At 56.2% G+C, this 97343-nt stretch carries 92 protein-coding genes, 1 other RNA gene and 1 riboswitch (1 of these 94 running past the window's edge); of the genes, 63 read left to right on the top strand and 30 right to left on the bottom strand.

The annotated features are described in order from the left end of the window. Positions 1 to 1024 carry the 3' portion of an acyl-CoA dehydrogenase family protein gene (locus tag ABY734_RS07045; RefSeq protein WP_372778260.1) on the top strand. The gene continues 125 nt to the left of window position 1, outside the view, so 1024 of the gene's 1149 nt are visible here — the last part of the coding sequence; its start codon lies off the left edge, out of view; the stop codon is at positions 1022 to 1024. A gap of 38 nt (positions 1025 to 1062) precedes the next feature. Here ABY734_RS07045 and ABY734_RS07050 read toward each other — a convergent pair whose 3' ends face one another. From ABY734_RS07050 to ABY734_RS07085, 8 genes are all read right to left on the bottom strand, one after another. After that, positions 1063 to 2526 carry a sulfatase-like hydrolase/transferase gene (locus ABY734_RS07050; RefSeq protein WP_372778261.1) on the bottom strand — a complete coding sequence of 488 codons (1464 nt, stop codon included), beginning with the start codon at positions 2524 to 2526 and terminating at the stop codon, positions 1063 to 1065. 33 nt (positions 2527 to 2559) lie between these two features. After that, a complete protein-coding gene (locus ABY734_RS07055; RefSeq protein ID WP_372778262.1) occupies positions 2560 to 2841 on the bottom strand; it encodes a hypothetical protein in 282 nt (93 codons plus the stop codon). A 14-nt stretch (positions 2842 to 2855) separates the two neighbouring features. Continuing rightward, the gene (locus ABY734_RS07060; RefSeq protein ID WP_372778263.1) at positions 2856 to 4559 is read right to left on the bottom strand and encodes a GMC oxidoreductase; all 1704 of its coding nucleotides are present in this window, start codon (positions 4557 to 4559) and stop codon (positions 2856 to 2858) included. A 13-nt stretch (positions 4560 to 4572) separates the two neighbouring features. Continuing rightward, complete coding sequence (locus tag ABY734_RS07065) at positions 4573 to 5163, bottom strand: gluconate 2-dehydrogenase subunit 3 family protein (protein ID WP_372778264.1); 591 nt, start codon at positions 5161 to 5163, stop codon at positions 4573 to 4575. Then, on the bottom strand, positions 5160 to 6029 hold the full coding sequence (locus ABY734_RS07070) for a ThuA domain-containing protein (protein ID WP_372778265.1): 870 nt from the start codon (positions 6027 to 6029) through the stop codon (positions 5160 to 5162). Before ABY734_RS07070 ends, ABY734_RS07065 begins: the two co-directional genes overlap by 4 nt. 32 nt (positions 6030 to 6061) lie before the next feature. Next, a complete protein-coding gene (locus tag ABY734_RS07075) occupies positions 6062 to 8425 on the bottom strand; it encodes a TonB-dependent receptor (RefSeq protein WP_372778266.1) in 2364 nt (787 codons plus the stop codon). Between the two features lie 32 nt (positions 8426 to 8457). Continuing rightward, entirely contained in the window at positions 8458 to 9999 is a 1542-nt protein-coding gene (locus ABY734_RS07080; protein ID WP_372778267.1) for a sulfatase, read from the bottom strand. 192 nt (positions 10000 to 10191) lie between these two features. Beyond that, entirely contained in the window at positions 10192 to 10707 is a 516-nt protein-coding gene (locus ABY734_RS07085; RefSeq protein WP_372778268.1) for a glycoside hydrolase family 108 protein, read from the bottom strand. 124 nt (positions 10708 to 10831) lie between these two features. Here ABY734_RS07085 and ABY734_RS07090 point away from each other — a divergent pair, with 124 nt between their 5' ends. Next, positions 10832 to 12622, top strand: coding sequence for a cation:proton antiporter (locus ABY734_RS07090; RefSeq protein ID WP_372778269.1), 1791 nt, complete (start codon positions 10832 to 10834; stop codon positions 12620 to 12622). Here the strand turns inward: ABY734_RS07090 and ABY734_RS07095 are convergent. From ABY734_RS07095 to serA, 5 genes are all read right to left on the bottom strand, one after another. Beyond that, positions 12619 to 13140 (bottom strand): lipocalin family protein, encoded by a 522-nt coding sequence (locus ABY734_RS07095; protein WP_372778270.1) that lies wholly within the window; start codon positions 13138 to 13140, stop codon positions 12619 to 12621. The two genes, ABY734_RS07090 and ABY734_RS07095, sit on opposite strands and share 4 nt — an antisense overlap. A gap of 147 nt (positions 13141 to 13287) precedes the next feature. Beyond that, on the bottom strand, positions 13288 to 14949 hold the full coding sequence (gene ettA / locus ABY734_RS07100; RefSeq protein WP_372778271.1) for an energy-dependent translational throttle protein EttA: 1662 nt from the start codon (positions 14947 to 14949) through the stop codon (positions 13288 to 13290). Positions 14950 to 15054: 105 nt separating this feature from the next. Then, on the bottom strand, positions 15055 to 16659 hold the full coding sequence (locus ABY734_RS07105; protein ID WP_372778272.1) for an ABC-F family ATPase: 1605 nt from the start codon (positions 16657 to 16659) through the stop codon (positions 15055 to 15057). A gap of 51 nt (positions 16660 to 16710) precedes the next feature. Next, complete coding sequence (locus ABY734_RS07110) at positions 16711 to 17076, bottom strand: hypothetical protein (protein WP_372778273.1); 366 nt, start codon at positions 17074 to 17076, stop codon at positions 16711 to 16713. Between the two features lie 5 nt (positions 17077 to 17081). Then, positions 17082 to 18308 (bottom strand): phosphoglycerate dehydrogenase, encoded by a 1227-nt coding sequence (gene serA, locus ABY734_RS07115; protein ID WP_372778274.1) that lies wholly within the window; start codon positions 18306 to 18308, stop codon positions 17082 to 17084. A 114-nt stretch (positions 18309 to 18422) separates the two neighbouring features. Here serA and ABY734_RS07120 point away from each other — a divergent pair, with 114 nt between their 5' ends. Continuing rightward, a complete protein-coding gene (locus ABY734_RS07120; RefSeq protein WP_372778275.1) occupies positions 18423 to 19835 on the top strand; it encodes an FAD-binding oxidoreductase in 1413 nt (470 codons plus the stop codon). A 33-nt stretch (positions 19836 to 19868) separates the two neighbouring features. On the opposite strand, the gene metF is transcribed toward ABY734_RS07120, so the two are convergent. The 4 genes from metF to ABY734_RS07140 all read right to left on the bottom strand — a co-directional run bounded on the left by metF (position 19869) and on the right by ABY734_RS07140 (position 24507). Further along, positions 19869 to 20693: a methylenetetrahydrofolate reductase [NAD(P)H] gene (metF, locus tag ABY734_RS07125; protein ID WP_372778276.1), complete on the bottom strand. Its 825-nt coding sequence runs from the start codon at positions 20691 to 20693 to the stop codon at positions 19869 to 19871. A 71-nt stretch (positions 20694 to 20764) separates the two neighbouring features. Beyond that, positions 20765 to 22156 (bottom strand): adenosylhomocysteinase, encoded by a 1392-nt coding sequence (ahcY, locus tag ABY734_RS07130; protein WP_372778277.1) that lies wholly within the window; start codon positions 22154 to 22156, stop codon positions 20765 to 20767. A 102-nt stretch (positions 22157 to 22258) separates the two neighbouring features. Beyond that, a complete protein-coding gene (gene metK, locus ABY734_RS07135; protein WP_372778278.1) occupies positions 22259 to 23467 on the bottom strand; it encodes a methionine adenosyltransferase in 1209 nt (402 codons plus the stop codon). A 56-nt stretch (positions 23468 to 23523) separates the two neighbouring features. After that, positions 23524 to 24507, bottom strand: a complete 984-nt coding sequence (locus tag ABY734_RS07140) for an ArsR/SmtB family transcription factor (protein WP_372778279.1) — start codon at positions 24505 to 24507, stop codon at positions 23524 to 23526. Positions 24508 to 24698: 191 nt separating this feature from the next. Between ABY734_RS07140 and tkt the strand changes: the two genes are divergently transcribed. From tkt to ABY734_RS07165, 5 genes are all read left to right on the top strand, one after another. Beyond that, on the top strand, positions 24699 to 26699 hold the full coding sequence (gene tkt / locus ABY734_RS07145; RefSeq protein WP_372778280.1) for a transketolase: 2001 nt from the start codon (positions 24699 to 24701) through the stop codon (positions 26697 to 26699). Then, complete coding sequence (locus tag ABY734_RS07150) at positions 26696 to 27700, top strand: type I glyceraldehyde-3-phosphate dehydrogenase (RefSeq protein ID WP_372778281.1); 1005 nt, start codon at positions 26696 to 26698, stop codon at positions 27698 to 27700. Before tkt ends, ABY734_RS07150 begins: the two co-directional genes overlap by 4 nt. Positions 27701 to 27958: 258 nt before the next feature. After that, positions 27959 to 29128 (top strand): phosphoglycerate kinase, encoded by a 1170-nt coding sequence (locus ABY734_RS07155; RefSeq protein WP_372778282.1) that lies wholly within the window; start codon positions 27959 to 27961, stop codon positions 29126 to 29128. Positions 29129 to 29265: 137 nt separating this feature from the next. Then, complete coding sequence (gene fba / locus ABY734_RS07160) at positions 29266 to 30330, top strand: class II fructose-bisphosphate aldolase (protein ID WP_372778283.1); 1065 nt, start codon at positions 29266 to 29268, stop codon at positions 30328 to 30330. Next, positions 30330 to 31289 (top strand): alpha/beta hydrolase, encoded by a 960-nt coding sequence (locus ABY734_RS07165; protein WP_372778284.1) that lies wholly within the window; start codon positions 30330 to 30332, stop codon positions 31287 to 31289. The genes fba and ABY734_RS07165 overlap by 1 nt, the downstream gene beginning before the upstream one ends. A 303-nt stretch (positions 31290 to 31592) precedes the next feature. Here ABY734_RS07165 and egtD read toward each other — a convergent pair whose 3' ends face one another. Next, on the bottom strand, positions 31593 to 32555 hold the full coding sequence (gene egtD / locus ABY734_RS07170; protein ID WP_372778285.1) for an L-histidine N(alpha)-methyltransferase: 963 nt from the start codon (positions 32553 to 32555) through the stop codon (positions 31593 to 31595). Then, the gene (gene egtB / locus ABY734_RS07175) at positions 32536 to 33771 is read right to left on the bottom strand and encodes an ergothioneine biosynthesis protein EgtB (protein WP_372778286.1); all 1236 of its coding nucleotides are present in this window, start codon (positions 33769 to 33771) and stop codon (positions 32536 to 32538) included. Before egtB ends, egtD begins: the two co-directional genes overlap by 20 nt. Before the next feature lie 124 nt (positions 33772 to 33895). On the opposite strand from egtB, the gene ABY734_RS07180 reads away from it, so the two are divergent. The 19 genes from ABY734_RS07180 (at position 33896) to ribA (ending at position 50488) form a co-directional block, all read left to right on the top strand. Next, positions 33896 to 34720 (top strand): PhzF family phenazine biosynthesis protein, encoded by an 825-nt coding sequence (locus ABY734_RS07180; protein WP_372778287.1) that lies wholly within the window; start codon positions 33896 to 33898, stop codon positions 34718 to 34720. A gap of 125 nt (positions 34721 to 34845) precedes the next feature. After that, a complete protein-coding gene (glyA, locus tag ABY734_RS07185; RefSeq protein WP_372778288.1) occupies positions 34846 to 36108 on the top strand; it encodes a serine hydroxymethyltransferase in 1263 nt (420 codons plus the stop codon). A gap of 80 nt (positions 36109 to 36188) precedes the next feature. Continuing rightward, positions 36189 to 36674 (top strand): transcriptional regulator NrdR, encoded by a 486-nt coding sequence (gene nrdR, locus ABY734_RS07190; RefSeq protein ID WP_372778289.1) that lies wholly within the window; start codon positions 36189 to 36191, stop codon positions 36672 to 36674. After that, the gene (gene ribD, locus ABY734_RS07195; protein WP_372778290.1) at positions 36674 to 37786 is read left to right on the top strand and encodes a bifunctional diaminohydroxyphosphoribosylaminopyrimidine deaminase/5-amino-6-(5-phosphoribosylamino)uracil reductase RibD; all 1113 of its coding nucleotides are present in this window, start codon (positions 36674 to 36676) and stop codon (positions 37784 to 37786) included. The genes nrdR and ribD overlap by 1 nt, the downstream gene beginning before the upstream one ends. Then, complete coding sequence (locus ABY734_RS07200; protein ID WP_372778291.1) at positions 37786 to 38448, top strand: riboflavin synthase; 663 nt, start codon at positions 37786 to 37788, stop codon at positions 38446 to 38448. Before ribD ends, ABY734_RS07200 begins: the two co-directional genes overlap by 1 nt. Before the next feature lie 22 nt (positions 38449 to 38470). Continuing rightward, a complete protein-coding gene (gene ribBA, locus ABY734_RS07205; RefSeq protein ID WP_372778292.1) occupies positions 38471 to 39610 on the top strand; it encodes a bifunctional 3,4-dihydroxy-2-butanone-4-phosphate synthase/GTP cyclohydrolase II in 1140 nt (379 codons plus the stop codon). Positions 39611 to 39637: 27 nt separating this feature from the next. After that, positions 39638 to 40111 carry a 6,7-dimethyl-8-ribityllumazine synthase gene (gene ribE / locus ABY734_RS07210; protein WP_372778293.1) on the top strand — a complete coding sequence of 158 codons (474 nt, stop codon included), beginning with the start codon at positions 39638 to 39640 and terminating at the stop codon, positions 40109 to 40111. Beyond that, a complete protein-coding gene (gene nusB / locus ABY734_RS07215) occupies positions 40108 to 40572 on the top strand; it encodes a transcription antitermination factor NusB (protein ID WP_372778349.1) in 465 nt (154 codons plus the stop codon). The genes ribE and nusB overlap by 4 nt, the downstream gene beginning before the upstream one ends. Continuing rightward, positions 40573 to 41538: a thiamine-phosphate kinase gene (gene thiL / locus ABY734_RS07220; protein WP_372778294.1), complete on the top strand. Its 966-nt coding sequence runs from the start codon at positions 40573 to 40575 to the stop codon at positions 41536 to 41538. It abuts the gene before it with no gap. After that, on the top strand, positions 41535 to 42005 hold the full coding sequence (locus tag ABY734_RS07225) for a phosphatidylglycerophosphatase A (RefSeq protein ID WP_372778295.1): 471 nt from the start codon (positions 41535 to 41537) through the stop codon (positions 42003 to 42005). The genes thiL and ABY734_RS07225 overlap by 4 nt, the downstream gene beginning before the upstream one ends. A gap of 59 nt (positions 42006 to 42064) precedes the next feature. After that, positions 42065 to 42505, top strand: a complete 441-nt coding sequence (locus ABY734_RS07230; protein ID WP_372778296.1) for a thiol-disulfide oxidoreductase DCC family protein — start codon at positions 42065 to 42067, stop codon at positions 42503 to 42505. Positions 42506 to 42595: 90 nt separating this feature from the next. Further along, positions 42596 to 42696: riboswitch (TPP riboswitch) on the top strand. Positions 42697 to 42757: 61 nt separating this feature from the next. After that, complete coding sequence (gene thiC / locus ABY734_RS07235; protein ID WP_372778297.1) at positions 42758 to 44638, top strand: phosphomethylpyrimidine synthase ThiC; 1881 nt, start codon at positions 42758 to 42760, stop codon at positions 44636 to 44638. 16 nt (positions 44639 to 44654) lie between these two features. After that, on the top strand, positions 44655 to 45740 hold the full coding sequence (locus ABY734_RS07240) for an FAD-dependent oxidoreductase (protein ID WP_372778298.1): 1086 nt from the start codon (positions 44655 to 44657) through the stop codon (positions 45738 to 45740). Then, positions 45737 to 45940 carry a sulfur carrier protein ThiS gene (gene thiS / locus ABY734_RS07245; protein WP_372778299.1) on the top strand — a complete coding sequence of 68 codons (204 nt, stop codon included), beginning with the start codon at positions 45737 to 45739 and terminating at the stop codon, positions 45938 to 45940. The genes ABY734_RS07240 and thiS overlap by 4 nt, the downstream gene beginning before the upstream one ends. 11 nt (positions 45941 to 45951) lie before the next feature. Further along, a complete protein-coding gene (locus tag ABY734_RS07250; protein ID WP_372778300.1) occupies positions 45952 to 46749 on the top strand; it encodes a thiazole synthase in 798 nt (265 codons plus the stop codon). A 32-nt stretch (positions 46750 to 46781) separates the two neighbouring features. Then, positions 46782 to 47684, top strand: coding sequence for an LOG family protein (locus ABY734_RS07255; protein ID WP_372778301.1), 903 nt, complete (start codon positions 46782 to 46784; stop codon positions 47682 to 47684). A gap of 45 nt (positions 47685 to 47729) precedes the next feature. Beyond that, positions 47730 to 49208 (top strand): thiamine phosphate synthase, encoded by a 1479-nt coding sequence (gene thiE, locus ABY734_RS07260; protein WP_372778302.1) that lies wholly within the window; start codon positions 47730 to 47732, stop codon positions 49206 to 49208. Then, a complete protein-coding gene (locus ABY734_RS07265) occupies positions 49205 to 49828 on the top strand; it encodes a TIGR02281 family clan AA aspartic protease (protein WP_372778303.1) in 624 nt (207 codons plus the stop codon). Before thiE ends, ABY734_RS07265 begins: the two co-directional genes overlap by 4 nt. Positions 49829 to 49897: 69 nt before the next feature. Continuing rightward, positions 49898 to 50488: a GTP cyclohydrolase II gene (ribA, locus tag ABY734_RS07270; RefSeq protein ID WP_372778304.1), complete on the top strand. Its 591-nt coding sequence runs from the start codon at positions 49898 to 49900 to the stop codon at positions 50486 to 50488. Positions 50489 to 50493: 5 nt separating this feature from the next. On the opposite strand, the gene ABY734_RS07275 is transcribed toward ribA, so the two are convergent. Next, positions 50494 to 51087 (bottom strand): 5-formyltetrahydrofolate cyclo-ligase, encoded by a 594-nt coding sequence (locus ABY734_RS07275; RefSeq protein ID WP_372778305.1) that lies wholly within the window; start codon positions 51085 to 51087, stop codon positions 50494 to 50496. A gap of 39 nt (positions 51088 to 51126) precedes the next feature. After that, a non-coding RNA gene (gene ssrS / locus ABY734_RS07280) (6S RNA) lies at positions 51127 to 51306 on the bottom strand. 132 nt (positions 51307 to 51438) lie between these two features. Between ssrS and ABY734_RS07285 the strand changes: the two genes are divergently transcribed. Then, positions 51439 to 52065: a 2OG-Fe(II) oxygenase gene (locus ABY734_RS07285; RefSeq protein ID WP_372778306.1), complete on the top strand. Its 627-nt coding sequence runs from the start codon at positions 51439 to 51441 to the stop codon at positions 52063 to 52065. Between the two features lie 10 nt (positions 52066 to 52075). Here the strand turns inward: ABY734_RS07285 and argE are convergent, their stop codons facing one another. The 3 genes from argE to ABY734_RS07300 are packed head-to-tail and all read right to left on the bottom strand — an operon-like array spanning position 52076 to position 55194. Continuing rightward, complete coding sequence (gene argE, locus ABY734_RS07290; protein WP_372778307.1) at positions 52076 to 53221, bottom strand: acetylornithine deacetylase; 1146 nt, start codon at positions 53219 to 53221, stop codon at positions 52076 to 52078. Between the two features lie 3 nt (positions 53222 to 53224). Then, a complete protein-coding gene (locus ABY734_RS07295) occupies positions 53225 to 54487 on the bottom strand; it encodes an inorganic phosphate transporter (RefSeq protein ID WP_372778308.1) in 1263 nt (420 codons plus the stop codon). Positions 54488 to 54516: 29 nt separating this feature from the next. Then, positions 54517 to 55194, bottom strand: a complete 678-nt coding sequence (locus tag ABY734_RS07300; protein ID WP_372778309.1) for a TIGR00153 family protein — start codon at positions 55192 to 55194, stop codon at positions 54517 to 54519. A 155-nt stretch (positions 55195 to 55349) separates the two neighbouring features. On the opposite strand from ABY734_RS07300, the gene ABY734_RS07305 reads away from it, so the two are divergent. The 8 genes from ABY734_RS07305 to ABY734_RS07340 are packed head-to-tail and all read left to right on the top strand — an operon-like array spanning position 55350 to position 66461. After that, entirely contained in the window at positions 55350 to 57128 is a 1779-nt protein-coding gene (locus ABY734_RS07305) for a GspE/PulE family protein (RefSeq protein WP_372778310.1), read from the top strand. Positions 57129 to 57146: 18 nt separating this feature from the next. Continuing rightward, positions 57147 to 60041, top strand: coding sequence for a bifunctional [glutamate--ammonia ligase]-adenylyl-L-tyrosine phosphorylase/[glutamate--ammonia-ligase] adenylyltransferase (gene glnE / locus ABY734_RS07310; protein WP_372778311.1), 2895 nt, complete (start codon positions 57147 to 57149; stop codon positions 60039 to 60041). 12 nt (positions 60042 to 60053) lie between these two features. Continuing rightward, the gene (locus ABY734_RS07315; RefSeq protein ID WP_372778312.1) at positions 60054 to 60983 is read left to right on the top strand and encodes a branched-chain amino acid transaminase; all 930 of its coding nucleotides are present in this window, start codon (positions 60054 to 60056) and stop codon (positions 60981 to 60983) included. An 8-nt stretch (positions 60984 to 60991) separates the two neighbouring features. Beyond that, the gene (gene waaF, locus ABY734_RS07320) at positions 60992 to 62056 is read left to right on the top strand and encodes a lipopolysaccharide heptosyltransferase II (protein WP_372778313.1); all 1065 of its coding nucleotides are present in this window, start codon (positions 60992 to 60994) and stop codon (positions 62054 to 62056) included. Continuing rightward, entirely contained in the window at positions 62056 to 63057 is a 1002-nt protein-coding gene (rfaC, locus tag ABY734_RS07325) for a lipopolysaccharide heptosyltransferase RfaC (RefSeq protein WP_372778314.1), read from the top strand. Before waaF ends, rfaC begins: the two co-directional genes overlap by 1 nt. Then, entirely contained in the window at positions 63057 to 64169 is a 1113-nt protein-coding gene (locus ABY734_RS07330; protein ID WP_372778315.1) for a glycosyltransferase family 4 protein, read from the top strand. The genes rfaC and ABY734_RS07330 overlap by 1 nt, the downstream gene beginning before the upstream one ends. Next, on the top strand, positions 64162 to 65562 hold the full coding sequence (locus ABY734_RS07335; protein WP_372778316.1) for a lipopolysaccharide kinase InaA family protein: 1401 nt from the start codon (positions 64162 to 64164) through the stop codon (positions 65560 to 65562). The genes ABY734_RS07330 and ABY734_RS07335 overlap by 8 nt, the downstream gene beginning before the upstream one ends. Further along, positions 65562 to 66461, top strand: coding sequence for a glycosyltransferase family 2 protein (locus ABY734_RS07340; protein WP_372778317.1), 900 nt, complete (start codon positions 65562 to 65564; stop codon positions 66459 to 66461). Before ABY734_RS07335 ends, ABY734_RS07340 begins: the two co-directional genes overlap by 1 nt. Here ABY734_RS07340 and ABY734_RS07345 read toward each other — a convergent pair. Beyond that, on the bottom strand, positions 66447 to 67433 hold the full coding sequence (locus ABY734_RS07345) for a glycosyltransferase (protein WP_372778350.1): 987 nt from the start codon (positions 67431 to 67433) through the stop codon (positions 66447 to 66449). The two genes, ABY734_RS07340 and ABY734_RS07345, sit on opposite strands and share 15 nt — an antisense overlap. 2 nt (positions 67434 to 67435) lie before the next feature. Further along, entirely contained in the window at positions 67436 to 68317 is an 882-nt protein-coding gene (locus ABY734_RS07350) for a glycosyltransferase family 2 protein (protein WP_372778318.1), read from the bottom strand. Between the two features lie 112 nt (positions 68318 to 68429). On the opposite strand from ABY734_RS07350, the gene rfbA reads away from it, so the two are divergent. From rfbA to ABY734_RS07410, 12 genes are all read left to right on the top strand, one after another. Continuing rightward, positions 68430 to 69317 (top strand): glucose-1-phosphate thymidylyltransferase RfbA, encoded by an 888-nt coding sequence (gene rfbA, locus ABY734_RS07355; RefSeq protein ID WP_372778351.1) that lies wholly within the window; start codon positions 68430 to 68432, stop codon positions 69315 to 69317. Then, the gene (rfbC, locus tag ABY734_RS07360; RefSeq protein WP_372778319.1) at positions 69314 to 69862 is read left to right on the top strand and encodes a dTDP-4-dehydrorhamnose 3,5-epimerase; all 549 of its coding nucleotides are present in this window, start codon (positions 69314 to 69316) and stop codon (positions 69860 to 69862) included. Before rfbA ends, rfbC begins: the two co-directional genes overlap by 4 nt. Next, positions 69862 to 70725, top strand: coding sequence for a dTDP-4-dehydrorhamnose reductase (gene rfbD / locus ABY734_RS07365; protein WP_372778320.1), 864 nt, complete (start codon positions 69862 to 69864; stop codon positions 70723 to 70725). Before rfbC ends, rfbD begins: the two co-directional genes overlap by 1 nt. 12 nt (positions 70726 to 70737) lie before the next feature. Beyond that, on the top strand, positions 70738 to 71796 hold the full coding sequence (gene rfbB, locus ABY734_RS07370) for a dTDP-glucose 4,6-dehydratase (RefSeq protein ID WP_372778321.1): 1059 nt from the start codon (positions 70738 to 70740) through the stop codon (positions 71794 to 71796). Beyond that, the gene (locus ABY734_RS07375) at positions 71726 to 73054 is read left to right on the top strand and encodes a hypothetical protein (RefSeq protein ID WP_372778322.1); all 1329 of its coding nucleotides are present in this window, start codon (positions 71726 to 71728) and stop codon (positions 73052 to 73054) included. Before rfbB ends, ABY734_RS07375 begins: the two co-directional genes overlap by 71 nt. Positions 73055 to 73098: 44 nt before the next feature. Further along, the gene (locus ABY734_RS07380) at positions 73099 to 73806 is read left to right on the top strand and encodes a class I SAM-dependent methyltransferase (protein WP_372778323.1); all 708 of its coding nucleotides are present in this window, start codon (positions 73099 to 73101) and stop codon (positions 73804 to 73806) included. Further along, the gene (locus ABY734_RS07385; RefSeq protein WP_372778352.1) at positions 73796 to 74380 is read left to right on the top strand and encodes a haloacid dehalogenase-like hydrolase; all 585 of its coding nucleotides are present in this window, start codon (positions 73796 to 73798) and stop codon (positions 74378 to 74380) included. Before ABY734_RS07380 ends, ABY734_RS07385 begins: the two co-directional genes overlap by 11 nt. Before the next feature lie 34 nt (positions 74381 to 74414). After that, positions 74415 to 75161, top strand: a complete 747-nt coding sequence (locus ABY734_RS07390; protein ID WP_372778324.1) for a hypothetical protein — start codon at positions 74415 to 74417, stop codon at positions 75159 to 75161. Continuing rightward, entirely contained in the window at positions 75162 to 76004 is an 843-nt protein-coding gene (locus tag ABY734_RS07395) for a glycosyltransferase family 2 protein (RefSeq protein ID WP_372778325.1), read from the top strand. Positions 76005 to 76077: 73 nt separating this feature from the next. Beyond that, positions 76078 to 77001 (top strand): glycosyltransferase family 4 protein, encoded by a 924-nt coding sequence (locus tag ABY734_RS07400; RefSeq protein ID WP_372778326.1) that lies wholly within the window; start codon positions 76078 to 76080, stop codon positions 76999 to 77001. 132 nt (positions 77002 to 77133) lie between these two features. Then, on the top strand, positions 77134 to 78225 hold the full coding sequence (locus tag ABY734_RS07405) for a glycosyltransferase (protein ID WP_372778327.1): 1092 nt from the start codon (positions 77134 to 77136) through the stop codon (positions 78223 to 78225). A 3-nt stretch (positions 78226 to 78228) separates the two neighbouring features. Continuing rightward, positions 78229 to 79599, top strand: a complete 1371-nt coding sequence (locus ABY734_RS07410; RefSeq protein ID WP_372778328.1) for an undecaprenyl-phosphate glucose phosphotransferase — start codon at positions 78229 to 78231, stop codon at positions 79597 to 79599. Here ABY734_RS07410 and ABY734_RS07415 read toward each other — a convergent pair. Both ABY734_RS07415 and ABY734_RS07420 read right to left on the bottom strand, forming a co-directional pair. Continuing rightward, positions 79550 to 80776 carry an O-antigen ligase family protein gene (locus ABY734_RS07415; RefSeq protein ID WP_372778329.1) on the bottom strand — a complete coding sequence of 409 codons (1227 nt, stop codon included), beginning with the start codon at positions 80774 to 80776 and terminating at the stop codon, positions 79550 to 79552. The genes ABY734_RS07410 and ABY734_RS07415 overlap by 50 nt on opposite strands. A gap of 4 nt (positions 80777 to 80780) precedes the next feature. Beyond that, positions 80781 to 81476 carry a class I SAM-dependent methyltransferase gene (locus ABY734_RS07420; protein WP_372778331.1) on the bottom strand — a complete coding sequence of 232 codons (696 nt, stop codon included), beginning with the start codon at positions 81474 to 81476 and terminating at the stop codon, positions 80781 to 80783. Positions 81477 to 81628: 152 nt separating this feature from the next. On the opposite strand from ABY734_RS07420, the gene rfaP reads away from it, so the two are divergent. The 5 genes from rfaP (at position 81629) to ABY734_RS07445 (ending at position 87909) form a co-directional block, all read left to right on the top strand. Continuing rightward, positions 81629 to 82429: a lipopolysaccharide core heptose(I) kinase RfaP gene (gene rfaP / locus ABY734_RS07425; RefSeq protein WP_372778353.1), complete on the top strand. Its 801-nt coding sequence runs from the start codon at positions 81629 to 81631 to the stop codon at positions 82427 to 82429. Between the two features lie 198 nt (positions 82430 to 82627). Continuing rightward, positions 82628 to 84667: an acyltransferase family protein gene (locus ABY734_RS07430; protein WP_372778332.1), complete on the top strand. Its 2040-nt coding sequence runs from the start codon at positions 82628 to 82630 to the stop codon at positions 84665 to 84667. A gap of 134 nt (positions 84668 to 84801) precedes the next feature. Then, positions 84802 to 86118 carry a glycosyltransferase family 4 protein gene (locus ABY734_RS07435; RefSeq protein ID WP_372778333.1) on the top strand — a complete coding sequence of 439 codons (1317 nt, stop codon included), beginning with the start codon at positions 84802 to 84804 and terminating at the stop codon, positions 86116 to 86118. After that, positions 86105 to 86836 (top strand): class I SAM-dependent methyltransferase, encoded by a 732-nt coding sequence (locus ABY734_RS07440; RefSeq protein WP_372778334.1) that lies wholly within the window; start codon positions 86105 to 86107, stop codon positions 86834 to 86836. The genes ABY734_RS07435 and ABY734_RS07440 overlap by 14 nt, the downstream gene beginning before the upstream one ends. After that, positions 86833 to 87909, top strand: coding sequence for a prenyltransferase (locus tag ABY734_RS07445; protein ID WP_372778335.1), 1077 nt, complete (start codon positions 86833 to 86835; stop codon positions 87907 to 87909). The genes ABY734_RS07440 and ABY734_RS07445 overlap by 4 nt, the downstream gene beginning before the upstream one ends. A gap of 20 nt (positions 87910 to 87929) precedes the next feature. Here ABY734_RS07445 and ABY734_RS07450 read toward each other — a convergent pair whose 3' ends face one another. Next, entirely contained in the window at positions 87930 to 89645 is a 1716-nt protein-coding gene (locus ABY734_RS07450) for an alpha/beta hydrolase (RefSeq protein ID WP_372778336.1), read from the bottom strand. Between the two features lie 178 nt (positions 89646 to 89823). Further along, on the bottom strand, positions 89824 to 90435 hold the full coding sequence (locus ABY734_RS07455) for a class I SAM-dependent methyltransferase (protein WP_372778337.1): 612 nt from the start codon (positions 90433 to 90435) through the stop codon (positions 89824 to 89826). Between the two features lie 120 nt (positions 90436 to 90555). Between ABY734_RS07455 and hldE the strand changes: the two genes are divergently transcribed. The 10 genes from hldE to ABY734_RS07505 form a co-directional block, all read left to right on the top strand. After that, positions 90556 to 91992, top strand: a complete 1437-nt coding sequence (hldE, locus tag ABY734_RS07460; RefSeq protein ID WP_372778339.1) for a bifunctional D-glycero-beta-D-manno-heptose-7-phosphate kinase/D-glycero-beta-D-manno-heptose 1-phosphate adenylyltransferase HldE — start codon at positions 90556 to 90558, stop codon at positions 91990 to 91992. Positions 91993 to 92009: 17 nt separating this feature from the next. Then, a complete protein-coding gene (locus tag ABY734_RS07465) occupies positions 92010 to 92624 on the top strand; it encodes a class I SAM-dependent methyltransferase (protein WP_372778340.1) in 615 nt (204 codons plus the stop codon). Beyond that, the gene (locus tag ABY734_RS07470) at positions 92624 to 93034 is read left to right on the top strand and encodes a gamma-glutamylcyclotransferase family protein (protein WP_372778341.1); all 411 of its coding nucleotides are present in this window, start codon (positions 92624 to 92626) and stop codon (positions 93032 to 93034) included. The genes ABY734_RS07465 and ABY734_RS07470 overlap by 1 nt, the downstream gene beginning before the upstream one ends. Continuing rightward, complete coding sequence (locus tag ABY734_RS07475; protein ID WP_372778342.1) at positions 93031 to 93609, top strand: GNAT family N-acetyltransferase; 579 nt, start codon at positions 93031 to 93033, stop codon at positions 93607 to 93609. Before ABY734_RS07470 ends, ABY734_RS07475 begins: the two co-directional genes overlap by 4 nt. Before the next feature lie 2 nt (positions 93610 to 93611). After that, positions 93612 to 93908, top strand: a complete 297-nt coding sequence (locus ABY734_RS07480) for a hypothetical protein (protein WP_372778343.1) — start codon at positions 93612 to 93614, stop codon at positions 93906 to 93908. A gap of 63 nt (positions 93909 to 93971) precedes the next feature. Further along, positions 93972 to 94586, top strand: a complete 615-nt coding sequence (locus tag ABY734_RS07485) for an RNA polymerase sigma factor (RefSeq protein ID WP_372778344.1) — start codon at positions 93972 to 93974, stop codon at positions 94584 to 94586. Next, positions 94580 to 94825: a zf-HC2 domain-containing protein gene (locus tag ABY734_RS07490; RefSeq protein ID WP_372778345.1), complete on the top strand. Its 246-nt coding sequence runs from the start codon at positions 94580 to 94582 to the stop codon at positions 94823 to 94825. The genes ABY734_RS07485 and ABY734_RS07490 overlap by 7 nt, the downstream gene beginning before the upstream one ends. Positions 94826 to 94871: 46 nt before the next feature. After that, on the top strand, positions 94872 to 95912 hold the full coding sequence (locus ABY734_RS07495; protein ID WP_372778346.1) for a methyltransferase domain-containing protein: 1041 nt from the start codon (positions 94872 to 94874) through the stop codon (positions 95910 to 95912). Next, positions 95912 to 96820, top strand: coding sequence for a radical SAM protein (locus tag ABY734_RS07500; protein WP_372778347.1), 909 nt, complete (start codon positions 95912 to 95914; stop codon positions 96818 to 96820). The genes ABY734_RS07495 and ABY734_RS07500 overlap by 1 nt, the downstream gene beginning before the upstream one ends. 136 nt (positions 96821 to 96956) lie before the next feature. Continuing rightward, the coding region (locus ABY734_RS07505) for a TVP38/TMEM64 family protein (RefSeq protein ID WP_372778348.1) at positions 96957 to 97343 on the top strand (387 nt) is incomplete at its 3' end.

The raw sequence follows: 97343 nt of genomic DNA on the forward strand, positions 1-97343 counted from the left end.
CAACCTCAAAGAACTGGCGGAACTGGGTTTTATGGGGCTGAACGTTAAGGCTGAATACGGCGGCACTGAGGCTGGGGTGGTGGCTTTCAGCCTGGCAATAACCGAAATCGCCAAGGCCTGCGCGTCGACCGCCGTAACCACCTCGGTCACCAATATGGTGGCGGAGGTGATTCAGGCCATGGGCACCGAGGAGCAGCGTCAGAAGTACCTGCCGAAGATTACTTCGGGCGAATACGCGGCGGGGGGCTTCTGCCTGACCGAGCCGGGTGCCGGGTCGGACCCCGCCGGTATGCGAACGACCGCTATTAAAGACGGCGACAGCTATATTCTCAATGGCTCCAAGGCTTATATCACCAGCGGTGAGTTCGCCGGTGTGTTTGTGGTGTGGGCGGTTACGGACAAAGCTGCCAAGCGCGGTAAGGGCATATCCTGCTTTTTGGTTGAAAACGGCACACCAGGCCTGGTCGTTGGCCCGGCCGAAGAAAAAATGGGGCAGAAGGCCTCACCGACCAACGCGGTATATTTTGAAGACTGCCGGATTCCGGCTAACGCGCTGATGGGCGAAGAAAATCGTGGCCTGCAGGTGGCATTGGGTGAGCTGGCCGGTGGCCGTATCGGTATTGGTTCCCTGGCGCTGGGTATTGGACTGGCGGCGCTCGACTACGGCCGCGATTATATCAAGGAGCGGGAACAGTTCGGTCAGTCGCTGTCGAACTTTCAGGGTCTGCAGTGGATGCTGGCTGACGGTTATACCGAAATGGAAGCGGCCCGTTTGCTGTTGATGCAGGCAGCCTGTTTGAAAGAAGAGGGTAAGCCTTTTGCAACCCAGGCTTCGATGGCGAAATTATTTGCCACAGAAGCGGCTAACAAGGCCTGTTATACCGGCCTGCAGTTGCTGGGCGGCAATGGATACAATCGAGAATACCCGCTGGAGCGAATGGCGCGGGATGTGCGCATCACTTCCATTTACGAGGGTACTAGCGAAATACAGCGGCTGGTTATTTCCAGAGAGCTTTTGAAGTAAGCCTCTGCTTTCCACCCTCTACCTGCCGGACAGGGGCATTATCGCCACCCGGCAGGATTTTCCTCCAGCGCTTTTGCTTTGCGATTAAACGCCTGTTGCAGGCGTTTGAACTCCTCAGGGTAGCGAGCACTCACATCGTAGGATTCATTCGGATCGTTTTTGAGATCAAACAGCCACGGCCCCTTGGGCATACCTGCGGCGATGGGTTGCCCCGCTAAAGCGTAGATAACCGGCCGCTTGGGCATGTATTTAAATCGACTGTCACGCACGGCCAGTAGCTTGCCGCTGAGGTAATAAAAGTAGTCGTGCGGGCTATCCTCTCTTCCCTTCAGGTAGTTCAGCAGGCTGTGACCATCGAGAAGCCGGTCAGCCGGCGCCGGAAGCTTGAGAATATCGAGTATGGTTGGCAGCAGGTCGACGCCAGAGGCTATGCCGTCGAGCTCACAGCCCTGGCACAGGCCTTCGGGCCAGTGCGCGACAAAGGGTACATGCATGCCCCCTTCAAAGGTTTCTGCCTTACGACCGCGAGCGGCGCCGGGGCTGCCCTGAAACCAGGGGCCATTGTCCGAGGTAATAACAATCAAGGTGTTTTCATAGACCCCGGCGGCTTTGAGTGATGCAATCAGGCTGCCGATCCCCTCATCGAGTTCTTCTATCACGTCACCGTATAAACCAGCGTCGGAGCCGCCCAGTCGGCTGTCGCGCACGAACAGCGGAATATGCGGAAAGTTGTGTGCCAGATACAGAAAAAAGGGTTCATCCTTGTGGGCATTGATAAAGTCAGCCGACGCTTTTACGTAGTGTTCGCTGAGTCTGGTCTGATCCACGGGCGCGGGGATAATGACTTTTTCGTTTTTGTAGAGTGCGAAGGGAGTCATGTCGTTGCTGTAGAGTGCGCCGTAAAAATGTTCGAAGCCCATATCGTTGGGCCGTGATCCGTCCTGATCGCCCAGATGCCATTTTCCGACCAGCCCGGTACGGTAGCCTGCGGCCTGCAACACATTGGCAAGTGTAATTTCCGAGGGGGGGATGCCGACATTGAGGTCGCGTAAACGCAGCAGCCGGTCCATGGGGTGACCTTCCGGAAAAACGACATGGGACATCGCGCCGCGCTCCGCAAAGCGTCCGGTAAGATAACCGAAGCGCGCGGGGGTGCACACCGGCGCAGGGGAATAGAACTGATTTACGACCACGCCAGTCTTTGCAAGATGATCGATATTGGGTGTGTCGATTGCTTGCGCGCCGGTAAAGGCGAGATCGCCGTAGCCGAGGTCATCGTACAGAACAAAGACAATATTGGGTCGTGGGGTCGCCTTACGGGCCGCGGCTTCAGCAAGGCTGTCGAGGTAGCGCTGTTTATTGGCTAGGTGTTCACTACTGACTTTTTGCTCGTAGAAGGTGACCTTAAGACTGCCAAAAATCACGGCGATAAGAGCAAGTACTAGCAAAAGCAGCACGGTGTTCAGAATCAGTTTAAAAGGGTACAGCAATACGCGACGCACGGTGCTTCTCCTGACAGTTAAGTGTGGAAGCGATTAGGCCTTGAGTGAGCGGTTAGCGAACCAGGCAAACACTGTTAAAGACAGAGTCCACAGGAAAGCTATCGGTTCGTAGGGATTAATCCCCTGCAACCAGGCCATACCCCTAAGTAGGTTGCATTCTGCTGTTGGTGCAAAAAGGCAAACGGCGAAATTACTCATTGACTCACCGGTCTGCTGACCCACGAAATAGAAAACGGTTGCCCACCACAGCACTACCAGCACCGTGGCAATAGCGCTGAGCCAGAACACGACTTTAATCCATTTAATATCTTTCATTTTATTCCTCTGAATCAGATTTTTCCGGCTCGCAGCTGAGTGACTGCGTAGTCGGCGGCGCGAGCAGTCAGCGCCATGTAGGTCAGCGACGGATTTACGCAGGACGAAGAGGTCATGCAAGAACCATCGGTGACAAACAAATTCGGTATATCGTGAGCCTGGTTCCAACGGTTCAATACTGACTGTGTCGGATCCTCGCCCATGCGCGCGGTGCCCATTTCGTGGATGGCACCCCCGGGCGGACTGTTGCCGTCAAAGGACATTACATTGCGCGCGCCAGCGGCTTTGAGCATTGCAGCGGTCTGCTCCAGAATATCCTTGCGCATACGCTCTTCGTTGTCGCCAAAGGCACTGTCGAACTCGACTTGGGGAATGCCAAAGCGATCGCGCTTGGTGTGCGACAGCATCATCCGGCTGTTTTTATCCGGCAGATGTTCGCCGAAACCGGCCATAAAAAATACCCATGGGCCGGGCGCCCGCAGGGCCTGCTTGAAGCGCGCGCCAAAACCGCTGATCTGATGGTGCATCTGGGCCCAGTTCATGCGCATGGATCCGCCCTGAATGCCATAGCCCCGGATAAAGTCAACGCTTTCGTCTTGGCCAGGTAGATTGCGAAACCGCGGTATATAGATGCCGTTCGGTCGGTTACCGATAGTGTATTTGTCCATAAAGCCGGGTATTACCCCGAAGGAGCCGACTTCTGATGTGTGATCCATCAGGTAGCGACCCAGCACGCCACTGCGATTGGCCAAGCCATTGGGGAAGTGCTCTGAGGTGGAATTGAGCAGTATCTGGGTGCTGGCGATGGTTGAGGCGCACAGAAATACCAGTTTGCCGGTAAAACGAATTCGCTCCTTCGTATTGGCGTCGATTACGTTCACCGCGCTGACTTTGCCAGAGGCCTTATCGTACTCTAGATTTTCTACCACGCTGTCGGCGCGTATGGTCAGGTTACCGGTCTTTTCAGCGGCGGGGAGGGTAGAACTGAGGCTGCTGAAATAGGCGCCAGCGGAGCAGCCTCGCTCACAGGGGCCGCAGTAGTGGCAGGCTCCGCGCCCGTTTTTTGGCTCGGTCTGCACGGCGGCACGGCCTATGGTCATCACCCGGCCCGGGTACTGCTTTTCTATTCTTTCCTTTGCGGTACGTTCCACAGCATTGAGGTTCATGGGTTTCTGAAATTCGCCGTCGGGCAAGTGAGGAAGGTTCAGTTTTTCGCCGCTAACACCGGCAAACTTTTCGACGTAGCTGTACCAGGGGGCGATATCCTTGTAGCGTATTGGCCAGTCTATGCCGTGGCCGTCGCGTTTGTTGGCCTCGAAATCGAGATCGCTCCAGCGGTAGACCTGTCGCCCCCACAACAGTGAGCGCCCGCCCAGCACATCGGCCCGCTTCCAGTTGAAAGGTTTACTTGGGTTATAAACATAAGGATTGTTTTTGTCATTGTTGAAAAAATGTCGAGTGGTTTCGTTGAAGGCGTAAACCTTGCTCTGAATGGGGTACTCTTCTTTGTACAGTTCGCGCAGTGGCTTGCCGGCGTAAGGTATTTTCCAGGGCGGCATGTGCTCGCCCTTGTAATCCAGGCCGTGGCGAATAGGGGCGCCGCGTTCCAGCACGAGTACCTTCAGTCCTTTTTCGGTAAGTTCTTTGGCTGCCCAGCCACCGGAAATACCTGAGCCGACAACAATGGCATCAAAATCTTGTGTTTGTGTTGCTGACATAATTATTGTCCCCTCAGCTCGACCACTGGCGCCCGACTTCACGGAATTCGATGTCGCGATATTCCATGGGCATGGGTTGATAGATCAGTTCCTGTTTTGCGCCGACTTCCGAGGTGTAGTAGCCGATAACGGTGAGTTCTTTCAGTTTGCCGAAGAACGGCACGTGTTCATCAACCTCTTTGGCAAAAGGCATAGCAGATAGCTTGCTTTTATAGCCCGAGGCCAGCACTTCCATGTGGGTTAGCGCTGCAATCTGATCCTCCTGTGAGCATGTCAGAAACGGTGATCCATGCTCCTTTAGGCAGTAACTGTTCAGCGTAGCCAGGCCTTCGAGGAAAATTGTTCGTTCGGTATTCGTGTACCAGTCCGACACCATCAACTCGATAAAGTGAGGCACGCCGGCGTCGATTGCACCGGGAGTATCTGTGCGCGGAATAATCATTTCAGCCAGCACCGAGCAAGTAGCGCGTTGCGTTTCATTCAATGTGGGGTTTTGAATGTTAATCCGTCCGTCGATGCCATTAATCATCGCCTGAACAACTGAGGGCGACAGCGCGGCGCCGGTTATCAGTGCGAGATGCTGTATAAGTTCCCGTCTCTTCATTTGTTATCTCTCAATTCGGTTGGCTTCGAGAGGAGCAGTCTGCCTGTCCATCGAATAGCCTGGGCCAATAACTGTCGGTACTCCGGTGTTTCAAAGCTGCGGGCGCTATGGCCCAAAGCGGAATATAACGCACGGCCGTTGCCAAGGTCCTTAGCCCAGATGATGGGGTGATCGGGTGTCATCGAAAATTTTCCGGGTTTGTAGGTGCTTTCATCCACCGTGGCGAGCACGATCGCACCAGCGGCTGCGGGCGTGCGGTCAAAGGCATACCACTCGTCGTAGTGCTGCCAGCGCGGTGGTAGCCCTCTAATTACGGGGTGGCCCACTTGCAGGGCTATGGTCGCTTCTTGCTTGTGGGGTATCAGGGTGTGGCCGGTAAATGCCGTGCCGAGGATGTTATCCTGATACCAGCTCCAGTCGGCGTGAGAACCATCGCCTGCTGCATGGATGCCGATAAACCCGCCGCCGGCTTCAATGTACTCACGAAGTGCTTCACGCTGTTCGGGCAGCAGAAGCGGACCGCTGGCGTTGGCCCAGATAACTACGCGGAAACGAGCCAGATCCCGGCGGTTGTGAACAGCACCGTTTTCGGTCACGAAAACTTGCCAATCGTTTCGCTTTGCCATATCTCGCAAGGCGGCCTGAGCTGCCGCTATACCGTCCTTGTGCCTGAAACCGTTGGTTTTACTGAATACGAGAAGTGCGGGTTTGTCTGGGTTCAATGCAATAGCGGGGGCCTGTTGATCGAAATCCGGGGCGGTGAAAAACTGCGGCTGATCCACATAAAAGAAAATAAAAAGGGCAACGACCGCGATAATGAGTGCAGTGCTGAGGACTGCGGCCGTTGCCAAGATGACCTTTTTCATTCGATAGCAACCCCTAGAATGATTTTGGCTACTTACCACTGATAGCCTGCCGATAACCCAAAGATGCGGTCCGCGCCGGGAGGAATCATATGCGTAATATCTTCTCGGCTGTTGTCAGTGCTCAAGGGGAAGAAATTGACGATGTGGTGCTGGGCAAACACGTTGTTCACGTAAGCGGCTAGCTCGAGTTGGCCACTGGTGCTGCGCCAGCCGAATCTCAGATCGGTAATGGCGTAGGCTTCTTGAATCGTCAGCGGGTGTTGTTCGTTGGAATACTGCACATCGTCCTGCCAGCGAGAGGCGATTTGTGCATAGGCGATACTGCCGTCCGCATTGAGAGGGTGTTCGTAGCGTGCGGTGGCGGAAGCACTCCACTCGGGTGCGTTGGCCAGGGTTTCCCCAGCCAGATCCTGGCGGTCGCAGGTGCCATCGCCATTAACGTCTTCGCCGCCGTTTTCGCCTGGCCTTTGCCCGGTAAAACACTGTGAGATGAACTCATTAAACACGGCTTTGTTGTAGAGCAGTGAGCCGGTTATAAACAACGAGGATAGGGGCTTCGCCTTGAATTCGATTTCTACGCCCTGAGTTTCCAGCTCTCCCGCGTTGTCAAGGCGGAACTGGGCGCTGGGAACCAGATTGGTTGTACTTTCTTCGGCTACGTCGACCACTTGTGCCTGGAAGTCTTTGAAGGTGGTGCTGAACAGGGCGATATTAAGTTCCACTCGGTCATCCCACAGCCGGGACTTGCTGCCGAGTTCAAAGGACAGGGCAGTTTCGGGGTCTACCGGGTTGCGAAATGCTGTTTCCAGATCGCTGTTGGCGAAGTCAAAAGCACCGCCGCGGTAGCCCGTTGAAATTGTTGAGTAAAGCGTGCTGGATTCACTCCAGTCGTACTGCAGCGACACCGTGCCTGTTGTTGCCCGATCATCGATTTCCACCTCGGGGATGTTGATGCGACTATCCGCGATTCGAGCGCCGCTGGCGTCGAGCTGTGTGTATTGAATGCGCCGCACATCGGCGGTGAGTTTTTCAATGATGTAGCGGGCGCCGGCGGTCAAATGCCAGCGGTCTGATATATGCCAGGTGCCCTGAGCGAATATGCCGAGATTTTGCGTTTCCGCCGTGCCGGCGGTGAGACTGTATTGGCTCAGCGAAGCGCCGGGAACCAGCCCGAGAAGCTGCAACTGCGGCGGGATATCCTGAGGGCTGGCTGTATTTATTACAGCCTCCGCCGGTATATCTTCGACTTCGCGCTCAAAAAGATTATAGGTGCGGTTGTCAAACCAGAGGGCGCCGACCGTGTATTCCAGTACATCGCTATTGGTTGCGGTCAGCCGAAGTTCCTGGGTAATCGTCTCAATCAGTCGCTCGCCACCGTTATAGGTCACATTGATGTTTTCGCCGTCCAGAGCGAGCAGGTCGATGTTGCGTTTGATCTCGAAACCGCGCCAGCCGCTTACTGAAGTTAAGGTGTGATTGCCGAGATCCCAGTCGACTTTCAGAGTCACCGCTTCATTGACGCTATCGGCGAGGTTGTTGCCGAGTGTTTTGGTGGTGCGATTTTTCTCTCCGTAGGGGATGTCGTCGTTGCGCTGGGCTTTCTGAGGTGAGGCGCTGCGGAAAACCAAGGGTGTTGAATCACCGTCATTGCGCTGTTGCTCTACATTGAATCGCACGACGATATCGTTGCCGGAGTCCCACAGCAGTTTGGCTCGACCGCCAAATACTTCGCTATTGGGGAGGTTTTCATCCTGACGGATGTCTACTAAGTGCCCGTCAATCTGTTTGTAGAACCCGGTGACGCGAAGGCCGAGATTATCGGTAAGGGGACCGCTGACGCCTGCCTGGGTTTTCAGCAGGTGTCCCGGAAAGTTATCGCGATCTTCGGCGCTTAGCCTGGCAAATGCTTCAAATTCCGGCGCTGGGTCGCGGGAGATTACGTGAATAAGGCCTGCGGTTGAGTTTTTACCAAAGAGGGTACCCTGTGGGCCGCGAAGGACTTCAATACGCTCCAGGTCGGCGAATTCAAAGCTGGCCATTTCAGTTCGGGCCACGGGGACGTCATCCACGACTACTGATACGTTGGGCTCGACCGCAATGCTGAACACGTCGGTTCCTACCCCCCGAATCCGAATCGAAGAATTGGAAGGATCATCGGCAGGTGTAAAGCGCATCGAGGGTACTATCCGGGTCAGGTCCTCGACGCTGTTAATTTCATTGTCTTGCAGAAACTCACGGCCAAGCGCTGTGACAGCCATGGGAACATCCTGCAGGTTTTGTGCCCGCTTCTGGGCGGTGACAATAACCTCTTCGAGTTTTGCTTCGTTTGCCTGCGTTCCTGCCGGCGACAGCGCCAGCAGAAGCATCAGGGCATTGCTTGTCTTATTCTTATTCATCCCAACTATCTCCTGTGATGATGTTTAGGTTTCTAGCGAATGGATTCTTCCGGGAGTGCTTCCTTAATGCCCTCATCGATGGGCATTTTGTCCGGCAGTGCGCCGCTTGCTGCCAATTGCTCGGCCAGCATTCTGCGCATTGATTTCAGCCGCTGTCTGAAAGCCGGGTTGTTGGCAAGATTGTTCAGCTCTTGTGGATCGTTTTTAAGGTCGTAGAGCTCTTCCATATGGCGCAGCGGACCGCCGTCGCCATGGGGGTATTGGGTATACTTCCAGCGATCGGTCCGAACCCCGCGAACATTGGGGGTGTAGGGAAACTGGGATTCATAGTTGTATTCGTACAGCCAGCTTTCGCGCCACTTGGTGGCTTTTCCCATTGCCAGTTTCGCCCACGAAAGGCCCTGGGCGCTGGGCATCTCGGTGCCGAGAGTAAACTCCATTACACTGGGCGCCAGATCAATATTCAAAACTTGCTCTTCAACCACAGTGCCTGCCGGTATTGCGCGCGGATAACGCACCACCATCGGCACTCGGATGCTTTCTTCATGCATGGTCCGTTTGTCGATCATGCCGTGTTCTCCCATCAGGAAGCCGTTGTCGCTGCTGAATACGAAGAGGGTGTTGTCCAGTTCACCGGTTTTGGCGAGGTGCTGGTATATCCGCCCTACCGAATCGTCTACAGAATTTATGGTGGCGGTATAGGCACGTACGAAGCGTTCGAAATCGAGCATGGCTTCGGCGCTGCGATCCGGGAAATCCTCACGAAAGCCGTAGAGCGGGCCATAGATTCCATGCCAGGTGTCCAGCCGTTCCGTGACCCACTGAGGCTTGCTTTTCAGGTTGAAGCCGCTGACTGGATAGGGCACTCGTACGTGCTGATAGGTGTTTTCGTACTTTGGTTCGGGAATAAACGGTCCGTGCGGTGCCTTGTGGCCAACCACCAGTGCAAAGGGGCGCCCGGGCTTGCGCTGTTGCAGCCAGTCCAGGGCAATATCGGTTACACGTTCTGTGTAGTAGCCCTTAACAACTTCGCGCTTGCCGTTGAGATTCAAGGTGGTGTCGTAGTATTTACCCTGTCCTTTATGGGTCACCCAGTAGTCAAAGCCGGGGCGTTTCGAGTCGTCGTCTTCTCCCATATGCCATTTGCCGATATACGCTGTCTCGTAGTCGGCCTGTCGCAGCAGCATGGGAAAGCTCTGCAGCTGGCGGGGGTAGTCAGTGAAGTTGTCGCGTACGCCATGGGTATGGGCGTAGGTGCCAGAGAGGAAGGAGGCGCGGCTGGGTGAACACAGTGACGAAGTCACGAACATGTTGCTAAACCGGGCGCCTTCCTGTGCCAGTTTGTCGATGTTCGGGGTTTTTATGCCAAGTAGCGGTTTGGGGTGATAGCCCACGGCATCGGATCGCTGATCGTCGGTCAGGATAAAGACGACGTTCGGCGGGGTGGCGGCTTTCAAGGCGAAGCTAAGCCCAAGGAAACTAAAGAAAATTATTGCATGCGCCCAGTTTCTGCCTGAGTTGCGGTCTCTGATGGGCGGTGTGCCGTGGCTGCCCCTGATGTCGGGTTTGCTCATTGTCGGGCCTCTCTGGTGCAGACGCTGGTTTACGTTGTTTTTAGGGTTATAAAATGTAAACGTTTACTTTTATAATTGCAATTCTAGCCGGAGTCAATAAAACATTCCGCTTAATAATCGTTAATCAGGTGGAAATGAGGGCGCGGCGACAGTTTTAGTGGGCGGTGCTCAGCGTGCGGAAACGCAGCGATACTACGCCACGCCTTTCAAGGTCCGGTTGATCCAGCCCAGCAAAAACTTGGACTGGCTACTATCGCGATTCACTATCTCTGCATAGCGTGCAACCTTGGCCATGGCGTAGCGGTAAAGAAAGTCCTGCGCGGGGAAGCTGTTCAGCTTGCCTAGGGTAACCGGGCCCAGTATGCCGTCGGCGCTGGTGTCGAGAATGGACTGGGCGAGTTTGATTGCGGTGCCCGTGCCTGCGTTCACAGCGAAGTCGAACAGGGTCTCGGCAACGCGTTGATCCTCGATGTCGTCGCCGCGCAGGCGGCTCCAGAACTCATCCCGGTAAAAAGCTTTTACACAATCTACGAGGGCTGGGTTATGGAGGTCGTCCGCGTCGATATACTGCCAGCCTGACCAGTGCGGATGGTAGCGTCGGGCGACGCCAGCGTAGGTGGTGCCGCCGCGATCTCCTTCAACGGCGTGGAGCGCATAGCCACCCTCATTGCGAATCATTTCCTCGTAGGCGGGTTCGAACAGGGCCATTGTGGATCTCGTTTTATTGCTGTTTTCAAAACGATACACCCGCTTTTTACTTGAGGTCAAAAAATCCCATGGCGCTAAGTGTTACGTACCACTAAGCTGAGGGCAGTCAAAAAGGGGAGGTTGCATGGAGCTGTCGCTTGCGTTGGTGGTAATTCTTGTCAGTGGCATTCTGTGTCAGTGGTTGGCATGGCGCCTGAAAATACCGGCCATTGTTCTGCTGGCCACGGCGGGCCTGATTCTGGGGCCTGTATCCGGTTGGGTGCAGCCCGCTGTGGACTTTGGACCAAGCCTTAATGCCGTTATCCAGCTGTTTGTGGCGGTGATTCTGTTTGAAGGGGGCCTAAACCTGCAGCTTCACGAACTGCGTGAGGCCGGGCGCGTGGTGCGCCGACTTATCTCGGTCGGGGTTGTGGTGGCCTGGGTGCTGGGTACGCTAGCGGCGCATTTTGTGGGGGGGCTGGGGTGGCCGGTGGCTCTGCTATTGGGGGCGATACTTGTGGTCACAGGGCCGACCGTTATCATGCCGCTTCTCAAACACGCCAACCTCAATCGTCGTACCGCGTCCTATTTAAAGTGGGAGGGCATCATCAACGACCCGCTGGGTGTGATGCTGGCGGTAATCGTCTACCAGTACTTTCTCTACTCCGGCGAGGCAGGTGATCTGGGGCACGCCCTCTACAGCCTGGCGGAGGCCGTGGTCATTGCTGCACTCATCGGTGGTGGCGGTGGCTATTTGCTGGGCCAGGGCTTTCGTCGAGGCTGGGTGCCTGAATATCTGAAAGCGCCGATGATTATCGCGATAGCACTGGGGGTGTATGCCCTGTCGCATCTGGTGCTGCACGAATCCGGGCTGTTGGCAGTTACCGTGATGGGGGTGATGATGGGCAATATGGGGCTGCGCAGTATTGATGAAATGCGCCGCTTCAAGGAATACATCACCATTATTCTGGTTTCCTTTCTATTTGTAATTCTCACCGCATCGCTGGAGCCGCGCCTGCTGAGCGAGTTGAACTGGCAGTTGATGGCCATGCTCATGGTGTTTCTCTTCGTGGTGCGTCCATTGACCGTTTGGATATCCACCATGGGTATTAAGATGCCCTGGCAGGAGCGCTTTCTAGTGGGCTGGATTGCCCCACGGGGGGTGGTGGCTGCAGCCTCCGCTGGTGCCTTCGCGCCGGCGATGATGGAGGCCGGTTACGCGGGTGCTGAGTTGTTGGTACCTGCGGTGTTTCTAGTGATCTTTGCCACCGTTATTCTGCATGGCTTCAGTCTCGGCCCGCTGGCGCGGCGCCTGGGTTTGCGTGCGGAAGGCTCCGGCCGGGTGCTGCTAGTGGGTGCCTCGCCCTGGTCGGTAGAGTTGTCCAAGGTCTTGAAAGAGCTGAAAGTCGACGTAATGCTGGCAGACACCGACTGGGCACGGCTGCGTCCGGCACGGCAGCACGGTGTACCGACCTGGTATGGAGAAATTCTATCCGAGCGCGCAGAAGAAGCGCTGGAGCTGGATGGGGTGAAAGTGGTGCTGGCTGCAACTGGCAATGTTGCCTATAACTCGATGGTGTGTAATCACTTCGCCTCGGAGATAGGACGTACTCAGGTCTATCAATTGACGGACTCGGAAAATAGCGATGACAGTGATCGTCGCAAGGTGTCGCACGTACGACGTGGCATCAGTGTGTTTTCCCGTAAAGTGACCTTTGGCACCCTGTGGAACAACCTGATTAGAGACTGGCGTTTCCAGAAAACTCGAGTCACAGAGGAATACAGCGGTGACGACATTATTATGCAGTTGCCGGATGACGCCATCATGGTAGCGGTGATTGGTAAAGAGGGGCGGCTGGATTGGGTGTCGAAGGAATCCCCCTCCTTGAAAGTGGGGGATATACTGGTGAGCTTTGTGCCGCCTGCGACTGACTAATCAGTAGTGTTATGTTCTACAAAAATCAGTTGCTGTGTGTCAAAACCGCGCTTTTGAGCTTCCGCGATAAAGCGTTGTTTTAGCTCCTCGCTAATCTCAGGCTTTCGTGCCAGTAGCCACAGGTAGTCGGTGTTGAATCCGCTGACAAAGGCGTAGTCGTAGTTACTGCCAAGCTCAAAGATGACATAGGAGCTGTAAAAGGGGCCGAAGAAAGAGACTTTCAGGTAACCCTCGTCGGTATCTCCCGCCAGTTTTGCTTTGCCGATGGCGTCCTTCCATTTTTTCTTGTCGGTATCGAAGCCCTGGTTTTTCACCTCAACCATGCCGTTGTCTTTCAGTGTGTACTGAGCCGTGACCTGGCTCAGGCCACGTTCAAATGAATGATCAAGACGGGCAATTTCGTACCAAGTGCCGAGGAAACGCTGCAGTTCGAAATTGTCGACTGGCTGAACTTTTTCCGGCATGCCCATGCAGGCGCTGAGGAAAAGGGTGGAGAAAATTGTCAGGATGAGTTTCATGTGTCGGCTGCCTGTATTTTTTTATTCAGTGTAGCAGTATATTTGGCGGAACCGGCTTCTATTGACGTACTGCCCCTCACCCTGTCCCTCTCCCAGGGGGAGAGCTGGGGTGAGGGGCCGGGCAGTTCGAATAAAATACCGAACGCTCTACTTGAGCTTCTTGTACTTGACCCGTTCCGGTTGAGCTTTCTCACCTTTGCGCTCGATCAGGTCCGCGTGGTACTCGGTGTAGTTCCCTTCAAAGAATACCACTTCCGAGTTGCCTTCGTAGGCCAGAATGTGGGTCGCGATACGGTCGAGGAACCAGCGGTCGTGCGAGATCACCATGGCGCAGCCGGGGAAGGTAAGCAGGGCCTCTTCCAGAGCACGCAGGGTTTCCACGTCCAGATCGTTTGAGGGTTCATCGAGCAGCAGAACGTTGCCGCCCTGACGCAGGGTGCAGGCCAGCTGCAAGCGACCGCGCTCACCGCCGGAGAGTTCGCCGACGCGTTTTTGCTGGTCTGAGCCTTTGAAGTTAAAGCGGCCGATATAAGCGCGCGAGGGTACTTCGTAGCCGTTGATGTTGAGAATGTCGTGACCATCGCTGACCGCTTCCCAGACGGTTTTGCTGTCGTCCAGGTTGTCGCGCATCTGATCAACCGATACCAGCTTGACGGTTTCACCGAGCTCGATGGTGCCGCTGTCCGGCGTTTCCTTGCCGTTAAGCATGCGGAACAGGGTCGACTTGCCCGCGCCGTTACCGCCGATTACGCCGACGATGGCGCCCTTGGGCACCGAGAAGCTCAGATTGTCGAACAGGCATTGATCGCCATAGGATTTGCTGACGCCGTCAACCTCAATCACTTTGTCCCCCAGGCGCGGGCCCGGTGGAATGTAGATCTCGTTGGTTTCGTTGCGGGTCTGGAATTCCTGGCTTTGCAGTTCTTCGAAACGCTGCAGGCGGGCCTTGCTCTTGGCGCGGCGGCCTTTGGGATTACTGCGCACCCACTCCAGTTCGGACTCGATGGTTTTCTTGCGCGAGGCTTCGCCTTTGGCTTCCATTTCCAGACGTTTTTCCTTGGCTTCCAGCCAGTCGGAGTAATTGCCTTCGTAGGGAATGCCGTGGCCGCGATCCAGTTCCAGAATCCAGCCGGCGGCGTTGTCGAGGAAGTAGCGATCGTGAGTGATGGCAACCACGGTGCCGTTGAAGTCACACAAAAAGCGTTCCAGCCAGGCGACGGATTCGGCGTCAAGGTGGTTGGTAGGCTCGTCGAGCAGCAGCATGTCCGGGCCCGAAAGCAGCAGGCGACAGAGGGCGACTCGGCGCTTTTCACCCCCGGAGAGGTTCTCAATTTTTGCGTCCCAGGGCGGCAGGCGCAGGGCGTCCGCGGCAACTTCCAGTTGATGGTCGAGGTTGTGAGCGTCGGCGGCCTGAATGATGTTTTCAAGTTGTTGCTGCTTTTTCGCCAGCGCGTCGAAATCGGCGTCCGGCTCGGCGTAGGCGGCGTAGACTTTTTCCAGTTCCGCCTGGGCTTCTTTCACTTCGCCCACGCCTTCCTCGACGCATTCACGTACGGTTTTGGTCGGGTCGAGCTCAGGCTCCTGCTGCAGATAGCCCACCTTGATGCCGGGCTGCGGGCGGGCCTCGCCGTTAAATTCGGTATCGACCCCGGCCATGATGCGCAGCAGGGTGGATTTACCTGCACCGTTCAGGCCGAGTACGCCGATCTTGGCGCCGGGGAAGAAGGACAGGGAGATATCCTTGAGAATTTCGCGTTTGGGCGGCACAACCTTGCCGACCCGGTTCATCGTATATACGTATTGGGCCATGTTTGTAATCTCGGTTGAGAGTGTTGGAATCAGAACGTCGGAATGGGGAGCAAGGTAGCCGAATGATCGCCAGGAATCAACGCGCTACCCTTGCACCCATGTGGCTCAGGCAGTCTTGCGGTTATTAACCTCTTGCTGGGCCAGATATTCATCATAGGTGCCCTGAAAGTCGATCAGCTTCTGATCCTTGATTTCGATCACCCGGGTGGCCAGCGAGGCGACAAATTCGCGGTCGTGGCTGACGAAGATCAAGGTGCCGTCGTAGTGCTCCAGTGCCAGGTTCAGGGCTTCGATGGCTTCCATGTCCAGGTGGTTGGTGGGCTCGTCCATGATCAGCACGTTGGTGTCCATCATCATCAGCTTGCCGAACAGTAAACGGTTTTTCTCGCCACCGGAACAGACCTTGGCCTGCTTGTTAAAGTCGTCTGAACTGAACAGCAAACGGCCAAGCGTGGCGCGCACAATCTGATCGTCGTGGCTGGGTTTGCGCCACTGACTCATCCAGTCGAATAGGTTCAGGTCGTTGTCGAAATCAGCGCTGCTGTCCTGCGGGCAGTAACCCAGCGTGGCGTTTTCCGCCCATTTCACAACACCTTCATTGATGCTCAGCTCATCCATCAAACAGCGCAGCAGCGTGGTCTTGCCGGCACCGTTTTCACCGATGATGGCCAGGCGGCTGCCGGCCTCGAGAATCATATTGCCTTTGGCAAACAGCGGCTCGTCAAAACCGTGACCGACGTTTTCCAGAGTCAGTGCCTGACGATGCAGCTTTTTATCCTGCTTGAAGCGGATATAGGGTGACACACGACTGGAAGCCTTGATCTCGTCGAGCTGGATTTTCTCGATCTGCTTGGCGCGCGAGGTGGCCTGTTTTGCTTTGGAGGCGTTGGCCGAGAAGCGGCTGACGAACTGCTGCAGGTCGGCGATCTGGGCAGACTTTTTAGCGTTCTGTGATTGCAGGCGCTCGCGGGCTGCGGTGGCGGCCGTCATAAAGTCATCGTAATTGCCGGGGTAAACCCGCAGTTCGCCGTAGTCGATATCAGCCATATGGGTGCATACCGCGTTTAGAAAGTGGCGGTCGTGCGAAATGATGACCATGGTGCTTTTACGTTGGTTGAGTACATCTTCCAGCCAGCGAATGGTGTTGATGTCGAGGTTGTTGGTGGGCTCGTCCAGCAGCAGAATGTCGGGGTCGGAGAACAGGGCCTGGGCCAGCAATACCCTCAGCTTCAGACCGGGGGCGACTTCACTCATGGGGCCGTAGTGGTATTCCTGATCGATACCGGCGCCCAGCAGAATTTCGCCGGCGCTGCTTTCGGCGCTGTAACCGTCCAGCTCCATAAAACGGGTTTCCAGCTCAGCGACTTTCATGCCGTCTTCTTCTGACATATCCGTCTGGGCGTAGATGCGGTCCCGCTCCTGCTTGATATCCCACAGATCGGTGTGGCCCATGATGACAGTGTCGATCACTGAGAACTTTTCGAAAGCGAACTGATCCTGAGACAGCTTGCCCACACGTTCGTTGATATCGATGGAGACATTGCCGGAGGTTGGCTTGAGACTGCCATCCAGAATTTTCATAAAGGTGGACTTGCCGCAGCCGTTGGCGCCAATCAGGCCGTAGCGGTTGCCGCCGCCAAACTTTACCGAAATATTTTCAAACAGGGGCTTGGCACCAAATTGCATGGTGACGTTGGCGGTGGTGATCAAAAGAGGAATCCTTTGCGTGTAAAACGCAGTGTGTGGTTAGAGAATGTGATGCTATCCGACGGTGGGCGGAACGGTGCAGGGCACCCACTCCCACCACTCGTGTTCGCCTTCGTCACCGTCTTCCTTCTTACGGTGTACATCCCAGGTCACGAGAAAGTCCGGGTTGTCGATGGTCTGGTCTTCGCTGTCGGTAAAGCTGCCTTGCGGGGCGATAAACCAGCAGCTGAGTTCCGGTGGCAGGGTAAAGTCGCGCTCGTCCTGAAGCGGCCGCAACACAATGCCTTCGTCGCTGGCGCTGTGCACCCGGGCGGCGAGCATGCGTTGGTTCAGCACCTCGCCGGCCGGGTTGTAGTAACTCAGGCCGAGTACGCAGGATTTACCTACGAGGTCGGCGAGGTCTGTGACTGCATTGGCCATATAACTTAAAACAGTACGCGGCAGCGCAGGGTGCCGGTCACTTCCTTGAGTTTGCTCAGGGCCAGTTCGCTGTAGGCCTGATCGACATCAATCACCACATAGCCGACAGACTCATTGGTCTGCAGGTACTGGCCGGAGATGTTGATATCGTTTTCCGAGAAGATCTGGTTGATGGCGCTCATTACACCGGGCACGTTTTTGTGGACGTGCAACAGGCGGTGGCGGCCATCCTGAGCGGGCAGCGCCACTTCCGGGAAGTTCACCGACGTGACGGTGGTGCCGTTGTCTGAGTACTTCACCAGCTTTTCCGCTACTTCCATGCCGATGTTTTCCTGGGCTTCGATAGTGGAGCCACCGATATGGGGGGTCAGGAAGACATTGTCGAATTCGCGCAGCGGCGAGATAAATTCGTCGTTGTTACTCTTGGGTTCTACAGGGAACACATCGATAGCCGCGCCCAGCAGGCGTTTCTGGCGCAGGGCATCACAAAGGGCATCGATATCTACGACGGTGCCGCGCGAGGCATTAATCAGAATGGAGCCTTTTTTCATTTGCTCGAATTGCTTGGCGCCGATCATGTTTTTGGTTGAGGCGGTTTCCGGCACATGCAGGCTGACAATGTCCGCCGTGCTCAGCAGCTGGCTCAGGCTGACCTGGGTGGCATTACCCAGCGGCAGCTTGTTAACCGTATCGGCAAACATCACTTCCATACCCAAACCTTCGGCCAGTACCGAAAGCTGCATGCCGATAGAGCCGTAACCGACAATGCCCAGCTTCTTGCCGCGAATCTCAAAGGAATCGGTCGCCGACTTCATCCACTCGCCGCGATGGGCGGCAGCACTCTTCTCTGCCACGCCGCGCAGGAGGAGAATGGCTTCAGCCAGAACCAGCTCGGCCACCGAGCGGGTGTTGGAGTAGGGCGCGTTGAATACCGCCACGCCCCGCTCCAGTGCGGCCATCAGATCTACCTGATTGGTGCCGATGCAGAAGCAGCCGATAGCGTTCAACTTTGGTGCGTTTTCCAGTACCTCGCGGGTTAGCTGGGTGCGCGAGCGGATGCCAACAAAGTGCGCATCCTTGATGCTTTCCAGCAGTTCGTCGCCTTCGAGGGCCTTCTTGTGGTACTCGATATTGGTGTAACCGGCGTTCTCAAGCAGGGAGACAGCGGACTGGTGAACGCCCTCCAGCAGCAGGAACTTGATCTTGGCCTTGTCGAGAGATTTCTTTGCCATGGGTCTTGGTGTGTCCAGCGGTACAGGAAAAGGCGCGTATGGTACCATAAGCGCCCTTTCGGAATCGCCCATTTCAAGCCCTTTTAGAACCCTGTTATTGAGGTAATAAGCTCCATGAATTCAGCCGCGTCCCGCGAGAGCGCCGAGGTTATTGTTTCCCAGCTACAAGAGATTGTTGGTGAGGCCAATGTTCGGGTTTCGGAAGAGGATTTTGAGACCTATGGCCGTGATTGGACCCGTGCGGTCGATCCGGCGCCAGTGGCGATTGTTTTTCCGCGCTCGATTGAACAGGTTAAGGCGGTAATTCGCCGGGCAAATGATCTGGATTTTGGCATCGTCCCCAGCGGTGGCCGAACCGGCCTCAGCGGCGGCGCAGTGGCTGCCAATGGCGAAGTGGTGCTGGCGCTGGACTACATGAACGCCATCAGCGGCTTTGACCCGATCGATCGCACGGTTGTGTGTGAGGCCGGGGTGATTACCGAGCAGCTGCAGCACTATGCCGAAGAGCAGGGGTTGTTTTACCCGGTGGATTTCGCCTCGGCGGGTTCTTCTCAGATTGGCGGTAATATCTCGACCAATGCCGGGGGTATCAAGGTAATTCGCTACGGTATGACCCGCGACTGGGTGGCGGGCCTCAAGGTCGTGACCGGCACTGGTGAGCTGCTGGAACTGAACAAGGGCCTGCTGAAAAACAATGCCGGTTACGATCTGCGTCAGCTCTTTATCGGTGCGGAAGGTACTCTGGGTGTGGTGGTGGAAGCGACCATTCAGCTGACCCGTCAGCCGACTGATCTGACCGCGCTGGTATTGGGTGTGCCCGATTTTGACGCCCTTATGAAGGTGTTCAGCCGTTTTCAGTCAGGCATCGACCTTACCGCTTTTGAGTTCTTCTCCGAGCAGGCCTTGCAGAAGGTGGTTGAGCATCAGGGACTGGCTCGCCCCTTTGAAAGTGCTACCCCGTTTTATTGCCTGCTGGAATTCGAACGCCTGAACGATCAGGTGGAAGAGCAGGCCATGGCCCTGTTTGAAGAGGCGGTGGAGCAGGGTTGGGTGGTCGACGGCGTCATGAGCCAGTCACTGGAACAGCTGAAAAACCTGTGGCGGCTGCGCGAAGATATCTCCGAAACCATCTCTCGCTGGACGCCTTACAAGAATGACATCTCCACCGTGATTTCCAAGGTGCCCCAGTTTCTCGAATCGGTGGAAAGTGTGGTTAACGCCCGCTACCCGGATTTCGAGATTATCTGGTTTGGGCATATTGGTGACGGCAATGTGCACCTGAATATCCTTAAGCCCGATAGCCTCGATAAAACCACTTTCTTCGAGCAGTGCAGCGAAGTGAGTCTGGAGGTGTTTGATATCGTCGAGCGCTTTGGAGGCAGTGTTTCTGCCGAGCACGGTGTGGGTCTGCTCAAAAAGCCCTACCTGAAATACACCCGCAGTGCCGCTGAGATAGCGGCGATGAAGGCGATCAAGCAGGTTTTTGATCCGAAAGGGGTGATGAATCCGGGGAAAGTTTTCGACTAGATCGTTGGCGCGCCCACTGGGCGCGCCAACGATTTACAGCTTGAGGTTTTGCCAGATCTGGCGTGTCGGGTCTACGGTATTCATCGTGTAGAAATGCAAACCAGGTGCGCCGGCCTCAAGTAATTGCTCGCTGAGCCGGGTAACGACTTCAATACCAAACTCTCGACTTGACTCAATATCATCCCCATAGCTTTCGAACTTCTGGGTCATCCAGCGCGGCAGCTCGGCGCCGCAATTGCGGGAGAAGCGCGCAAGGTTGGCGAAGTTGGTGATGGGCATAATGCCGGGGTAAATCGGCTTGTCGATGCCGGCCTTTTGGCAGTGATCCATAAAGTAGTGCCAGGCGTCGATACTGTAAAAATACTGGGTAATCGCGCTGTTGGCGCCGGCGTCCAGTTTGGCCTTCAGGAAATCGATATCTGCCTGATAGCTTTTGGCATCCGGATGAATTTCCGGGTAGGCCGCCACTTCCAAATGAAAATGATCGCCAGTGTGTTTGCGGATAAATTCCACCAGCTCTTTGGCGTAGACCAGTCGGGTTGCACCCATGCCGGAAGGTAAATCGCCGCGCAGAGCGACAATACGATCAATGCCTGCGTCCTTGTAGCCGTTGATCAACTCAAGCATGGAGCCTTCGTCGTCTCCGCCAAAGGACAGGTGCGGTGCCACGGACAGGCCTTCGGCCTTCATGGCTTTGACAATACCGACAGTGTTGTCACGGGTAGAGCCGCCAGCGCCATAGGTCACTGAAAAAAACTCGGGCCCGAGTTTGTTCAGTTCGGCGCGAACGGTCTGCAGTTTTTCCCGGCCGACATCGGTCTTCGGCGGGAAAAATTCGAAACTGTAGCGTTTAGTCATATTTTCGTTTTCAGTGTGTCGCTTTTGGGCCGGCTCCCGCGTTGGCGGGAACCGGCCTGAAGGCGAGAGGTTTAGTACTTGTAGCTCTCGGGCTTGAACGGGCCGTCAACCGGAATTTTGATGTACTTGGCCTGGTCTTCAGTCATTCGGGTAATGACACCACCAAAACCGCGTACCATTTCGGCCGCTACTTCTTCGTCCAGTTTCTTCGGCAGAACTTTAACGTAGAGGTTGGCTTGCTTCTCGGCAGCGGGCAGATCGGCGAACTTGCGTTCCCACAGGTAGATCTGAGCCAGTACCTGGTTGGCAAAGGAGCCGTCCATGATGCGCGAGGGGTGGCCTGTTGCATTGCCGAGGTTTACCAGTCGACCTTCAGACAAGAGGATGAGGTAATCCTTTTTGTCTGCAGTACGGATGATCTTGTGAACCTGTGGCTTAACTTCTTCCCAGGTCCAGTTTTTGCGCATGTAAGCCGTGTCGATTTCGCTGTCGAAGTGACCGATATTGCTGACCACACAACCGTTTTTCAGGTTCTTGAGCATGTTGGCATCGCAGACGTTAACGTTACCGGTGGTGGTGACCACCAGGTCGGTTGTTTGCAGCAGCTCTTTGTTGATGGAGGCTTCAGTGCCGTCGTTGATGCCGTCGATGTAGGGCGATACCACTTCATACCCGTCCATGCAGGCTTGCATGGCACAGATCGGATCGATCTCGGTGACTTTAACGATCATGCCTTCCTGGCGCAGAGAGGCGGCGGAGCCTTTGCCAACATCACCGTAGCCAATAACCAGCGCTTTTTTGCCGGACAGCAGGTGGTCGGTACCGCGCTTGATGGCATCGTTCAGGCTGTGGCGACAGCCGTACTTGTTGTCATTCTTGGACTTGGTCACGGCATCGTTAACGTTGATAGCAGGAACCTTGAGTGAACCTTCTTCCAGCATTTCCAGCAGACGGTGAACGCCTGTCGTGGTTTCTTCAGAAATACCGTGAATCTTGTCCAGCATGTGCGGGTATTTTTCGTGCAGGATCTGGGTCAGGTCGCCGCCGTCGTCCAGAATCATGTTGGCATCCCATTCTTTGTCGCCTTGCAGAATGGTTTGCTCAATGCACCACCAGAACTCTTCTTCGGTTTCGCCTTTCCATGCGAACACGGGAATGCCTGCAGCGGCGATAGCGGCAGCAGCGTGATCCTGTGTAGAGAAGATGTTGCAGGAAGACCAGCGCACTTCGGCGCCCAGCTCGATCAGGGTTTCGATCAGTACGGCGGTCTGAATTGTCATGTGAATGCAGCCCATGATCTTGGCGCCGGCCAGCGGTTGGTCTGCTTTGTATTTTTCACGCAAACCCATCAGGGCAGGCATTTCCGTTTCTGCGATTTCAATTTCCTTACGGCCCCATTCGGCCAGGGAAATATCGGCGACTTTATAGTCGGTGAAGTTGCTTTGTGCTGCTGTGGCAGTCATGTTCGTTTCCTCATTGTCGGTTGCTTTCGCTCTCCCCCTGAAGGAGGAGCGGAGGTGGGTTGCCCTCACCTCGACCTTCTCCCAGGGGAGAGGGAGTGTTGGTTAAAGTGCGGCTTTCAGTGCTTCCGCCTTGTCTGTTTTTTCCCAGCTGAATGCCGTTGCAGTCTCTGAGCGCTCTTTACCGTTTTCGGTGAAGGTGTAGGTGTGCTCATAGGGCTCGCGACCGAAGTGGCCGTAGGCGGCAGTGGGTTGATACATCGGGTGCAGCAGGTCGAGCATTTTCGTGATGCCGTAGGGGCGCAGGTCAAAGACTTCGCGCACAGCCGCCGCCAGTTTTTCTTCGCTGACCTTGCCAGTACCAAAGGTGTTAATGGATACAGAGGTCGGCTCGGCTACACCAATAGCGTAGGACACCTGAATCTCACAGCGATCAGCCAGACCGGCAGCGACGATATTTTTCGCTACATAACGACCCGCATAAGCGGCGCTGCGGTCAACTTTTGAAGGGTCTTTGCCAGAAAAAGCACCGCCACCGTGACGGGCCATACCACCGTAGGTGTCTACGATGATTTTACGGCCGGTAACGCCACAGTCACCCACGGGGCCACCGATAACAAAGTTGCCGGTCGGGTTGATGTGGTATTGGGTGTCGGCGTGCAGCAGCTCCGCAGGCAGTACATGCTTGACGATTTCTTCGCGCACGGCTTCACGCAGATCGCTCTGGCTGATTTCCGGGTTGTGCTGCGTAGAGAGAACCACGGCGTCAATCGCGACGGGCTTGCCGTTTTCGTAGCGCAGGGTTACCTGGCTCTTGGCATCCGGGCGCAGCCAGGGCAATACGCCGTTTTTGCGCAGGTAGGCCTGACGCTCAACCAGACGGTGAGAGTAGAACAGCGGTGCGGGCATCAGCACATCGGTTTCGTTGGTGGCGTAACCAAACATCAGGCCCTGGTCGCCAGCGCCCTGATCTTCGGGCTTGGCGCGGTCAACACCCTGGTTGATGTCGACAGACTGTTTGCCGATGGCGTTCAGTACCGCACAGCTGGCGCCGTCGAAACCGACGTCAGAGCTGTTGTAGCCGATGCCGCTGATCACGTCGCGAATAATGTCTTCCAAGTCCACGTAGCAGGAGGTGGTGACCTCACCGGCGACGACAGCCATGCCGGTTTTTACCAGTGTTTCTACCGCCACGCGGGCGTGTTTGTCGCGGGCGATAATGGCATCCAGTACGGCGTCGGAAATCTGATCCGCCATTTTGTCGGGGTGGCCTTCAGAAACAGACTCTGAAGTAAACAGTGCGTATTCGGACATAGGTCTTCCTCTTGTTAACGCTACTTATTGATTAAAACGTTGCTTCATTAAAAGAATCAGGGCTTCAGAAACTGTCTGAGCTGCACCCGAAAACCGTTCTTCTGGGCCAGAAATACGGCTGGCCCCTCCGTCAGACCGGACGCATTGGCCCAGTCCGTTAATTCGTCGGGGTCTATCCCGAGCCACAAATCACCGCAGGCCTCTTTAGCCCAGATTTGGTTGTGGGGGCAGAGGTCGGTAATACTGAGTACGCCGCCGGGTTTCAGCCAGCGCGCGGCGTCGGCCACGATATCGCCGGGTGAGGGCACGTGGTGGAGCACCATATTGATTACAGCGCAGTCGACACTGTTCTCGGTAATCTCAGTACTGGCGGTGTCCGCCAGAATAAAATCGATATTGCCCAGCCCTTGCGCTGCAGCTGCCTCGCGCGATTTGTCGAGCATGGCGCTGGCGTTATCCAGGGCGATTACGCGCGCGTAGCGCCGGGCCAGTTCGGGCAGAAAGCCGCCTTCGCCGGGGCCGACTTCGACCGCCAGTTCTCCGCCAGGCTGGGTGCTTGCCAGTAACTCGGCGCTGGCTGGGCCATACAGGCCGTAATCGACAACCTGCTCCTGCTGACGGCGAAATTCACCGGCGTGCTCTTCAAAGAAGGCGCGGGAGTTTTCTGCGCGCGCTTCATTAATAAGTGCCAGCTGCCGTTCAGCGTTGGCATCCAGCGTCAGCAGGTCGGCGCTGGCCAGAATGGCTTCCTGTAGCTCGGCCAGTTCAGCCTCTCGCGCGGTGTGGGAGCGGCGATAGAAAATGGTGCTGCCTTCGCGGCGAGTGCTGACCAGCCCGGCGTTTGCCAGTATTTTCAGGTGATGACTCATGCCGGGCTGGCTCACGTCCAGAATCTGGCTGAGTTCCTGCACGCTGAAGGTGTCGCGCCGCAGGATCCGCAAAACAGACAGGCGCAGCTGGTCCGCCGCTGCTTTCAGCAGGGCTACCAGGGTGTCGCGGGTATCGTTCCCGCTGCGCAATTGCAGGGCGGATTCAGTCATGGGTCGGCAGTTTAGCAGTCCTTAACCAAATATAAAAATATTTTTATATAAGAAATCTTTGATGGTTTTAAGGGGTTGCCGCAGGCCCCATCAGCTCTGGCCTGAACCCGATTTGCTGTCTTGGCCCGAGTAGGGGAAAATAGCGCCTCTTTTTTCCCGGCAAACGCACAATATTCCCACAGGAGCCCTCAATGCCCTCTCGCCGCGACCTCGCCAATGCCATACGTGTACTGAGTATGGATGCTGTTCAACAGGCTAATTCCGGCCACCCCGGCGCACCAATGGGTATGGCCGATATTGCCGAAGTTCTGTGGCGTGATTTCCTCAAACACAACCCGGCCAACCCCCAGTGGGCCGACCGCGACCGATTTATTCTGTCCAACGGCCATGGTTCCATGCTGCTGTATTCACTGCTGCATTTGACCGGCTACGATCTGGGTATTGAGGATCTAAAAAACTTCCGTCAGCTGCATGCGCGCACCCCGGGTCATCCCGAGTATGGCTACGCGCCGGGCGTCGAAACCACGACCGGCCCGCTGGGTCAGGGTCTTACCAACGCGGTGGGTTTTGCGCTGGCAGAAAAAGTATTGGGTGCTCAATTCAACCGCGAAGGGCACGCGCTTGTGGATCACCACACCTATGTCTTCCTCGGTGATGGCTGCCTGATGGAAGGGATTTCCCACGAGGCCTGTTCGCTGGCCGGCACCCTGGGTTTGGGCAAGCTGGTTGCCATTTACGATGACAATGGCATTTCCATCGACGGTGATGTGGAAGGCTGGTTTACCGATGACACCCCGGCCCGGTTTGAAGCTTACGGCTGGCATGTGGTGCGCGATGTCGACGGCCACGATGCTGATGCAGTAAAGAAGGCTATTGAAGAAGCGCGCAGCGTGACGGATAAACCCAGCCTGATCTGCGCCCGCACGGTTATAGGCTTCGGTGCTCCGAACAAGCAAGGTGGTCACGATGTACACGGCGCGCCGCTGGGCGGTGATGAAATTGCGGCCGCTCGCGAGCATCTTGGCTGGAACCACGGCCCCTTTGAAGTGCCGGCTGACATTTACAGCGATTGGGATGCCAAAGCGCGCGGGGAAGAGCTTGAAGCCGAATGGAACAAGACTCTGGAGGCCTATCGCGCCGCCCATCCGGAGCTTGCCGCCGAGTTTGAGCGCCGTATGGCCGGCGACTTGCCCGCTGAGTTTGATAGTCGCGCCCAGGCGCTGGTAGAAGAGGCCCAGGCGGCGATGGAAAAAATTGCCACCCGCAAAGCTTCTGAAAAAGCCCTCAACGGTTTTGGCCCCTTTATGCCTGAACTGCTGGGCGGTTCTGCTGACCTGACCGGCTCCAACAACACCTGGTGGCAGGGCTGTACCCTGATGTCGCCCAGCGAGCCCGGTGCCAACTATATTTCCTACGGTGTGCGTGAATTCGGCATGGCGGCCATCATGAACGGTGTGGCCCTGCACGGCGGTTTTATCCCCTACGGCGGCACCTTCCTAGTGTTCTCGGACTACGCCCGCAACGCCCTGCGCATGGCGGCCATTATGAAACAGCGCAGTATTTTTGTGCTGACCCACGACTCCATCGGTCTGGGGGAAGATGGCCCGACCCACCAGCCGGTCGAGCATGTGCCCTCATTGCGTATCATTCCGAACATGAGTGTGTGGCGCCCCTGTGATGTCACCGAAACCGTGGCCGCCTGGCGCGCTGCGCTGAGCCGCAATGACGGCCCGACCTCACTGGCACTGACCCGCCAGGGACTGGTTCCGCAAGAGCGCAGTGCTGAGCAGGTTGCCAATATCGCCAAGGGCGGCTATGTGCTGAGTGACTGCGACGGCGAACCGGAAGCGATTTTGATTGCGACCGGTTCCGAGGTGCAGGTAGCCATGGAGGCTAAAGCCAAACTGAGCGAGACGGGCAAAAAAGTCCGTGTGGTCTCCATGCCCTCCACTGATGTGTTTGAAAAGCAGGATGCCGCCTATCGCGAGTCGGTATTGCCCAGCCACATTCTGGCGCGGGTTGCGGTTGAAGCGGCCCATGTGGACTACTGGTACAAATATGTCGGTCTCGATGGCCGTATTGTCGGTATGACCAGCTTTGGCGAGTCAGCCCCGGCCGGCCAGTTGTTCGAGTACTTCGATATCACGGCTGACGCCGTGGTGGCGGCGGTTGAGGACTGCCTGCCAGAATGATCAGACTGGCGATCAATGGCTATGGTCGCATCGGGCGTTGTGTACTGCGCGCCCTGTATGAATCCGACTATCGCCGCCAGATGCAAATTGTGGCTATTAATGAACCTGCGGATCTGGCGACGATTGTTCACCTGACCAAGTACGACAGTACCCACGGTCGCTTTCCGGGCAAGGTATCGGCGGCGGACAGTTCGCTGGTGGTGGAAGGTGATCGCATTGCGGTGACCCATCACAAAGCGCTGGAGGATGTGCATTGGGCGGGGGTGGATCTGGTGCTGGAGTGTACCGGCCATTATGACAGCCGCGACGCCGTAAGTGCCCATCTGGAGCAGGGGGCCAACTATACCCTGCTGTCGCAGCCCGGACAGGCGGATATTCCGGCTATAGTATTTGGTGTCAATGACGGTGAGCTGGACGCAGAAACCCATATTGCTTCTGCCGCTTCCTGCACCACCAACGGCATTGTGCCGGTTATCGATGTGCTGGATCGCGCCTTTGGCATTGAGTCCGGCACCATTACCACCATCCATTCGGCCATGAATGATCAGCCGGTGCTGGATGCCTATCACCATACGGACTTGCGCAAGACCCGCGCCGCCGGCCTGTCGATGATCCCGGTGGATACCGGCCTCGCTGCGGGTATCGGTCGTATTCTGCCGGCGCTGGATGGGAAGTTCGCTTCCCGCGCCCTGCGCATCCCCACCCACAATGTCTCGGCGATGGAAATGACCGTACACTGTCGCGAACTGGCAACGGTGGACGGGGTGAATCGCGCCCTGCTGGCCGCCTCTGAGGGGCCTCTGCGCGGGCTTTTGGGGGTCAGCAATGAGCCTCTGGCCAGCTGTGATTTCAATCACGACCCCCGCTCCGGCATTGTGGATGCGGGGCAGACCCGGGTCAGCGGCCAGCTGGTCAATGTATTGGTGTGGTTTGATAACGAATGGGGCTATGCCAACCGGATGTTGGATGTGGTTGACGCCTGGATCGGACGCCCGGCGTAGTGGGATACCCGGATTTGTGAATAGTTGCGTGTAGTTTACGGAGATGATGCGGAGCATTGGCTGTCGGACGACGCACGAGATTGGCTTGTAGATCCCCTCTCCCTCGGGAGAGGGGCAGGGTGAGGGGGCTTTAAGGGCGGCTTTAGAAGCAGGCTCCTTAGGCACTGAATATTGCGTTGGCCCTCACCCCCCGGCCCCCTCTCCCTCGGGAGAGGGGGAGAGTATTTGTAGAGTTTTACTTAGAGGAACGTAAAAGGAATGACCCTTTCAGTACTGAAAATGAGTGATCTGGATCTGGCCGGCAAACGGGTTTTGATCCGTGAAGATCTCAATGTCCCCATAAAGGACGGTGTCGTGACTTCCGATGCGCGGATTCGTGCGGCCCTGCCGACCCTGAAGCTCGCACTGGAGCAGGGCGCCAAGGTACTGGTGATGTCGCATCTCGGAAGGCCGACCGAAGGCGAGTACGATGAAGCTTTTTCGCTTAAGCCGGTAGCCAAGCGTTTGGCTGAGTTGCTCGAGCGCGACGTGGAAGTGATTCAGAACTGGCAGGACAATATCAGTGTCGATGCCGGTCAGCTGGTGCTGCTGGAAAACGTGCGCTTCAACAAGGGCGAGAAAAAAGACGCGGAAGAACTTGCCGAAGCGTACGCGTCACTGTGCGACGTATTTGTCATGGACGCCTTTGGTACCGCCCATCGCGCCCAGGCCTCAACCCACGGTGTTGCGCGCTTTGCACCGGTGGCCTGTGCTGGCCCGCTGCTGGTCAATGAACTGGAAAATCTGGAAAAGGCGCTGAAAGAACCAGCGCGGCCAATGGTCGCCATCGTTGGTGGTTCCAAAGTTTCCACCAAACTGGAAGTGCTCGACGCCCTGTCTGATAAAGTTGACCAGCTGGTCGTCGGCGGTGGAATTGCCAACACCTTTCTCGCCGCGGCGGGGACTAACGTCGGCAAATCCCTGTGTGAACACGACCTGATTCCCGCGGCGAAGAAGCTGATGGAAAAGTGCGATATTCCGATTCCCACCGATGTGATTACCGGCAAGAAGTTTGACGAAAACGAGCCCGCCACTCTGCGCCCCGCTTACAATGTGGGTGACGATGATATGATTTTTGATATCGGCCCGGTGTCTTCAGCCTGTCTGGCAGAAATTCTCAAGCAGGCTGGTACCATTATCTGGAACGGCCCGGTGGGTGTGTTTGAATTTGACCAGTTTGCCGATGGCACAGAAGCCATAGCCGAGGCGATTGCAGAATCCGACGCATTCTCGATTGCCGGTGGTGGCGATACCCTGGCGGCCATCGACAAGTTTGGTATTGCCGACAAAGTGTCTTATATCTCCACCGGTGGTGGTGCCTTCCTTGAGTATGTGGAAGGCAAGGTTTTGCCGGCGGTGGCGATACTGGAAGAGCGGGCGAAGGGTTAGGCCCTCACCCCGACCCTCTCCCAAAGGGAGAGGGTGCGCACGGAGCAAGCTATGAGGTCCCCTCTCCCTTTGGGAGAGGGACAGGGTGAGGGAAGCCGCGCCCGCGTTCGAAAATTCTGAAAAAACTGAGGTAAATCATGGCCCTAATCAGCATGCGACAGTTGCTGGACCACGCCGCCGAATACGGCTACGGCGTTCCGGCGTTTAACGTCAACAACCTTGAGCAGACCCGCGCCATTATGGAAGCGGCGCGCGAAACTGACAGCCCGGTGATCATGCAGGCTTCGGCCGGTGCCCGTAAGTACGCGGGTGCACCTTTCCTGCGGCACCTGATTCTGGCGGCGATCGAAGAGTTCCCGGAAATTCCGGTGGTCATGCATCAGGATCACGGCACCAGCCCCGATGTCTGTCAGCGCTCCATCCAGCTGGGCTTTAGCTCGGTGATGATGGATGGCTCGCTGCGTGAAGACGGCAAAACCCCCGCCGATTACGACTACAACGTGAACGTTACTCGCCGCGTCGTGGATATGGCTCACGCCTGTGGTGTATCGGTAGAGGGTGAGCTGGGTTGTCTGGGCTCACTGGAAACCGGCCAGGCCGGTGAAGAAGATGGTGTTGGTGCAGAGGGTACTTTGAGCCACGACCAGCTGCTGACGGACCCTGAAGAAGCGGCCGACTTTGTCGCCAAAACCAATGTGGATGCGCTGGCCATTGCCATTGGCACCAGTCACGGCGCCTATAAGTTCAGCCGTCCGCCCTCAGGCGATATTCTGGCGATTGAGCGCATCAAAGCCATTCACAAGCGCATCCCCGATACCCATCTGGTGATGCACGGCTCGTCCAGCGTGCCGCAGGACTGGCTGGCGATCATCAATGAGTTTGGTGGCGAAATCCCTGAAACCTACGGCGTGCCGGTTGAGGAAATTGTTGAAGGCATCAAGCACGGTGTGCGCAAGGTTAATATTGACACTGACCTTCGATTGGCCTCTACCGGGGCCGTGCGCAAATTCTTGGCGGAAAACCGCGCTGAGTTCGATCCGCGCAAATACCTGAAAGAAACCACCAAGGCGATGAAGGATATCTGTATCGCGCGCTATGAGGCTTTTGGTACAGCCGGTAACGCGAGCAAGATCAAACCGCTGTCGCTGGAAGCCATGTTCGAGCGCTACGCTGACGGTGAGCTCGACGCCAAGGTTAATTGATGAGCGATTGGCTCACGCTGGCGGCGGACAGCCGCGACTCTCTGCGTTTGCCCAATTTGTCTGCGTCGGCGGAAAATTCTCCGCTGGCGCAGGCCTATTTCAAGTTTTACGGCATTGATTTTGAAAATCAGTATCAGGGTTTAATCCACCATTTCGGTGTCTTCCCCTCTGCTGGCTTCGATATCGCCGCGCACGTTTTTATTCCTCAGAACGCAGAAAAAACCGCCTTTCTCTATCACGGTTTTTACGATCACGCCGGCTTGTTCAAACATGCGATCAAGTACTGCCTGGATCGCCACTTTGCCGTGGTGGTTTACGATCTGCCGGGGCATGGATTGTCCAGCGGCAAGCGTGCTGAGATCGATCGCTTTGATCAGTATCTGCAGGTTTTACACGACGCCTTTGATGCCGCGGCACAGTTTGATTTACCGAAGGGCAAAATCGCGCTGGCGCAGAGCACAGGTGGCGCCATTCTGATGACCTACTTGCTGCAGGGCGGTAACGCGTTTGACAAGGTGGTTCTGCTCGCACCGCTGGTCAGGCCCAAGGGCTGGCGCTGGGGCAAGCCACTGCATCAGCTGATTGGTCGAGTGATTCCCAGTCTGCCCAGGCGTTGGGCAGAAAATTCCGGCGATGCGGAGTTCTGTGCCTGGCTGCGCGAGGTGGATGTGCTGCAGTGCAAGGTACTGCCGATGAGTTGGGTAAATGCGCTCAAGCTCTGGGAGCCGGAATTTCACCGCCTGCCCAGTTCACTGAAGTCGGTGCTGGTAGTGCAGGGCGATGCGGATGATACGGTGGACTGGCGCTTCAACCTGCCCGTGATTCGGGAGCATTTTCCGAATGCGGTGTTCTGTCACCTCAATGGTGCGCGTCATCATCTGGTCAACGAGTCGGAGGCGATTCGCGCACGAATCTGGTCTCAGGTAAACGGATTCGTGGCTTCCAGTTCGGAAGGCTGAAGGCAAGACAGCTCGTGCAGCACGTCTAGGTTGTCCCGGTGAACAGCTTCAGTCAGGGAGTGGTACCGGTTTGACAGCAATCCCATCAAGACAGTGGATCCGGCTTCTCCGGAAACTGCTTCGGCCTGAGGCTGTTGTGTGACTAACGCGGCAATGGATTGCATGGCTGGCTCTTCTCATTATCAGTGATGACTCCATGATAGTGAGTGCGTATAAAGCCGGATATGCGTGGATCTACTTCGTCTTATAAGCGCATGTACCTAATGATGACTATAGCGACTGAATGGGTTGTCCGGGCCCAGTTCACAGGGTCAGGTAGTGCACGCTAAACAGCGATTCGTCGTCGGTCCACACCCCCGCCGAGCGGAAGCCGGCCTCAGCTGCGAGTGCGATAAATTCCTCTGGCGTGTATTTAAAGCTGTTTTCGGTATGGACGCTGTCGCCGGCAGTAAAGGAAAAGCTGTCGCCGTTGATGTGCACCACCTGTTCGCGCTGGCTCACCAGATGCATTTCAATGGCGCCCTGGCGTTCATTCCAGAAGGCTCTGTGTTGCCAGTAGTCCAGCTGAAAGTTAGCACCTACTTCCCGATTCAGCCTTCGCAGTAAGTTCAGATTGAATTTTGCGGTCAGGCCGAGGGCGTCGTTGTAGGCCGCCTCTATCCTCTGTCGGGATTTTTTCAGGTCGACGCCAATCAGCAGGCCGCCGGGCTGTTGCCCTTGCCGGGCCAGTGCCGCAAAACGCCGCATCATGGCGACGGCCTCCGCGGGGGCAAAGTTGCCAATGGTCGAGCCGGGGAAGAAAACCACCGTGCGCTCAAAGGCATGGTGCGGTTGAGGCAAGTCGAGTGCACTGCTGTAGTCAGCGCAGACCGGCTGAATGTCCACCTCAGGGTAGTCCCGGCTCAGCTGGCTGGCGGCGAGCCGCAATTGCTCGCGGGAAATATCAATGGCGGTATAGGCGGCGGGGGTTTGCAGGGCGTCCAGTAGCAGCCGAATTTTCAGGCCTTCGCCGCTACCGTACTCGACCACGCGCGCTCGGGGGCCGATAAGCCGGGCCATTTCCGGCAGAAAGCGTTTGAGTATGCCGATCTCTGTGCGCGTCGGGTAATACTCGGGCAGCTCGCAGATTTGCTCAAACAGTCGGGCACCTTCGGCGTCGTAAAAATACTTGCAGGGCAAGCGCCGGGGGTTGGCCTTGAGTCCGGCGATCGACTCCTCCAACAGGGTGCTGTTATCGGGTTGCAGATCAATCAGTTGAGCTGTCACGGGCAAGCCTTAGACCGGCAAACTGCCAGCGCTGGTGAGGGTAGAAAAAGTTACGGTAAGTCAGTCTTTCGTGTCCGGGCGGGGTAATGCAGGCGCTGCCCCGCAGCACCATCTGCGAGGCCATAAACTTGCCATTGTATTCGCCCAGACTGCCGGGCAGTGCTTTGAATCCAGGGTAGGCCTGATAGGGTGAAGCGGTCCACTGCCACAGTTGACCGAAAAAGTCGTGTCCGTTGGGGTGGAGAGTGTGCAGGCAGGAGTTGTGCTCGGCCAGTACTTCCCACTCCGCTTCCCGGGGCAGGCGGGCGCCGGACCACTCAGCATAGGCCGCGGCCTCGTAGTAATTGATATGGCAGACTGGGCGGTGCGGGTCGAGTGGCTGCAGGCCGTGCAGGGTAAACTCCATCCACTGACCGTCCCGTTTTTGCCAATACAGCGGTGCCTTGTGGGTCTGCTGTTGGCACCAATCCCAGCCTTCCGATAGCCAGAGCGAAGCAGTTTCGTAGCCACCGTCTTTGATAAAGGTCAGCCAGTCGCTGTTGCTGACCAGCTGATTGGCCAGAGCAAAGGGCTCGAGCCAGACCTTGTGACGCGGCTGTTCGTTGTCAAAGGCAAACCCCTCGTCTGTGTGTCCAATGTCAATCAGTCCGCCCGGATGTTCCTGCCAGGTGGGCTCGACGGGCTCAGTTGGCAGCAGAGGTTGGTCGCTGAAGGCCGGTAGTAGCGGGTTGCAGGAAAAGACATGTTTGATATCCATGAGCAGCAGTTCCTGATGCTGTTGCTCGTGGTTAAGGCCGAGGGTGATCAGCCCGGCGATCTCGTCGGTCAGCGCCTCCGGTTCACTCAGCCATTCCAGCAATTGCTGGTCAATAGCGTGGCGGTACTGGCGAATCTCCTGCAGCGTGGGGCGCGACAGTAGACCGCGCTCGGGGCGGGCGTGGCGTTCGCCCTTGGAGATGTAATAGCTGTTGAACAGAAAGGCGTATTGTGGGTGAAACGGCTGGTAGCCTTTACGGCTTTCTGCGAGGATAAACTGCTCAAAAAACCAGGTGGTGTGGGCCAGATGCCACTTGCTCGGGCTGACATCGGGCATCGACTGAATGCAGGCGTCCTCGGCGGTGAGTGTTTCGCAGAGTTGTTCACTGAACTGTCTTACCCGCGTGTAAGACTGCAGCAGGGTTGGCTGTATACTGCTTGCGGCTTGAGCCTTGGGCATAAACGGGCCTTATTTTGTCAGAGGTTATTGTGAGCAAGTGCCCGCGCTTCAGTACGGGCTTCGCTGCATTCGCCGATCACTACACCATCAATAATGACCATGTGAGAAAGGTTAACCTGCCGTTATGATGAAAATATATCAAGTGGATGCTTTTGTTAGCGACCAGTATCGCGGCAATACTGCCGGAGTTTGTCTGCTGAAGTCGCCACTGCAGGAGGGTCAGATGCAGGCAATTGCCGCGGAAATGGGCTTTGCCGAAACCGCTTATCTGGTGCCTGAAGAGGGCGACAAGCGCTGGAATATCCGCTGGTTTACACCCACCGTCGAAGTGGATTTGTGCGGCCACGCTACACTCACGGCGGGCTGGGTGCTGGCGGAAATTGCCGGGGAGGAGGGCACGCTGACCTTTTCCAGTCGCAGCGGTGATCTGACGGTGACCGTGGACGGCGACTACCTGACTCTGGATTTCCCTGCGCAAAGCGTGGAGCCGGCTGAACTTCCCGACGAGATTCTGAAAGCGCTGGACCTTGAGGGCGAGGTCAAGGGCTACCGCGCTCAGGTCAAGGCGGGCAACTGGATTGCGGAGGTGGCAACCGAAGGTGAGGTGCTGGCGATCGAACCGGACATGGATTTGCTGCGCAAGGTGCCGGAAGGCGGCCTGATTTTGACCGCGCCCGGCGAGGAGTGCGACTTTGTGTCCCGCTTTTTTGCGCCCAATTACGGTATTGATGAAGATGACGTCACCGGCAGCGCCCATTGTTCGTTGGCGCCCTTCTGGGCCGACAAGCTGGGCAAAAAGGAGCTGCTGGCCCACCAGCTGTCCGAGCGCGGCGGCGAAATCTACTGCACAGTGCAGGGTGAGCGGGTGCTGTTAAAGGGGCAGGCCAAGTTGCGCACAGTCAGGCAGCTGAGCGGCTCGTTTTTCACCAACGAATTCGTCACCGGCTGAGGCTTTTGCTGAATCACCGGGCGCCCCGATTTCGGGGTGCCTCAAAGGCCCAATTATTGTACAATGCGCGCCTTTTCCAGCCCGCTGCCCGGCAGCACATGAATCACTTCTGTGGGAGACCGTGAATGTTTTCTAAAGACATGGCCATTGCCGGTTATGACGACGATATTTGGAATGCCATCCAGGAAGAGGAAACTCGCCAGGAAGAGCACATTGAGCTGATTGCTTCTGAAAACTACACCAGCCCGCGTGTGATTCAGGCGCAAGGCACTGTGCTGACCAATAAATACGCGGAAGGCTACCCCAGAAAACGATACTACGGCGGCTGCGAATTCGTCGACAAGGCGGAAGAGCTGGCCATCGAGCGTGCCAAGGCCCTGTTCGGCGCCGACTACGCCAACGTTCAGCCCCACTCCGGCTCGCAGGCCAATTCAGCGGTGTATCAGGCCCTGCTGCTGCCCGGTGAGACCGTCCTGGGTATGAGCCTGGATGCGGGCGGTCACCTGACGCACGGTGCCAAACCCAACTTCTCGGGCAAGATCTACAACTCCGTGCAGTACGGCCTGAATCCGGAAACCGGCCTGATCGATTACGATCAGGTAGAAGCACTGGCGCTGGAGCACAAGCCTAAGATGATCGTCGCGGGCTTTTCGGCCTACAGCGGCATTGTGGACTGGGCCCGCTTCCGCGAGATTGCAGATAAGGTTGACGCCTACCTGATGGTGGATATGGCCCACGTGGCGGGTCTGGTTGCAGCGGGTGTCTACCCCAACCCGATTCCCTTTGCCGACGTGGTGACCACCACCACCCACAAAACCCTGCGCGGCCCGCGCGGCGGCCTGATTCTGGCCAAGGCCAACGAGGCTCTGGAGAAGAAATTCAATTCTGCGGTATTCCCCGGTGGTCAGGGCGGCCCACTGATGCACGTTATCGCAGCCAAAGCGGTGAGCTTTAAAGAGGCCATGGAGCCCGAGTTCAAAACCTATCAGGCGCAAGTGGTAAAAAATGCCCAGGCGATGGCGGCGACCTTTATCGAGCGCGGTATCAACATCGTCTCCGGCGGTACCGAAAACCACCTGATGCTGGTCGATCTGATCGGCAAGCCCTACACCGGCAAAGATGCGGATGCGGCGCTGGGTGAAGCCAATATCACCGTAAACAAAAATGCGGTACCCAACGATCCGCGTTCCCCCTTTATTACCAGCGGTCTACGCGTTGGCACACCGGCAGTTACCACGCGCGGTTTTAAAGAAGCCGAGTGTAAAGAGCTGGCGGGCTGGATGTGCGACGTGTTGGAAAGCCTCGAAAACGGCAATTCCGAGCAGGTGATCGCAGAGGTTAAAGCCAAGGTGCTGGAAATCTGCAAGCGCTTCCCGGTTTACGCCTGATCGAGCAGCTACAAGCGCAGGGTTCGGCTCTGCGCTTGTGCTAAACTCCTGTCGCATAAAGCCTTTTCGAGACTCGATTCATGCGCTGCCCCTTCTGCACATTTGAAGACACCAAAGTCATCGACTCACGTCTGGTCGCCGAGGGCGGGCAGGTGCGTCGTCGTCGCGAGTGTCTTTCCTGTGCTGAGCGCTTTACTACCTATGAGAGTGCCGAGCTTTTGATGCCGAAAGTCATTAAAAGCAATGATCGCCGCGAACCCTTCGATGAAGAAAAGCTGCGTGCCGGGATTCTGCGGGCACTGGAAAAGCGCGCGGTCAGTGTTGAAAAGATCGAGGCGACCATCACTGATATCAAGCGGGTGCTGCAATCCAAGGGCGAACGTGAAATTCCGTCCCTGCTGGTAGGTGAGCTGGTAATGGACCACCTGCAGAAAATTGATCACGTGGCCTACGTGCGCTTTGCCTCCGTTTACCGCAGTTTTCAGGATCTCGACGAATTTCGCGCCGAGATCGATCGCCTCTCTGCGAACCCTATTTCTAACAAGCCGGAGACGGGTGGCCAGTAATGGATGCGGCTCTCGATGCGTGCTGGATGGCGCGCGCCATTCAGTTAGCCGGGCGGGGTCGCTACAGCACCAGCCCTAATCCCAACGTGGGCTGTGTGCTGGTGCGCGACAATGAACTGCTGGCTGAGGGTTGGCACCAGCGTGCCGGAGAAGGCCACGCGGAAGTCAACGCATTGGCCCGGTGCGAACAAACCCAAGGCGCAACCGCCTATGTCAGCCTGGAACCCTGTTCACACCACGGCAAAACACCACCGTGCGCTGAGGCCTTGATTAAGGCGGGCATCAAGCGAGTGGTTGTGGCGATGGAAGACCCAAACCCGCAGGTTTCCGGGCGCGGCATTCAGTTACTGCGTGATGCTGGTATTCACGTTGAGGTGGGCCTTCAGCAGCGTGAAGCCGAAGCGCTTAACCCCGGTTTTATTAAGCGGATGAAAACCGGCTTGCCGCGCGTGCGGGCCAAGCTGGCGATGAGTCTGGACGGTCGGACTGCCATGGCCTCGGGTGAAAGCCAGTGGATAACCGGCGCGGCCGCTCGGCGCGATGTCCAGCGCCTGCGTGCGGCGAGCTGCGCCATCGTCAGTGGGGTGGAAACGCTGATTCACGACGATGCTGCGTTAACTGTGCGGCCGGAACAGGCCGAATTGCCCGCTGAACAATGCCGCCAGCCGCTGCGAGTGATTCTCGACTCTCGTCTGCGCACGCCGCTTGACGGCAAGCTCTTTCAAGGCGGCGGCCCGGTACTGGTGATTGGCGCGGTGGACGCCCCGGAGTTGCGCCAAAGACTGGAGGCCGCCGGAGCCGAAGTTATGATACTGGCGGGAGCCGACGGCCGGGTTGAGCTTGCGGCGGTATTGAAAGAACTGGGCCGCCGGCAGTGCAACGAAGTGCTGGTGGAAAGTGGTGCCACCCTGGCGGGCGCTTTTTTACAGGCTGAGCTGCTCGATGCCTTGACGGTGTATATGGCGCCTACGCTGCTCGGCAGCAAGGCCCGGCCTCTGTTTGAACTGCCCTTGGATGAGATGAACACGCAGCGCCGAGTTCATATTGACGGTATTCGCGCGATTGGCACTGACTGGCGTCTTGATGCGACCCTGCATACGGTGGCGCATTGATGTTTACCGGCATTATTGAAGCTGTCGGCAGGATTGCCGCGATAGCGGATGCAGGCGGCGACAAACGTCTGACAATCGACGCCGGCGATCTGGATCTGAGTGCGGTGAAACTCGGCGACAGCATTGCCACCAATGGCGTATGTCTGACCGTGACCAGCCTCACTGGCTCCGGCTTTACGGCCGACGTATCGCGGGAAACCCTGTCGCTGGCGACGCTGGGCGCCTTGAAAACCGGTGCGCCGGTGAATCTCGAGCGGGCAATGCGCGCCGACAGTCGGTTTGACGGTCATATTGTCAGCGGCCATATTGACGGTACCGGCGAGGTGGTGGCCCGACACGAAGATGCCCGCTCCATCAGGCTGTCGGTGACAGTGCCCGAACCCTTGCGCAAATACACGGCGCACAAGGGTTCGATCTGCATCGACGGTGTGAGTCTGACCATCAACGCCCTGAGCGAAGATGGCGTAGAATTGAACATTGTGCCGCACACGGCGGCCGAAACGATTATTACCCACTACCAGCCGGGGACGAGGGTCAACCTGGAAGTGGATGTAATTGCCCGCTACCTTGAGCGTTTGCTTCAGGGTGAAAAATCACAGAGCGGTTCGCGACTCAGCGAGGCCTTTTTGGCAGAACACGGTTTTACCGGGCGCAAACGCTAGCGCTCTGACATTGGGAAGGATTATGAAGCTCAACACGGTAGAAGAACTGATTCAGGATATACGCCTCGGCAAGATGGTGATCCTGATGGACGACGAAGATCGCGAAAACGAAGGCGATATCGTCATGGCTGCCGAGTGCGTGCGGCCCCAGGATATCAACTTTATGGCCATGCATGCCCGCGGCCTGATTTGCATGCCGATGACCCGCAGTCGCTGTGAAAGCCTGGGTTTGCCACTGATGGTGGATCGCAATGCCTCGGGCTTTGGCACCAAATTCACGCTGTCGATTGAGGCCAAAGAAGGCGTTACTACCGGTATTTCGGCCGCTGATCGCGCGCACACGGTGCGAGTGGCGGCGGCGAAAAATGCCACCGCTGAAGATATTGTTCAGCCCGGTCATATCTTTCCGTTGATGGCGGAAAGCGGTGGTGTGTTGACCCGCGCAGGCCATACCGAAGCGGCCTGTGATCTGGCGCGTCTGGCGGGTTTCGGTGCTTCCGGTGTGATCTGTGAGATCATGAACGACGATGGCACCATGGCGCGCCGTCCGGATCTGGAAGCCTTTGCCGAGAAACACGATATCAAGATCGGCACCATTGCCGATCTGATTCACTACCGGGTAGTGAACGAGCAGACTATTCACAAGCTGGCAGTGGAAACCATCAACACCGATTTCGGTGAGTTCCAGCTACACAGCTACCGGGATGATGTGAATAACGACGTTCACTTCGCCGTTACCAAAGGTGCGATAGATCACGAAACACCGGTGCTGGTGCGGGTACATCTGGGCTCGTCGATTCGCGACCTGTTGCATATCCAGTTGCCGGGTGAGAACAGTGGCTGGAATATGAACCGCTGCCTCAAAAAGATTTCAGAAGACGGTGGCGTGGTGGTGTTGTTGGCCAATGCCGAGTCCTCTGCTGACCTGATCAGCAGTCTTGATATCGCGCGCGGCAACAAGCCTGCGCCGATGGGTGACAGCGCCCAGCACCAGAATACCTATATGAACGTCGGCCTCGGCTCCCAGATCCTGCGCGATTTGGGGGTTGGCAAAATCCGCCTGATGGGCGCGCCGATCAAGTATAATGCGATCTCCGGTTTTGACCTGGATATCGCCGAATTTGTCAGCGCCGATGGGGATGTTACCCCGGCTGAGCACTAATCCTTTTTACGTTTTGGGAAACAGACTATGAGCACGAACAAACCCATTGAAGGCACTTTTGCCAACTGCGAGGGCAAATACGCGATTGTGGTTGGCCGCTGGAATGCCTTTGTGGTGGAAAGCCTGCTGGACGGCGCCAAAGACTGTCTGATCCGTCACGGCATTGCCGAAGGTGATATTACCGTGGTGCGTGCGCCGGGCGCTTTTGAAATTCCGCTGGTCTGCCAGAAAGTAGCCGAGACCAAAAAATACGATGCGATCATCGCCCTCGGTGCGGTGATTCGCGGCGGCACCCCCCATTTTGAGTATGTGGCGGGCGAGTGCACCAAAGGTCTGGCGCAGGTGTCCATGCAGTCGGGTCTGCCGGTTGCTTTTGGCGTACTGACCGTCGACACCATCGAACAGGCCATTGAGCGCGCCGGCACTAAGGCGGGCAACAAAGGTGAAGAAGCGGCCCTGTCAGCGCTGGAAATGGTCAGCCTGCTCAAGAATATAGGCTGATATCAGTGTCGCAAGCACCCGAGAACAATTTACCGGCGCTGCGTCGCAAGGCGCGGCATTATGCCCTTCAGGCCCTCTACCAGTGGGAGATGGCCAAGCAGCCGTTGCACGAAATACAGGCCCAGTTTCTGACCGACTACGACATGAAGCATGTGGATACCGAGTATTTCGGTGAGATGCTGCATGACATTCCCGCGAATCTGAACGAGCTGCAGGATGAATTCGAACCCCTGCTGGATCGCAAGTTGAGCGACCTGGACCCGATTGAACTGAGCCTGCTGCGCATGGGCGTGTGGGAGCTCAAGAACCGCATCGATGTGCCCTACAAAGTCGTCATCAACGAGTGTGTCAATCTGGCCAAGCGTTTTGGCGCCACCGATGGCCACCGTTACATCAATTCCATTCTGGATAAAGTGGCAGCCAATACCCGTAAAATTGAAATGGCAGCCGCCCGCAAATAAATGGCACTCTCCGAATTTGACTTGATTCGGCGTTATTTCTCTTCCTTTCAGCAGGGCTCGGCGGTTGTGACCGGCATCGGTGACGACTGCGCTGAGCTTTCACTTTCTCCCGGCCACACTCTGTGCACCTCCATCGACACCATGGTGGAAGGCGTACATTTCCCGAAAACGCCGGACGTCAGCGGGCTGGGCTGGCGCGTGCTGGCGGCTGCGGTCAGTGATCTAGGTGCCTGTGGTGCCCGTCCTGTGGGTTTCTGTTTGGCGCTTACCCTGCCACAAGCGGATGAAACCTGGCTCGCCGCCTTTTCCAAAGGCCTGGCGGAGGCTTCGCGCTTTTTTGCGATACCTTTGGTCGGTGGCGATACCACGCGTGGGCCTTTGTGTCTGTCGGTACAGGTGTTTGGTGAGGTTCCGGCAGGCAAAGCCCTGCTGCGCAGCGGTGCTAGGCCTGGCGATGATATCTGGGTAACAGGGACGTTAGGGGATGCCCGCGCAGCCCTGGATTGTCTGGAAAACACAGCATTCAGTGAGGCGGAGCAGGTATTTATGGCGCAGTATTATTGCGCCGAACCGCCGCTCGAATTTTCTGCGGGTCTTCTCGGTGTCGCCAGCGCGGCGATCGACCTGTCCGACGGTCTGGCCGCCGATCTCGGTCATGTCCTTCAGGCCAGTGGTGCCAGCGCCGAGTTGGAAGTGGACGCTCTACCGCTCTCGGCGGCGCTGCAAGCTACTTACTCGCGAGAAGTTGCCGAAGCGTATGCCCTGACGGGCGGCGATGACTATCAGTTGTGTTTTACCGCCAGTGCAGCGCGGCGTGAAACCATCTACGCGCTTGCGGCTGAACACAATATTCGGTGCTCGCGCGTGGGTGCTGTCGCCTCCGGAGCCGGGTTAAATCTGGTTCGCGAGGGTGCGCCTATTGATCTGACACACTATAACAACATGGGATATTTGCACTTCCAATGAACTTACCAGCGCTTTGCCGTAACCCGATTCACCTCGCCAGTTTTGGTTTTGGCTCTGGCCTGTCGCCGAAAGCACCGGGTACTTTCGGCACCCTGATGGCGGTCCCCCTTTGGCTCGGTTTGTCCCAGCTGGAGTTGCCCTTCTATATTGCCGTGTTGGCGGTTACCTTTCTTTTTGGTGTGTTTTGCTGCGGTTATACCGCCAAAGCCATGGGTGTCCACGACCACGGCAGCATCGTCTGGGACGAGTTCGTCGGTTTCTGGATTACCATGATTGCCGTGCCTGCCGAACCGCTCTGGGTGATTGCCGGGTTTGCTCTCTTTCGCTTGTTCGACATCGCCAAACCCTGGCCGATCAAATGGCTCGATAAAAAGGTCCACGGCGGTTTTGGTATTATGATCGACGATGTGCTGGCGGGCGTTTTTGCGGCGGTAATCTTGCAGATCGCGTTGTTTTATATCGCTTAGCGTTTCGAGCATTAAGGTGCCGAAATATTTGGTGTCATCATGACGAACGCGGAGGTTTCATGTCGCAGCCAGTCGAATGTGCCCCCGGAATAGGCCAGCGAGATCGCGTTATTCTGTTCGATGGAGTTTGCAAACTCTGCTCTGCCTGGGCGCGTTTTCTGATCCGATTCGATAAACACCGCCGCTTCCGCCTCGCGACCGTGCAGTCGCCGGAGGGACAGGCCATTCTTAAATGGTATGGTTTGTCGCTCGATCAGTATGAAACCCTGCTGCTGATTGAGGGGCCGGAACTGTACACCCAGTCTATAGCCCTGATCCGGGTGTTGTGGCAACTGCCATTGCCCTGGCCCCTTCTCGCAATCGGCTGGCTGGTGCCGCGACCATTGCGAAACTGGTTGTATCGGCGCATTGCCGTGAATCGTTATCGTATTTTCGGGAAATACGAGCGGTGTATTCTCCCTGAGGAAAACCATCGGCAGCGATTTCTGGGAAATGACTAGCGCTTTCAGCTACTTGGCCTGGAGCTTTTTGAAGTCAACAATTGCGTTCACTTGCGCCTTGCACCGCTGCGCCTATCGGGGCTACACTGCCCGCTCTTGTCGGGGTGCCGGTTCCAGATGGAACGGGCTGAGAATCACCCGCTGAACCTGACCTGGATAATGCCGGCGTAGGGAACAAGAATTCTTCCGCCACTGCGGCTGCCCTCTGTTCCCCGCCCTCCATCCAGGCTTAAATGCCAGCGCGAGGGTACTATGTCTACGTCTACCGAATACCAGTTTCTGAGCGAGACCGCTCAGGTCGATCACGATTCCGTTCAACCATTTCCGGCTTCTACAAAAATTTATGTTGAAGGGCAAAACCCGGGCGTGCGTGTGCCCATGCGTGAGATCAAGCTCACGCCGACCCCGGTAGCCGGCAAGGACGGTGAAACCCGATTGGAGCCCAATGCGCCGGTGCGGGTCTACGATACCTCAGGCCCCTATACCGACCCGGATGTTGAAATCGATATCCGTAAAGGTCTGGCGCCGCTGCGCGAGAACTGGATCGAACAGCGCGGTGACACCGAGGTACTCAGCGGCGATACCTCCGAATACAGCAAAAAACGCGCCGCCGATCTGACTCTGGAAAAACTGCGTTTTGATCTCAAGCGCAAACCGCGCCGTGCAGTACCCGGCAAGAATGTCTCCCAGATGCATTATGCGCGACAGGGCATTATCACCCCGGAGATGGAATACATTGCCATCCGCGAAAACATGGCGCTGGCCGAGGCCAAAGCGCAGGGTGTGCTTGAACAGCAGCATCCGGGAAACTCCTTTGGCGCCGCCATTCCCGACGAAATCACCCCGGAATTTGTGCGCGACGAAGTAGCTCGTGGCCGCGCCATCATCCCCGCCAATATCAATCACCCGGAGCTGGAGCCGATGATTATTGGCCGGAATTTTCTGGTTAAGATTAACGGCAATATCGGCAACTCGGCGCTGGGCTCTTCCATAGAGGAAGAAGTTGCCAAGCTGACTTGGGGCATTCGCTGGGGCGCCGATACCATGATGGATTTGTCGACCGGCAAAAACATCCACGAAACCCGCGAGTGGATCATCCGCAACTCGCCGGTGCCGGTGGGCACCGTGCCGATTTATCAGGCGCTGGAAAAAGTCGATGGCGTAGCCGAAGACCTGACCTGGGAAATCTTTCGCGATACGCTGATTGAACAGGCCGAACAGGGCGTCGATTATTTCACCATTCACGCCGGTGTATTGCTCCGCTACGTGCCCATGACGGCAAAACGGGTGACTGGCATTGTCTCTCGCGGTGGCTCGATCATGGCGAAGTGGTGTCTGGCCCACCACAAGGAAAATTTCCTCTACACCCATTTCGAAGATATCTGCGAGATCATGAAGGCCTACGATGTGTCCTTCTCGCTGGGCGACGGTTTGCGTCCCGGCTCCATTGCCGATGCCAACGACGAGGCTCAATTCGGTGAGCTGGAAACCTTGGGTGAGCTGACCAAAATTGCCTGGAAGCACGATGTTCAGGTGATGATCGAAGGCCCCGGTCACGTGCCGATGCACATGATCGAAGCCAATATGAAAAAGCAGCTGGAGCATTGCGACGAGGCACCTTTTTACACGCTTGGGCCGCTCACGACGGATATCGCACCGGGCTATGATCACATCACGTCTGGTATCGGCGCGGCCCAGATTGGCTGGTACGGCTGTGCCATGCTCTGCTACGTAACGCCGAAAGAGCATTTGGGTCTGCCCAATAAAGACGATGTGAAAGAAGGCATCATCACCTACAAGATTGCCGCCCACGCGGCGGATCTGGCCAAGGGCCACCCCGGCGCCCAGATGCGCGACGACGCGCTGAGTAAAGCCCGCTTTGAATTCCGCTGGGAAGACCAGTTCAACCTTGGCCTGGATCCGGATACGGCTCGCGCATACCACGACGAAACACTGCCGAAAGAATCGGCTAAAGTGGCGCATTTCTGCTCCATGTGTGGCCCAAAATTCTGCTCCATGAAAATCACTCAGGAAGTGCGCGACTACGCTGCGCAGCAGGAGCTGGAAGCGGAGATGGCAAAAAAGTCGGAGGAATTTAAAACCCAGGGCAGTGAGCTGTACCACAAGGTTTAACGGTTCGAGCGACACTATGAACGTAGGCATTGCCGGCGCTGGTCTCTTGGGTCGGCTGCTCGGCTGGCAACTGCAGCGCGCGGGCCATAAGGTCACCTTGTTTGACGCCGGTGACGAGCTGGGCACAAACAGTGCCGCATACGTGGCGGCGGCCATGCTGGCGCCCTACAGCGAAGCGGTAACCAGCGGTGCCGAGATGTTTGCGCTGGGCAAGCCTGCGCTCGGCCAGTGGCGTGACTTGTTGCAGCAGTTGGCGCAATGCAGTTCTCACGTGGTGGCGTTGAATGACAGTGGATCGGTCGTGGTCGCCCACGATCTGGACCGCGCCAGCCTGCAGCATTTTGCCCAGAAACTAAAAGCGGTCGCGGGCAACGATCCGGAGGTCAAGGTGCTCGATCGACCGGGTATTTCCGCCCTGGAGCCGGAGTTGCCGGCAAGCTTTCGGCAGGGACTTTGGTTGGCGGGAGAAGGTTGCCTCGACAACCGGGCCCTGCTTGTCGCATTGCAACACGCGCTTGTGGCCGGTGGCGCCGAGTGGCGCGCCAACGTCGCGGTGCAGTCGGTGAGTGCTGGCACATTGCACACTGCAGCTGGTGCAGAAAGGTTTGACTGGGCCATCGATTGTCGCGGTTTCGGCGCAAAAACCGACTGGCCGGATGTGCGAGGAGTGCGTGGTGAAATATTGTGGGTGCGGGCGCCCGAAGTGCGGCTGAGCCGGCCTGTCAGGTTAATGCATCCGCGCTACCACCTCTATATTACGCCGAAGCCCGGCGATATTTATGTGGTGGGTGCAACCGAGATAGAGAGTGAATCGCAGGCGCCGGTAACGGTTCGCTCGCAACTGGAGTTGCTGTCGGCTCTCTACAGCGTACATTCGGGTTTTGCCGAGGCGCAGATTGTGCACAGCTTCGCCCGCTGTCGCCCGGCGCTGCCGGACAATCTGCCGCAGGTGCTGGTCAGTGATGGTTTGCTGCGCATGAATGGCCTGTATCGCCACGGCTATTTGCTGGCGCCGACGGTAGTGGCCTCGGCGATCAAGGCGCTGGCCGGAAATTGCGATGGTGCTTTTGTCCAGGCACAAGAGTTGAAAGAAGCAAAATGATTGTAGTCAGTGTGAACAGTGAAAGCCGGCAGATCGACGGCGGCAAAAACCTTGCCGAACTGCTCGGTGAATGGGGTTTTGATTGTCAGCGCGTGGCAGTAGCGGTCAACGAGGACTTTGTTCCGCGTTCCACCTACGCAAATGTATCCCTGCAGGCGGGCGACCGGGTTGATGTGGTGGCACCGGTGCAGGGCGGATAGGGCAGAAGATGATGATAGCAGCGCAAGATAACTGGACTCTGTACGGGGAAACCTTTAGCAACCGGCTGCTGATCGGCAGCGCGCTCTATCCCTCGCCGCAGGTGATGAGTGAGGCGATTGCAGCGAGTGGTGCCGAGATCATCACTGTGTCCCTGCGCCGCCAATCGCCGGAAGAAGCTGGCGGTCAGTCGCTGTGGACGCATATTCAAAAGCTCGATAAAACCTTGCTGCCCAATACCGCTGGCTGCCATTCAGTCAAAGAGGCGGTCACGCTCGCGCAGATGAGTCGCGAGATGTTTGAAACCGATTGGATCAAACTGGAAGTGGTTGGGGATGACTACAACCTGCAGCCTGATCCTATCGCCACCGTCGAGGCCGCTGAACAGCTGATCACACTGGGCTTTAAAGTGTTTCCCTACTGCACCGATGATCTGGTGATCTGTCAACGGCTGCGCGATGTCGGCTGTGAAGTATTGATGCCCTGGGGCTCGCCCATCGGCACCGGCCGGGGGTTGATGAACCCCTATAACCTGCAGACCATTCGCGAGCGACTGCCGGATATGCCCTTGATTGTCGATGCCGGTATCGGCAAGCCGTCTCATGCAGTCATGGCATTGGAATTGGGGTACGATGGTATTCTGCTCAACACGGCGGTGGCTCAGGCCAGCGATCCGGTGTTGATGGCACAGGCCTTCCGCGACGCGATTCGCGCCGGTCGCCAGGGTTATCTTGCCGGGGCCATGCCCGAGCGGCAGACCGCCAGTCCGAGCACGCCGACTCTGGGGATGCCGTTCTGGCATCAACAATAGGGCTCTCGCCCGCCACGAAATAAGGGCACTGGATGAGTGAAAAAAAGAACCGCCGCAGCTTTGGTAATGTCGCTTTTCCCTCCGCCGCTGAAGATGCGCACCGCGCACGCGAAGTAGAAGAAACCCCTCAAACCCGCTCCTCCGCCTATCGGCTGGCCTTTACCGACGAAGATTTTCTACTGCGCGCCGAGCTGCGCCCGATTCGTCTGCAGCTGGAATTGCTGAAGCCGGAAATGACCATGCAGGAGCGGGAAATCGACGCGACCATCGTCATGTTTGGCAGTGCGCGTCTGCCAGATCCCGACAAGGCTGCTGAACAGGTCGCTCAGGCAAAACAGCTATTGGCAGAAAACCCTGATGACGAGACCATGCAGCGTCATCTGGCGATCGTCGAAAAACGCGCCGGCCTGAGCAGTTATTACGACGAAGCCCGCCGTCTGGCGAGCATTATTGGCGAACACTATTCCGGCTCCCCCGGAAAGCCGCGGGTGCACGTCATGACTGGTGGTGGCCCCGGTATTATGGAAGCAGCCAATCGGGGAGCTGATGATGTGGGTGCCGAGAGTATTGCACTTAATATTGTCTTGCCGCACGAGCAGCATCCCAATGAGTGGATTACTCCGGAACTCAGCTTCCGCTTTCATTATTTTGCCCTGCGAAAAATGCATTTTCTGATGAGAGCCAAGGCGCTGGTGGTTTTCCCTGGCGGCTACGGTACCCTTGACGAGTTTTTTGAAACCCTGACCCTGCTGCAGACCCAGAAGGTGAAAAGCCTGCCGATTCTGGTTTTTGGTCGCGAGTTCTGGGAGAAGGTGCTGAATTTTGACGCGCTGGTGGATTACGGCATGATCAGCGAAGAAGATATCCACCTGTTTACCTATGTCGACAGCGCCGAGCAGGCTTGGGCCATTATCCGGCAGTATTGCGAGAATTGAATTTTTCAGCCCCACGCGCTTGTGGGCAATCAGTAAGGACAGTGAATGGCATCACAGAGTAGACCCATCGCCTGGAGTATCGCCGGTTCAGATTCAGGCGGCGGTGCCGGTATTCAGGCCGATCTGGCCACCTTTCAGGATTTCGCGGTTCACGGCTGCACGGTGATTACCGCGATCACCGCCCAGAACAGTTTCGCTGTGGGCTATGTGGCGGTTACCCATCGCCGGGCGCTGGCGGCGCAGATCAACGCCCTGGACAGTGACTTGCCCGCCAATGCCATCAAGGTGGGCATGCTCGCCAGTGAAGAAGTGGTAGAGATGGTCGCGAAGTACCTCAAGGAATATCCGGGCTTCGTGGTCTGCGATCCGGTTACCCGTGCCAGTAGCGGCGACTCGCTGATAACCGGTGACGCCACCAACGCCTTGCTTGACCAATTACTGCCGCGGGTCGATTTGCTCACCCCCAATCGCAACGAAGTGGAGGCTCTTTTGGGGCGCCAGTTGCGGGGTCTGGACGATGTCGAAAAAGCCGGTAAGGAAATGGTCGCGCTGGGCGCGCGGTCGGTGCTGATTACCGGCGGACATTTCGATGCCCTCAACGGCGAGCGGCTGGACTACTGGACCGACGGCGAGGACGGCTTCTGGTTACACGGCCGCGATGTGCAAACCGTTAACAGCCACGGCTCAGGATGTACCCTCTCATCGGCAGTGACCGCGGCGGTGGCGCGAGGCTATGACCTGAAAGACGCGCTGGTGCTGGGCAAGGCCTACGTGACTCAGGGGCTGAGGTTGTCGTCGCAAATCGGCGGTGGCCCTGGTGCGGTGGCCCATATGGGATGGCCCACCCACTGGTGGGACCTGCCCACGGTCAGCCCGACTTTGCGCCACAAGGCAGTAAAACCCTTCCCGGATTGCGGCGGTAAACTGGGGCTTTATCCTGTGGTGGACAGTGCCGAATGGATTGAGCGCCTGCTGCCGCTGGGTGTTACCACTATCCAATTGCGGGTGAAAGATAAAACCGGCGCGTCGCTGCGCGAGGAAATTGAGCGTGCGGTTGCCGTCAGCGAGCGCCACAAGGCGCGTTTGTTTATCAATGATTTCTGGGAAGAGGCCATTGCCGCGGGCGCCTACGGGGTGCACCTGGGGCAGGAGGACCTAGAGACGGCGGATATCAACGCCATTCGCGAGGCGGGATTGAGGCTAGGGGTGAGCACACACAGCTATTTTGAAATCGCCACGGCGCACAGCCTTAAACCCAGTTATATCGCGCTCGGCCCGATCTATGCGACTACCAGCAAGGTGATGCCCTTCGATCCGCAAGGCCTGAGCCAATTGCAACACTGGGTCGAGCTGCTCGGCGAGCAATACACCCTGACCGCGATTGGCGGCATTGATGTGCGCCGGGCCAAAGATGTGCTGTCCACTGGCGTTGGCAGCGCGGCCATGATCAGCGCCATTACCCAGGCCGACGATGTCGAAGCCACGGTGGCTGAATTGATCGCCCTGCACGAGGCTGCCCAGTGAAACGGTGCTTGGCGCTGCTTTGCCTGCTGGCGCAGTCGGCGCTGGCAGACGTGCAGGTCAACGCCTTGTTTGAGGGCTCCGCCTACCTGACGGTTAACGGCCAGCAGAAATTGCTGCGCCAGGGCCAGAGTTTTCAAGGGGTGACCCTGCTGCAGGCCAATACGGAAAAAGCGCTGCTGGAAATCGACGGTCAGCAGCAGTGGCTGGATCTGTCCTCGCGCATCAACGCCAGTTACCGCGCCAACACCGCTCGCGAGGTGGTACTGCATCGCGACAGCGAACTGAAGTATATGACCCAGGTCAGCATCAATGGGCGCAGCATTGCCGCGTTGGTGGATACCGGCGCCAACCTGATGGCGCTCAGCAGTCGCCACGCCACCCAGCTGGGTATCGATTTCAAGAAAGGGGAGCGGGCGGCAGTCTCCACGGCCAGCGGAATAGCGCCGTCCTATCGGGTCACGCTGCGCTCGGTGAGCGTCGGTGGTATCGTCGCCAATAACGTGCCGGCAGTGGTGATTGAAGGTAATTTTCCGCAGGTGGTCCTGTTGGGGATGAGTTACCTGACGCATGTGGACATGCAGGAGCGGGACAACATCCTGACACTTCGTGCCCGTTACTGACTTTGCGGTCGAATTTGCCTGCCAATCAGGCTAGAATTGCGCCTCCCTGCAATCTGGCCGGAGTTCAGCGTGTCCCTTAGGTTTGTCGAATCCTCGAAACTGCCCACCCCGTGGGGCATTTTCGATATCCATGGTTTTGAGGATACAGAAAATCACAAAGAGCACATTGTGCTCACCCTGGGCGATGTCAGCAGCGACGAGCCGGTGCTGGGGCGGGTGCACTCCGAGTGCCTGACCGGCGATGCCCTGTTCAGCATGCGCTGTGACTGTGGCTCGCAACTGCAGGCCGCGCTGGAGCAGATCGCCACCGAGGGGCGCGGCGCCCTGTTTTATCTGCGCCAGGAAGGACGGGGTATTGGTTTACTGAACAAGATCCGCGCCTACAAACTGCAGGATGAAGGCGCCGATACGGTTGAGGCCAATGAAAAGCTCGGCTTTCATGCGGATATGCGCGATTACAGCATCTGCAAAGTCATGTGTGATCACTTGGGCATCAGCCAGCTCAAGCTGATGACCAACAACCCGCGCAAAGTAAACGCCTTGACTGAACACGGTATTGAAGTGGTTGAGCGGCTGCCGCTGCGCACCGGGGAAAACCCCCACAATGCCCGTTACCTGGCCACCAAGGCCGGCAAACTCGGCCACCTGTTTGATCATTGAGTCAGTCAGGGGCGGCGACGCTGCTTCAGCCAGTAAACGGTTTTGTCGGTAACCACAGCGTCCAGCGGAATATCCCAGCTCTGTACCGGTAATTGCTCTACTTCCTGACAGTGGTGGGCGAGGCCAATCAGCAGCGGCCGTTTTATGGGCGACAAACGCGCCAGCGTGCGGTCGTAAAAACCGCCTCCCATCCCCAGTCGATTCCCCTTGCGATCAAAGCCCACCAGCGGCAACAAAATCACATCCATGGCCGCGACCGGCAGGTCAGTGCCCCGCCTGGGTGCAGGTTCGGGAATGCCAAAGCGGTTGGTGCGCAGCGTCTGCCCCGGGCGATGGCTGCGAAAGGCCAGGTGAGTGCGGCGCAGGCAGGGCAGGTAGCAGCGTTTGCCCATGCGGCTGAGTCGGCGCAGGGTCGTGTAGGGCGAAATTTCGCCGTCATTGGCGAGATAGAGAGCGATACTCCGCGCGGAGCGCAGTACAGGCAGGGCGCGCAGTTGGGTGTCGAGATTCCTGCTTGCTGCGCGCTGGTCGTGTACAGACAGGCCCCGGCGGCGTTCGCGCAGGCTGCGTCTCAATGCTGATTTCTGCAGGGATGTCATGCGCTTATGGTGCGCAAAGTGCTGCGAGCGAGCAAGTAGAAAAACCCCGGTGGTACCGTTGGCCGCGTGACCCTTGAACCCAGAGGTTCAAGGTGGCAGTCCCCGCGTTGCATCAGGCTTCCCGTCAAGCGGGCATGCACAACAGCAACGGCTGGAAACAGCCTGGGTAAAAAGCATCGGCTCAGGGATCTTGCGGTCTGACGCATACCCCAGGGTCGAGCCAGATTATAACACCGGTGGCACCCCACCTATAAGGGCAAACCACGATTACCCCTGTGAATCTTTGCTTGAAATTTCGTGACAAGTCGGGGGTTTTGCCTTAAAAAGCCGCGTCCTGTCGCGAGTACCAGCGTGAATACTCTCAGCCCTCTTCTTCTAGCGGATGCCTTTGACCGTATCGCCGACGATCTTTTGCGCGATGGCTACAGCCTGTGCGATTCGCTGGTGCCGGCAGAGCTGCTCTGGGCGCTCTACGAGCGAGTGGGGCCCCGCAGTCGCGCCGGCTTTCGGCGCGCCGGAGTGGGGCGCGACAGTGCGTTTCGGCTCAGCGAGCGTTTGCGCTCGGACACGATTCACTGGCTCGACCACGACTATCCGGCTGAATCGGCCTACCTGAACTGGATGGAACAGCTGCGGCTGGGACTGAACCAGCGTTTGATGCTGGGTCTGTTTGATTTTGAATGTCATTTCGCTCGGTACAAGCGTGGCGCTTTTTACAAAACCCATCTGGACGCTTTTGCCGGACAGACTAACCGCATTCTGTCGAGCGTCTTGTACCTAAATCCGGTCTGGGCGCCGGACTGGGGCGGCGAGCTGGTGATGTACCGCAACTTTGACGGTGAGGTGGTGGAAACCGTGGCGCCGCTATTTGGCCGTCTGGTGCTGTTTCTCAGTGAGCGCTTTCCGCACGAGGTCAAACCGGCCCGGCGCCAGCGCTATAGTGTGGCGGGTTGGTATCGAGTTCGGCCCATTCTATAGAGCGTGAGTTTTAAAGACAGAAGCGCTTGATCAGATCGCGCAGCAGGTTCACAGCAGGCTTAATCTGGCTCAGCTCCAGATACTCGTCTGGCTGGTGAGCCACATCAATAGAGCCGGGGCCGAGTACGATGGTTTCCATGCCCAGTTGCTGCATAAAGCCCGCTTCAGTGCCAAAGGCCACAGCATCGGCGCGGTGGCCGGTCAGGGTTTCGGCCGCTTTCACCAGTTCGCTGTCCGCCGCCTGCTCAAAGGGCTCGATACCTGGCATCAGTGAAGCCAGTTCAAAGTCTACGCGGTGGGCTTCGGCGATGGGCTGCAATCGCGCGCGAATAGCGGCGCGCAATTCGTCATTGTGCATGCCGGGCACGCCGCGCAGATCAAACTGCAGTTCGCACTGACCGCAGATGCGGTTGGGGTTGTCGCCACCGTGAATGCAGCCAAAGTTGAGTGTCGGCGAGGGCAGGGTAAAGCCTTCGTGGCGGTAGCGCCCCGCTAGGTCCCGGCGCAGCTTGACCAGCTCGCTCATCACCTCGTGCATCGCCTCCAGCGCCGAGCGGCCGAGTTTGGGGTCAGATGAATGCCCCGATTGGCCCTGCAGGCGCACCGCCTCCATCATGATGCCCTTGTGCATTCGAATGGGCCTGAGACCGGTAGGTTCACCAATGACCGCATAGCGCGCCTTGGGAAAACCCTGACTGGCCAGTGCTCGGGCGCCAGCCATGGAGCTTTCTTCGTCGGCGGTGGCCAGAATCATCAACGGTTGCTGCAGCGGGCTATCGAGAAAGTGGCGGGCGGCCTCAATGGCAATCGGGAAAAACCCCTTCATATCTGTCGCGCCGAGACCGTATAAACGCTGATCGCGTTCGGTCAGGGTAAAGGGGCTGCTGGTCCAGAGTGACTCATCGCACGGGACGGTGTCGGTGTGTCCCGCTAGTACCAGCCCGCCCGGGCCGGAGCCCAGTGTGGCCAGCAGATTCGCTTTCTGAGGGTGGTGGGGCAGCGGCAGAATCTGTACGGCAAAGCCCAGCTCTTCGAGCCAGCCCGCCAGCTTTTCGATAACCGGCAGGTTGCCGAGGTCGTGACGGGGCGATGCGGAACTGACTGAGGGAAGTGCAATCAGCTCCGCGAGTTGGGTTTTGAGGTCAGGGAGGGCCACCGATCAGCCGAAAATGCCTTTAAACAGGAAGAAGAAGATAATCGCCAGACCGGCACCTGCAGGCAGAGTAATCAGCCAGGACAGAAAAATACTGCCGATCACACGCAGGTTAAGGGCCGCAATACCGCGCGCCAGACCGACGCCGAGAATCGCGCCCACCAGTGTGTGTGTGGTTGAAATCGGCAGGCCCGTGGCTGAGGCCAGCACGACAGTGGTGGCGGCGCCCAGCTCGGCGGCGAAGCCGCGGCTCGGGGTCAGCTCGGTGATCTTTTTACCTACAGTGGCAATAACCTTAAAGCCGTAAGTTGCCAGACCGACCACGATACCGCCGCCACCGAGCAGCAAGACCCACCAAGGCAGGGGGGATTTAGCAGCAACTTCGCCGCCTGACTGGATAACGGACACCACCGCTGCCAGCGGGCCGACCGCATTGGCCACGTCATTGGAGCCGTGGGCAAAGGCCATGGCGCAGGCGGTGAAGATCATCAGTATGGCGAAAACGCGCTCGACGTTGGCGTAGCGGAAGTTGCCTTCAATGGGCTCGTCCTTGATGCGGCTAAGCAGCACATAGCCCAGTCCCATAATCACCAGGCCAACCATCGCCGCGTAGGCCAGACATTCCTGGAAGCTCAGACCCAGGCCAATATGCTTGAGGCCTTTTACCATGGTGACCATGGCGATGATGAAGCCCACCGCAAACATATAGAACGGAACGTACTTCTTGGCTGCCTTGAAGGGTTCCGGGGCATCTAGAATCAGGCGTTGGGCGCTCATAAATAAGAGGAAGGAAATAGTGCCGGCCATCAGGGGCGAAACTACCCAGCTGGCGGCGATCTGGCCCACCTTGCCCCAGGCGACCGCATCCACGCTGATGCCTACGGCGGCAAAGCCTACCAGCGCGCCCACGATGGAGTGGGTGGTTGAGACCGGCCAGCCCATCAGCGAGGCAATCAGCAGCCAGGTACCGGCCGCCAATAGTGAGGACATCATGCCGTACACCAATAACTCGGGCGTGTCGGCGAGTATGGATGAGTCGATGATTCCTTTGCGGATGGTGGAAGTGACTTCACCCCCAGCCAGATAGGCGCCGCAGAATTCGAATACCATGGCGATCAGGATCGCCTGTTTGATGGTCAGCGCCTTGGAACCCACCGAGGTGCCCATGGCGTTGGCTACATCGTTGGCGCCCACACCCCAAGCCATAAAGAAGCCGAATAAACAGGCCAAAATCAGCAGAATATGGCCGTGTTCTGCAATAACAGACATGTGTTATCCCCAAAATTTTTTGTGGTTCGTTAACGGGCCAGCAGAATTTGCAGGCGCGAACCTACTTTCTGCGCTTCGTTGGCCAGTTCACCTACCCAGTCGATGATCCGGTAAAGGAACATGACGTTGACGGGCGGCAGCGAATCCTCCAGTTTGAACAGCGCGGCTCTGATTTTGACCTGGGCCTTGTCATTTTCGTGTTCGAGCTTATCCAGCTCGTTGATCAGCGATTCCACGAAGTCCACTTCGCGACCGCGAAAGCCGCTTTCCAGCAGCTCGTCCAGCTCATCAATAGCGCGGTGAGCCTGGTTGACGGTATCGATGGCGAGTTTGAGGTAGTCGCGCATCAGGTCGGTCAGCTTCTCCGGAATTGTCATTTGGCGACCCAGCATCAGGCCGGCAATATCCTTGGATAGATTGGCGATGTGATCCTGTACGCCCACCAGATCAAGCAGGTCTGAGCGCGGGACCGGCAAAAACAGGCTCTTGGGCAGCTGAATGCGGACCTGCTTTTTCAGCTTGTCAGCATCGTGCTCAAGCTTGGTGATCGCTTTCTGCTGTTCTTTGGCGGCATCCCAGTCTCCTGCGTAGGCGGCCTCCATAAAGGCGGCCAGCGTCTGGGCGCAATCCCGGACACTGGTCATATGCTGCTGGATGGGGGCAATCGGTGATTTTCCGAACAAATTGGTGAGAGGGTTACCAGCCATAATGCTCTCCTGCTTCGCGAGGCCGCCAGTATACTGGCTTGTCATAAAATTGTAACAGTTGACCTGAAGGCCCTTTTTGGGCCTGCTGTGGTCCCACGCTGGTAATTGTGGGCGGGTGACTGTGATAATACAGTGAAAAGAATAGGGAATTTTGTATGCAGAATACGGCGCCCAAGCTATCCGGCCCCTTGTCGGTCAAACAACTGCTGAACCTGCTGGAACAGGAGGGCTATATTACGGCTGCCGATTTTCGTCGCATTCCCCATTTCACTTCCAAGCGCGACGGCAAAGCGGTAAATCCGATAGAGCATATTGCCAACTTTGACCTGGAAAACCTCAAGCGCCCGGGGCGGCACCTGACAGAAGATTTTCTGATGCAGTGGCTGGCAGAGCACTGCGGTCTGGACTATCGTCCCATCGACCCGCTGAAGATTGACGTGCCAGCGATTACCGAGGTGATGTCCTTCGCCTTCGCCCAGCGCTACGGCATTCTCGCGCTGGAAGCGAATGAGGATGAAGTCGTGGTCGGTGTGCAGGATCCCTTCGAAAGCAAATGGGAGGACAACCTCGCTCCCACCCTGCGCAAACCGCTGCGCAAGGTTCTGGCCAAGCCCTCGGATATTGCTCGTTATACGGTTGAGTTTTACAGTCTCTCGAATTCGGTGCTGGGGGTGCAGGGCACCGAGAAAAAGGAGTCCGGTGTTACCAATCTGGAGCAGCTGCTGCAAATGGGCGCTGCCAAGGATCTGGATGCCAACGACGGTCACGTGGTCAAGATTGTCGACTGGCTGCTGCAGTACGCCTTTGATCAGCGGGCCAGTGACATTCATATCGAACCCCGTCGCGAGATCGGCAATGTTCGCTTTCGTATCGATGGTGCTCTCTACAATGTGTATGAAATGCCCGCCGGGGTGATGGCGGCGGTGGTCAGCCGGCTGAAAATTCTCGGTCGCATGGACTTGGCGGAAAAGCGCCGGCCCCAGGATGGGCGCCTGAAAACCAAAAATCCTCATGGCGGCGAGATAGAGCTGCGCTTGTCCACACTGCCCACGGCCTTTGGCGAAAAGATGGTGATGCGGATCTTCGATCCGGAAGTGTTGTTGCGCAGCTTTGATCAGCTGGGTCTGCGCGGCGAGGACCTCAAGCGCTGGCAGACCATGATCAATCAGCCTAACGGCATTGTGCTGGTCACTGGGCCCACCGGCTCTGGCAAGACCACGACCCTGTATTCGAGTCTGAAACAGATCGCGACCTCGGATGTGAATGTCTGCACCATTGAAGACCCCATCGAAATGGTAGAGGGCAGCTTCAACCAGATGCAGGTTCACTCCCAGATCGGGCTGAGCTTTGCCGCCGGGGTGCGGGCGCTGCTGCGCCAGGACCCGGATATCATCATGATCGGTGAAATCCGCGACCGCGAAACCGCCGAAATGGCAGTGCAGGCGGCACTGACCGGTCATCTGGTCATCGCGACCTTGCACACCAACGATGCACCGAGCGCCATTACCCGGCTGCTGGAACTGGAAATACCTTCCTACCTCCTCAAGGCGACCGTGTTAGGGGTGATGGCCCAGCGCCTGGTGCGCACCCTCTGCCCTCACTGTAAGCAGCCGGCAGAAACCGACTCGCTCGGTTGGCAGCAGTTGATTGCCCCATGGCGAGCCGAAAGCCCCAAACAGGTGTACAGCGCAGAGGGTTGTCTGGAGTGCCGCAATACCGGTTTCTACGGTCGTCAGGGCATCTACGAGGTGTTGACGATGGATGACGCTGTGAAGGGCATGATCAACAATGATATGAATCTGGCCGGTCTGCGCCAGGCGGCGGTGAAGGGGGGCATGAAAACCCTGCGCCTGAGCGGCGCCCAGAAGGTGGCCGCCGGCGAAACCACCATTACCGAAGTCATGCGCGTGGCACCCAGCGCGCAAAGTAACTAGTTCAGACTAAGGACTTTCATGGCACTGCCTGTTGATAAGGTTCCGGAATGTTTACGCGAGGATTTGGCGAGCAACTGGCAACAGTTGATTGAGGCCTGCAACGACGAACAGCGGGCCTGGTACGAGGCAAGTCTCGCAGATGCAGCGTTTGCCAAGCGGCTGAGTCGGGTGCTGGCCAGCTCCCAGGCGGGCTTTGAAATTCTGCGTCAGCTGCCGCAAGTGCTGATTGATCTGCAATCTTCAGGTGAGCTCGATGCGCCGCAAAGCGACTTTGCCTTTTCGGCCCAGCCGGCATCCGCAGCTGAGCTGGACAAGGCGCTGCGTCGCTTTCGCAATTACCATTGGCTGCGCATTGTCTGGCGCGACCTCAACCGCCTGGCGGACACCTCCCAAACCACAAAAGACCTGAGCCTGCTGGCTGACCACTGCCTGCAAATCGCGCTCGATTTTCACCACGCCGACTTGGCGCTTGAATGGGGTGAGCCCCACAGTCGCAGCGGCGAACCGCAGCGACTGGTGGTGATTGCCATGGGCAAGTTGGGTGCCTGTGAGCTGAACCTGTCCTCAGATATTGACCTGATTTTCACCTATCCCGAATCGGGCGAGACAGTCGGCGGTGTGCGTCAGGTGGATAATCAGCAGTTTTTCATCAAGCTCGGGCAGCGCCTTATTGCCAGCCTTGATCAGCGCACGGTGGACGGTTTTGTGTTCCGCATGGACATGCGCTTGCGGCCCTACGGCCAGAGTGGCCCGTTGGTGATCAACTTCGATGCCATGGAGGAGTACTACCAGGATCAGGGGCGGGAGTGGGAGCGCTACGCCATGATCAAGGCACGGGCCGTGGCCGGCGACATCGCCTCTGGCGAGCGCCTGCTGGCGGATCTGAAGCCCTTTGTCTACCGCCGCTATATCGACTTTTCGGTCATCGAAGCCCTCCGTGAAATGAAGGGAATGATCCGGCGCGAGGTCAAGCGGCGTCAATTGCAGGACAATATCAAGTTGGGCAGTGGCGGCATTCGCGAGGTGGAATTTATCGCCCAGTGTTTTCAGCTGGTGCGCGGTGGGCGCGAGCCGGCCTTGCAGGAGCGTCGCCTGCTGGTGGTACTCAATGAGTTGCTGGAGCTGGAACAGTTGCCGGTGGAGGCGGTGCAGGAGTTGACGGCTGCCTATAACTTTCTGCGCGACAGCGAACACGCCATTCAGGCCTGGCTCGATCGTCAGACCCAGCATTTGCCGAGAGAGCCCAGAGAGCGCGCCGCACTGGCCTGGGTTATGGGTTTTGATAACTGGGCGGCCTATGAGGCGGCGCTGCAACAGCATCGCGAGAATGTGGCGGCTCACTTTGAGGCGGTCATAGCCGATCCGGAAGAGAGTGATGAGATAGAGCGCTCCGAGCGACCCTGGGAAGACTTGCTGCAAAACGCTGAGCATGCAGCCCTGGTGGCCGAACTGGAAGACGCCGGCTTTGATGAAGCCGAAGAAGTCGCCCGGCTGACCCTCGCCATGCTGGATGGCGGCACCGTCAAGCGAATGCAGAGCATCGGCCGCGAACGACTATACGATTTTCTACCGCGCTTACTCGATGCCTGCGTCGACGCAGAGCTGCCGGGTCGCTGCTATCTGCGAATCCTGCCGCTGGTGGAGTCGGTACTGCGCCGTACCGCCTATCTGGTGCTGCTGATAGAAAACCCGGGTGCCCTCAGCCGGCTGGTGCGTCTGTGTGACGCGAGCCCCTGGATTTCGCGGCAACTGGCCCGCAACCCGGTGCTGCTCGACGAACTGCTCAATGAGCACAGCCTGTTTTCCGTGCCGGACAAAGAGGGCCTTTACAGCGAGTTGCGCCAGCAATTGCTGCGCATTCCCGAAGAAGATCAGGAAGCGCAAATGGAAGCCCTGCGCTATTTCAAACTGGCGCATATTCTGCGCGTCGCGGCCTCGGAAATCGTCGGCACCCTGCCGCTGATGAAGGTCAGTGATTACCTGTCCGCCATCGCCGAGGTGGTGCTCAGCCATGTGCTGGAGCTGGCCTGGCAGGATCTGCAGGCCCGCCATGGCAACCTGCCCGGTTGTGAAAGCGAGCTGCCCTTTGTGGTGGTGGGCTACGGCAAGCTGGGTGGGCTGGAGCTGAGCTACGGCTCTGATCTGGATCTGGTGTTTATTCACGATGTTGAGAGCACCGCAGTAACAGATGGCAAGCGGCCGGTGGACGCGGCCACCTTCGTAACCCGGCTCGGCCAGCGCATGATCCATATTCTCAACGCGACCACGGGCCTCGGCCAGCTCTACGAGGCGGATATGCGGCTGCGTCCGTCCGGCAATTCGGGCCTGTTGGTGGCGTCGTTCAAAGCCTTCGAGGAATACCAGTACAGCAACGCCTGGACCTGGGAACATCAGGCGCTGGTGCGTGCCCGGGTGGTGGCCGGCGGTGAGGGCTTGGCGAAGCGTTTTGCGGAGCTGCGTGCGGCCCTGCTGGCCAAGCCCCGCGACGAAGAGACCTTGCGCAAAGAGGTGGTCGAAATGCGCGACCGCATGCGCGAGCACCTTTCCGGCGAAAGCAGCAGCAAAAAAAATGAGAGCTTTGAGCTGAAACAGGGGCTTGGAGGTATCGTTGATATTGAATTTATGGTGCAATATGCGGTTCTCGCCCAGGCCTGCCGGTACCCCTCGCTCACGCGATATACCGACAACATCCGGATTCTGGAGTCGCTGCAGGCCGAGGGCCTGTTAAGTGAAGCTCAGGCTCTTGCCCTGATTGACGCCTACAAGACTTTCCGCAGTTTTGTTCACCGCTCAAGCCTGCAAGAAGAAAAGGGGGTTGTGCCCCTTGCCGAGGTCATGGAGCAGCGACAGCGAGTGCTTGAACAATGGCAGCACTGGATGACACCGGGCGAAGCGAATAACGAAATTTCTTGAGGAGTATCTGCAATGTCCATGGCTGATCGCGATGGCGTGATTTGGTTTGATGGTGAAATGGTGCCCTGGCGCGAAGCCAAGGTGCATGTGCTGACTCACACTCTGCACTATGGTCTCGGTGTGTTTGAGGGCGTGCGCGCATACAAAACGGACAGTCACGGTACAGCCATCTTTCGCCTCAAGGAACATACCGATCGTCTGTTTCGGTCGGCCCATATTCTCAATATGGAAGTGCCGTTTTCGAAAGAGGTGCTCAACGCCGCCCAGCGCGATGTGGTGCGTGAAAATGGTCTGGATGAAGCCTACCTGCGACCGATGGTCTTTTTCGGCTCCGAAGGTATGGGCCTGCGCGCCGACAACCTGAAAACCCACGTGATTGTGGCGTCCTGGCACTGGCCGGCCTATATGTCGCCGGAAGCCAAGATCAATGGTATCAAGGTGCGCACCTCGTCCTACACCCGTCACCACGTCAACATTTCCATGTGCAAGGCCAAGGCCAACGGTCACTACATCAACTCCATGTTGGCCCTGAAAGAAGCTTTGGACAGCGGCTGTGAAGAGGCCCTGTTGCTGGATAACGAAGGCTATGTGGCGGAAGGTTCCGGCGAGAATATCTTTATTGTCCGCGAGGGCAAGCTCTATACCCCCGAGCTGACCAGCTGTCTGGACGGCATTACCCGCAACACCATCTTTGCGCTGGCGGAAGACAACGGCTATGAGATCATTGAAAAGCGCATCACCCGCGATGAAGTCTATATCGCCGATGAAGCCTTCTTCACCGGTACCGCTGCCGAAGTGCTGCCCATTCAGTCGCTGGACGGACGCCGCATCGGCGAAGGCAAGCGCGGCCCTATTACCGAAAAGCTGCAGAATGCTTACTTCGATTCGGTGAAAGGTCGCGGCAACTTCCGGGCCGAATGGCTGGCGCCGGTCGCTGACTGATCGGACCGATGCCGAACCGTCGCATACTCATCATTGGGCCTTCCTGGGTCGGCGACATGGTTATGGCGCAGACCCTGTTCAAGGTGCTGCGCCAGCTTCATCCGGGTTGCGAGATTGATGTGCTTGCGCCCCAGTGGAGCAAGCCTCTGCTCGACCGGATGCCGGAAGTGCGCAACGGCCTGAGTATGCCGGTGGGTCACGGTCAGTTGCAGCTGGGCACCCGCCGTAAGATTGGCCGTGAACTGCGCGAGGCCGGTTACGACCAGGCAATTGTTCTGCCGAACTCCTTAAAATCTGCCCTCATCCCCTTCTTTGCCGGCATTCCTCAGCGAACCGGGTGGCTCGGTGAAATGCGCTATGGCTTGCTGAACGATGTGCGCAAGCTGAACAAATCCGACTATCCACTGATGATTGAACGCTTTGTCGCGCTGGCCCTGCCGCAGGGATCAACCCTGCCTGAGCCGATTCCCCGGCCGGCGCTGATGGTGGATCAAAAAGCTGCGGCAAAATTGCTGGCCGAGAAAGGCCTGCAATCGCCTGTGCTGGCACTCTGCCCCGGCGCCGAATTTGGCCCCGCCAAACGCTGGCCGGACAAACACTACGCCGCTGTGGCCGCCGACTATATCGGTCGCGGTTGGCAGGTGGTTTTGATGGGCTCAGCCAAGGATGCCGAGGTGGCCGAGCGAATTCGCGGAGCCCTGCCGCCGACGTCTGCCGAGCGCTGCATCAGCCTCTGCGGAAAGACCTCGCTGGGGCAGGCCATTGATATTCTGTCACAGGTGTCCGCGGTGGTTTCCAACGACTCGGGGCTGATGCACATTTCGGCGGCTCTGGGCCGGCCTTTGGTGGTGGTCTACGGCTCCACCTCGCCGGGCTTTACGCCGCCGCTGGCCGAGCGCGTTGCCGTCGAACAGATTCCGGTGGACTGCGGCCCCTGTTTTAAACGTGAATGCCCGCTGGGGCATCTCAAATGCCTGGTAGATCTGGCGCCGGCGCGAGTTATTCAATCTCTTGATGCTTTGCTTGCCGATGAGCCGATTGCCGTAGAGCTGACCGGCAAAGACAACTCCTGATGCGTGTACTGATTATCAAAACCTCGTCGATGGGCGATGTGATTCACACCCTGCCGGCCTTGACCGATGCTGCCCAGGCGATTCCCGGGATTGTATTCGACTGGGTTGTAGAAGAGGGCTTTGCCGAAATCCCCGCCTGGCATGAGTCGGTGGGGCGGGTTATTCCGGTGGCCATCCGGCGCTGGCGCAAGTCGCCGCTGGCGGCGATGAAAGGGATTGAGTGGAAGGCCTTCAAAACCCAGATTCGAAAGGAAAACTACGATCTGGTGATCGATGCTCAGGGTCTGTTCAAAAGCGCGGTGCTGATGCGCCTGGTCAAAGCGCCGCGCGCAGGCATGGATAGTGCCACCGTTCGCGAAAAAGTGGCGTCGTGGTTCTATCATCGCAAGTATCACATTCCTCGCGAACAGCACGCGGTGGAGCGGACCCGACAACTGTTCGCCCAGGCGCTGGGCTACGAAAAGCCTTCGCGGCGCGGCGATTACGCCATCGACTGCAGCAAATTCAAGCTCGGCGGCGAACGCGAGCCCTATGCCATTTTTCTGCACGGCACAACGCGCCACGACAAGCATTGGCCCGAGCCCTACTGGCGAGAACTGTGCAATCAAGTGGTAAAAGCGGGTTATGAAATTCGCTTGCCCTGGGGTAGCGATGCCGAGCGCGAGCGGGCGCTGCGCTTGGCGGATATTTTAGAGAAAATCAAAGTGCTGCCCAAGTTGAACCTCCAGGGCGTCGCCGCCGAGTTGCAAGGCGCGGCTTTTGTGGTGTCGGTGGATACAGGGCTGGGCCATCTGTCCGCTGCGCTGAATCGTCCCACAGTGGCGCTTTACGGTCCGACCTCGCCCAATCTGGTGGGAACCTACGGCGCCAACCAGCGCCACCTGCTGGCGGGGGAATTCCCCCGCGGTGATCTGCCAGCCACCGACCCGGTGGTGATGACCGCACTTACCCCACGCCGGGTGTGGCGAGCGGTGGAAGAGCTGCAGCAGGAGACGAGCTGATGCATTTCGGCTTTGCGCTGTTCAAGTATTTTCCCTTTGGAGGCTTGCAGCGCGATATGCTGGCCATTGCCCGGGCCTGCATCGACCGCGGCCATCGGGTTACCGTGTTCTGCGGTGAGTGGGAAGGTGAGCGGCCTGACGACATTGCTGTGCGCGAAGTGCCGGTCAGTGGAATCAGCAACCATGCCCGCGATCGGGCCTTTGCCGAGGCCTTGCCGGCGCAAGTTAAAGCATCCGGCGTTGAGCGGCTGGTAGGTTTTAATAAAATGCCGGGGCTGGATATCTACTATGCGGCCGACAGTTGTTTTGCCGCCAAGGTTTATGAGGAGCGAGGTCGCCTGTATCGCTGCCTGCCGCGTGCCCGCCAGTATCTGGCTATGGAGCAGGCGGTGTTTTCTCCGGCGGTCGCGACCCGCTCACTGTTGATCTCCGAGCCGGAAAAAACGGTGTATCAGCATTACTACAAAACACCGGATGAGCGCCTGCAGTTGCTGCCACCGGGCATTCGTCGCGACCGCATTATGCCTGAGGATTATGCGACCAGACGCCGGGCTTTGCGCCAGCGCTTTGGCTGGCAGGACGAGGAGAAAATAGTTCTGTTCGTCGGCAGCGGCTTTCGCACCAAGGGACTTGATCGAGCCATCCGTGCTTTTGCAGAACTGTTGCAGTCCGGTGTAAAAAGCCGGCTTTTGATTTTGGGCAAAGACCGTTCAGATCGCTTTGTAAAACTGGCGGCTACTCTCAATGTGTCGGCGCAGGTGCAGTTCCTCGGAGGTGTGGACGCGGTGAGTGATTATCTTTGGGCCGGAGATGTTTTACTCCACCCGGCCTACCGCGAAAATACAGGCACGGTGTTGTTGGAGGCAATGGTTGCGGGTTTGCCCGTGGTAACCACGGATGCCTGCGGCTACGCCCGTTATGTCAGCGAGCAAAACATGGGGGCGGTCATTCCTAAGCCTTTCTCTCAATCACAACTGAATGCGGCCTTGAAAGAGATTGCTCAAGCGCCAGCAGAGCCCTGGCGTGAGCGTGGCCGGGTATTTGCGGCATCGGCGGATATTTTCAGTATGCCGCAACGCGCCGCAGAATTTCTGGAGAATAAACATGACTGATGCGCTTCGCAGTGCGCTTGAGACTCGACAGTGGCAGGTTGCGACGCCGGTGGAGTGTGTCGTTGACGGTGAGCCCCTGGTGCTGGAGCAGAGTCTGCGTCTGTTGCCGGGTAAGCGCGCCACCTTTGCCGGTCGCTGGGGGCGCAGGGCGGTCGTCGCCAAAGTGTTTTTGCCGTCGGTTGAGCGTGAGCAGCAGGCAGAGGTCAGCGGTTTTAATGTGCTGCAGCAGGCGGGCCTGCCCGCGCCCGCACTGCTTTGGGCCGGTACTCTGGAAAGCGGTCTGCTCGCGGTAGTCTACGAAAAGCTCGAAGGCGCTGAATCGCTGGGCAGCGGTCTGCGCGGTGAGCGCCGCAATGCCTTTCTGGCGGCGACCTTCGAGTTGCTGGCGAGCATGCACCGGGCCGGGATCTGGCAGGAGGATATTCATTTCGATAATTTCCTGCTGGCGGACGGCAAGATGTTTATCGTCGATAACGCCTCCCTGAAAAGCGAGGCCGGCCCCCTATCGGTGGAGCAGTCACTGGATAATCTGGCGGATTTTATCGCCCAGTTTCCCTGGAGTGAGCGCCAGGCACTGCTCGACAGTCCCTACTTGCCGCTGTCGCTGGATATAGCCGAAGACAAAGCGCGCCGTTTGTTGCACGAGAAAACCCGCAAACGCTGGTGGTACCGGGCAAATAAATACCTGAGCAAAATTTATCGAAATTGCACAGAGGTTGTCGCGAGTCGAACCGGGGGCTGGCATCTGGTCTACAAGCGGGGTATTGACGAGGCGTGGTTAAGCAAATTCAAGGCCGCGCCGGATAGCGTTATGGTTCGCGCAACCCTGCTGAAAGACGGCAATAGTGCAACCGTTGTGCGCACGGAGCTGGCGGGTCGGCCGGTGATTATCAAACGCTACAATATCAAGAATGCCGGCCACCGCTTGCGCCGACTGTTTCGCGAAACCCGCGCGAGCAACGCTTGGCGCGCAGCACACCTGCTGCAGATGGCCGGTATCAGGACGCCTGCGCCGCTGGTCTTGCTGGAACAGCGGCGCGGCCCATTGCGCGGGGTCGCCTACCTGGTGTCGGAAGATGTTGGCGGCGAGGAAATGCTGGATGTCTTTACCCGGCGCGAGCCCACCGAAGCTGAACTTACCGAGGTGGCAGAAACCTTTCGCGTAATGCAGGAATTGCAGCTTTGCCACGGCGATCTCAAGGCTACCAATTTTCTGGTGGCAGGGAAGGGCGTGCAGCTTATTGATCTGGACGTGCTGCATGCGGTGGCGTCATCGGCTGCGTTTAAGCGCTGCCAGCAGAAAGATCGCGAGCGCTTTTTGCGCAACTGGTATGCGCATCCGGGGGTGGAAAGGCAGTTCAAGCAGTTATTGGGCGGTCGAGTGTCATCCTGATGATACGTTTTTCGGTGGTGATACCAGCCTACAATTACGGGCATCTGTTGGATCGGGCGGTTGCTTCTGCGTGCGAGCAGCCCGGCAATGACTATGAGGTAATTGTCGTCGATGATGGTTCTACGGATCAGACCCCGAGAGTGCTCAAAGAGTTAGTAGCTCGCTACCCACATCTAAATGTAATCCGGCAGGACAATGCAGGGCCATCCGCGGCTCGCAATCACGGCGTTGTGGTGGCTGGCGGAGAGTGGGTGTTGTTCCTTGATGCCGACGACGAAATGTTGCCCACTGCATTGGGCGATTTTCGCGAGCGATTGGAAATCTCGCCTTCTGCGGAAATGGTACTGGCTCCAACGCTGTCTGTATTCCCTGATGGACGTGAGAAACTGGCTCCTGTGCCGGTGGTGGCCAGCTCACCCGAGCAGCGATTTCAGGATTATCTATTTAAGAGGCTCAGACTATCCAATGGCGCTGTGCTGATGGCGCGGAGCCTTCTTCTACGGTTTCCCTTTAATCCCTCTCTGCGTCAAACGGAAGATATTCCTGTGTTTGCGCATTGTTTGGCAGCCAGTGGTGAAGTGCTTGCCGTGTCGCGGGCTGTAGTAAAAATCCATAAGCACGATGGCAGCCGTCGCCACGGAAGTGATGCGGCCCTGTCGGTCGGTATGCAATTGGTGGATGAGGTGTTTGACCCGAGCCGTCTGACGCAATCCTGTATGCGATACAAAGCGTCATACCGTGCCCGGCGCGCTTTATCCGTATTCCGAATTCTTTATCGCGCAGGCCGGCTGCGAGAAGCGCGCGGCTACTATCGAGAGGCCCTGTCTTCAGATTGGCGACAGGCACTTGGGAAGCCCGGGAATCTTTTGAAGTATTTTAGAGCCTTACTGACGTTTTAGCAGACGTCGCCACCAGCTGGGTGATGGCTGTTCTGGTTTTATGCTCAGTGGTTCTCGAGCAATAGCCAGTATTTGATCGGCGATATGTTGATGGGAAAACCGGCTCAATGCATGAGCTTCTCCGGCTTTGGCAATGCGAGTGCGCAACCCATTGTCTTGCCGCAGCTGTTGTATTTTCTCGATGGCTTCGTCAGCCGAATCATAAAGTACGATATTCTCCATATCCTTGAACCCTAAAGCCTCCTCCTCTCCGGCGCCCTGGCGAGCGGCGACGAGCACACAACCGCAGGCCATTGCTTCGAAGTTTTTGGCCATGTATTCGCCCAGTCCGATGTCGGCACTGATAAAAACTTCGATGCGGTTCAGGGTGTCGCGATACTCCTCCTGGCTGTGGGTCCGCAGGCTGGTGACGCCGAGCGTTTGGTCGACCGATTCCAGTAATTCGCGCCGCTCACGATAAACATCAGAGCGAACACGGCCAATAAACCCTAGCGGAATATCGCGTGCTAACTGTGTGTTTGACAGTGCATGTTGATCGAAGCCCTTCGGGATCACTCGCGACTCGATACCTTGCTGGCGAAATCGTGCGGCTGTGGCAAAACCTGTCAGTATCAGGGTAGCCTGCGGGAGGTCTTGATAGTACTCCGTAAAAGCACCGTACCAGCGTGAGGCGGGCAGGAAGTTCTGGCAGGCATCTTCTTCAAAGATTACAAGGTTGGGGATGGTTTTGAGGTTTTTGCTGAATCGCCGGATCTTGGAAAAAGGCAAATCCAGAATCACGCGATCATAGCGATGGCCTTGCAAGCGCTTGAAGGTTTTGGGGAAGGCTTTTATCTCTGGTTTTTCAAGAACCGCGACATCAAGGTCGTCGTATTCCCCGAGATAGCGATAAAGCCAGTCAAAATTTACATCACGATCGGCGTGGCCAATAAGCAGGGTGCGGTGTGGCTGGTAGCTGGTCACGTCTGGCATAGTCAAAAAATCATCCTGGCAAGCGCGCGAATGGTTTTTTTGGAATAGTGACGGAGGCTTATGTCCTTCAATATGTCGCGGGCCAGCGCTTTCTGTTTCTGCTTGGCGGCGGTTAGCAGCAGGCTATTCATTTCCTTGGCGTAGACGCGCTCAAAACTCGGGTGATCGCGATATTCCAGCAGTGTCTTGCGAATGCAGTCACGCATGAAGGCCGTGTTTTTGTAGGTGTTGCTGCCGTGCTTGCGGTAATACAACATAATGTCATTGAGGGCATAGAAGCGGTAACCCTCACTGGAGAGTTTCATCCACATGTAGATATCTTCCAGTGCAATGTCGGGGCGATAGCCTCCGACAGCACGCATAGCCTCTGTGCGCACCAGTGCGGTTGACGCCGCGAAGCCGGGTTTTCGGCCTTCAAAAAAGTCTTCAAACACCAGCTCTCGCGCTGGATGGAAAACCTGACGTTTGTTGAGCAGCTGCCCCTTGCCATCAATATAGATCGCGTTACCCCCGCAAACCGCGTATTCGGGGTTGGCTTCGAGAAAGGTAACCTGCTTCTCGACCTTGTCGAGAAAGGCGATGTCATCGGAGCCCATCTGGAAGAAGTATTTTCCCCGGGCGCGCTCAAGTGCCTGATTGAGTGTGGCGGACAGGCCGATATTGGCTTGTGCCTGAAAGAAAAACCCGTGGGTGTCAGCCAGTGCCTGAAGAATCGGCACACTGCCGTCAGTTGACCCATCGTCGTAGACCAACAGCTCAATGGCCGGGTACGTCTGGCGCAGAATGCTGAGTACTGCATCGGTGATGTATTGCTCGTGGTTGTAACAGGACAGGGCCACCGTCACCAGCGGCTCTGCGACAGAGCCGGAGCTGTGATCATCCATAATGATATCTTTCTGAAACGAAACGGGAATTCTACGGCATGAGACCGGTGGGGTGCTACTTTGAGCCAGAAAATGAGATAATCGCGCGCTTAATTTTTCAGGTTAACAACGAATACCGATGAGAAAAGGCATTATTCTGGCGGGAGGCAGCGGCACGCGTCTCTACCCCTTGACCAAGGCGGTCAGCAAGCAGCTGATGCCTGTTTACGACAAGCCGATGATATTCTACCCACTGTCTACGCTGATGTTGGCGGGCATTCGGGATATTCTGGTGATTACCACCCCTCAGGATGCCCCGCATTTCCAGCACCTGCTAGGCGATGGCAGCCAATGGGGTATCAACTTGCAGTACGCAGTGCAGCCGAGTCCGGATGGGCTGGCCCAGGCTTTTATTATCGGTGAAGACTTTATCGGTGGTGACAGCGTGTCGCTTGTTTTGGGCGACAATATCTTTTATGGCAGCGGCTTTGGTGCGCAATTGGAGGCCGCCAGCAAGGCCGAGCAGGGCGCAGAAGTGTTTGGCTACTACGTGGATGACCCCGAGCGCTATGGGGTGGTCGCCTGTGATGAGCAGGGTAATGTCACCAGTATTGAAGAAAAGCCTGTGGAGCCAAAGTCAAACTACGCTGTCACGGGCCTCTATTTCTATGACAACAATGTTGTAGAGATTGCTCGCAGTATCCAGCCCTCGGCTCGCGGTGAGCTGGAAATTACCGACGTCAACAATGTTTATCTCGCGCAAGGTAATCTTCGGGTCAATTTTATGCCCCGCGGCACGGCCTGGCTGGACACCGGAACCCACGAGTCCCTGCTTGATGCGGCTAATTTTGTTCGTGTCGTTGAGGCCCGTCAGGGGCTAAAAGTCTGCTGCCCGGAAGAAATTGCCTGGCGTAAGGGCTATATTTCCACCGACAGCCTGCTGGAAATTGCCCGCGAGACCGAGAAAAGCGGCTATGGCGCTTATCTTCGGAAGATTGTACAACCCGGAACGCCCCAATGAAGGTCCACACAACCCCAATTGATGGTTTGCTGCTAATCGAGCCCAAAGTGTTTGGCGACGAGCGCGGTTTTTTCTGTGAGACCTGGCAGGCCAAACGCTATCGCGAGGCCGGCGTTGAAGGCATTTTTGTGCAGGATAATCATAGCCGGTCGAGCCAAGGCGTCCTGAGGGGGCTGCACTATCAGATTCAACAGCCGCAGGGGAAGCTCGTCAGAGTGACCCATGGCGAAGTCTTCGATGTTGCGGTTGATATGCGCCGCTCTTCCGCCACCTTCGGGCAGTGGTATGGGGTTGTTTTGAGTGGCGAAAATCACCGTCAGATTTGGGTGCCGCCGGGTTTTGCGCACGGCTTTTATGTGATGTCCGAATCGGCGGATTTTCACTACAAATGCACCGACTACTATGCTCCCGAGCACGAGCGTTGTCTGCTGTGGAATGATAAGGCGGTCGGTATCGAATGGCCTCTGGTTGATGGGAGCGAGCCCGAACTATCGGCAAAGGACAGAGTCGGCTTGCCACTTGAGAGCGCTGAGGCATTTATCTGATGCGCGTTCTTGTTCTTGGCCGCAGTGGTCAGCTTGCTCAGGCACTGCTCGCGACCAGACCGTCTGATACTGAGGCGCGGGCTTGGGGCCGCACTGAGCTGGATCTGTGCGATACCGGGCGTATTGAGGCGGCGATTCAAGGCTTTGGCCCCGATGCGATTATTAACGCCAGTGCCTATACAGCGGTTGACCGCGCGGAATCGGAGCCCGATCTGGCGCGAGCGCTAAACGTGGATGCGGTCACTGAAATTGCCAAGGCCGCCCGCGTATTGTCTGTTCCCCTTGTGCATGTTTCAACGGACTTCGTATTTGATGGTCATCAGTCGAAGGCTTATGCCCCGGAAGATCCGTGCAACCCCTTAGGTGTCTACGGCCAGACCAAGCGTGAAGGTGAATTAGCGCTGCTACAGGCTTACTCCGCAGCAGCCATCGTCCGCACCGCCTGGGTTTACCGGGCGGGCTCCGCCAATTTCATGTCGACCATGCTGCGCCTGATGGGTGATCGGGATGAACTGGGAGTGGTCGCTGATCAGATCGGCGCGCCAACTTCGGCGGATAATCTGGCTTCTGTGCTCTGGCGTGTCCTGGATCGGAAACTGTCGGGGGTTTGGCACTATACCGATGCGGGGGTGGCTTCCTGGTACGACTTTAGCTGCGCGATATACCGTGAGGCAAAACGTGCTGGCGTGCTGAACCGTACCGTCAGTATCAAGCCGATTAGCACTGCAGACTACCCGACACCGGCAACGCGACCGGCGTTTAGCGTGCTTGATTCGTGCAGCTTGCGTGACGCGACAGAATGGCCGGCTATTCATTGGCAGTCCGCTCTGATTGAGCAGATTTCAAAACTGAAAGAGAATTAGTAGAGCAGATAGATGTCACGAAAATTATTAGTTACCGGCGGCGCCGGTTTTATCGGCTGCAACTTTGTTCACTACTGGCTTAAGAGCCATCCGCGCGATGAAGTTGTTGTTCTGGACGCGCTGACCTATGCGGGAAACCGCGCCAGTCTTGCTGCCGCTGAAGACAATCCGAGCTTTACCTTCGTTCACGGTGATATCAACGATACTGCACTGGTGGAAAAGCTTCTGCGCGAGCGCTTATTGGATACCATCGTCCATTTTGCGGCAGAGAGTCATGTCGATCGCTCGATTACCGGGCCAGACGCTTTTATTGAAACCAATGTGCTTGGTACCCACTCTTTGCTGAAAGCCGCCCGCACTGTCTGGCTGGCAGGGGATGGCGTCCCGCACCGCTTCCACCATGTCAGTACCGATGAGGTCTACGGTTCGCTGGAGCCGGATGCGCCGGCCTTTACTGAGCAGCATCAATATCAGCCGAATTCACCTTACTCGGCCAGCAAGGCGGCTTCAGATCACCTTGTGCGTGCCTACCACCATACCTATGGCTTGGAGGTGACTACCAGTAACTGCTCGAATAATTACGGGCCGTTCCACTTTCCTGAAAAGCTGATCCCGCTGGCAATTACCAATCTATTATTGGGGAAAGAAGTTCCGATATACGGTGATGGCAAGAATATCCGCGACTGGTTGTATGTAGAGGATCATGCACGCGGTATAGAGGCGGTACTGGAAAACGGGGTTTCCGGAGAAGTTTACAATATAGGTGGTCACAATGAGTTGGATAACTTAACTTTGCTTGAGGTGTTATGCAAATCCCTTGACCGGAAGTTTGCCGATGATCCTGATCTGGCAGGTCGTTACCCGCTGGCCCCGCCCGCCAAGGGGTTACCATGCTCAAGTAAACTGGTTTTCGTCAAAGATCGCGCTGGCCATGATCGACGATATTCCATTAACGCCGAAAAATTGCGCCGTGAGCTTGGCTTCGAGATAGCCGTCTATTTTGAAGAAGGTGTTTCAAGAACAACGGATTGGTTCTTGGCCAATCCGCAATGGTGGCGGCAGCAATTGTGAGGATTGTGGAGTTTTTGGGTTGCTAACTCGGGGGTTAAAAATAGCGCGCTTTGCCGCTGGCGATCTTCTTTGGAAAGTTGCCAATGTGGTGGTTTTGGCTGTTGCTGCAAGGGTTTTGCCGCAAGAGCAAGCTGGCTTGGTTGTCCTTTCTCAGACGGCAAGTATGATTCTGCTGTCGCTCGGAGACCTGGGGTTTCGCGCTAGCGGAATCCGTTTGATATCGCTGGCACAGAACAATGCCCGTGAAGTAGTGCGTGTGGTAATGGTGCGACGTGCTCTTTCTGTGTTGATTGCGGGGTTGCCGGGCGCACTTGTCTGTAGCGCATTGCTGGTTGACGATATTTCCGCATTTTTTAGCTTGGCGTTACTCCTGATTGCGTATCTTCCTTACTTTTTTTCCATGGACTGGGGGTTGCTTGCGCTGGGGCAAACAGGACAGGTTGCGATAGCGCGCGGTGCCTATGGCCTAGTGTTAATTGCTTTTGCAGCGCTCGCACTTGTTTTTGATGTTAATCTCACTTATTTCGCTTTTATGGTGCTTTCAGGTTATGGCGTCTTCGCCTTTATCTGCTGGTACTTCCTGAAAAAGCATACCGCGTATTCGGTTTCCATTGATGGCAAGCATGAGGGCGTCACTAAACTTAATGTCGGGGCAGAGCTGGCTTGGACCGCATCTATAGCATTAGCGAGCTCATTTGCAATTAATACTATTTTTCATTCACTTGAAATTCTTCTGGCTGGTGCTTTCCTGGGGGAAAATGAATCCGCATTGTTTGCGGCGCCATTCAGGCTGGTTTTTAGTATTTATGCTGTGGGCTGGATTCTGACACAGTATTTCTCACCGCATTTTGCGCGTCTTTTAAACGGTGAATTGAAGTCAAAGCTTCGATTTTTCGTTGTGTTTTTTTTCTACGGAACGATTGCATCGGTCGCAACTTTCCTGCTCGCGCCATGGCTGACGACTATCGTGTATGGAGATGCATTCCCAAATGCGGCAGTCGTAATGCAATGGTTGGCGCCGACGATTTTGCTCGATTCGCTCGTTGCGTGCCAGGGAACGCTTCTTGTTATGCATAACCGTGGTCTGGCCTCGGCCTTTTCGTTAGGTGCAGGCTGCTTGGCATCTCTAGTTGTTTTTCTGATGTTTCGGGAGCAGGGTATAGTCGCGGTGGTTGCAGCGAAGTATGCTGCGTACATTGCCTTGTTCTCCATGCAAACAAGTTACATTTTACGGCCTCAGGTAAGAGCATCTGTCTGAGATCAAAAAGGTAGACGATATGAGATATTTAACTGGTAGTTCCCGTGAATTATTTTGAGCATTACAAAAGAGTCAATAACCTATCTGAAAGTGGTCGCCAAAGTCATTGGGGGCCATTTGAACGGACAATTGGTCGGTTTTTGCCGGAAGCTAAAGATGTCGGTGTAATCGATGTTGGTTGCGGAGCAGGCATTTTGCTCGAGTGGTTGTCAGTTAAGGGTTATAAAAACTGCACCGGCCTAGATAGGGATGAGGGCCAGGTGGCGTTCAGCCGTTCTTTGGGCTTTCAGGCTGAGCAGGTGGATGATACAGCGGCTGCGTTATCTGCATACGAAGATATGCAGTTTATTATCTTCAAAGATGTTCTTGAGCACATGCCTGAGAATGAGGTGTCGAAAGTTCTAGAGGCAGCGAGGCGTGCACTTTCGCCGGGCGGGCGAATTTATGTTTCTGTCCCTAATGCCGCGGCCTCCTTCGCTCCATATTGGAGGTATAACGATGGCACGCATCTTCGGAGCTATACCTCAGCTGTTCTGGGGCTTCACCTCGAGATGGCAGGATTTCGGGTAATTCATGTGGGCGACGATGATACTTTGTCGTTTTCCAGCCTAATGGGAATTGGGCGACTGCTGATTCGGACGCTATTTCGGTGTGTCAGGCGTATTGAGGCAATTGGGGAGTTTGGAAGTGATGGGGTTCGAATGCCGCTCGGTTTGAATTTGGTAGTGGTGGCCGAAAGTGATGGAGAGTAAAACCCTGGTGGTTGATCTTTGCGGAACTCTTGTCAAAACCAATACGACACACGGCCTACTACTATTTCGAGAAATGCCATTGTTACGGCGAGCGGTGGCCCATTGCCTGTTATCGCGGCCCGCAACTATAGTGCTGACTCGCTTGTCTGGCGACGTGCAGAGGCGATTGCTTGTTCGTCTTCTTATGGGGCTTGCAGAGTTTGATCTCCAAGCAATAGCAAGAAGCTATGCCCGCTCTGCTTTACAAAATTTGCCTCGTAAAGAGGTTTTAGATCGAGTTGTTTCCCATAAGCAAGCCGGTGGTGAGCTTTACCTAGCAAGTGCATCTTTGGATGTGGTTGTTAGTGCGTTTGCTGAGCTTCTTAACGCTGAGGGTTATGTGGCGACGCGGCTTAGATATACCGGAGATTACTGTCAGGGCGTAATTGAGCGGGATTCGACGGGAAACAAACTTGCAGAGCTCCGTGCGCTCCCCCATTTTGATGGTAAGGATTTCGAAGCTATTACCGACAATCCAGAAGATGAGGACCTGATGCAAGCCGCTGAAAAGTTCTGGTTTATTGAAAATGACTAGTAGAGCGCTAAAAGAGCTCATTCCAGGGTTGTATATGGTAGCTACCCGCTATCCAGGTTTTGTTCCGGTAGTGGGGTTTGTTTGGTTAGAGTTCTTGCCGCTAACAGTAATATTGTTTTTGGAGCTTGGCTGGAAAGCACTATTTTACCCTTTGTTTCATTATGCATTCTTGGCTCTTTATGAAGTAGGGTATTTGTACAATGATAGGGCGAAAACTTCGGTGGAGCGTCCTGAGCGCGGGTATAGAAGTAATTCCAGTGGCTATGTTTTCTGTTTTGTCATTGTGAGAGTGCAATTTCTTCTGATAGTCGCAGTTGTTGGTGGGCTGTATGAGTCGGCGGCGATTTTGCAATATTTGGTGTGCTCGGTCGCAGTGTTAATGCTTCTATTTGTGCACACTTGGGTTGGGGAGCTCTCGACTCCATATTCAAATGCTCGGTTTGTAACGTTTAGTTGGCTCGCATTCTTAAAATATTTTCCAGCGACATTGTTATTTTTAAGTTTTGATCGGGCTTTGGCGATACTTGTCCCGGTATTTATTGTCTACGGTAGTGGTCGAGTGGTGGCCTATATTCTTTCAAAATGTGGAGCTGAAAGAGATAGTGTGGCCGACGGTCCATTATGGTTTTTCTGTTCGCTGCCGGTTTTGTACGCGATCTCAGGTAGCTTGGATTATGGTTTGGAGTCTAAAGCGTTGATTTATGTGTTTGGTTCCTATTACTTGGTGTCTTGGGCGAGAAAGTTGATGTTTGGCAATGACTCACAAAAGGTTGTGAGTTAGATGCTTAAATTTTCTCTTATTCTGGCGACGGTAGGTCGACGTGAGGAGGTTGCTAGATTTCTTTCTTCGCTCGATCTGCAGGGCTACCCCAAGCTTGAGTTGATTGTTGTAGATCAAAATGATGACGACCGTGTTCGTTCGTTGCTGGACGAGTATAGCGGTCGTTTTGAGATCGTATATCTACAAAGCCAGAGAGGACTGTCCATCGCCCGCAACAAAGGTTTGAACTATGTAAGTGGCGATATCGTTTGCTTTCCCGACGATGATTGCTGGTACCCTCAGGGGTTGCTTGATAGTGTCTCAGCTGTCTTTGAAAAAGATCCTCGAGGGATTCTGGCGGGTCAGAGTATTGATGAAAACGGAAAATTTTCTCAGCGTAGTTGGCCGGTCACCCCTGAGTCTGGCAACAAACTGAATGTATGGAAGCTGGCAATATCCTACACAATTTTCATGCGCAAGGAGTGCGTAGATAGTGTGGGGGAGTTTGATGTTCGGTTGGGTGTTGGTGCTGGTTCACCATGGCAATCTGGTGAAGAGACGGACTACTTGATTAGAGCGATGTCCGCAGGCTGTGAGTTTGCTTTTCAGCCTCACATAAAAGTATATCACCCCCAAAAAGTTACCTCTTATGGTGATGGTGACATAGCAAGGGCACGAAAGTATGGCGAAGGGATGGGTAAAGTATTAAGAAAACACGCTTACCCAACCTGGTTTGTTATGTATATGTTGTTGCGTCCATTGGGTGGTTTCGTCATTGCTTTGCTTAAGCTCAATATAAAGCAAGCCAAATACTATCGATCGGTGATGACGGGGCGCTACTTGGGGTGGCTTAGCGGTGAGTAGGTTTAGCATGAGGGCGGTCGCTTTTGATGCTCGATGGAGTGGTGCTCATGGTATTGGGAGGTTTTCATCTGAGTTGGAAAAGGGTATCGAATTTGGGCATGTAGTGCCGCATATATGTTCCCCGACCAATCCCGTGGATTGCCTTATCCTATCGCTATGGCGTTTGTTTAATTGGCATAGACTTACTTTTTCGCCCGGGTTTAATGCGCCGATATTTGGTTTGTCTCGCTATGTTTTTACTGTTCACGACTTGAATCATATAGAGTTCCCCCAGCGTAATCTAATGCACCTGCTCTATTACCGTTTCATAATCAGGCGCGCGTGTCGAAAATCTGCGGCGATCTTGACAGTTTCAGAGTACTCAAAAAAAAGAATCGTCGAATGGGCAAAAGTAAAGTCTGAAAAGGTCACAGTTGTTGGGAATGGTGTTTCGCCAATATTCCAACCGGAAGGTAAGAGTCATCAGCCGGGATATCCCTACTACCTTATGGTGTCTAATAGGAAGCGGCATAAAAATGAGGAGTTAACGCTAAAGGCATTTGCCACAGCCAAGGTGAATGCAAATTCAAGAGTCTTGATCACCGGGCATCCAACGGAACAGTTGACAGCGTATTTACGTGAGTTAGGACTGGAAGATCGTGTTGTTTTCCTTGGGCGTTGTAGCGACGATCAGCTCGCGACTTATTATAGAGGCGCGTCCGCGCTTTTGTTTGTTTCTCTTTATGAGGGGTTTGGGCTGCCTGTTGTTGAAGCAATGGCCTGTGGCACGCCTGTTATCGCATCAAATGTATGCTCTTTGCCTGAAGTGGCTGAAGATGCCGGTGTTCTGGTGAATCCTCGGAGCCTCAATGAGATAGCTGAGGCAATTGAGAAGCTCGAACACAATGTTTCTGGCGTTCGGGAAATTTTAATTAGAAAGGGGCTTCGGCGTTCACAGTACTATCAGTGGGATAGCGTGGTGAAAAGGGTTTGTGCTGTGCTGGATGTGCTTCAATAGCGCATGATTGAGCGAGAATCTAAAGAAAAACTAGGGCCGAGAGGCTTGCGGCCATATCGTTCACTATTGGGGGCGTGCTTGTGCGTTTGTCAGTCCCGGCGCTCAAACCATTAGAAAAATTGGTGGGAAACATTGAAAGTTGCGATTGTACATTACTGGTTGGTTGGCATGCGGGGTGGGGAGAAAGTTCTTGAGGAGTTATTAGATGTCTTCCCGGAAGCTGATGTGTATTCTCACGTGATTGACGAAAATGCGGTTAGCGAAGCGGTTCGGCGACGCTATCGGGGGAGCAGCTTTATTAACAGACTGCCCTTTGCTAAAAGGCTCTACCAGATTTACTTGCCATTTATGCCGCTCGCTCTTGAACAGCTGGACTTGCGTGGTTATGACTTGGTTATATCCAGCGAGTCGGGCCCTGCCAAGGGTGTGATCGTTGATCCTGAGGCCTTGCATGTTTGCTACTGCCACTCGCCAATGCGCTACGTTTGGGATATGTACCATGATTATAGGGAGCGCTCCGGTTGGCTCAAGAAACTATTTATGCCCTTTTTGCTTCACTATTTGCGCATGTGGGACGTATCGACGGCTCAACGAGTCACGTATTTCGTAGCTAATTCAGGCTACGTTGCCAGCCGTATACGCCAGTATTATCACAGGCACTCTGAGGTGATTTTCCCTCCCGTCGCGGTAGATGAATTTGATGTGGTTGGCAGGAAACAGGGGTATTATCTTCTGGTTGGCGAGTTGGTGTCCTACAAGCGCGCCGACCTGGCGGTGAGCGCGTTTGCTGAGAATGGCAAGTCGCTTAAAGTGGTTGGGGGCGGTGAGCAATTCAAGGAACTCGCTGCTCACGCAACCCCCAATATAGAGTTTCTTGGGAAGGTAGAGTTTGAAAAATTAAAGCACCTTTACGCCGACGCTGAGGCACTTATCTTTCCTGGTGTCGAAGATTTTGGCATGGTGCCAGTAGAGGCAATGGCTTCGGGAACGCCGGTTATTGCTTATGCAAAAGGCGGCGCACTGGAAACGGTGAAGGAAGGCGTGTCCGGTCTGTTCTTTACCGAGCAGAGCGTCGAATCATTGAATGAAGCCGTAGAGCGGTTTGAGACTGGGGCGGTTGATTTTGAACCGGAGAAGCTTCGGGAATACGCACGCCAGTTCGATAAAAGCCATTTTAGATCGAAAATCACAAACTTTATTAATGAAAAAATGGTGAAGAAGTAAATCATGATAGGAAATACGAGTAGTCGAGACCATTCCAGCTTGGTAGTTCTCCTGACGCAGCTCTCCGACATCGTGGTGATTTCGCTGGTTGCTTTGTTGCTTTACGTCGGGTTCCCTCTGGTTGACGCTGATCCCAGAGAGTACCTCTATTTGACTTTGCTGGCGGTGCTGCTTACTGGAGTTATTTTTACCCAGTTGGGCTTATACCGCGATCATCCGATTGCGCTTGGCTCGACATTTGGCGGCTGGTTGCTTGTCTTTCTTTTATTATCGCTGTTCCTATTTGTAACCAAGACCAGTGATCACTTCTCACGACTTTGGTATGGCTCCTGGTTGGTTTTCGGCTTTGTTGGCGTTGAGGCGGGGCGGCTTTCAGTTAATTCGCTGGTTCGTTATCTGCGGCGCAAAGGTATCAACCGTCGCCGAGTTGTAATTATTGGATATGCGGAGATAGGGCGCAGTGCGCTCGAGAAGCTCTCGGATTCTGGGGTGACCGGACTCCAAGTTGTGGCCTATTTTTCTGATGATCAAGAGAGTTGTCCTGGGCTTAATGTTCGCGGTCCGGTCGACGCGGCTCTGGACTTTGTAGAACGGAATGATATCGATCAGGTTTGGATTGCGGTCCCCTTTGTGCGTGCCGCAGAGTTAGAAAGAATACTCGAGCTGTTCAAGCATTCCATGGTGGACATCAGGCTAGTGCCTGACCTTTATGGCTTCCGTCTTTTGAATCACTCAACTAGCGTTGTTGCAGGCTTGCCTGTCGTTAATCTGTCAATGAGTCCGATGGACGGATTGAATCGGGTGATCAAATCTGTGGAAGACAAAGTTTTATCGGCCGTGATACTGCTGCTTGTCAGCCCTCTGTTACTGGTGATAGCGCTTGGCGTAAAGTTGAGCTCACCGGGCCCGGTTTTTTATCGACAGGAGCGCGTAAGCTGGAATGGCGGCCGCTTTTATATGCTTAAGTTCAGGTCTATGCCAGTAGATGCGGAATCTGAAAGTGGTGCGGTGTGGGCAAGGCCGGGGGATAATCGATCGACGAGATTTGGTGGGTTTCTTCGTCGTACCAGCCTTGATGAGTTGCCTCAGTTTATCAATGTGCTAAAAGGAGACATGTCTATTGTGGGGCCCCGGCCTGAGCGCCCCTACTTTGTTGACAGGTTCAAGGAAGAGATTCCTGGTTACATGCTGAAGCACAAGGTTAAAGCTGGCATTACCGGTTGGGCGCAGGTCAATGGCTGGCGTGGCGATACTGACCTGCAGGCTCGCATTGAGCACGACCTGTACTACATAGAGCATTGGTCCTTGCTGTTTGACCTGAAAATTATCGTGTTGACGTTGTTTCGAGGGTTGGTTCACCGGAACGCTTACTAGCAAAACCATCGCAGGCCATTGCTATCCCGGCACAAAGCCATAGTAAATGCCAGAACTCTGTTGGTCGGCTTAAAATGCCGCGAGACTCAAAAAACTTAACGCTCACGGAATAGATAAGCAAGGCGAGTAGGCATTTCCCCATTGCAGTGTTGCGTGCTCGCCAGCCACAGCTTGCAAGAGTCGATAAGAAGGTAAGCCAAAGAAACCCTCCAACCAATCCCCCTTCGAACAGCACTTCCAAATGTATATTGTGAGCATCGTAGAGCTCTTCGCCGCTGCTGACATGCAGAATGTATTCGGCGCCGAATCCATGTCCAAACCAGGGTTCTTCGAGAATCCACTGCAGGGTTGCATGCCATATCTCGAATCGCTGGGAAAACCCTCGAGAAATAAACAGCTCTGCATATGGTGCCAGCATAATGGCTGCACCGACGGCCCCTATAACAGCGATGATTTTAAAATTCCGAATATTCGGAGTATCAAAAAACCAGTAGCCAGCAGTTACCACCAGTGCAAGTAGGGCTGAGCGAGACTCTGTTAGCAAGACGCCGTAGAAGACGCCGGCCAGAAGGCAGGCCAGCACTATACCGGGCATGTCGACACCTTTGTAAGAAAGGCGTTGAAGCATGACGTGGGTTCCCAATACGAGAATCGCTCCGAGTAGTGCGCCGGTAAGGAGATAGTGTAGGCCTGCGTTGGCACCCCGGAAGCGATCGCTGAGGTAAGCGGTCTCGCCAAAATACAGTTCGTTCACTGCCAGCCAAATTACGCATAGCACCACGCAGCAGAGTATCGCTTTTTCAAGATGCGCAGGTGAGAAGCGGCAAACAGCGTAAACCCCGTAAACAAAAAGTAAAGTCTGAACCATTCGTTTAAGGTAGTGCCCGGGCTCTTCAGCAATGTCTGACCACAACGTGGAGATGACCATATAGGCCAGAAAAATGGCCAGCGATAGAAAGACGGGCGAGACTAGCCCTCTAAGGCTATCGCTCCTGCACCACAGGGTGTAGAGAAGATGCAACAGGCACGGAAAAAGAAAGGCCAGATAAACAATAGTGTGGTGGGCGCTGCGCGATGGTGCGATGAACCAAGCGCACATAAAAACATAGAAGCCAGCCACAAGCGCCCCCTGAAGTGCTGCTGGTACAGCTGGCCGGGTTAAAGTACTGTTGTTCATTGGATTAGTCGGCTATGCGACCGGAAATGATGCTCTTTACGTGCTCTAGGTCGTTCCACTTGCGGCTGTTGAATATTTTTTTTACGTCCTCTACCACAGCATCATAACCGTAGCGTGGGTGAGCGTCATGGACAGCCACTCTGGCACCGGGGGCGAGGTAGGGTTCAAAGTCCTTGAAATCCTGGTAGGCCTGCTCATGATTGCCGTCGATCCACAGAAAATCAATCTTGATTGAGGCGTCCCAGTTCCTGGCGGCTTCTTGAGAGTAGCCTTCTATCAGTTCGAACATGCCGGAGAAACCGTTAGCATCTAGACGCGAGGCAACGAGCTCTTTAGTGGGCTTCTGCTCTAGCGGCACACAGTTGTCTGTTAGCTCCGCCTGCTTTTCCAAGTCCGAGTTAAACGGGTCGATAGCGAAGATCTTGCCATGCCTTTTTTGCAAGCCATTGAGCAAGTAGCTCGTGGAGAGACCGCCGTAACAGCCGATTTCAACGACAACGCCATTCTCAGGAATCTGGGAAGCCCACTGGGTCAGCATGCCGGCTTCGGTATGCCGAATCATGCCGCCGTAGGCTTTTTTGTCGTACTTGCGGCCATAAACCAGTCCTGCCCAATTGTGGTAAAGCGGGCGTGAAAATCCGCTGATGACTTTGGGGCCGGATTCCGACCAGGCCTTTTGCAAAAAGCTGTCTACTGTCATGTTGTAGTACTGTCCTGAATCATGCACTGTCAATTAGGCTGCCTATTCTAGTGGAACTTCCCTATAATTTCGCGCAGTTTTTATGAATGTCCGGCGTAAAGGCCGGCTCCGGTATCAAGTGGTGGGCTGACGTGACAAGCAGTTTAAGCAGAATGTGTGGACGCGATGCGTGGCTGGCTCCGGAGTTGGGCTGCGAGGGTGACCCCTTTGCTTATGTTGAGGCATTAGAAGGAAGGGTCTTCCGTGCGATGCCCGACCGCACCACGCTACGCTTCGAGCACGGCGGAAAGGGTTATTTTCTAAAGTTTCACCGGGGAGTTGGGTGGGGTGAAATACTAAAAAACCTGCTGTTTTTCCGCTTGCCCATTTTGGGTGCAGAAAATGAAAGGGCAGCCATCAAACTGCTTGCTGAGCGGGGTGTCGATACAATGACCGCGGTGGGCTTTGGCACGGTCGGCTGCAGCCCAGCCAGTCGGCGTTCTTTCCTGATCACTGAAGAAATTGCTGACGCACCCAGCCTGGAAGAAGTCACTGCCGACTGGGGTGAGATTCCTCCCCCGGCGAAAATTAGAATCCGCCTGATCAGGGTGGTTGCCGGTATGGTCAAGGAGATGCACGAAGCGGGCGTCAATCACCGGGACCTCTATCTGTGTCACTTTCTCCTGCAGCGAGGCAATCTGGGCAACCCTCGCCCCGCGTTGATCGATCTACATCGGGCGCAGATTCGGAAAAGCGTTCCCCTGCGCTGGAGACGTAAGGACCTAGCAGCCCTCTATTCGTCGGCCGCACATATCCCTCTAAGTGATCGAGACCTGCTGCGTTTCCTGCGGGTCTACTTTGACCGTCCCTTACGGGATGTATTCAGCCGTGATGGTCGAGAGCTCGACCGCATCCGCAAGGCGGGCGATGAGTTGCGCAAAAAGTATTTAAGGAAGTACCACAGGCCGGCGTGATGTGGTCCATACTTTCTAAGGGTAGGGGGCTAATCCTGTGACATGTCCCGCAAAAAAAGTAAATATGCACATTCCTCGTATTGTGTAAAAATCCCATCTCGCTACCATTCACCTCCTACTCCTTCAATAACCCAATTTTGGTACTTCTGCACAATGCGGACTAGAGAACTAGTTGCCCAGCCCTGCCCTGCAATAGCTGTGCCTGCCAAGGCGCAAGCAGCGGCCGGTTTCCGGCCGGAAATCGAGGGTTTGCGCGGTTTGCTCGTGCTGCTTGTTATCATTTTTCATGCAGGTGTTGCGGCCTTCGAGGGGGTATATTTTTCGGTTGATATCTTCTTTGTGGTTAGCGGCTATCTGATGGCGTTTATCATAATGAATGATATGAGCGCTGGCCGCTTTTCCGTCATGGGTTTTTACGAGCGCCGGTCCCGCAGGATCTTCCCCGCCCTTTATGTGATAGGACTTTGCTCGCTGGTAGGTGCTTACTTTGTGATGCCCGCAGCCGCCTATGAAAGTATGGCTGAAAGCGCACTTTGGGTCTTGGGTCTTGCAGGGAATGTGTATTTTTCGGTCTCCAGTTCAAGCTATTTTGACGCAGATATGGGGCTTCAGCCCTTTATGCATCTTTGGACGCTGGGTTTGGAGCAGCAGTATTATCTTCTAATCCCGCTCTGTTTCTTGGTCTGTGCTTATGCGAGGCGTTGGGTCAGCATTAACCAGCTGCTGGTAGTTGTCACCTTGGTCTCTTTTGCGTCGGCACTTGTGCTGGTTTACCGCCATGAGCAAACCGCGTTCTACATTCCGCTGTCGCGATTTTGGGAGTTTACGGCCGGATCATTGCTGGCGCTCAACGAAGCGAGGCTCAGAGCAACGGTACCGGAGAGATTTCATGCGTTTATCGCTGATGCTGGCGCGCTGTCTGTTGCCGCTGTGTTTTGCATCGCCACTATCCACTGGGCCCATCCCGGTCCAGCGACGCTTATACCGGTGATGGGAGCTTTGTTCTTTATCGGCTTTGCTAATGAAAACAGCATCTTGGCAAGGCTTATGTCGATTCGCCCACTCCTGCAGTTAGGGGCGATCTCTTACTCGCTCTACTTGTGGCACCAAGTGGTGTTTGCTTTGGGGCGCTGGTATTTTCCGGATACCTTGGGCGGGGTCAGCTATTTCGGTCTGACCTTATTGTCGCTCCTTCTGGCATTTGTGACCTATCGCCTGGTTGAGGTGCCCTTTCGCAACCGCAAGCGTATTCCCGCCAAAACATTCTGGCTTGTTCTCGCAGCTTCTACCGTCGTCATTTTTTGTGTTGCGAATTACGTTGACAACAAGCATGGAATTAAGGAAAGGCTGCCAGATATTGTCCTTTCAGCCTATCAGGATGGTGATGCTGGGCAGATTGCTGTTACCGCCGATGGTGTTCTTTGCTACGAACAGCTAAAAGAGGCTCCGTGTCCCATAGGTTCGCCTGATGCGCAGCGCAATTGGGCGTTAGTGGGTGATTCTCATGCAGCTGCGCTTACAAACCAACTGGATGCGGCATTCCGGGAGCAGCAGGTGGGGGGGTACGCCATTTTCAAGAACGCGTGTGCATTCGCCCTCGGCGTAAGCCTCGCCGGGGATCGGGAGCGCGCCTGTGAAACGCATAATCGCCAACTGATGGAGCGCTTATTACGGCCAGATATTCAAGGCGTGGTAATCGCTGGGCGATATCCTTATTTCCTTGACCGCGGCGCCTATAATAACGGTGAGGGCGGCATAGAGACGGGGCGCCAATGGTGGTTTGAGCCAGCTGTCAAAGAAGCAGGCCGTGAGTCAGCGCTAGTCAGCGGGTTTGTTGAGCCCGTAAAGCTATTGTTGAAAGCAGGTAAACGGGTTGTGCTGGTCTATCCGGTTCCGGAGATGGGGTGGCATGTCCCTCAATATCAGTTCAAGCGTTTGCTTAAGGAGCGGGCTGTGCCGGAAATCTCCATTGGTCTTGACCGTTACAGGCAGCGCTTACAACCGGTTGCCGAGGCTTTTGATAGCTTGGGTAGCCACCCTCTGCTTGTTCGCGTGCGACCGGAAGAGCTTATGTGTGATAGGTCGCTTGGCCGTTGCTATGCTCATGACTCAGAAGGTCGGCTTTGGTATCGCGATGACGATCATGTCAATGACGCAGGGGCTAGCTTGCTGGTCTCCGATGTGATGGACAAATTCCCTATTGGCTCCCTATCCAACCGTATAGTGACTAGATTTTGACCGTTTTTGTCGCTACACTCCCCCGTCGATTTCAGTAAGATACAACGTCTTTAGGTTCACAACCCCTCGGCATTGCTGCCGAAAAAGCCGCTACTGGCTGTGCAGGGGATAACAAATTCAAGCCAGTATCGGATATGCGTTCAGAGCAGCTAGCCAAATCCCAGCAGGCGCGGCCCCAAATTGCCGACGTCGTGCCCATCGCCGAGGGGCTTCATCAGCACTCGCTTAAGGTTTGTATCCTCGGATACCGCAGCCATCCCTTTGGGGGTGGGCAGGGTATCTATATTCGCTATCTCAGCAAAGCCTTGCTGGAGGCGGGTCACGAGGTAGACGTCATTTCCGGGGAGCCTTACCCCCACCTGGATGAAGGCGTGCGGCTGATAAAAATGCCGGGCCTGAATCTTTTCGAGAATGGGCTGGCGTCATTGCGACCACATCATCTGACCTCGACCACGAATATTATTGAGTGGACCAGCAAGCTCACTGGAGGTTTCGCCGAGCCTTACTGTTTTGGCCGGCGAGTAGTGAAGTATCTGCGAAAGCACGGTCGTCATTACGATATTATTCATGATAATCAAAGCCTTAGCTGGGGCATGCTGCAGCTTCAGGAAGAAGGCTTCCCGCTGGTGACGACCATCCATCACCCGATCACCAGTGACCTGGACATTGCCCTGAGTGCGGCCCGCAACGCCTGGCAACGCCTGCTGATTCGCCGCTGGCACTCATTTATCACCATGCAGCGCAAGGTCGCGCGGCGCCTGCGCAATGTGGTGACCGTGTCGGAATGCTCGCGGCAGGACATCGCCGAGGCGTTTGATATCGCGCCGGACAGTATTGATCTGGTCCACTGTGGTATCGATACCGACGTGTTCCACCCCATGCCCGGCGTGGAGAAAAAGCGCTACCGCCTGATGGCAACCGTGTCGGCTGACGCGCCGCTGAAGGGCGCTCACTACCTGATCAATGCCCTGCCTGCGCTGATTGAGCGATTCCCAGATTTGGAGCTGCTGCTGGTCGGCAAGCCCAAGCCGGGTGGTTCCACCGAGCGGCTGATAGAAAGGCTGGGGCTGTCCGATCGGATTCGCTGTGTCACCGGTATCAGCACCGAGGAGCTGGTTCGCTACTACAACGAAGCGGAAGTGGTTGTTGTACCGTCGGTATATGAGGGCTTTGGTCTGCCCGCGGGCGAGGCGATGGCCTGCGGCACTGCGGTTGTGTCGAGCAACGGCGGGGCCCTGCCGGAAGTGGTGGGCGATGCCTGTATACAGGTGCCGGTGCGTGACAGTGCGGCGATCGCGGATGCGGTAGCGCGTTTGTTCGATGATGCCGAGCTGCGTGAACAGATAGCTCGCGCAGGCCGCACGCGTATGGAAGAGATTTTTTGTTGGCGCAAAGCTGCGCTGGAAATGACGGACTTTTACTGGAAGGTCATCGCTCGTGCAAACCGTTGACTTCAAACACTTTATTCTTCAATCCGGCGACCGCGTGCTAGACCTTGGCTGCGGTGAGGGGCGACATGTTATTTCGGCCTTTGTTGAGGCCGATGTAACTGCCGTGGGTGTAGACCTCTGCCTGAAAGACCTGCAGACCGCGAAAGCAAAATTTGCTGATTTCGCCGAGCCTGCCAACGAAGCCAAAGGCTTTGGTCTCAGTCAGGCCAACGCACTGCAGCTGCCCTTTGCCGACAACACCTTTGACAAGATTATCTGCTCCGAGGTTTTGGAACACATCCCGGATTACCGCTCTGTGTTGAAAGAAATCGAGCGGGTTCTCAAGCCGGGCGGTCTGTTTTGCGCGAGTGTGCCACGGGCCTGGCCGGAGCGCATCTGCTGGGCGTTAAGTGAGGCCTACCACAAGGTGGAAGGCGGTCACGTACGGATTTTTGATGCAGGCAAGCTGCGCGGGCAGATTCAGGCGCTGGGTTTTCAGTTTTATCATCGCCACTGGGCGCACGCACTGCACGCCCCGTTCTGGTGGTTGAAGTGCCTGTTCTGGAAAAATCAAGACAACAATTTCCTGATTCGCCAGTATCACCGCCTGCTGGTATGGGATCTGTTGGAGCGACCGCGCACCACACAAGTGCTGGAGCGGGCCTTGAATCCAGTAGTGGGCAAGAGCGTGGTGATGTACTTTCGCAAGTTGGCTGACGCTCAGGGGGCTGCGCAATGAGTGGCGTTTTTCTGAGCAAGGGTTTGTTCCCCAAATCCTTTTTTGACTCAACCGTCGGTTTTATCAAGCATGTTCAGCGCCCCGACGGATTGATCCCCTGGTTTGAGGGTGGGCACGCAGACCCCTGGGATCACGTGGAAGCGGCCATGGGGCTGAGTATCGGCGGTGAATACGATGCCGCTGAGGCGGCCTATGACTGGCTTGCCGAAAATCAGCTGGCCGACGGCAGCTGGTGGGCGGCCTACCGCGACGGTGAAGTCGAAAACCGTGAACGGCGGGAAACCAATTTTGTCGCCTATGTTGCCACCGGCGTGTGGCACCACTACCTGATCACCCGTCGCGATGGTTTTTTGCGCAGGCTATGGCCGGTGGTTGATAAGGCGATAGGGTTTGTGCTGTCGCAGCAAAGCCGTTACGGCGATATCAACTGGGCTGTCGATACCAATGGTCAATCGATGGAAGATGCGCTGGTGACGGGCTGCAGCTCTATCTACAAGAGTCTGGAGTGCGCGCACAATATTGCCGTTACCTTGGGCGAGAATAGAGCGCATTGGTTAACGGCGCGCGAGCGCCTGGGTGATGCCCTGCGCAACAAACCCGAGCGTTTTGATCGCACCTGGGAAAGCAAATCGCGTTACTCCATGGACTGGTTTTATCCGGTCCTGTCAGGGGCGTACCCGAAAGCGCGTGCCAAAGAGCATCTGCAGAAACGCTGGTCCGAGTTTGTCGAGCAGGATATGGGCTGCCGCTGCGTTGCTGATGAGCCCTGGGTGACCGTAGCCGAGTCCTGTGAGCTGGTTATGGCCCTGCTGGCCGCTGGCGATCACGCGCGCGCGGTAACGGTATACAGCTGGTTGCACCAGTGGCGCCTCAAAAGCGGTGAGTACTGGACCGGTTATCAGTTTGTCGAAGATCTGATGTGGCCGGACGAGAAGCCCACCTGGACGGCTGGTGCGATCCTGCTGGCGGCCGATGCGCTGACCGAACATACCGCAGCCCACCATCTGTTTAATCGGGTTTCGCTGCTCGAAGCGGAATCTGTTGAATCACTCGATGTAGAACGGGCTCACTGAGCTGTCTCGAACCGGAAGGGCTATCTTAGGTCGAGGTTGTCGACTTCGATAATGGGTAGGTCGACGCTGCCTAGAATCGTTGCCGCGTTGTTATCCCAGTTGGTTCCGGTTCCGCCGCTGCCAATGGGGTGGTTTTCGTAGAGATCGTGCTTGCCATACAGCAATACCCCCACGCGGTCACCCGCCTCCAGTTTTTCCGCAACCGCCACCAGCTCGATAGGCTCCGGTGTTGCCCCTGTTCGATTGTCCGATGACAGCACCGGCTGGACCTGATCATCCACCAGATAAATCCGATTGTTTCTCTGTATACCGATGCCGATAAAAACACCGGCAGCGTTGGGGCCGGTAAGCGGTGTAGGGTCAGAATTGAAGGGACTTGCAGAAACCGTCAGTCGGGCAATTGGGGTGCCGAGCAGAATCTGGTTGGTTTGTGTAATGGTCTGGCTCAGGGCGAAAAACAGGGCCTCGTCAGCGGCGGAGCGCACGTTGTTTTCGCTGCTTCCTGTTACCGTGGCTACGGGCGAAATGGCTACCCGATGCGCCGATGTGGCCGGGGCTACATTGGTGACATGCACGCCAGTCTGATTGTCCAGCGCGACACAGATATCAGGCAGTGCTAGCGCAGCGCGCTTATAGAGTTTCTCGTCAAGCCAGCGGCGAATAGCGGTGATAGCGTCAATGCTCCCGCAGTAGGCTTGCCCGATAGCGCCCTGGGAACCGGGGCCGGAGCGAACTGCGCTGTGCCCGCTTTCGTGGGCGATGATTTTGACGTCACCGCCGGCGCTGCTCAGGTAGCGATGCATGTTCAACGCTTCGTTCAGAGGAAAGAGTGTGTCGCGCACCCCCTGAAGAATCAGGGCGTCGACTTTTGGCATTTGAAAGCTGGAGTCGGCTTCGTAAGAGGCCAGGCTGTTATCGAAAAACAGTGATTCAGTGATGCGAGCGTCTTCAATCTCGCGTGAATTATTCAGGCGAACCTGTGTGCAGGCTAGCTCCATTTCGGCGGATAGTTCGGCGCCGTCTTCATCGACAACCTTGTTGCAGATGGCGATCAGCCAGGCTTTCTTAAGGACACCGTTAGGGGCGAATGAGGCCTCCAGATTGTGCCAGGTCATGGAGGGGACAATCGCGTCAATGCGCGGATCTTCCGCCGCCAGCATGGGCTGAAAGGCGCCGCCGTAGCTACTGCCGAGCAGTCCGATACGGGGGTCGCCATCGTCAGTCAACAGGTTGAGGTTATCCACCCCCCACTGGACAACGGCTTTGGCGTCTTCGATTTCAAAGTCCGGCGACATGCCGTGACTGCCGCCTTCTGAACCTTCGTCGCCATCATCACCATTGCGGCCAAAGCCGCGTTGATCAAAAGAAATAATGGCATAACCTGCTTCGCGAAGGGCTGCGAGCTGGGAGTCAACCTGACTGCCGTAGTCTGAAGAAGATGCGGCGGTTGCCGGCTCCATGGCGCGAAGCTCTTCGGAAGAGATTCTGCTGCCCCCCCAACTGTGGCTGTGAATAATCAGCGGGTAGGCCTTGCCATCCCTGTGCTCATCCGGCAGAAACAGGGAGGCGGTGATCGCAGTGGTGAGGTTGCCGTTGCTGTCGTTGGGTGCCGGTGAGGTGATGATAATTTCGCGGGTAAGCCTTTCGGCGATCTCGTCGCGATCACTGCTGCTGTCGCAGCCGCCCGCGAGGATTGTCAGGAGCAGAGTGAAGGAGGAGGCAAAGCGAAAATACATACGACTTACTACCGGATTTGAACGCATACCGTCATTATAGGCTTGCGTGGTAGCGCTCGCAGCACGTCAACTCGAAAATCAAAGACAATTAGCCTGAAAATGCTAATTCTGTAGCAACTAAATCGCGGTTGAAGCGATAAACGTGATGATTGGCGCCTGCGGATTGCAGAATGAGCCGCTAAATGCGTTCCAAAAGCGCCAGCGAGGAAGCGCGCTCAATGGGCCGGAACAGACCTGATGCCAGTGCCAGCCGGTAAATGGCGATAGGGGCCTGCCCCCCATTTTCAGGCTCGTCAAAAAGATCGTGGATGGCGAGGATGCCACCGCGCAGGATGTGCCCGGCCCAGCAGCGATAATCACTCAGAGCCGCTTCCAGGCTGTGGCCGCCGTCGATGAAAACCATGGCGAGCGGTGTCTGCCAGTGCCGCGACGCCACCTCAGAGCTGGCAACAATAGGCACCACCGTATCGTGCAGCCTGGCCGCGGCAATATTGCGTCGAAACTCGCCAAAGCTGTCGAACTGCGCTTCGCTTTCGTCGTACAACTCGGGATCGTGAAAGAACTCCCCTTTCTGGTGCTCTTCCGAGCCGCGGTGGTGGTCTACCGCATACAGAATGCTGCCCTGCTGCTGACAGGCGCTGCCGAGCACGACGGTCGATTTGCCGCAGTAGCTGCCGATTTCCAGTACCGGCCCTCTGCTGGCCTGAAGCAGTGCCGCATTGTAGAGAGCTGCAGCTTCATCATCAGCCAGAAAGCCCTTGATTGAGTCAATGTCGAGCGGCAAATCCATGAGATACCCGGTAATGGTTGCGAAAGGCAGGGCACATTAACCAATTTCGCCCCGAGCGGCAACGGTGATTCGGGCCAGCCGTATGCTATGATTTGCCCCCTCTGAATAAGGAAGATCTGCATGAAATTACATATGCCGCGTTTTGATCAGTCCCGCGTTCTGGTAGTGGGTGATCTGATGCTGGATCGCTACTGGCATGGCAATACGTCCCGGGTTTCGCCCGAGGCTCCGGTGCCGGTGGTGGATGTAAAGCAGATCGAAGACCGGCCGGGCGGCGCGGGTAACGTGGCTCTCAATATCGCGGCGCTCGGCAGTGCCTCAGTGCTGTCTGGGATTGTTGGTCGTGACGAGGCCGGCGGCGTGTTACAGCAGCGTCTCGAGGCCGCGAATATTCTCTGTCAGCTTCAAGTATCCCCAACTCATCCGACTATTACCAAACTGCGAGTCATTTCCCGCCATCAACAACTCTTGCGGCTGGATTTTGAAGACCCCTTTATGCCGGATGACGCCGAGGCACTGTCAAAAACCGCATTGGCGGCGATGAAAGAGGCGAAAGCCCTGGTAATCTCTGACTACGCCAAAGGCGCTTTGCAGGACCCTCAGCCGCTGATTCAGGCGGCGCGATCACAGGGCATCGCCATACTGGTAGACCCGAAGGGCACGGATTTTCGCAAGTACCGCGGGGCCACATTGCTGACTCCCAATCTCCACGAATTTGAAGCCATCGTCGGCAAGACCACCAGCGAGCAGGATCTGGTGGAAAAGGCCCAGTCGATGATTCACGAGCTGGAACTGCAGGCGCTGTTGGTGACTCGCGGTGAATACGGCATGAGCCTGATTCGTCCCGGTGAGCCGGAATTTCATTTGCCGGCCCGTGCGCGGGAAGTGTTTGACGTCACCGGCGCCGGAGATACGGTGATTTCGGTGCTGGCGGCGGCGCTGGGCGCCGGCGATGATTTGCCCAATGCGGTGGCGCTGGCCAACCTGGCCGCTGGCATTGTGGTCGGCAAACTGGGTACGGCGGCGATCAGTGCGCCGGAGTTGCGTCGTGCGGTGCAGCGGGAGCAGGGCAGCGAGCGCGGTGCCGTTACCGTCGATCAGCTGCAGCTGGCGTTGGAAGATGCCCGTGCCCACGGTGAGCGTATTGTGTTTACCAATGGCTGTTTCGATATTATTCATGCAGGGCATGTGGGCTACCTCGAGCAGGCCCGCAAACTGGGAGACCGGCTGGTGGTTGCGGTCAACAGCGACCAGTCTGTTACCAAGCTCAAGGGGCCCGGGCGACCTATCAATCCTCAGGATCGACGCATGGCGGTGCTCGCGGGTCTTGAAGCGGTGGACTGGGTTGTCTGTTTCGATGACGATACCCCAGAGCCGCTGCTGGAAGTGCTCAAGCCGGAAGTGCTGGTTAAAGGCGGCGACTACGATAAGGAAGGTGTGGTCGGCTGGCAGATAGTCGAAAGTTACGGTGGTGAAGTGAAAGTGCTGTCATTTTTTGATGACTGCTCCACCACGGCCATAGTAGAAAAAGTGCTGGAAAAAAACCGGCCAAAATAATCAGCTCAGGGGGCCGTATGTCTTTCTACGAGCAACATATTCTGCCGCATGTTATTGATTTCGCCTGCGGCGACAAAGTGATTATGGAACAGCGTCAGCACGTGCTGGCCGCCGCGGAAGGCAGGGTTCTCGAAGTCGGCATGGGCAGCGGGCTGAATCTGCGCTACTACGACCCAAACAAAGTTGATTTTGTTTGGGGGCTTGAGCCTTCTGACGGTATGCGCAAAAAGGCACAAAAGAATCTTCAGCAGTCTCCGGTGCAGGTGGAATGGCTAGGCTTGCCAGGGGAAGAGATTCCCCTCGACAGTCACAGTGCCGACACGGTTGTGCTGACTTTTACCCTGTGCACCATCCCGGATTGGGAAACCGCACTGGAGCAAATGAAGCGGGTGCTGAAACCCGGGGGTAAGCTGCTGTTCTGCGAACACGGTGCGGCTCCCGATGAGGCCGTTGCCCGCTGGCAAAATCGCGTTAATCCGCTGTGGAAGAAGATTGCCGGCGGCTGTCACCTGAATCGGAAAATCCCCGAGCTGATTACCCAGGCCGGCTTTTCCATTCGCGAGCTGGAGGCCGATTACCTGCCAAAAACACCGCGAATTGCAGGCTTCCGCTACCGAGGCTTCGCTCAATAATGGGCAATCTCTTCTGTTACGGAACACTGATGTACCAGCCGCTGCTGCGGGCTCTGGTGGAAAGAGAGCTAAGCGTTGAAGAGGCTGTACTCGATGGCTTTAGTTGTCTTGCAGTTAAAGCGGCGGCCTATCCGGCCATTGTCGCTGACGACGATGGGCGTGTGGTGGGACAGTTGGTGCGTAATATTCCTCCTGGAGCCTGGCAGCGGATTGATCGCTATGAAGGGGAGTACTATCGACGCGAGGAAGTAGAAGTGACGCTGGCAGACGGCTCAACCGCAGAGGCCGGAACTTACGTTATCAGGCCACGCTATCGTTCGCGGCTCAGCCGGCGAGCCTGGCAGTACGGCCCGGAAGCGGAGCGTTACGCAAGGGCGCAGTGCGAAGCGATGGCGCAGCGGCAGGCATGATTGAGGAGTTGAGGCCCGGGCAGCACGAATTGATCGGCGATATTATTGCTGACGGCTTTGCCGACGACCCGGTCAATTGCTGGGCCTTTCGCAATACTGCAGTGCTGCGTCCACTGTATACCCTGATGGCGAAAGATCTCTACTTGCCGCAGGGCTTTGGTCACCTTATCGGCAATCAGGCCGGCTCGCTCTGGCTTCCCCCCGGCGTGAGCAAACACTTTAGCCTCTGGTCAACCTTAAACATGGCCAGACACATTGTTGGCAAGGGTGGCCTTAAGGCCGCGCGCAATGCATTGAGAATCGATGAGCTCATGACGCGCAAGCACCCCGCCTTGCCGCACTACTATCTATTTGCCATCGCAACCCGCGCTGATTGCCGGGGTAAAGGCTTGGGCGGACAGCTGATGCGTGCGGCCCTAGAACGAGTGGATGCGGAAGGGCAGGCGGCCTACTTGGAAAATTCCAAGCAGGACAATATCGGCTTCTATCGCCATTTTGGTTTTGAGATTGTGGAAGAGTTGCGGGCGGCCATTGATGCTCCGCCACTGTTTCTAATGTGGCGTGATCCCCGGTAGCTGTGGTTGGCAGGGATAAGAAACTCGGCATCTGCCCCTTGTGCGAGCGTCGCTGCCAGCTCAGCCTGCATCATCTGATTCCGCGCAAACTGCATCGCCGAACCTACTACCGCAAACATTTTTCCCGGGAGCAGCTGAATGAGGGGGTGTTGATCTGTCGGCAGTGCCACAACGGGATTCACCGGACGTACGATGAAATGACGTTGGCGAGGCAATTCGCGTCATTGGACGCTTTGCGGGCCGATCCCACCTTGCAGCGCCACTTCTCGTGGGTAGCACGACAGAAAATCCGGATATAGACGGCGGTTCTGTGGTCTTAACAAGACGTGCCACATTTTGTGGGGTTTGAAAAGGATAACAACATGAGTGCAGAGGCTGTCTCAGAGGGTATCCCCGACATCCAGGCACTGAAGCGCGGCGACGACAGCGCGTTTAGCGATCTGGTCAGGTTTCACCACAGGACACTGATGGCGGTCGCGACCGCGATTGTCGGTATTGATGACGCGGAAGAGGTGGTTCAGAACGCCTGGATCAAAGCGCACAAGGCGCTGCCGGGTTTTGGGGGCCGCTCGGCGCTGCGAACCTGGCTGACGCGCATCGTTATCAACGAGGCCCGCATGTTGCTGCGAAAATCCCGCCGTGAAGTGTCACTGCAATTGGATGATGATCAGCATCCGCTGGCCGATCGCTTCCGCGAGGGCGGGCACTGGAGCAAGCCACCCGTTACCTGGCACGATGAGTCACCGGATGGCCTGCTGATGCAGAGCGAACTGGCGGATTGCCTCAGTCGCTTGCTGTTGTCCATGCCCGCGTCGCAGCGGGCCATGCTCGAACTGCGCGATGCGGGCGGGTTGGAGTTCGACGAAATCTGTAACGAACTGACAATCAGCGCATCCAATGCCCGTGTGCTTCTGCATCGGGCGCGCACGCAACTGTTCAAGTTGGTAGACCACTATCAGGAGACCGGTGAATGCTGAAATGCAGGGAGGTCGTACATCAGGCCGACGCCTTGCTGGCCGGCGAGTTGAGCGGTCGCGAGCGTTTTGCGCTGCGCATGCACATCATCATCTGCCGCCACTGCCGTCGTTATGTGAGGCAGTTTCGGCATCTGCTCCGGGCGATTCCACGTATGCACGGGCAGGCCAGTGAGAATGAAGTCCGCAGAGTGATGACGGCGCTTAAAAACGCCGATAAGTCGATGGGCGGTCAGCCCTAGTGACTGGGCGGGCGCTGGCGCAGACTGCGAAAACAAAAGAGGTGATATGCAAAACGACGTAAAAGACTATTACGGAAAGCAGCTGCAATCCAGCAGTGATCTGCAAACTGATGCCTGCTGTGATGTCGCGCCTCCGGAATGGTTGAAACCGGTGTTGGGCAAATTACATCCGGAAGTATTGAACCGCTATTATGGCTGCGGTCTGGTGGCGCCGACGGTACTGGACGGTATGCGTATTCTTGATTTGGGCAGTGGCAGTGGTCGCGATGTCTACGCCCTGTCGGCTCTCGTGGGTGAGCAGGGTTTTGTCGTGGGTGTCGATATGACGCCGGAGCAACTTGCGGTTGCCCGCAAACACCAGGACTACCACCGGGAACAGTTCGGCTACGCGCGATCCAACGTCGAGTTTCTCGAAGGATATATCGAAAAACTGGACGAGCTCGGGCTGCAGGACGACAGTTTTGATATCGTCATTTCCAACTGTGTAATCAACCTGTCACCGGACAAGGACGCGGTCCTGCGGGAAGTCCACCGGGTGTTGAAACCGGGCGGAGAGTTTTATTTCTCCGACGTTTACTGTGACCGCCGCCTGCCGGATGCGCTGCGCAGTGATCCTGTGCTCTACGGTGAATGTCTGGGCGGCGCGCTGTACTGGAATGATTTTCTGAACCTGGCCAAGCGCAGCGGTTTTGCCGACCCACGTCTGGTAGAAGATCGCCCCCTGGGCATCAACAACCCGGCCATTGCTGAGCGTCTGGCTCCGGCTGCTTTCTTCTCTGCCACCTATCGACTTTTCAAACTGGACGGCCTGGAGCCAGCCTGCGAGGACTACGGCCAAGCCGTCATCTACCGCGGTGGCGTTTCCGGCAGTGACGCGGTGTTTGTACTTGATGGCCACCACAAGATTGAAAAAGGGCGGGTTTTTCCGGTGTGCGGCAACACCTACCGCATGCTGAAAGAGTCGCGTTTTGCCCGGTATTTTGAGTTTATCGGCAACTTTGATACCCACTACGGTATCTTCCCGGATTGCGGTGACCAGATGCCCTTTCGCAGGGACGACAGCGCAGAAGCGGGAGCCTGCTGCTGATGTTGGCCCGAACGAACAGCTGGATTGCCACGTCTGCCGGTGAGCCACGCGGCTATATCGACACGCCGACACTGCGCGAGCTCTGGTTTCATACTGGTACCGCCTGCAACCTGAAATGCCCCTTCTGCCTGGAAGGCTCCAAACCCGGTGACGATCGCCTGCAGTTGATGACGCTGGCAGATGTTAAGCCGTTTATTGATGAGGCGGTCGAGCTGGGCGTGGAGAACTTTTCCTTTACCGGTGGCGAGCCCTTTGTTGCACGGGAGTTCCACCGGATACTCGACTACGCACTGCAGTTTCGGCCATGTCTGGTACTTACAAATGGCACACGACCATTGCTGCAGCGCATGGCGCAGATAGAGCCCTTATGTGACGCGCCGCATCCCCTGCGTTTTCGGATCAGCATTGATTACCCAGACAGAGAACGTCACGAATTGGGGCGAGGTGAGGGTACGTTTGAGGAGTCCTTCGAGGCCTTGCAGCAATTGCACGCAAAGGGTTTTGAGGTATCCATCGCCCGGCAATGGGAGGCAGATGAAGATACTGATCAGGTGGAGGCCGAGTTTCAGAAACACTTGCGTGCCGTTGGTCTGCCTGAATCGATTCGCTTGGTGTCCTTTCCCGACTTTCTTCCGCCGGGCTCGCAAGCCGAGGTGCCGGAGATTACAGAAAACTGCATGACGGAGCACCATACTGCAGAAAGCCGTGCCCAATTCATGTGTGCGTTCAGCCGAATGGTGGTGAAACAGGACGGGAAACTGGGCGTCTATGCCTGCACCTTGGTTGATGATGACCCGGACTATAATCTTGGGGCGACCCTGAGGGAGAGCCTGAGGCCGCGGGTCATGTTGCGCCATCACCGCTGCTTCAGTTGTTTCAAACACGGTGCTTCCTGCAGCGAAATCTGATCGCAGGCCACCTGAGGAGAGTATTCTGAATACGCCCAAAAAACTTCTGCTGGTCTTGTTGCTGCTTCTGTCGGGGGGTGCAATTTTTGTTTTCGATATCGGACAGTATCTGAACCTTCAGTATCTGCAGAGTCAGTTGTCAGACATCCAAGGCTATGTCACTGCCGAGCCGGTGATATCCGGCGCCATGTTTTTTGCCGCCTATGTCCTGGTTGCGGCGCTCTCATTGCCGGGCGCGGCAATCATGACGTTGGCTGCTGGGGCGATTTTTGGCTTGTGGAAAGGCGTAGTGTTGGCTTCTTTCGCTGCCAGTGTGGGGGCGACGCTCGCCTTTCTGGTTACACGCTATCTGTTGCACGATGCAGTGCAGGAAAAATTTTCCGAGCGTTTAAAGGCCATTAATCGCGGTGTTGAACGCGACGGTGCGCTCTATCTTTTCTCCATTCGGCTAGTGCCGATTTTTCCCTTCTTTGTCATCAACCTGTTAATGGCGCTCACCCCCATTCGGACCTGGACGTTTTAC

Origin of the sequence: Litorivivens sp., from assembly GCF_041624475.1 — a bacterium.
Lineage (GTDB): Bacteria > Pseudomonadota > Gammaproteobacteria > Pseudomonadales > Spongiibacteraceae > Litorivivens.

Coding starts and splice junctions, on each gene's coding strand:
- ABY734_RS07055 (WP_372778262.1), bottom strand. CDS start 2,841: ATGAAAGATATTAAATGGATTAAAGTCGTGTTCTGGCTCAGCGCTATT.
- ABY734_RS07060 (WP_372778263.1), bottom strand. CDS start 4,559: ATGTCAGCAACACAAACACAAGATTTTGATGCCATTGTTGTCGGCTCA.
- ABY734_RS07065 (WP_372778264.1), bottom strand. CDS start 5,163: ATGAAGAGACGGGAACTTATACAGCATCTCGCACTGATAACCGGCGCC.
- ABY734_RS07070 (WP_372778265.1), bottom strand. CDS start 6,029: ATGAAAAAGGTCATCTTGGCAACGGCCGCAGTCCTCAGCACTGCACTC.
- ABY734_RS07075 (WP_372778266.1), bottom strand. CDS start 8,425: ATGAATAAGAATAAGACAAGCAATGCCCTGATGCTTCTGCTGGCGCTG.
- ABY734_RS07080 (WP_372778267.1), bottom strand. CDS start 9,999: ATGAGCAAACCCGACATCAGGGGCAGCCACGGCACACCGCCCATCAGA.
- ABY734_RS07085 (WP_372778268.1), bottom strand. CDS start 10,707: ATGGCCCTGTTCGAACCCGCCTACGAGGAAATGATTCGCAATGAGGGT.
- ABY734_RS07090 (WP_372778269.1), top strand. CDS start 10,832: ATGGAGCTGTCGCTTGCGTTGGTGGTAATTCTTGTCAGTGGCATTCTG.
- ABY734_RS07095 (WP_372778270.1), bottom strand. CDS start 13,140: ATGAAACTCATCCTGACAATTTTCTCCACCCTTTTCCTCAGCGCCTGC.
- ettA (WP_372778271.1), bottom strand. CDS start 14,949: ATGGCCCAATACGTATATACGATGAACCGGGTCGGCAAGGTTGTGCCG.
- ABY734_RS07110 (WP_372778273.1), bottom strand. CDS start 17,076: ATGGCCAATGCAGTCACAGACCTCGCCGACCTCGTAGGTAAATCCTGC.
- serA (WP_372778274.1), bottom strand. CDS start 18,308: ATGGCAAAGAAATCTCTCGACAAGGCCAAGATCAAGTTCCTGCTGCTG.
- ABY734_RS07120 (WP_372778275.1), top strand. CDS start 18,423: ATGAATTCAGCCGCGTCCCGCGAGAGCGCCGAGGTTATTGTTTCCCAG.
- metF (WP_372778276.1), bottom strand. CDS start 20,693: ATGACTAAACGCTACAGTTTCGAATTTTTCCCGCCGAAGACCGATGTC.
- ahcY (WP_372778277.1), bottom strand. CDS start 22,156: ATGACTGCCACAGCAGCACAAAGCAACTTCACCGACTATAAAGTCGCC.
- metK (WP_372778278.1), bottom strand. CDS start 23,467: ATGTCCGAATACGCACTGTTTACTTCAGAGTCTGTTTCTGAAGGCCAC.
- ABY734_RS07140 (WP_372778279.1), bottom strand. CDS start 24,507: ATGACTGAATCCGCCCTGCAATTGCGCAGCGGGAACGATACCCGCGAC.
- tkt (WP_372778280.1), top strand. CDS start 24,699: ATGCCCTCTCGCCGCGACCTCGCCAATGCCATACGTGTACTGAGTATG.
- ABY734_RS07150 (WP_372778281.1), top strand. CDS start 26,696: ATGATCAGACTGGCGATCAATGGCTATGGTCGCATCGGGCGTTGTGTA.
- ABY734_RS07155 (WP_372778282.1), top strand. CDS start 27,959: ATGACCCTTTCAGTACTGAAAATGAGTGATCTGGATCTGGCCGGCAAA.
- fba (WP_372778283.1), top strand. CDS start 29,266: ATGGCCCTAATCAGCATGCGACAGTTGCTGGACCACGCCGCCGAATAC.
- ABY734_RS07165 (WP_372778284.1), top strand. CDS start 30,330: ATGAGCGATTGGCTCACGCTGGCGGCGGACAGCCGCGACTCTCTGCGT.
- egtB (WP_372778286.1), bottom strand. CDS start 33,771: ATGCCCAAGGCTCAAGCCGCAAGCAGTATACAGCCAACCCTGCTGCAG.
- ABY734_RS07180 (WP_372778287.1), top strand. CDS start 33,896: ATGATGAAAATATATCAAGTGGATGCTTTTGTTAGCGACCAGTATCGC.
- glyA (WP_372778288.1), top strand. CDS start 34,846: ATGTTTTCTAAAGACATGGCCATTGCCGGTTATGACGACGATATTTGG.
- nrdR (WP_372778289.1), top strand. CDS start 36,189: ATGCGCTGCCCCTTCTGCACATTTGAAGACACCAAAGTCATCGACTCA.
- ribD (WP_372778290.1), top strand. CDS start 36,674: ATGGATGCGGCTCTCGATGCGTGCTGGATGGCGCGCGCCATTCAGTTA.
- ABY734_RS07200 (WP_372778291.1), top strand. CDS start 37,786: ATGTTTACCGGCATTATTGAAGCTGTCGGCAGGATTGCCGCGATAGCG.
- ribBA (WP_372778292.1), top strand. CDS start 38,471: ATGAAGCTCAACACGGTAGAAGAACTGATTCAGGATATACGCCTCGGC.
- ribE (WP_372778293.1), top strand. CDS start 39,638: ATGAGCACGAACAAACCCATTGAAGGCACTTTTGCCAACTGCGAGGGC.
- thiL (WP_372778294.1), top strand. CDS start 40,573: ATGGCACTCTCCGAATTTGACTTGATTCGGCGTTATTTCTCTTCCTTT.
- ABY734_RS07225 (WP_372778295.1), top strand. CDS start 41,535: ATGAACTTACCAGCGCTTTGCCGTAACCCGATTCACCTCGCCAGTTTT.
- ABY734_RS07230 (WP_372778296.1), top strand. CDS start 42,065: ATGTCGCAGCCAGTCGAATGTGCCCCCGGAATAGGCCAGCGAGATCGC.
- thiC (WP_372778297.1), top strand. CDS start 42,758: ATGTCTACGTCTACCGAATACCAGTTTCTGAGCGAGACCGCTCAGGTC.
- ABY734_RS07240 (WP_372778298.1), top strand. CDS start 44,655: ATGAACGTAGGCATTGCCGGCGCTGGTCTCTTGGGTCGGCTGCTCGGC.
- thiS (WP_372778299.1), top strand. CDS start 45,737: ATGATTGTAGTCAGTGTGAACAGTGAAAGCCGGCAGATCGACGGCGGC.
- ABY734_RS07250 (WP_372778300.1), top strand. CDS start 45,952: ATGATAGCAGCGCAAGATAACTGGACTCTGTACGGGGAAACCTTTAGC.
- ABY734_RS07255 (WP_372778301.1), top strand. CDS start 46,782: ATGAGTGAAAAAAAGAACCGCCGCAGCTTTGGTAATGTCGCTTTTCCC.
- thiE (WP_372778302.1), top strand. CDS start 47,730: ATGGCATCACAGAGTAGACCCATCGCCTGGAGTATCGCCGGTTCAGAT.
- ABY734_RS07275 (WP_372778305.1), bottom strand. CDS start 51,087: ATGACATCCCTGCAGAAATCAGCATTGAGACGCAGCCTGCGCGAACGC.
- ABY734_RS07295 (WP_372778308.1), bottom strand. CDS start 54,487: ATGTCTGTTATTGCAGAACACGGCCATATTCTGCTGATTTTGGCCTGT.
- ABY734_RS07300 (WP_372778309.1), bottom strand. CDS start 55,194: ATGGCTGGTAACCCTCTCACCAATTTGTTCGGAAAATCACCGATTGCC.
- ABY734_RS07305 (WP_372778310.1), top strand. CDS start 55,350: ATGCAGAATACGGCGCCCAAGCTATCCGGCCCCTTGTCGGTCAAACAA.
- glnE (WP_372778311.1), top strand. CDS start 57,147: ATGGCACTGCCTGTTGATAAGGTTCCGGAATGTTTACGCGAGGATTTG.
- ABY734_RS07315 (WP_372778312.1), top strand. CDS start 60,054: ATGTCCATGGCTGATCGCGATGGCGTGATTTGGTTTGATGGTGAAATG.
- waaF (WP_372778313.1), top strand. CDS start 60,992: ATGCCGAACCGTCGCATACTCATCATTGGGCCTTCCTGGGTCGGCGAC.
- rfaC (WP_372778314.1), top strand. CDS start 62,056: ATGCGTGTACTGATTATCAAAACCTCGTCGATGGGCGATGTGATTCAC.
- ABY734_RS07330 (WP_372778315.1), top strand. CDS start 63,057: ATGCATTTCGGCTTTGCGCTGTTCAAGTATTTTCCCTTTGGAGGCTTG.
- ABY734_RS07335 (WP_372778316.1), top strand. CDS start 64,162: ATGACTGATGCGCTTCGCAGTGCGCTTGAGACTCGACAGTGGCAGGTT.
- ABY734_RS07340 (WP_372778317.1), top strand. CDS start 65,562: ATGATACGTTTTTCGGTGGTGATACCAGCCTACAATTACGGGCATCTG.
- ABY734_RS07345 (WP_372778350.1), bottom strand. CDS start 67,433: ATGCCAGACGTGACCAGCTACCAGCCACACCGCACCCTGCTTATTGGC.
- ABY734_RS07350 (WP_372778318.1), bottom strand. CDS start 68,317: ATGGATGATCACAGCTCCGGCTCTGTCGCAGAGCCGCTGGTGACGGTG.
- rfbC (WP_372778319.1), top strand. CDS start 69,314: ATGAAGGTCCACACAACCCCAATTGATGGTTTGCTGCTAATCGAGCCC.
- rfbD (WP_372778320.1), top strand. CDS start 69,862: ATGCGCGTTCTTGTTCTTGGCCGCAGTGGTCAGCTTGCTCAGGCACTG.
- rfbB (WP_372778321.1), top strand. CDS start 70,738: ATGTCACGAAAATTATTAGTTACCGGCGGCGCCGGTTTTATCGGCTGC.
- ABY734_RS07385 (WP_372778352.1), top strand. CDS start 73,796: ATGGAGAGTAAAACCCTGGTGGTTGATCTTTGCGGAACTCTTGTCAAA.
- ABY734_RS07390 (WP_372778324.1), top strand. CDS start 74,415: ATGGTAGCTACCCGCTATCCAGGTTTTGTTCCGGTAGTGGGGTTTGTT.
- ABY734_RS07395 (WP_372778325.1), top strand. CDS start 75,162: ATGCTTAAATTTTCTCTTATTCTGGCGACGGTAGGTCGACGTGAGGAG.
- ABY734_RS07410 (WP_372778328.1), top strand. CDS start 78,229: ATGATAGGAAATACGAGTAGTCGAGACCATTCCAGCTTGGTAGTTCTC.
- ABY734_RS07415 (WP_372778329.1), bottom strand. CDS start 80,776: ATGAACAACAGTACTTTAACCCGGCCAGCTGTACCAGCAGCACTTCAG.
- ABY734_RS07420 (WP_372778331.1), bottom strand. CDS start 81,476: ATGACAGTAGACAGCTTTTTGCAAAAGGCCTGGTCGGAATCCGGCCCC.
- rfaP (WP_372778353.1), top strand. CDS start 81,629: ATGTGTGGACGCGATGCGTGGCTGGCTCCGGAGTTGGGCTGCGAGGGT.
- ABY734_RS07435 (WP_372778333.1), top strand. CDS start 84,802: ATGCGTTCAGAGCAGCTAGCCAAATCCCAGCAGGCGCGGCCCCAAATT.
- ABY734_RS07445 (WP_372778335.1), top strand. CDS start 86,833: ATGAGTGGCGTTTTTCTGAGCAAGGGTTTGTTCCCCAAATCCTTTTTT.
- ABY734_RS07450 (WP_372778336.1), bottom strand. CDS start 89,645: ATGTATTTTCGCTTTGCCTCCTCCTTCACTCTGCTCCTGACAATCCTC.
- ABY734_RS07455 (WP_372778337.1), bottom strand. CDS start 90,435: ATGGATTTGCCGCTCGACATTGACTCAATCAAGGGCTTTCTGGCTGAT.
- hldE (WP_372778339.1), top strand. CDS start 90,556: ATGAAATTACATATGCCGCGTTTTGATCAGTCCCGCGTTCTGGTAGTG.
- ABY734_RS07465 (WP_372778340.1), top strand. CDS start 92,010: ATGTCTTTCTACGAGCAACATATTCTGCCGCATGTTATTGATTTCGCC.
- ABY734_RS07470 (WP_372778341.1), top strand. CDS start 92,624: ATGGGCAATCTCTTCTGTTACGGAACACTGATGTACCAGCCGCTGCTG.
- ABY734_RS07475 (WP_372778342.1), top strand. CDS start 93,031: ATGATTGAGGAGTTGAGGCCCGGGCAGCACGAATTGATCGGCGATATT.
- ABY734_RS07485 (WP_372778344.1), top strand. CDS start 93,972: ATGAGTGCAGAGGCTGTCTCAGAGGGTATCCCCGACATCCAGGCACTG.
- ABY734_RS07490 (WP_372778345.1), top strand. CDS start 94,580: ATGCTGAAATGCAGGGAGGTCGTACATCAGGCCGACGCCTTGCTGGCC.
- ABY734_RS07495 (WP_372778346.1), top strand. CDS start 94,872: ATGCAAAACGACGTAAAAGACTATTACGGAAAGCAGCTGCAATCCAGC.
- ABY734_RS07500 (WP_372778347.1), top strand. CDS start 95,912: ATGTTGGCCCGAACGAACAGCTGGATTGCCACGTCTGCCGGTGAGCCA.